This is a genomic window from Pantoea sp. Lu_F5_004, from assembly GCF_051136245.1.
Classification (GTDB): domain Bacteria; phylum Pseudomonadota; class Gammaproteobacteria; order Enterobacterales; family Enterobacteriaceae; genus Pantoea; species Pantoea agglomerans.
The window spans coordinates 3,143,443-3,258,785 of record NZ_CP194946.1 but is presented as its reverse complement, the minus strand read 5'-3'; the positions used below and the strand labels follow the sequence as shown (position 1 = coordinate 3,258,785).

Genomic DNA, 115,343 nt, shown 5'->3' with positions numbered 1-115,343 from the left:
TTGCCCAGCATATAAGGAGCCAGTGTGGAAGCCGGTTCAGCCTCCAGCCCCAGTAAAATTCTGATACGCCTTTTGGCGGTCAGATCTCTTTCCCACCACGTTTTATCAATGTTGCCCTGATTTTTCGCCTCATCACTGTGATCACTCCAGACCTTGCTATGTTCTTCACGCTGGTAAAAATGCCACAGCAGAGGTTTATGAGGATGATAGACATCATAACCGTGCGTAAACGCTCTGACCGCCATACCTATCTCTTCACCGGCAAAGAAGATCTGCGGATCGTTAGGGACCGATTTGATAAAGTGCCCCGAAGCAAAGATGAATCCGCCAGCCAGATAACTTCCCCGTATCGGTGCTGAAGCCTTGAAAGGAGTCGAGCTGAACATGGGAATCCCCTGACGATCATATTCCCGGAAAATCAGACGGCTGACATCAGATTTTTTGCATCCAGCTTCGTTATTGCCTGGCGTATAAGCCGGGGGATAAGTTGAGATAACGGGATGGGGCGATTGCGCCTGTAGCATCCGCAGCATCGTTATCATTTCATTATCCCAGTCAGGAATAAACCGACAGTGAGAATCTATTTGCAGGAAATATTGTTCATTCTCAAAAAGTGCCTCAGCCAGACTGCGCGCCCAGCTTGCACCCTGGCTGATAAAATAATGAACCATGATGATATCGATTCGGGCCTTATTAAAGAGGAATGTTACAATTTCCTGTCCATTAAATATCCTACGTTGCTGTAGTACAAAGCCGGCAGATTCAAAAAAATCACTGGTTTTGTCATCCTGCCAACAAATTGCGATATGCAGATTTTCAGGATATGCAGCATGTCGTAGCATATCCCTGAGCGTAGGCAGTAATTCAGGATCGCGGTAACTGGCGATGCTGACGAAGATGGTTGCTGGTTGATTCATATTAGCCTGACCCATAATGCTTTCGGTTACTGAATATCAAATAATATTTCTGCTGCAGCGGTAAAAGTTCCTCCCGCCGGGGTCGCAGATTTGCCGGGAATAAGCGTGGCTTTCCAGGTAAACTCGGTTGGTCCCTGACTGGTACTGTTTTTATCTTCTGTGGTTGTACCATTGACATTCATTAGCTGGTTCAAACCGTCCGTAATGCGGATTCCCAGACTGTCACTATTGCCAGTCGCATCCAGAACGCGGATGTAAGTACCGTCTGATGAGGGAGAATTGGTAATCATGGATGCTTTTGCGGCATAGCTGCCGTAATCACTTTTGCAGGTAATAGAAAAACCCAGGTCCCGTGTAACGCCTGCTTTTAATAACGAGGGAGTTACGGTATTGAAATCGACGGTTTTGGTACCATCGGTAGCGCATGTCGGCGTGCTGATAAGTTTCATTTCTCCGACAGTCAGGTTAATGATGTATGAGGCTGGGTTATCGCTGACAATATAATAGTAAGCAAGTAAACCGGCAGGGATAATTGTATTGCCCGTCGGGTCAGATAATTTGATATTACCCGTTTTAAAAAGCTGCACGCGAAAAAACGATCCTGCCGGCAGATCAAGGGTTCCCTCGGTTTCTCCATTGGGAAAGGTAAGAGTACTGGTTGATGGGAAATTGCCGAAAGCTCTGCCATTGCTGAATAATATTTTGATACCAATGCCGGAAATATTTGTTGGATAAATGCGTGTAGACGAATCTTGTCCAGTAAGATTAACAACTCGTTTTCCGTACTCTGTACCTGCAAGACAGGCGTCGTAGCCAATAGCACTGCCCGTGGCTGGGGTGTCGAATTGAGCGATTGGCGTTGTAGTATCTATTGCAGCATCGGCAGTAATAGTAATGGTTTGAGCATTGATAGCGAGCTGCGTGGGTTGACCACGGGCTATTGTGCAGGCAGCCCAGGCACCGGGCGACATGACGATCGCACAAAACAGAAAAACGTAGATCCGTAACATAAATTATTCCTTCTCCTGACTCAGGATGGCGATGATTTCCGGGGGGTACATTTTTGTTAAATCGGCAAAATTTCTCCCGATGCTGTCTTCGGCATATTTCAGTAATAAAATCAGTGGACTGCTGGGCTCCGTCATACCAAACCAGCTGCGAACTTCCTTGATAGTTTGCAGCGCGTCGGCACGATTATTAATGTCTCGACGAAGTGTCTGGATAGGCGCCTGGGGCGCAGGATCGCTAATGACCACCTCAGGAGCTGATTCTGAAGTTTCGTCGAGGGAGGACGCGTTTGTTTCAACATGAATAATGCTGGCAGAGGGTGTGACCTCGACGGCCTGTTCGGACACCGGTTCCAGACTGCCGAACTCTTTGCAGAAAAGTGCAAGGATAGCGGTTAATGTCGCCAGCTCAGGAGCCTCATCCTTCAGCGTTGCAACAAGAGTTTGCTTAATTTGAACGACAAAATGATATGCCTGGACCAGCGGTCGCAACGCATCCTGTGCATTGAGATGCCATTCATGTATCAGTCCGGCTACCGCTGTTTCCGACAACGTTCCGGGCTCGCGCGAAAACAGATGCGCCTTTTCAAACTCCCGAAGCGTGATTTGTAGCCCGGCGGCTTTCGGTAGCAACTGATTGCGTATATCTGTTATCAGGCCTTCAGGATCCTCAAGCTCAGCAAACGCATTTGCCCGTAAAATTGGCGTGAATTCACCTTCGTCCAGTAGTTGAGGATGAAGATCGTCTGGCCATATGGACAACAAGGCAGCGAGCACTTCCGTGCCCTCTGCAATCGCAGCCAGGCCAATTCTGCGAAGCCGACAGCGCATCAGAATGATAATCAGCCTGACATCTTTGCTTTTTTGCAGTAAATCCAGACACTCTCGTTCAGTTTCAGTCCAGTTTATCGGTTCTGCCGCTTCAACAAAGTCACCATATTCTGCAGCCAGTTTGGGCTGCAGCCGGGATTGCAGCATAATAAAGTCCGGAACGTACTCCAGATTTTCACCACAAGGATTATCCTGCGATAACGGTTGCAGCAGGTGCTGATAATAATTAGAACAGATGAGCACAGGTTTCTGATTCATAAGATTTAATTTTGAGTAAGAACTGTATTTCCTGGTTAAAGCGACGGCTGGCGGTGATACATTTCGGGTTCGAAACTCATGCCGTACACTGGAACGGTTGCGTGTTCACGCTCCAGCCAACTGGCATAACCAAGCTGGTGACGGCCATCAAGTCTGGCCTGCGGTACCTGATCGGCTGCCAGAATCAGTTGCACATCCCAGGCATATTCGAATCCGATAAAACTCCGTATCAGTTCGCGTAGCACCGCCATATCGCTGCCCCAGGGACTGAATTGCATATACTGGGAAAGAGACAGCGGCCCCATGAGCACTTTAAATTTATGCTGCCTGTCCAGTACGGTATTGCCGAGAATGGCACCATCGCCAAGCAGAGCGGCGTAACGATCATCACCCAGCGCACTCTGATCCTGGTCGTCCAGAAAAATCCATTGCGGCTCAAACTCTTTCAACTCGACAGGCACTTCAAAGTAATAGTGCAATGCCCCTAACAGACCGTCAGGATTACGGGCTTCACGAATAAGATGGGCAGAGGAGGCCAGTCTGGCATGGACTGGCAGCGGTGAAGAAATGAGTTCGGCAGGGTCGAGTCCGATCAGGCTGCCAACGTAAAACGAGAAGCGCTCGTCATTTTTACGGTCGAGCGAAGCCGTATCCTGTGATAGAAACCAGGCACGATAAAACTGACTCAGCGCACGATGGTGAAAGATGTCGGTGAAATCAATCAGCGTAGGATCGTGCTGTTCATAACGTGAATAAGCGAGCTCTGTCATATGGAGCGGCATGGCTCCCTGCGCCCCCCAGATGCCCAGACCGAATAGCTGAACTTTGATTTTGTCGTCCTGCTGGCTGATTGCCGCTATTTCGCGCGGAGAAAAGGCCATGCTTGCCATCTGTCCCAGCCTGAAGCGTTCCTGTGAGGGAAGCGTGGCAATGCCTGGCGGGGGTAAATCTGGCGTACGAGCAGCGATAGCCCGCATGAGACTGATAAACCCGGCTTCCCACGGCGCGTCATTATCAAACCAGACCTGTAAATCGTCAGGTATTGTCATAGTGCCCCACGCCTGCCAGGGCGAGCCTTCCAGCGTGTAATCAGTCCGCGCTGCATGGAATGTAACTCGGTTTCAGTAAAGATATTGATAGCGGCATGGCGCGCCAGATAGTTTTCCATCACCAGACCAAAGAGATAAGGACTCTTGCCGGAGAATCCCTCTTCGTCGACGGTCAGGCTACAGTTGACCCCACGTCCATAGACCAGCAGACCTTCTTCAGAAAGCCGACGGATTACTGGTTTGGTCTGGCAACCGACCAGACTATTGATCTGTGCAACGGCATCAAGATCGGCTGCGGTAGTAAACATCCGCAGCATATTACGTAATGATTCGCCGCCCTGCGTATGCTCCATGTCTGAGAGAGGCAGGTAATTAAAACTCAGCTGGCGGATAAGCCGCCATGCCGACTCACCGGTATTGAACGGAGGGCGTGGTGCACTTGGCGAACTGACAAAACGAGCCCCCTCAATGGGAACCGAATCGGACATGGTAAGATCAAAACGTCCACTATTTGACAAGAGACGAGGCAAATCACGATTGGTGACCATGGCATCAACTAGCAGGTAGCGAATATGCTCTCCATAGGGTGCCTCTTGCTGATCAACCAGCGAGATGAAGATTTCAGTGCTGGTGTAGGGTGTACGGGTAGTATATTTACGGCTACTGTTCTCCTGCCCACGCGCTTCTCGCCTGACGGAAAAATAGCGTCCGAAATTACCTCCATCTCTGTGGCGCGTTTGATAAAGCGGGTTAAACGTGAGCTCTTCACTGGTTTCCGCCTGTAAACCAAATACCTGATTTACTGAAAATATCTCGTAATCCAGGGGGCGACTGCGATCGGGAACGATGTGGAAACTGTTGAGCGCCCTGTTAACCTCAATGCGATCAACCCGCTTTGGAAACAAATTAATCACTGGCGTACAAAACAGGAGGAAACGCGTGGCATCGATGTGCGGAATGAGCTCCTGCGGGAGCCTGCTGAGCAGGATAATAAGCTCAACTTCATTACTGTTATTTTCCGCCAGGGCAGCAGAAAGTTGTGTGAGAGAAAAAAAGTAAAAACGCTGACTACAGGAAATATATTCCTGAATTAAAGTGTGGCCATGAAACATATTCCATTGCAGCGGCAACAGGCTTTGATCCGGATCCAGCCCTTCAAATTTTAATGGCTGCTGGCTGATGATGCTATATTGTGACTTATCCTGCACGTGACTGCGAACAATAGTAGCCACGTGATGGCCATGCAGCAGTTCAAAGATATGAGAGACAATACGTTCGTCTCCCTGAATGTAAAAAGGAAGTTCATCAAGACCCTTCAGTTCTGAAAAAGCCAAATCGCCTTGCAGTTTCAGTTTGATGCGTAAAGCACCTTTCAACTGATTGTGCTTGATGCGATGGTGTTCCAGATTGGGAATATCAGGTGGCACGGACGTTAAGCGGGCTTCAGTAATCTTCAGCGGCCAAAGAGTAACATTTTGATTATTTCTGAACTCGCAACGGCTCATCTCACCCGGTAATAGCCGGCTAAAGAAAGCGCTTTGTTTGGGAATGTTATAGCCGCTGGTTAAATCACCTTCATTAACATTGGGTGTCAATTGAATAACACCCATTGAAGGAATCGGTGAGTTATAGTTGGGGTAAACAATATCCATTAACCGCTGAGTGAAGTTCGGGAATTCGGCATCAAGCTTAATTTGTGTTCTGGCTGATAAAAAGCAAAACGCCTCAATAAGCCGCTCCACGTAGGGATCGGCAATTTCAATTCCGTTCATACCCAGACGCCCGGCTATCTTGGGATGGCGGCTGGCAAATTCCTGCGCCATTTCTCTGATAAAGATGAGTTCCCGATTGTAGTAATCCAGAAAATTGTGTTCCACTTGGCACCCTGTTAGGTAAAAAACGACTCAAAAAGAAAAGCTAACTTCAGAATCATAAAACGTTCACCAGCATAGAAACGGTAGGGTTTACGCTGTGGTTATCACATCTGTAGTGGCATTATTGTAAAAGTAAATGTTGACCGCACGACAACGCTAATTGTCCTCGTGTGACTATTTAGGAGTAAGGATCGGGCTTTATTCTTAAAAGTGTTTCAAATTATAAATAACAATATCCGTTTTTATTTAACGCGTTTAGAGTGTGTGGAAAGCAGCAGTGAAGTATAAGGGTTTTCTATCAGTTTTTGTTAACCAGAAATAAGCGTTCAATATTCTAATTAAAACGAGATAGGTTATACCGTGGCGATATCAAGAAAGAATCTGTTCGGGAAGTTAAACAGCAGTTTGTTTAAAAGCGTTGAGAGTGCAACAACGCTCTGTAAGCTACGCGGTAACCACTACGTTGAACTGGTGCATTGGTTAAGTCAGCTCTACCAGCAGCAGGATAGTGATTTCCGCCATGTAATTCGGCATTTTGAAATTGATGCTGAAATGCTGGAACGTGATTTTTCACAGGCATTGGCCCGGCTGCCTGCTGGCGCCAGTACTATCGCTGATTTTTCTTACCATATTGAACTGGCTATTGAGCGTGCATGGGTCATGGCCAGCCTGGAATGCCATGATAAGGCCATTCGCAGTAGTCATTTGTTAATGGCGCTTTTGACCACTATGGAGTTGCGTCGTGCATTATTCGCCATTTCGTCGCTCTTTGAAAAGATTCCGCTGGAACATTTAAATAAAGAGTTTGGCTATATTATTCGCGACTCGGCAGAGCAAAGCGATCTTTCCGGCGGCGCCGTTGTAACTGAAGATGCTGGTGTTCCCGGTGAGGCAAGCCATGCGCTAAGTCATCCGCAAAACGGCGGAGGACTGAATCAGTATTCCACTGATCTTACCGCACTTGCTCGTGAGGGTAAGCTCGACCCGGTATTAGGACGTGACAAAGAGATCAATACCATGGTGGATATTCTGCTGCGTCGTCGTCAGAACAATCCATTGCTTACCGGGGAAGCTGGCGTAGGAAAAACGGCGGTTGTGGAAGGTTTAGCGTTGGCCATTGCTGCGGGTGAAGTACCACCTTCGCTGCAAAAAGTGCGATTACTGACGCTTGACATCGTCGCACTCTCAGCCGGGGCCAGCATGAAAGGTGAGTTTGAGGCGCGACTTAAATCTGTGCTGGAAGAGGCCGCCAACTCTGCTGAACCGGTCATCCTGTTCATTGATGAGATTCACACATTGGTGGGCGCTGGCGGTAATGCGGGAACCGGCGATGCCGCTAATCTGATGAAACCCATGCTGGCGCGTGGTCAGCTTCGCACGATAGGTGCCACGACCTGGAGTGAATTTAAACGTCACATAGAAAAGGATCCGGCACTCACTCGTCGCTTTCAGGTGCTACAGGTTGATGAGCCTTCAGAGGATCTCGCTACAGCTATGATTCGTGGTTTGATTCCGGTACTGGAAAAGCATCACAACGTCTGGATTATGGATGAAGCTGTCAGGGCTGCAGTTCGGCTTTCTCATCGATATATCCCTGCTCGTCAGCTGCCTGACAAGGCAATCAGTTTATTAGATACGGCCTGTGCCAGGGTTGCTGTTGCACAGTACGCACCACCGACAGAGCTGCAAATATTAAATTTCCGCAGGCAGTCTGCCCAGGCTGAGCTGACAGAACTCGAAAAGGCGATCGGCTTTGGCAAAGCGGACAACAAGCAACGTGGCCCGGTGCAGGATGTTATTGCAAGCCATACGCAGGAAGCTGAGATCCTTGATCGTCAATGGGCGAAAGAGTGCAAGCTGGTAGCGGATATTATTGAGACGCGACAGCAACTGCAGGCCGCTACGCGAGAGAAAACGGATACGGCGAGTTTGCAGAATCATTTGAATGAACTGGACGCAGCGCTGAGTGAGCTTCGCGGTGAACAGCCACTGGTTCAGGCTGAGGTTAATGCCGCGGTGATCGCCTCAATTGTAGCGAACTGGACAGGTATACCGGTAGGACAGGTGCTTAAGGATGACGTTAGCGCGGTGATGGAACTACCACAACGCCTTTCAGAACGTGTGATCGGGCAGGATTATGCACTGACTTGCCTGAGCCAGAATATTCAGACTGCACGCGCTGGGCTTGCTGATCCACAAAAACCTCATGGCGTTTTTATGCTGGTAGGGCCATCTGGAGTAGGCAAAACAGAGACGGCGCTTGCCATCGCAAGTCAGCTTTATGGCGGTGAGCAGAATCTGATCACAATTAATATGAGTGAATATCAGGAAGCACATACCGTTTCATCGTTGAAAGGGTCACCTCCGGGCTATGTCGGCTACGGGGAAGGTGGCGTGTTAACGGAGGCGGTGCGCCGTAAACCTTACAGCGTAATTTTAATGGATGAAGTTGAAAAAGCACATCCGGATGTTCACGAGCTTTTCTTCCAGGTTTTCGATAAAGGAACAATGGAGGATGGTGAGGGACGGCATATTGATTTCAGAAATACAATTATTTTACTGACCAGTAACACCGGCAGTGAAATTATCAGCATGGCCTGTGCTGATCAGGAAACGATGCCTGATGAAGAGGGGTTGCTGAAAATATTGAATCCTGCGTTACTAAAAGTATTTCCGGCTGCATTTTTGGGGCGTGTCACGGTTATTCCCTATTTGCCACTAACGCCATCGTCGCTGCAGTATATTGTCAGGGTTCATTTAAATCGTATTGCGCAACGCGCTAAGTCGAATTATGACATCAATTTGAATTTTAGTGATGAATTAGTTCAGCATATTGTTGAACAGTGCCCTGTGGCTGAGACAGGGGCAAGGATGCTTATCCGGTTTATTGAGAAAAACATTCTGCCAAAACTGGGTGTGACAGTAATGAATATGGCGGCCAATCCTGATGAGGCTAGTGAGCTGATAACGTTATATGTAAGTTTATCGCAGGAAAAGGTTATTGAAATTTCTGCGATTAAGTAAGTAGTAAGGGAGCGTAGTTATCCAGGGATTTGGTTAAAAAGTTAGTCAAAATATTGGAAATTTTAAAAACTTATAATGGAAACTAAGAGGTTTATTTTATGCGTAAATTAAAACTGTCGGTCTGCGCGGTCGCGATGACTATTGCTTCAGGTTCAGCAATGGCTGTAGGACAAGGTACCGTAACCTTTAACGGTCAACTGATTGCTGAAACCTGTACCATCGCCAACGATTCTATTGATGTCCAGGTGACCCTGCCGACAGTGTCTGTCCAGACGCTGGCAGCAGCGGGTGCAACTGCGGGCTCAAAAGGGTTTGACCTTAATGTCATAGATTGCCCGGCAGGTATCACCCAGGTAGCAGCGCATTTTGAAGCCATTGGCAGCAGTGGTGTGGACAGCACCACCGGTAACCTGACCAACCAGTACACCGGTACTGCTGATGATCCGGCTGCCACTGCAGTACAGGTCCGTCTGTATAACTCTGATGAGCAGCCGCTGAAACTGGGTGAGACCGGTGCTGCCGCAGCGGTTACCAGTGGTAGCGCCACTATGCGTTACTACGGTGGCTACTACGCGACTGCAAAAACCGGTGCGGGCAAAGTCAATGCAAAAGCTGCTTATACGCTGGCCTACCCATAATCGATCAGGTTTTTAATCTTTTTTAGGGCGAGAAATCGCCCTTTTAAAAAATGAATTTTTGCTTTGTAAGTAAACGAAATGCCAGAAGCGCAGGGCGTAATATGAACTATCAACGTGCACTCTTTTTCACACTAATGACATCTTTACTCTCTTTGTTGTTTATTACACAGAGTGTATTAGCCGGTATGACAATATCCGGGACGCGTATTGTTTTTCCCGGAAATGAACGTGAACATATGGTGCGGACCAATAATAAGAGTAGCTCTCCATTGCTGGTGCAGGTCTGGGTAGATGACGGTACGACAAATGGTGATATCAACAAACTTAAGGTGCCTTTCACCGTTACGCCGCCAGTTTACCGTGTTGAACCAGGTAAGGGTCAGAGTGTACGTCTCATCTACAATGGAATGACACTGCCTCAGGATCGTGAATCTGTTTTCTGGTTTAACATGCTGGAAATACCACCAGTTAACGAATCAGTGGCTGATAAAGATCGCCTTGAACTGGCATTCAGAACGCGAATTAAAATATTTTATCGCCCGAGCATTTTGAAAGCGAGCGCATTACGGGAGTTTAATAGCATAAAGTGGCAGGTTATCAGTCCGGCGGAAGGAATCAAAGTGACGAATCCAACACCTTATTATATCTCATTTGATTCAGCTTATATTGTTTCTGGTAATACTAAGTCGCAACTTAAAAGTGATATGATTCCACCTTTCAGCACAAAAGAAATGCTGTTAGATCCTAAAGCACCACGACCCACATCAGTCAATAGTGTTTTGGTTCGGGTTATTAATGATTTTGGTAACGTCATTGAGTATCAGTTGGTAAAGAGTGGCGGTGATAATCTGTCAGTCAGAACTGATAAATAATACTATACCTGCAAGCTGGAATCTTATTTTTATTTGAATCAATACAGTACATATTGTCGTCGGGAGCAGGGAAGTGAAACCGAAAACTAATAGAAAATATGTTCGGCGAATAATATTCGAATCAAAAATTGCTTTAGCAGTTCGTCATGCACTGATCATTTCTTTAGGCGCGGGTTTACCTCTGTTTGCTATTAGCAGCGTTCTTACGTTGCCGTCTGCTGCTCTTGCCAGCGAGATTGGGAAAAGTGTGAAGTTTAACAGTGATTTTATTCATGGTGCCGGCGTAGATATTTCCCGGTTTTATCAGGGCAACCCTGCGCCAGTGGGGGAGTATGTCATACAGGTTTCAATCAATGGCAAACGCCGGGGTATGCATAAAGTCGTTTTCAATTCAGTAGAGGGTAGTACGGGGGCACAGCCCTGCTTTACTGAAGCAGAGTTGAGCCGTCTGGGAATTAAACGCCCTGAGCGCTCTCTGCTGGCTGCCGACCTTAATAAAATGGCTGAGTGCAGAACCATTGATCAATGGATTGAGGGAGCGAATGCGAACTATATAACAGGGGACTTTTTTCTTGAACTAACGGTTCCTCAGGCGAGCCTGCTTCAGCATCCACGAGGTTATACCGACCCCAATACCTGGGATTCTGGTGTGACGGCTGCACTGATTGATTACAACAGTAATATTTATCTCCAGCAGAATTCCAGCCTGTTCGACAGTAATAACGGACACACCGCCAGCGGCAATCTTGGGTTGTTAGCAGGGTTGAATTTCTATGACTGGCGTTTACGCAAGCGGCTAAATACCAACTGGAGCCGGGGCAATTCGTCGCATACACAATCGTTATCCACTTATCTCCAGCGCGATGTTCCTGAACTGAAGAGTGAGTTAACGCTGGGGGACAGTACAACTTCTGGCGATCTGTTCGACAGCATGACAGTTAGAGGTATTCAGTTAGCGTCTGATGATCGCATGCTTCCTGATGGTCTGCGTAACTACACTCCGCTTGTGAAAGGTATCGCTGAATCAAACGCCAGAGTGCAGGTCACACAGCGTGGTCGGATTCTTTATGAAACCACGGTGCCACCAGGGCCGTTTGAAATTACTGATATCGGCGCAATGGGCTATGGTGGCGATTTACAGGTAACGGTCATTGAAGCAGACGGCCGCCAGCGAACACAGATCGTCCCCTTCTCGGCGCCACCTATGTTGCTGCACGATGGCGTCTCACGCTTCGGCATCACCGTCGGCAGGCTTCAGGACGACTCACTGAGGGAAAAACCGAGCCTGGCTCAGGCTTTTTATCAGTATGGGCTGGGGAATATGTACACGTTGTATGGCGGAGGTCAGTTTTCTCCGGATTATGCTGCTGCAGGTATTGGTAACGCTTTCAATACCTCTCTGGGTGGCATATCCATGGACGTTACACACGCCAGAAGCGATCTGGGCAAGGGAAAATCTTCATCTGGTAACAGCGTTAACATAGGATTCAGTAAGTATCTGGAAACGACAGGAACGGATGTCACTCTTGCTGCCTGGCGATACTCTTCAAACGGATTCTATAGTCTGAGAGATGCCGCGCTGGAGCGTTATGGCGTAAGAAATGACGATTACAGGATAGATTATCGTACACGTCAACGTTTGACTGTCAGCCTGGGGCAGCCGTTGTGGAATGATGCTCGGGTGAGCCTCTCCGGCAGTTTTTATAACTACTGGAACACACGTTCATCCAGCAGCCAGTACATGCTGAGTTACAGTAAATCCGAACGTGATTTTTACTGGTCTGTGTCGGCTTCGCGCGCCTATAACGGTTCCGGTAAAGATGTGAATAGTCTGATGTTTTCCATCAATGTTCCGCTGGGGCGCAGCAGTAACCTGTCTGAGAAACCGCTGTTTACGTCAGTTTATTCGACTGTCTCACATGACAATAATGGAGGCAGTTCTCTGCAGGCTAACGCGATAGGTACTCAGGGTGAACAGAATGAACTGAGTTATGGCGTTGGGACGATGGTGAACAGGACACAGAATAATAGCACCAGTAATGCTGTAAACGGCAATGTTAACTATAACTCCTCTGTCGGACAGTTTGGCTCAACCGCATCACTGGGTAATCAGTCAAACCAATTGTCGATATCTGCTAACGGTAGTCTGGTTGCGCACAGTGGCGGCATTACTGCCGGCCCAAGGTTGGGCGATTCACCTTTTGCGCTGGTGGAAGCTCCAGGGGCGAAAGGCGCAAGAATCCTCAACGGTTATGGTTCTGAAATTGATGCTAATGGCTTCGCTATTGTGCCATCACTGACACCCTATCGTGAAAATAACGTGGCGGTTAATACACGCGGCCTCCCGGCTACCGTTGATGTGCTGGAGAATGAAAGTACAGTCATTCCGCGAATGGGCGCAATAGTTAAGGTTAATGTGAAAACAGTGATCGGTGAGCCGATCGTTTTAAAGATTAAAGATAAAGACGGTAGTCCATTACCGATTGGTATGGATATCTATGACGATAAAAATAAAAGCCTAAGCATTATTGGTCAGGGTGGTATGGCATTTGTCAGAGGATGGCAGGCGGAAAAAAGTAATCTTCATGTGAACCGCTCAAATGGTAAACGCCTGTGCGCCATTTATTCAGATGCTGCTATTGCCCGGCAGATGAAAAATGCGCATGGAACCATTACGCAGGTGGAGGTGATATGTCATTAATCAAATTTATGATAAAAAGTGACGGATGTCTGCGAGCGAAATTGTTAGGGGCGTTGACAGGCACTCTGTTTACCTCTGTTGCTTGGGGATGCACCACTGATTGTGCCATTACGGTTAATTTCACCGGTGTGTATAACGACGAAACCTGTAACGTGATCATCAATAATGTCAGTAACAATGAAACGGTGACGTTGCCAAAAATATCAACCACAGCATTGCAAGGTAGTGGCAGTGAAGCAGGCAGCGTGCCCTTTGATATTACGCTAAAGGATTGCCCAGCGAGCCGTACAATTACAGCTTTTTTTAATAGTAGTGCTAATGCTGCAGATGCAACAACGGGTAATTTGGTCAATGCAACCGGTGAAAGCTACAGCAATAATGTACAGATTCGTCTGAGGAAGGAAGATGGCTCTCAGGTAATTATCGACGATAGTACATCAGGGCAAAACTATGTCATTTCATCCTCAGCGGAGCAGGTAACACATGGGTTTTCTGCAAGCTATTATGCGACTGGGAACGCAACTGTTACCGCAGGGTTGGTAATGGCAATAGCCAGCATTGAGCTTGTTTATAAATAAAGGGGGAAGAGGCTGGCTGATTATCGAACGTTAACGACACGAGAATAATAGTTTATTCACAAACGCTTATTAAAGAGTATTCATCATTATGAATAAAAGTAATTCACAAAAATTTATCGCACGAAATCGTGCGCCACGTGTGCAAATTGAATATGACGTGGAAATTTACGGCAGTGAAAAGAAAATTGAGCTGCCTTTCGTTATGGGTGTTCTGGCTGATCTTTCAGGTAAAGCGCTGGAGCCATTACCCCCGGTTGCGGACCGGAAGTTTCTTAGCATTGACATTGATAACTTTGATGAACGCATGAAAGCGATGCGTCCACGCGTTGCTTTCGCCGTGCCGAATACCTTAACCGGTGAGGGCCAGCTGATGGTCGATATGACCTTTGACAGTATGGATGATTTTTCACCAGATGCTATCGCCCGTAAGGTCGATTCACTGGCACAGCTGCTTGAAGCCCGAACTCAGCTGGCTAACCTCCAGACCTATATGGATGGCAAAGCCGGGGCAGAGAATCTGGTCATGAAAGTACTGAATGATAAATCGCTGCTGAATACGTTGGCTTCGTCGCCGAAGCCAAAACAGGCTGATGAAGCCGCGTCCCAAAAGTGATGCAGAGAGATAACTATGTCTACCCAACAAGTAACATCTAAACAGGCTGGCGCAAATACCGCCACACAGAGTGATTTTAATGCGTTATTAACGCGTGAATTTAAACCGAAGTCTCAACAGGCAAAATCAGCGGTTCAGGCAGCGGTGAAAACGCTGGCTGAACAGGCGCTGAGTACGTCAATCACCATGGCTGATGATGCCTATAAAAACATCGCAGCCATCATTGCTGAGATCGATCTCAAGCTCTCTGAGCAGGTCAATCTGATCCTGCATCATGAAGAGTTTCAGCAACTGGAAAGCGCATGGCGTGGTCTTCATTATCTGGTCTATAACACCGAGACTGATGAAAAGCTGAAACTGCGCTTTATGGATATCTCTAAAGACGATCTTCGCCGCAATATGAAGCGCTATAAAGGGATTGCCTGGGATCAAAGTCCGTTATTCAAGCAGATTTATGAAGAAGAGTATGGTCAGTTGGGCGGCGAGCCTTACGGCTGTCTGGTGGCGGATTACCACTTTGACCACAGTCCAGCAGACGTGGATCTGCTCTCCTCGATCGGTAAAGTGGCCGCTTCTTCGCATATGCCATTTATTACTGGTGCGTCACCTTCTGTAATGCAGATGGAGTCATGGCAGGAACTGGCAAATCCACGTGATCTGACCAAAATATTTACCCAAAACCTGGAATATGCCGCATGGAATTCACTGCGTCAGTCTGAAGACTCTCGTTATATTGGTCTGGCTATGCCGCGTTTCCTGGCTCGTCTTCCCTATGGAATTAACAGCAATCCGGTTGATAACTTCAACTTTGAAGAAACAACAGACGGTGCGGATCACAGTAAATTTGTCTGGGCGAACGCCGCGTATGCGATGGCAGTAAATATTAACCGTTCATTCAAACACTATGGCTGGTGCACCATGATCCGCGGTGTTGAAAGCGGTGGTGTGGTAGAAAATCTGCCTTGCCATACTTTCCCGACCGATGACGGCGGTGTGGACATGAAGTGTCCAACCGAGATTGCGATTTCTGATCGTCGTGAAGCTGAACTGGCTAAAAATGGTTTTATCCCGCTGGTGCATCGCAAGAACACTGATTATGCCGCGTTTATTGGTGCGCAGTCGCTTCAGAAGCCAACAGAATATTACGATCCGGATGCGACCGCGAATGCCAATTTGTCAGCACGCTTACCTTATCTGTTTGCCTGCTCGCGCTTTGCTCATTATCTGAAGTGTATCGTACGCGATAAGATCGGTTCTTTTAAAGAGCGTGAGGATATGCAGCGCTGGCTGAACAACTGGGTAATGAATTACGTGGATGGTGATCCCGCTAATTCTTCTCAGGAAACGAAAGCGCGACGCCCGCTGGCAGCAGCTGAAGTGGTTGTGGAAGATGTGGAAGGTAATCCTGGCTATTACCAGGCGAAATTTTTCCTGCGACCACATTTTCAGTTAGAAGGATTAACCGTATCTTTGCGTATGGTTGCTAAATTACCTTCTTTAAAAGGAGTTGTCTGATCAGGAAATTAACTTTCATTGCCTGATTGAGACAATAAAAAAGAGTAATCATTTTATTCTTGTGGTTTTAATTTATTTTTACACTTAATCTGTTGGAAATCATTTCCCACGAGCGGGGAGGTATTTCTGGCGAGTCATTGCCGTTACAAAACATGTAACGTTTTTCGTTAAGAGCTGATAAAGGAGATATTATGGCTCAGGATATGTTCATTAAAATTAATGGTATCGAAGGCGAGTCACTGGATGCCACGCATAAGAATGAGATCGAAGTGCTTTCATGGAATTGGGCGACTGCTCAGCATTCTAATATGCACAGTGGTTCTGGCGGCGGTTCCGGTAAGGCAACGGTAGATGATTTCTGCTTTGAGCATTACATCGACAAAGCAAGCACCAATTTACTTAGCTACTGCCTCTCGGGTAAACACATCAAAGATGTTGAGTTTGTGGTGCGTAAGGCCGGTGGTGATCCGCTGGAATATCTGACCATCAAATTCACTGATGTCATTATTACCCGGGTTGAAACAGCTGGCTCCAGCGTTGATGAAATGCGTCCACGTGAGCGTATAACTTTCGCCTTTACCAAAGTGACTCAGGATTATGTCATGCAGAATGCTGAAGGTGCTAAATCTGGCGTCATTTCTACCAGCTATGATGTGAAAGCAAACCTGCGCAGTTAATCTTCCTGCTGAGCAATAAGTTTTGCCGCCTCGGCGGCAAAACTTTTATCCAACCGGGTGGTTGCATCATTGAATTCTAAAAAGTCGACAATGTAGGTAGATTCATGTTTTGCAGAACAGATATAAAAAGTAATCAACGGAAAATGCGAAATACATTAGCACTCATTTTGCTGACTCTTTTTTTGATCTCCTGCAGCAGTAAAAAAGACCGGATGCCTGAAGATGGTGAGATAAAAATAAATCTGATTGCAGATAAAGATATTAACCCAAACGAGAAGGGCCATCCTGCTCCGCTGAACATATTCATTTATAACATTCGCGATACGGATGTTTTCAGTAATGCCGATTTTTTTGAAATCATTGAAGGTAGCAATAAATCTTTAGCGTCATCTTCATCAAAAATGTACGAAGCAATATTAAAACCCGGCGAGATGCGATCTGTTTTCCTGTCGACAGAAAATAAAGTCCAGGCATTAGGGGTCATTGGAGCATATCGGGATCTTAACGATGCGGTATGGCTGAAAATTTATGAGTTGCCGCCACCAGTCAGCTCCTGGTGGAAAAGAATGTTTAGCGATGATGCCATTGCGTTGAATGTGAATTTTAAGAAGTCAGCAATAACTATTAGAAAAATGGATTAAACCATGAGAACAAATAAGGTCGTCTGGAGTGAAGGACTGTTTCTTCGCCCGCAACTATTTCAACAGCAAGAACGTTATTTTGAATATTACGCACATAAGCGGGCTGCCACGCTGAGTCCTTTTTACTGGGGGTTCTCACAATATGAAATTGACCGTGAAGCGCTGACCTACGGCAAACTGGTCCTTCGAAGTGCCCGGGGCGTGCTTCAGGACGGCACGCCCTTTGATGTGCCCGATCACGCCGATCTGCCTGAGCCGCTGACAATACTGCCAGAGCATTTGGACAAGATGATTTATCTGGCGGTGCCGTTGCGGCTTGATAATAGCGACGAGACAATTTTCAGCCAGAATGACTCCAGTTCGCTGGCGCGTTTCCGGGCTGAAGAGGCTGAGCTCTGCGATACCAATTCAATCAGGCAGGGACCTAAGCCGGTTCAGCTGGCGATGCTTCGATTGAAACTGGTATCGCAAGCTGAGATGACCGAATCATGGATTGGCCTGCCGCTTACCCGGGTAAAAGCTATTCAGCCAGACGGCAGCGTTCTGTTACATGTGGATGATTATATTCCTCCGGTAACCGGCTATGCCGCAAATCCATTACTTAAAGAGTGGCTGACGCACCTGAATGGGCTGGTCAAAATACGCGCGGAGATGCTGGCCGCGCGTCTTTCAACTTCCGACGGTAAGGCAAGCGCCAGCGCCGAGGTTGTGGATTATCTGCTGCTGCAAATCTTCAATAAATATGAACCCATTCTTGATCATTTGCGGCATATACCTGAACTGCCGCCGATTATTTTGTATGAAGAGCTGGCAAAACTGGCAGGGGAACTCTCCACCTTTATTCGTGTTAAGACCCGACGTCCGAAAGCGGCACCGGGATATGATCATGCAGGGCTCTATTCCTCTATTCGGCCATTGGTTGAAGAGGTTAACGATCTCATGAATCAAATTCTGGTACGAGCAGGGCAGCTTATTGATCTCCGCGCGAAAGGTAACGGTGTCTGGTCAGCATCGGTGCTGCCGGGTGAACTGCAGTCATTCTCAAATATTGTCCTGGCCGTCAACGCTCAATTGCCGATGGACGTTTTGCAGCAGCAATTTCATGCTCAGGCCAAAATCAGTGCGCCGCAACAGTTGCACGAACTGGTTCGTTCACACCTGCCTGGACTTACTTTGCAGAGTTTGCCGGTTCCACCGCGGCAGATCCCCTATAGCGCTGGCTATGTCTATTTCGAACTGCTTAAGAATGGATCTTTTTGGGACAAAATATCGACCACCGGCGCACTGGCGCTGCACATCGCAGGTGAATTTCCTGGGCTTAAGATGGAATTGTGGGGAATCAGGAGCTGATGAAAGACGATACCAATTCTCCGGACGCGCGTTCATCAGAACGCGAAGTCGGCGAGAGTCGTTCGCCGCAGGCACTGGGTAAGTTTCTTCTTGATGAGCAGGGTGACTGGATCGAGCCGCCGGAACCGCCACATGACAGTCATAACGAAGGCACCAGAAAAGGCGGGCAGGCTTCCAGACAAGAGCGTATGCCTGGTAGTGAGAGCGTACAGCAACGTATTCTGAAGGTCAGAGCTGCGGATAATCCGCTGCTGGAGGCGGCTCAGCCTCTGTTACGGGCGCTGGGCGATATGCCTGACAACGTCAGTGACATGACGCATGTTGAGATACTGAAAAATACGCTTAAAAACCAGATAAATTTATTCAGTGTTGTCTGTGACGAAGTGAATATACCCTGGAAAAAAATGGCGATTGTACGCTATTGCCTCTGTACTGCGCTTGACGAATTTGCGCACACCACAACGTGGGGACTGGCCGCGGGCTGGTCGCAGAGCAACCTGCTAAACCACTTTGAAGGGGATAACGACGGCGGTAATAAGTTTTTCTTACTGGTAGGTCGCTTGTCGATGAATCCCTCCGAATTTGTCGATGTACTGGAGATACTGCTGCGCATTCTCGGCCTTGGTTTTGAAGGCCGTTACAGCATTATTGAGGATGGCGATCGACAGCTGACTAAAATCCGGCAGCGACTGCTGACGTTAATTCAGAGTGCACGTAATACGACTCAGCCAGCCCTTTCACCTCATGGTTTATTGCCTGGCGGTCCTATACAGCGTGAAAAGAACATTCTGCCTGTCCGGCTTACGGCTCTGTGCGTAGGTGTGCTAGTCGCCTCAGCGTTTATCGGTTCGAAATACATGTTGCTGACCCGGCTCGACGGCATCACAAGCGATATCAATGCCATGCACAACATCAACGTTGTCATGTCGCAGACTAAAACTCGTCTCAGGCTGGCCATTTTGCTGCGTAACGAAATCCAGAAGCAGCTGCTCAGCGTAGATGAAACTCAAACCCAGAGCAAAGTTGTGCTCAAAGGTGACTCGTTGTTCCGTTCAGGTTCAACGTCGCTTGAGCCCGACATGGTCAAAGTTATCCAGCGCATTGCTCGTGAGGTTCAGCGCGTGAAAGGTGAGGTGCTAATTGTCGGCCACACGGATGCTACGCCAATCAACCGGCCTTTATTGCCGAATAACGAAGTGTTGTCGGAAAAACGTGCGGCAGAAGTTGGCCGCTATTTTATTGCAGCAGGTTTGCCGAGTAACAAAGTAAAAGTCAAAGGTGTAGGCAGCAGCCAGCCGTTGGCTTCCGACGCCACTGCTCAGGGTCGATCAAAGAATCGCCGTGTAGAATTTTTTGTCACGTATTAACGAGAGCAACAATGTCCTATTTAAATAGAGTCTTCGCGGCGCGGTTTATGAAGACGCTGCTGATTGTGTGTTGTATCGGATTGCTGATTGCAGCGATCTGGTTTCTGGGACCCTTTTTTGGTTTTGGCGTGTCACGTCCATTGCAGAGCATTGAGTCACGCGTGATCTTTACTTTGCTGGCCGCACTTTGCCTGGTCTGCTTCTGGCTACGTTGGCCGTTGTTTATCGCGTTAACTGCAACGTTGTGTGTCATGGTCTGGGTGTTTGGCCCTTTTCTGCTGGTGGGCGAAAAACATCCCCTGACTGCTGTGGGTGTCAGGCTGGCGATCATCGGAATAATGCTGGTCTGCGCATTGTTGTATGGTCTTTGGTTACTGCTACTGGCCCTGAAGGATAATCCGGCACTGCTGGATAAATTCGCCCAAAACAAAACTGCAACGAAAGAAAGTGATACATCCGAAATCTCAGCGGCCATTGCTCGTGCAGTTGATTACGTCAACAAACGCCACGGTAATCTCTCTTTTTTCCAGCGTGTCATTCTGGCGCGAAAACCGCTGGACCGATTGCCCTGGTACATGGTTCTGGGAACTCAGAATGCAGGTAAAACTTCAGCTATCCTCGCATCCGGACAAGATTTTCCGCTACCTGATCAGCTTAATCAGGTCAGTAAGCCCGCCAGTGCCACTGAGAATTGCGAATGCTGGCTGGCCAATGATGCTATCTATGTTGATACCGCAGGCAAATATGTCAGCGATCCCGATTCCACTATTAACGAATGGCGAGCGGTCCTTAAGACCTTAAAGAAATATCGCCCGGTTAAAGCGCTGAACGGCGTGATTATTGCCGTCTCCGCGGCAGATTTAGTGGGTCGCAGCCAGGCTGAACTCTTTGAGCTGGCGGCAAGCCTGCGCGCCAGGATTGACGACATTCGTCAAACACTGGGCGTGCGTTTTCCTGTGTATGTGCTGGTCACAAAACTCGATCAACTGCCAGGCTTTGCTGAATACTTCAGAATGCTGACGGAGCAGGAACGGGAGCAGGTATGGGGAGTCACCTTCCCCTATGGCGATATCAACACCCTGGCACCATCGGGGCTGCAGAGCCAGATAAAAGCAGAGTTTGCGCTGCTTCAGGAGCGTATCGAGCGCGATATTATTGTCCGTCAGCAGGAGGAGTACGCTAATCGCGATCGAAAAAAAATGTACGGATTGCCACAGGATTTTCATCTCTTGTCAGAGCATGTCGCAGAAGTGGTGCACAATATTGTATTCGCTTCCCGCTACGATGAGTCGCAGAACTACACCCTGTTACGTGGTATCTATTTCTGCAGCAGTCATCAGCCCGTTGGATTCAGCTTACTGAACAATCAGAGCATCATCCGCCAGTGGCAGAACTATGTTGAGAATACATCACCCACGGTGTCAGCTTCACTGACCGCACAACCTCAGGAGCGTGATTTTCTGGTGGGCGATGTCTCCTACGGGCGTCAGTATTTCCTCAGAGAGCTCTTTAGCGAGGTCATTGTTAAAGATCGCGGCCTGGCGCGCCATAACCTGGCCAATGAATCAAAGTTCCGCCTGCAGCGTTTTCTGGGTCATACCTTTTCCCTCATGCTGGCTGTGGTTCTGCTGAACGGTTTTTGGCACAGCTATCATCATAATAGTGGCTACCTCCGTGTTGTGGAGGGGAAGGTCAGCACACTTGATACAGAAATAAGAAACTTCGTCAAAAAGCCGACCGATAGTCTGCTTCCTCGTCTGTTAACACTTTCACAATATCTGCCGGAATATGGCTCGCTGGCGTTATTTAATCCACCACTTGAGTGGCGCTATGGGCTTTATACCGGTGGCGAAGTTGTGGAGTCTTCCGACTCACTCTATCAGTTCTTTTTACAGCGTTTGCTTCTGCCGCAGATAGAGCAGCAGGTTAGCCTTGCTCTTCAGAACGCCATTGATAATGGTCAGTCTGAACCAATTTTCCGCTTACTGAAACTCTACTTGCAGGTTCACGGACAGGGGACGTTCGACAAGTCGTATATGATCGCTGCCATTACCCGTCTGTGGGAAAGCACCGGAAAGCTACAGCCTTATGAGGAGCGCCGGATTTTTGTGGCCCACCTGAATCGACTTTTTGACTCGCCTGAATGGCGACGTTATGGGCAGAGTCTGGATGACGGTCTGGTTAAATATGCGCGGGCAATGCTTGAGCGTGACGATCTGGCAAGCCGGCTCTATGAACGCATAAAAGATTCGGTCATGCAGGATGCGCCAGCCGATCTGACATTAAACGCGATGACGAAGTCTCGCGGCAGTGAATTGTTCACGCTCATTGACGAAAGCGGTGTGACAGCTATTCCCGGACTGTTTACCCGTGCTGGCTACTACGACGTGTTTAAAAAAAATGGAACCCGGTTTGATCTGGCTGCAACGTGAGGATGCGTGGGTATTAGGTAAAGCTGAGCAGAGCGGGTCGGAAGAGCAGAACAGATTAATCCCCAGTACGGTACTGGTTAATCCCGTACAGCAGCAAATTCTAAAGCGCTATCTGGATGAATATGCACGCTACTGGCAGGGCTTTCTAGGCAATATTCGTCTTAAAACCGACCTGTTGCAGCTGGATGATGCCTATACAGGGACGGGCATGGCGGGCGACATTTATATGCTACGCGTGCTCAGTGCGTCTGATTCGCCACTGGCAAACCTGCTGTCCCGCGCAGTGAGCGAAACCACGCTGGTCGGCAAAGAGAATACATCGTTGTTTGAGAAGGTCAGTAATAAGGGGCAAATCCTGAGCGCCGCGACCAAAGTGAGCCTTGCGTATACTGCGATAGAAAAAAAATTACTTCAGGAGCAGGTTGATAATCAGTTTGCGCCATTACGTGAATTTGTAACCGGTAAACGCGAGCTGGCAGCAGAAATGCCTCCGTTGAGTGGCGAAGCGGGGTTGAGCAAATTACTGGGTTCCCTTAACGAGCAATACACTCTGTTTGTGGTCTACGAAGATGCATTGAAAAACGGCAATGCGATGGCGCTTTCCAGTTCGGCGAAACAGCTGGGTGCTGAGGCTCAAACCTGGCCGGACCCGCTGCCTGTTGTTATTGCTCCGTTGCTTGAAGGTGCATGGCATCGTGCTCACCGTGAGGCCATTGCTAAAAGTAACGAAGGTATCGAAGACAAAATTGGGCAGATTTGCCGTGCGACGTTGCAGGGACGCTATCCTTTCGCTCAAAGCCAGCGTGAAGTTAAAGTTGCCGATTTTGAACGCTTCTTTGCTGCAGGTGGCGTAGTAGATGATTACTTCAAAAAGAATCTGGCAGACAAAGTGGACACGTCAACGCGCCCCTGGCGTTATAAAGGCGACAGTGAAGAAAATGAAAGTACATTGGCTTTGTTTGAAAAAGCGGCCGAGATTCGTCATCTCTTTTTTCAGGAAGAGGGGGGCGACGTCTTTCGCTGCTCTTTGATGTGTCAGTACCCTATTTAGATCCGTCTATTACTCAACTTAATATGAACTTTGACGGCAAGCAGGTGAATTATGCCCACTGGCCGGTTTCACCGGTTTCAGTTCTCTGGCCAGCTTCGCGTATGACCTCAAAAGTGATGATCAACGCCATGCCACGTGTCGCGTCGGGTACGTCGTCGATGAGCTTTTCCGGTCCGTGGGCACTGTTTCGCTGGATGGATCACGCCAGTGATATGCTGGTTACGCAGTCCGGCGAGATGCAATGGGTCTATGAACTGGATTCCCGTCGGGCGAATATTGGCATCTCTGGTCTGACTTATAAAGATCGGTCATTGGTGGCCCTGTTGAGAGATTTTCACTGTTCTGGCGACTATTAAGAATCAGCGGCCATTACGCCAGAGGATATTATGTCGATACGCATGTTTTTATTGATCGATGGATTACGTCCAGGCCTGTTAAGGCGCTCAGGAAAAATCCATCGTGAAGTGCGATCAATTATTACCCAACATATATTGCCAAATATCGGTTCCGGCATGTCTGAGGAATTATCGGTAGAGCATTATCCCTGGTGCTTTATTATTTCGGGGGCGCCGCAGGCAAAACAACGATATTGCGCAGGTGCATTTAGTCTGACGTCAGGAAAAGAGGGTGAGAAACAACTCTTTGTTATATGCAGCGTTGTTTCTGCTTCGTGGTTGCAAAAAAATATGCACACTAAATATCCGCTGACATTTTGGGCAGCGAGAATTTTAAACCTTGCAGGTGAAAAGGATATGGCATCAAAGAGCTGGCAACCACTATATCAATGGTTCAGAGCACTTCGATGGGCATATTCTCCCTGGAGGCAGTTTTTACTTAAGCCGACATGGCGCTTTGAAAAACAATCAAAAATGCTATTCAGGGAGGGATCGCAACAGGATTATCGCATAGCGGAGGGTGATGGCGTCGGCGTTATGCCATGGAAGAACTGGCCTGACTGCCTTCAGCGCGAGGCTGGGATCTGGATTTGGCAACAAAGCCGACACCGAATGGTTCTGGATTCGCAAAGAATTTCATTACGGCATGAAAAGACTAACCCGGCTGACGGGTCTTTTTAAAAATTCATAACGCATCAGGTGATTATATGTCACGAACAATTGGATTAAGTAGTCCTGCTATGCCCTTGCTACTTGGGGAACCTGCTTTAGTCATCTCAAAGCTGGTTGGTGAGGAGGCACTTTCCTTACTTTATTCATACCTGGTGACTGCAAAGACACCTGCGAACCCGCTTATCCCCTGGCAGGCGGCATCGAATGTTGATTTAAAAGCATTAATCGGCAAAGAGATGAGCGTTGAAATTGAACTGGATGGCAATGGGCTTGGGGATCTTCTCAATATAGGTAAAAACGTCCGTGAAATAACCGGGATTGTGCAGAAAGCTCGCTATGTCGGACGTGACGGTAATCAAGCGTTATATGAAATCTGCCTTCGTCCCTGGCTTCATCTCGCAGAGTTAACCGCGGATTATAAGATTTTTCAGCAAAAATCCGTAGTTGATATTATTGATGAGGTGCTGGCGGATTATAGTTTCACTTATGAAAAGCGACTGGCAGGAAGTTATCCTCTACTCGATTTTCAGGTTCAGTATGGTGAAACTGATTTCGATTTCATTGAACGTTTAATGGAAGAGTGGGGGATTTATTGGTTTTTCGAACACAGTGAAAAAAGCCATAAGCTGATTCTGGTAGATAACGTAGGTACGCATAAGCGTTTCACCAGCGAGGCTTACCATGTCATTCAGTATGCGCCTGATCGCCCAAAAATGGACCAGGAATATATTAGTCAGTTCCATTTTGAGGAAACGATTACCTCCGGTAAATGGGTCACGAACGATTATGATTTTACTAAATCGCGCGCGGACATTATGGCGATTGACAGTAAACCGCGTAAGACCAGTTTCAATCAGATGGAGATTTTCCACTGGCCAGGTGATTACGAGCAACCTGCTATTGGCGAGCAACTGGCGCGTGTGCGAATGGAAGAGCGCGGCGCACTCGGTTCCCGCTGCAACGGTTCCGGTGAGTTACGTGGTATCGCCTGCGGCTGCGTATTTGAACTGGTCAACTACCCGGTAGAAAAAGCCAATCGTGAATATATGATTCTGCGCAGTAAGCTTGAAGTTGAAGAGATCGCCCAGCTGACATCAACGGATGAGTTTCGTTACACATGTCACTTCACTGTGCAACCGACCACTAAGATTTACCGTCATCCGATGATCATCGAAAAGCCAAAGACCAGTGGCCCTCAGACGGCAATTGTCGTTGGTCCGGAAGGTGAAGATATCTGGACTGATGAGTATGGTCGCGTGAAAGTGCGCTTTTTATGGGACCGTTATGGTCAAAACCGTGAGTCAGACTCCTGCTGGATGCGAGTGAGTCAGGCCTGGGCAGGCAATAACTTTGGCGGCATTTATATTCCGCGAGTGGGACATGAAGTGATTGTTGACTTCATTAATGGCGATCCAGACAGACCACTGATAACCGGAAATCTCTATAACAATGTCACTATGCCGCCCTGGGAGCTGCCGGTCAACGCAACGCAAAGTGGTCTTATCAGCCGTACGGTTGGCGGGGGACGCAGCAACTACAATGGCATTCGCTTTGAAGATAAGCCCGGGCAGGAAGAGTATTGGGAGCAGGCTGAGCGGAATATGACCCGCTTAACAAAGCAAAACGAAGAACAAACCATAGGCCTAAATTCCAGTGTCAATGTAGGGGTATCACGCAACCTGTTCGTAGGCGGCAACTACATGTCTGACGTAATTGGTAATAGTAGTGCGCTGGTGGGTGCTTCGCTTGGCATTCAGGTCGGTGGCAGTCAGTCAGACAGCGTCGGCGGCGCAAAAGGGATCAACGTCGGGGGGGCCTTCATGACAAATGTTGGTGGTTACCACTCTGTTTCTGTCGGTGGAGCCAGTTCAATGGTTGCTGGCGGCGCATTGATGCAGACGGCTGGTGGCGCGATGACGCTGACCGCAGGCGGTGAACTGGTGATTTCAGCGAAGAAAATAAAAATCATTGGATCCAGTCAGGTGATAATTCAGGGCGGGGAAGTTGATATTAACCCGGGAGATAGTTGCTGCGACAGTTGTGGTGGGGGCGGAGGAGGAGGCGGTGCCATGGTGGGGTTGCCAGGATTGCCAATGATTAGGTCATTGATGGGCGTGACTATTCCGCTTCCGGACTTACCTATTCCGACTGATGAACCGACACCGGAACCAACACCGGCACCAACACCGGCACCAACGCCGGCACCAACGCCGACACCAACAGGTAGCCAGGAGATTGAACCTTAAGCATTTAGTTAACTAAGAGCAAAACAAGGTTCTCTTTTTTTGTGATTCTGAACAGGAGAAATAACAATGCAAAATGCAGCAAGGATAGGTGACGCCACCGCACATGGCGGCGTTTTATGTTCCGGTTCGGGTAATGTCTTTATCAACGGCCAGCCTGCTGCAATGGCTGGAGCAAGCGTAGCGCCATGTGCAATTGGCCACGGAGCTGCTCCCGTGGCATCGGGGTCGGGCACGGTTTTCATTAACGGTATGCCGGCAGCGCGATTAGGCGATGTCACGGGTTGCGGTGCGGTGGTTGTTTGCGGCTCACCAAGCGTATTTATTGGCAGTTAATGTTGTGAACATTCATTTTGAATGGCCGCCACGACGGCAACCGGTCTCGCTTGTCCGCAACCTCATTCAGGGCAATGCTGCGACATTTGATGTGCTCGCTGGCGCATTTGACGTACACAGTGCTCATGCTGGCCACGACGCTATCATGTTTTACTGGCACATGACCCGGCTGGTGATGATGAATTTGTGTTCGCGTTGCGTCTGCCGTCTGGATGACATTGACGTCGCCTATGGAAGTATTCATCCATTACGCGAATCAAGCCGAATTCAGGCTGGACACTTCAAAATGAGCGTGATCAGCGATGCTCAGTTAGCGCATAACGAGCCACTAACATATGGTTCTTATTCAAGCGATAGCCGGGGAGCTGATAGTCCGATTCATGACGTTGAAGATATCCTGCCTAATAAAGGTAATTACATTAATGATCTTCGTTACCTAAATAACGTCATTCTAACGCAGGATAAAGAGGTCGACATTCTGAAAATGCTGGCGGTGGAATATAAGCGATTCCTGATCTGGCAGCAGCAGGATAATGGCGGTGTTATTGATGTTCAACCTCAGAAAACGCGCATTATCAGGACGGATGCTCATTTCGAACATATCCGGGAGAAGATAAAAGAGAAAACGTTAACGGAATGTATCGTGGATAGCGATTCATTGATTGAAAAAGCGTTATCGGAACTGGGAATGGACGAACAGTGGAACGAACTCTTTACCGAAGAGGAAAAAACCGATCTGCTTCATGCACTCTCACCGGAAGTTAGTGTTATGCAAGGCAGAGATAATATATCAGAGTTGGTGTTTCAGGATTTGCGGAAAATAGGCCTGGACACGCATTATTAATTTAAGGAATTAACATCATGCAAGATTTTACCTCATTGACTCAGGCGCTTAAAACAGCACCGCTTGATGAAATACTTACCAGGGTTTCAGCGCAGGTTAAATCCCATCCTCAGGATATGAAAGCCCGTGACATTCTATTCAAACTCTACTGTATTGATGGGGCGTGGGATAAAGCACTGATGCAGTTACAGACGATGGCGTTGCTGGATAGTGAACTGAAAAAACAGACTGAACTCTACAAGAATCTGGTGTTTAGTGAAGTTCAGCGGCAACAAGTGCTGACTGGCGAACGTCAGGCCGCAACCCTGAAAGGCGAAATGCCTGGCTGGATGTTAAAAATTCATCAGGCCAATTCGGAGCACTATCAGGGTGAGTCTGAACAGGCTCTGACCTTACGCGAAGAGGGGTTTGAGCAAGCGCCTGAGAACGCCGGCAGGAGCGAAACGTTGGGGGAATTTTCCTGGATAGCGGATAGCGACAGCCGACTGGGGCCGATATGTGAGTTTATTTGTGCCGGTGGATACCGCTGGGTACCCTACGCCGGGATCCAGCGCCTGAATCTCCGCCAGCCTGAAGATCTTCTGGACCTGCTCTGGCTACCCGCCGAGGTTAACGTAGAAGGAGAAACCTACTATGGTTATGTTCCAGCACGCTATCCGGTGGCGAAAAACGACTCACAGGAGATCAAGCTTGGCTTGAAAACGGAATTAGAGAAGTTGTCTGAGATGGTGTTAGCGGGAAGTGGAAGGAAAGTACTGCTGACAGACCTTAGTGAACAGGCGATCACGGAAGCAGGCGACATTGTTTTCAAATAAAAATAGCGACATGCTGCTACGTTATCCACCGACTTTGCTGGAGCGTCTTCAGGATGATGAACCTAAAAGTGTTCACGATCGCCTCAAGCCCGTTGATATGAGAACAATGCGAAGCATTGTGCAAAAAGATCTTACCGATCTGATTAATCACAGCAATATGGAGGCGAAATTACACGAAAATAAACATGGCCCTATCATTAAATCTGTCCTCAACTATGGCATCTCAGCACTGATGGGGTCGCAGGAAAATAGCCATAGCTGGAGTGTTATTGAGCAAAAGATTCGAAAAGCCATTCTTTATTTTGAACCAAGGATAATTCCTGAGACGCTGGTTATTCGTTCCTTACAGAAAGGGGATGACATGGTCAGGCATGCTGTTATTGCTGTGGAAATTCGGGGGCTAATACACTGGAAACCTAAGCCGATCGATTTGTGTATGAGTGGAAGATATGATTTTGAATCTGAAAAGGTTGCCCTTAGCATTTTGTGATAAAGATGAGGCTGTTGTCGTTGCGTTATATTATAAATAGCTCAATTTAACAACTGTTGGCATATGAGACTATTGCTGCCGGGCGCTCATTTTTTTGAGCGCCTGGCTTAAATTCATTCTCATTTTGTTATGATCTCGCAGGATTGATTTTCGCTTTATGGAGCAAAACACCAGATAGAATTTATTTCTTTATTTTTAACGCTGCTTTTTTTGTTTTTCCTGGTTTTTAAATCCAGTTATTGTCTTTATTGTGACGTATTTGAACGTGGCTTTCATTACGGATATACTCTCTTCGTTGTCAATTGATGACAAAATGAAGGAATTAGTGAGACCTTTAAAGTATTCAAAAGTTATTTTTCTTTTAATTAATTTTTATTTGCCGGTTTTATCCTCTTTATAGTGGGTATGTTGTGCCGTCTCATAATCTATATAGTCTTATGATAAATGTTAAGCATGGGTGTTGAATATGTTAAATATCTTATTAGTGGATTATGATTTCTATCACCGAAAGGGTCTTAGCACGTTGATTTATAATCAACTGGCTAAAAAAGGGAAAGAACGTGTTTGTTTTTTATTACCCTCGCAGAATGATAATCAGGGTGTTGCCGATATCATTTTCCGAAATGATATGGTTACCATTTATATAGAAGACAAAAATAAGAGATGTACCACAGCGGAAACGTTAGAACAATCGCCAGGTAAGATTACCATCCATGTCCCATTTACCCTAAGAAATCAGCCGCTTAATGTTGTATCTCAGAAGATAAAAAAGATAGTTGAGATCGCCAGTTCTGACTATAGAGAACTGGCTAACAAAGAAGATGTGTGCTGGAGGCTAGGCCTGAAGCAGCATACGCAGCTTTCTGATACTGAAAATCACGTGATGGTTATGATCGGCCATGGTTATGACAGTAATCATATATCTAAAATAATGAAACGTTCGAAAAAAACAATCAGTACTCACTATCGTAACGCGAGTCGTAAAATCGGCATGTCAAATAGAGCTGAGTTTTATCGATTCGCTTCATTTATTGCAAGTTGTAGAAGAGAGGAAAGAAACACAATTTGTTTGTAACGTGAACCATCAAAAGGGATTAGTGATGAAAAAAATAGCGAAGAGCAAATGGAAGTCAGGCTTACCATTTAAGAAAAAAATTTATTTCCTGTCAGTTAGCCTTTTAATGTGTGGCAATGCATTTGCCACGAATACAGACTCCATCATTGCGAATGGTACTGAACGTACGATTCAGGAATCAACGTTTGAAAATGGAACAAACGGTGCTTATATCATTCAGGCCAAAAAAGGGGCTGTTATCACGGCCCGTCAGGTTGAGTTGAACAGCTCCGGCACGCTCGGTGGCGGCCTCTGGATAGAGAATAGCCAGCTCAACGCTCAGGATCTCAATATCAACGTGGCTGGTAGTTCGGGTACCGGGCTCTATCTGGCGAATGAAAGCACAGCAAGCCTTACTAACTTCAATGTCTATGGGACCAGCAGTGCTATCGGTATGGTGCTTGACGGCACCTGGTCAGTGCCTCAGGGACATGTATCGGCAGAGATAACGGACGGAACCGTGGCGACCAACGAGGGTGACGCTTTTCGTATTACGGCGGGCGAACTGACACTGAAGAATATCACGGCCACTACCCTGGGCAGCAGCAGTTATGCCGTTAACGCCAATGCCAGTGCCAATGTAAAGATTGACGGCGGAAGTTTTACTACTCAGGGTTTATACAGTGATGCCATCTGGGTCGCCTCAGCGGATTCTTCAGTAACATTGAATAATGCCAGTGTCTCTACTGCGGGTAACCGCGCCAGCGCTATTAATGCCCAGCTAGGCAATGCCTATGCCACAAACAGCATTTTAAAGACGCAGGGGGAAAATGCTTATGGACTTTATACCCAAAAGTTCATTCAGGGCGAGGCACTGACGATAACGACTGCGGGTACCGGCAGTGTGGGTCTGTTTAGCGCATTGGGCGGCCAGGGAGTATTGAATAATAGTATCATCTCAACCGATGGCGAGCTGGCTGCGGGTCTTGCTGCCTGGCCGGGTTCAGCTATTACGGCAGACAATGTCCAGATTGAAACGACGGGTATGCAGGCATTCGGTTTATGGGCACGTGCTGGTTCACTGGCTGTCAGCAACAGTGAGATCTCTACATCAGGGGAGGCAGCCAGCGGTCTCTATGCCGATGGATACTCTTCTTCGCTGAAAAGCACGGTATCGCTTGATAACGTTACGCTGACTGCCAGTCAGGCCCCGGCCATTCAGGCAGAAACGACGAATTTATCTTTGGTCGCTAAAGATTCAACGCTGACCGGTGGAAATGGCCAGTTACTGAGTGTTGCAAACTATGTGGATACCCTCGATCCCGCCAGCAATCTATACAGTAATGTGACGTTCGAGGCGGTCAATAGTAGGCTAAATGGCAATGTCGATGTGACTGATCCTCTTAACACGGTAGCGGTCAGCCTCTTTTCCGGTACTGTTCTGACCGGTGCCGTAAACAATGCGACGTCACTGTCTCTCGATAGCACCAGCCAATGGAATATCAGTAACAGCTCAAATGTTGGCCAGCTAACAAATAACGGAACGATCATTTTTTCTAACACTGACAGCTTCAATAGCCTCACCATCACCGGCGATTATGCGGGTGATGGCGGCCTGCTGGTCATGAATAGTGTATTGGGAGATGACGCATCTCCGACCAATACGCTAATAGTGGGCGGTGACGTTCTTGAGGGAACGACCAGCGTCACTATCAATAATCTGGGGGGGTATGGTGCGCAAACTGTCGAAGGCATTGAAATTGTTGATGTAGCCGGTACATCGATGGGCCGCTTTATCAAATCAGGGCGTATCGTTGCCGGAGCTTACGACTATGACCTGATCAAGAAAGGTGAAAGCTGGTATCTGACCAGCCAGTCCACGGCAGAAGAAGCTGATGCAAATCGCACAGTGCCAGAAGAGAGTATCGATGTGTCTTCATCGCCTGAGTCACAAGAGACAGCCGTTGTTCACCCCGAGGCGGGAAGCGATACAACAAAACCGTCAGCCGTTGTCCGTCCCGAAGCGGGAAGTTACACAGCAAACCTGGCGGCAGCGAATACAATGTTTATGATGACGCTGCATGATCGATTAGGAGAGACACAATTTATTAATGCAATTACAGGCCAGCCGGAAGTCACCAGCCTGTGGTTACGTCAGATTGGGGGGCACAACAAATGGCGGGACGGCAGCGGCCAGCTGAAAACACAGAGTAACCGCTATATGACACAGATAGGGGGGATGTGGCACGCTGGAGTACAAGCGGTGCAGATCGCTGGCACGTCGGTTTCATGGCAGGTTATGGCAATAACAAAAGTGCAACAGAAAGTCAGGCAAGTCGCTACCGGTCAAGGGGGGAAATTAAAGGTTACAGCATCGGTAGTTATGCGACTTGGTACGCTAATCGGGACGATCATTCAGGTGCCTGGCTGGATAGCTGGCTGCTGTATAGCTGGTTTGATAATGAAGTGAAAGGGCAAAATCTGGCAGCTGAAACGTATAAATCCCATGGTTTTACAGCCTCGCTGGAAAGCGGTTACGCATGGAAGGTGAGTGAGTTCCAGGGAAGTCAGGGGTCTGTCGGTCAATGGTTTATTGAGCCTCAGGTACAGGCTGTGTGGATGGGGGTCCGGGCCGATAATCACCGCGAGGAGAATGGTACACGCATTCGCGGGGAAGGTGATGGCAACTGGATGACCCGACTTGGCATCAGGACCTGGCTTAAAGGCCATCACGCAAGCGACGAAGGCAGGCAGCGTGAGTTCCAGCCCTATCTTGCGTTAAACTGGCTGCATAATAGCCGCAATTTCTCTACAGATATGAATGAGATTCGGGTGAGCCAGAAAGGGGCGAAAAATCTTGGAGAAGTTAAAGTCGGTCTGGAGGGGCAACTCAATCCGCGACTCAATCTTTGGGGTAATATTGGCGTTCAGGTTGGTGATGAGGGGTATAATGATGCCGCCGCGCTAATCGGGTTGAAATATAATTTCTAAGCGTAGTGAAAAAGTTATTTCACCTTGTTTAGGCCGATTAAAAATCAATCGGCCTTTCATTTTTTGTTTACCGCTTTCTGTATTCAGTGCGCCTCCGTTCAGAGACCACCGCATCAATCCTTCTGCACAGTCATCTCCCCGCGCCAGATGCCCGCCTGCACTTCTTCACGATCTTCACGGGCGATAAAGCGATAGCAGCCTGCCGCCAGACCGGCGCCAATAAACCAGCTGAAGTTCGCCACCTGATGCAGGGAAGGGATAAAGCTAATCACCAGGCAAATCGCCACCGATGGCAGTAGTGCGCCAATCGCTTTAGGGTTAAAGCCACCGCGATACCAGTAACGGCCTGCTGGCGTATCGTTAAACAGATCGTCGACCGAGATACGTCCACGTTTAATCAGATAGAAATCGGTCAGCAGAATCCCGAACAGCGGCCCGATAAACGATCCCAGCACATCCAGCGTGTAGTGAATCAGCTCAGGAGACTGGAACAGATTCCACGGCGTTAACAGCACCGATCCCACCGCGGCGATCATCCCGCCGGTACGGAAACTGATTTTCTGCGGTGAACAGTTAGAGAAGTCAAAAGCGGGTGAGACGAAGTTCGCCACGATATTGATGCCAATAGTGGCGGTAATCATGGTCAGCAATCCAATCGCGACCGCCAGATCGTTGCCGACCATGCTCACGGTTTCGATCGGATCGGTAATCATTTTGCCAAACAGCGACTGGGTGCCCGACACAATCACTACCGTCACCACGGAGAACAGCAGAAAGTTAAACGGCAGTCCCCAGCGGTTGCCGCGACGGATCTCTGACATGCTTTTGCCGTAGCGTGAGAAGTCACCGAAGTTCAGCAGCGGTCCGGAGAAGTAAGAGACCACCAGCGCCGTCGCCGTAATCATCTGCCACGTCTGCTCGCCTGCGGTAAGCGATTTGCTGGTGAGGGTAAACGAGATCCCATCGAAGCCGGTCTTGTATACAATCCAGCCCGCCAGCGCCACCATCACCACATAGACCGCCGGTCCGGCGATATCAATAAACCGTTTGATGGCGTTCATGCCATGCCAGAACACCATTGCCTGCAGTAACCACATAATGCCGAAGCAGCACCAGCCCAGCAGCGAAAGACCAAGCCAGTGCGGCACGGTCATCGACGTCAGCGACGGCGCGAACTTCAGCAGTACCAGCATCAGCGCATTCGCCGCGAGATAGGTCTGGATACCATACCAGGCGAACGCTATCAGGCCGCGTATCACCGCCGGGATATTGGCACCAAACACCCCAAATGCCTGACGGCAGATCACCGCATAGGGTACGCCCGCCATCTGGCTCGGTTTCGCCACCAGATTCGCACAGATCTGCACGATGCAGATCCCCGCCAGCAGGCAGAGCAGCACCTGCCAGCTGGCTAATCCCAGCGTGAAGAAGCTGGCGGCCACCACATAGCCGCCCATGCTGTGCACATCCGACATCCAGAAAGAAAAAATGTTGTACCACGACCAGTTCTGATCGCGAGTCGGTGCCAGGTCGTCGTTACAGAGCCGAGGGCTGTAACGGGCGTTGGCTTCAGAGGCCGTGCTGGCCACCGTTGATTGATTTGGCATGAAACCTGCTCCTCTACCCGAGAGTGGAATGAATAATCTGGTAAGGCGGTATTGCAGGATCCAGGCCAGATCTCTTTCCTTGTATACAATATTTATTTTTCACGTATACGATATGTGGCGTACAGTAAGTGACCGGAGCGGGTAATGATGAGTAAAACAGGACAGCGAGACGCCACCAGGCTGCAGGATAAAGATGAAGGGATTTACCAGGCGTTGATGAACGCCATTGTTGAGCATCAGCTGCCGCCGGGCAGTAAATTGCCGGAAGAGGCGCTTTCCGGGGTCTTCGGTGTGAGCCGCACCGGCATCCGCAAAGTGCTGCAACGCCTCGCGGCGGTGCAAATGGTCACCCTGACGCCCAAACGTGGTGCGCAGGTCTCCACACCCGGCGTTGAAGAGGCGCGGGATATCTTCTCAACCCGCAGTTTAATGGAGTGCGCTAATCTGCCAGCGGTACTGGCCCATCTGCAGCCCCCGCATCTGGTGGCGCTGGAGCAGCTCATCGCGCAGGAGAATCAGGCGCACGCCGATCATGATGGCCCGGCAGCCATCCGGCTGTCAGCGGCGTTTCATATACAGTTGCAGGCGATCTCCGGAAATCAGGTGCTCACCGGCATGGTGACCAGCCTGACGCAGCGATCATCGCTGGTGATCGCCGCCTATGGCGCACCCTGGCAGCGTGGCTGCCGCTGTGACGATCATGCGAATCTGCTTCAGTTACTGCGCGCGCGTGCGCTGCAGCCGCTGACGCAGGCGCTACAGCATCACTTCGAGCACATCGTCTCCAGCCTGCACTTCGAACGCAGCGGGGAAACGCTGCCCGACTTTTCCCGACTATTTGCCGCAGGCTCTGGAGCTGCCTCATGAGCCTGATTCAGGTTATTAACCCTAATACCAGCCTGGCGATGACCGAAACTATCGGTCAGGCCGCGCGTGCAGTCGCCGCACCGGGCACCGAAATTCTGGCTGTTTCGCCGTCGCAGGGCGTACCCTCCATTGAAGGGCACTTCGATGAGGCGATCGCCGCCATCGGCGTGCTGGAGCAGATTAAACTGGGCAGAGCGCAGGGCGTCAGCGGCCACGTCATTGCCTGCTTTGGCGATCCGGGTTTACTGGCGGCACGCGAGCTGGCCAGCGGACCGGTGATCGGCATCGCGGAAGCGGCGATGCATACCGCCACGCTGCTGGCGACGCGTTTCTCTATTGTCACCACGCTGCCGCGCACCCTGGTGATTGCGCGTCATCTGCTGCTGCAGTATGGCTTTACCCATCACTGTGCCGCACTGCATGCCATCGATCTGCCGGTACTGGCGCTGGAAGATGGCAGCGGTCTGGCGCAGGAAAAAGTACGGCAGCGCTGTATACAGGCGAAGCGGGAAGATGGCAGCGGGGCGATTGTGCTGGGTTGTGGCGGGATGGCGACGCTGGCCGGGGAGCTGACCCGGGAGCTGGGACTGCCAGTCATCGATGGCGTCAGCGCGGCGGTGAAAATGGTAGAGTCGCTGGTGGCGCTTGGTTTTGGCACCAGCAAACATGGTGATCTGGCCTGGCCTTTGCAGAAACCTCTCTCAGGTGCGTTTCAGCATCTAAACTAACGGAACTTTCCCGAATCAAAACAGGTGGAGTGATGACTGACGCTGCAGAGAAGAAAGAGTACAGCTTTAATAAAAACTATCCGCGCGATTTAATCGGTTATGGCGCTCATCCACCGCACGCCGCCTGGCCCAACAACGCCCGTGTGGCGGTGCAGTTTGTTCTGAACTACGAAGAGGGCGCAGAAAACAGCGTGCTGCACGGCGACACCGGCTCAGAGCAGTTCCTCTCCGACATCATCGGGGCAGCCAGCTATCCCGATCGCCACATGTCGATGGAGTCGCTGTATGAGTACGGCTCACGCGCCGGTTTCTGGCGCATCCACAACGAATTCCAGAAACGCGGTCTGCCGTTAACGGTTTTCGGCGTGGCGATGGCGCTGGCGCGTCATCCGGAAGTCGTCGAGGCAATTAAACAGGCTGACTACGATGTGGTCAGTCACGGCTGGCGCTGGATCCACTATCAGGGCATGGATGCAAAAACCGAACGCCAGCATATGCAGCAGGCGGTCGATGTGCTGGTCGATCTGTTTGGAAAAGCGCCGACCGGCTGGTACACCGGCCGCGACAGCCCGAATACCCGGCGGCTGGTGGTGGAGCAGGGCGGTTTCAGCTATGACAGTGACTACTACGGCGACGATCTGCCTTTCTGGACCCAGGTCACCTGTCAGGATGGTACGGTTAAACCGCACCTGATTATCCCCTACACCCTGGAGTGCAATGACATGCGCTTTGCCTCGCCGCAGGGATTTAATACCGCCGAACAGTTCTTCACCTATCTGCGCGACAGCTTCGATGTGCTGTATGAAGAGGGTGAAACCGCACCGAAGATGATGTCGATCGGTATGCATTGCCGCCTGCTGGGTCGTCCTGGCAAATTCCGCGCGCTGCAGAATTTTCTCGATCATATCCAGCAGCATGAGGATGTCTGGATCTGCACCCGTCAGCAGATCGCTGACCACTGGATCAATACGCATCCGGCACCTTAAGCCGGTTCCGGCGCTCGCCCCGCCTTGATCGGGCGAAGCGCCGGACGATGTCAGCTCATCAGGCTGACCTGCGCCGCCACGATACACCAGCCGTGTGGCATGCGTACCCAGGTCTGCTGCTGGCGGCCAATTTTATCGCTGCCAGTGCGGGTAAATTCGGTGCTGCAGACCGCATAATCCTCGCCAAAGGTGGTGATCACGGTGTTTCGCAGCGTCCGGTTCAGCCCGGCTGAAGGACGCGCGGCGCGGAAGGCCCGAATCTCATCAATGCCATACAGATTCTCACCCGCGCCGAGACGCACGGTTCGCGGGTCGTGCCAGAACAACGCATCCAGTTCGGCCACGTCATTGCTGACCAGCGCCTGCTCGTAGCGGTAAAACTGCGCCGTCACCTCGGTGACCACCTGCGGTAAATTAATCTCTCTGTTCATCAGGCTCCAGCCATATTGATTTGCGGTATCGTCATGCCGCGTTGTTCCAGTTCCCAGGCGGCACGTAACACCGCCTCTTCATTAAACGGACGGGCGATAAGCTGTAATCCAATCGGCAGACCGTTTCGGGTCGCCAGCGGCACGGTACAGACCGGCAATCCCAGAAAGGAGATTGGCTGCGTCAGCATACCCATGCTCGCCTTAGCGGGCAGCGATTCCCCCTGAATCGACAGGGTCTGCTGACCGATAGTGATCGCGCTGCAGGGTGTCGCCGGCGCTATCAGCACATCAAACCGATCAAACAGCGGCAACACCTGCTGCTGGAAATGGCGGCGGAAACGCTGCGCCTGCACGTACCAGGCACCTGGCATCATGGCACCGGCCAGCAGACGCTCGCGTGAATTAGGTTCAAACTGCTCAGGCATCTGGCGCAGGGCGGGCAGATAGTGATTGCCGCCTTCTGCCGCGGTCATGATAAACGCCGCCGAGCGTGCCAGCTCAGCGTCCGGCATCAGCACCTCTTCCTGTGCATCAAGTGCAGCCGCGACCACCGCGACGGCAGCGCGGGCATCCTCATCGCACCAGCGGGCAAAAAAGCCACCCAGTACGCCGCAGCGCAAGCCTTCGCTGCCCTGTGACAGCCCCGGTAGCGTCGCGGCCAGCGGGTGAGCGGCCTGAAACGCATCGGTAGGGTCTGCGCCCTGCAACAGATCATATACCAGCGCCAGGTCTTCAACCCGTCGCGCCACAGGACCGATGTGATCGAGGCTGGCAACAAACGGATGGCTGCCGCTGCGTGACAACCGGCCAAAGGTCGGCTTAAGACCAAAAATACCGCACAGCGACGCGGGCACCCGAATGGAACCGTTGGTGTCGGTGCCCAGCGAAAAGTGGACCAGACCGGCGGCCACGGCAGCCGCCGAACCGCCTGACGAGCCGCCAGCCACACGGCTGAGATCGCGCGGATTGTGCGTCGCGCCGTAGTGACTGTTTTCGGTGGTAAAACCATACGCGTAGGCATCCATGTTCAGCATGCCCGACAGCAGCGCACCAGAGCGACGCAGTTTATCGACGGCAAACGCATCTGCACGTGCCGCAGGCCGATCGCTGAACAGGCTGGCACCGGCCAGGGTAGTGTGCCCCGCCACATCAAACAGGTTTTTTACCGCATACGGGATGCCCGCCAGCGGTGGCAGGGTTTCGCCGCGCTGCCGCTGCGCATCAATCGCACTGGCTTCTTTTAACATGCGCGGCCCGGTCATTTCCGTCCAGGCATTCAGCGCCGGATTGTGCTGCTCAACCGCCTGCAGCGTCTGCTTTGCCACTTCCAGCGCACTGATTTCACCCTGCTGAATCGCCTGCTGCAGGGTCTGAATCGAAACGTCACCTAATCTCATGCCTGGTATACTCCTGCCACTTCAAGCCGGTCATCCAGCGGAAACGCCATCAGCGGCGCGGCCATCTCCGCGATACGCGACAGCTGGATCAGCAGTTCAGCGCGGCGGGCGTCATCCAGTTCCAGTTGCAGTATCTGCTCCATATGGCCGATGTAGCTGGCCCAGTCGTGTTGATTCATGATTCGCTCCTGTTAAAAACCGGCGGCGCTGCCGTTACTGCGTGGATCGCTTGCGCCCTCAAACATGCCGTTGCTGTGGCGCACAATGGCGCCCGCATGGCCCACGGATTCGCTGAAGTCCGGCAGCAGCTCCACTTCATGTCCCCACAGACGCAGCATCAATACCGTTTCGTCGTCAAAACGACCTTCCAGTTTCAGCGAGTCTGATGATTGCCCCCAGGTCCGGCCCAGCAGCCAGCGCGGCGAACTGACCGCCTGTTGTAACGGCAAGCCCTGAATTACATGGCGGGTAAAAATCGCCGCCTGAGTCTGCGGCTGACCATCCCCGCCCATCGCGCCATACACCAGCGTCCGGCCATCTTTCAGCCGTGCGGCGGCAGGATTCAGGGTATGAAACGGCTGCTTACCGGGTGCCAGGGCCAGCTGATGGTCGGGATCGAGGCTGAAAGCGGCGCCACGGTTCTGCCAGGTGATACCCGTGCCGGGCAGCACCACACCGCTGCCAAATTCGTGATAAATGCTCTGAATAAAGGAGACGGCCAGACCGCTGCTGTCCATCACGCCCATCCAGACCGTATCGCCCGGCCCGCGTCCGTTACCCCATGCCGCGGCCTCACCATCGGTGATCTGGCTGGCGAGCGTGGCAAGGTGATCGCTGTCCAGCAGCGCCTGCAAATCTTCCGTGACGTGACGCGGATCGGTGATGTGTTTGTCGCGCAGCGCAAACGCTTTTTTGGTGGCTTCCACGATACGGTGCACCGTCTGCGCATCGTCAGCCTCCGCCATCTCCAGCCGATCGGTGATGCCCAGGATCGCCAGCGACACCATGCCCTGTGTTGGCGGGGTGATATTCCAGATATCACCTTCGCTGTGGGAGAGATGCAGCGGCGTCGTGCGGCGGGCGCGATGCTGCTGCAGATCGGCCAGCGTCACCGGCATGCCCAGCGTAGCCATCCCATCGGCCATATGGTGAGCCAGCGTGCCGCGATAAAAGCTCTCGAGCCCCTCTTCAGTAAGCTGGCTCAGGGTGTTTGCCAGGGCGGGCTGGGTAAAACGGCTGCCTGGCTGCGGCACGTTGCCGTCAGGCATAAAGGTGGCGCTGAAGCCGGGCTGATGCTGCAATTCACTGCGGAACGTCGCGGTGGCGGCGCTCTGTGAGGCGGTCACCGGAATACCGTCGGCGGCGTAGCGAATCGCATCGCGCAACAGACGTGCCAGCGGCAGCGGTGGGGTGCCCATCTCAGCCGAGAGATTCAGTGCCTCCTGCCAGCCGCTGACCGTACCGGCCACGGTCAGTGCCGCTTTCGGCCCGCGATGCGGAATCTTAGGGTGATCGGCGTAGAAATCGTGATGAGCCAGCGAACCGGCTGCGCCGCTGGCGTCGATAGCGACAGGATCGCCGCCGGGCGGCAGAATCAGCCAGAAACCATCACCGCCCAGTCCATTCATATGCGGGTAGACCACGGCGATGGTCGCGGCAGCGGCCACCATCGCTTCAATGGCATTACCGCCATCACGCAGTACCGCGAGTGCGCTTTCACTCGCCAGATGGTGTGGCGTCACCGCCATACCCTGCGGGGCCATATTGCTTTGAATCATCTTTTTCTCGTTCTTCGGGTAACAGAACCCATATCAAAGCAAGAGCTGTTCCAGTTTTCACCCTCAGCTGACAATGCGCCGGTTAACCTGGCGTAAATTGTGCTAGCTTCTGCTGAAACAAAAGTTACAGGACGGGTTATGAAACAGCTTGATGAACGACTCAGAAGTCACTATCCCCAGCTCTCTCCGCAGGAGCAGCGCATTGCCGACTTCGTGTTTGACCACTTCGATGACCTGATCAGCTACAACAGTGCCGAGCTGGCGCGGCTCAGTGGCGTGTCGAAAGCCACTGTCAGCCGGCTGTTTAAGCGTCTGGGCTATGAAAAGTACAAGGATATGCGTGATGAGCTACGCATCCTGCGCCAGAGCGGCATGCCGCTGACCGATAATCGTGATGCGGTGCAGGGCAATACGCTGCTGGCGCGACACTACAAGCAGGAGATGGCTAACCTGACGCAGTGGGTGAACAGTCTGGATGCCCGGCACTTTAATGAGGTTATTCAGCAGCTGGCGCAGGCAAAACGCGTCTTTATCATCGGCATGCGCAACGCCTATCCGGTGGCGCTGCATCTGCGGCAGCAGCTGGTGCAGGCGCGTTCGCAGGTACATATCCTGCCGCAGCCGGGCCAGACGCTGGCTGAGGAGCTGGTGGATATTACGCCGGAGGATATGGTGGTTGTGATGGCCTTCCGTCGTCGTCCCCGCATCATTCGCCCGCTGATGCAGCAGTTGCAGGCGGCCGGTATCCCGCTGCTGGCGCTGTGTGAGCCGCAGGCGCAGACGGTGATTGCGCTGGCGCGCTGGCAGCTCTGTACGCCGCTGGACAGCGTTTCCGCCTTCGACAGTTATGGCTCAGCCATGAGTCTGGTTAACCTGATTGCCAATGCACTGCTGCATGAAATGCTGGCGCAGGGACGCCAGCGCATTCATCAGATCGCCGACCTTTATCAGCAGTTTGACGAGCTGGAGCACCGCTAACAGGCACCGTTTTGGTGCTTTGCCCCATTTCAGAACAGACTTTACCCCCGGCGTAGTCGTCCCGATTACGCCAGATTTCAGCTGAATGCTTTGCCGCTTAACCCTTTTTCTGTAGCCGTCCGGGTTGGCACATTAGTTGCAGATTGCATCTCAAAGAATCTTTTGTTTCACGTTAATCTCACCGGGGTGCATAATGAAAAAAGTTTTGATGGCGGTTGCGACAGCGGCATTACTGATGGCACAAGCGGGAAGCGCGCTGGCCGATCAACTGCAGGACATCCAGAAACGCGGCGTCATTCGCATCGCCGTGCCGCAGGATTTCCCGCCGTTTGGCTCGGTTGGTACCGATCTGCAGCCGCAGGGGTATGACATCGACACGGCCAGATACCTGGCAAAGCAGATGAAACTTAAGTTGCAGCTGGTGCCGGTCAGCAGTGCCAACCGCGTGCCTTATCTGCAAACCGACAAGGTCGATCTGGTCATCTCCAGCATGGGTAAAAATGCCGAGCGGGAAAAAGTGATCGACTTCACCCGCGCCTATGCGCCGTTCTTCCTGGGCGTATTCGGGCCGAAAGGCGATGAAATCAAAGCGGCGTCTGCCCTGAGCGGCAAATCGATTGGCGTGACGCGCGGTGCGGTAGAGGACATGGTGCTCAGTGACGTTGCGCCGAAAGATGCACAGGTGAAACGCTACGAAGATAACAACACTACCTTGTCTGCGTATCTCTCCGGTCAGGTGCAGTATGTGGCGACCGGCAACCTGGTGGTCGCCGCCATTGCCCGCCAGAATCCGGCCAAAGCGCCGGTGGCGCAGTTTATGCTGAAAGATTCTCCCTGCTATATCGGCCTGAAGAAAGATGAGCCTGCACTGAAAGCGAAAGTGAATGCGCTGATTGAGCAGGGCATCAAAGATGGCACTCTGAATAAACTATCAGAAGAGTGGCTGAAAGCACCGCTGCCCGCCAACCTCGGCGCCTGAGGAAAGATTCATGACCGGGCAACTTAACTTTCCCGCCCTGTGGCCCTACTGGCCGGAGCTGCTCTCCGGTTTGTGGGTCACCATTCAGCTGACGGTGCTGGCGACCACCGGTGGCGTGGCGCTCGGCATTGCGGGCGCGGCGCTGCGCAGTGGCAGACCCAGCTGGATGAGCCGCCTGTGGGGCATCTATGTCGAGCTGATCCGCAATACGCCGTTTGTGGTGCAACTGTTCTTTATCGTTTTCGGTCTGCCTGCGCTGGGGCTGAAACTCACTGCTGGCGAGGCGGCGCTGCTGGCGATGCTGATCAACCTCGGAGCGTATAGCACCGAGATCATTCGTGCCGGAATACAGGTGACACCCAAAGGGCAGTGGGAAGCGGGACGGGTGCTGGGATTAACCCGCAGCCAGACGTTTCTGCGGGTGGTCTTGCCGCCCGCACTGCAGCGTATTTACCCGGCCCTGGTGAGTCAGTGCATCATCGTGATGCTGGGGTCGTCGGTGGTGTCGCAGGTCTCCTATGAGGAGCTGACCTTCGCCGCCAACCTGATCCAGTCGCGCACCTTCTTAAGTTTTGAGGTCTATCTGGTGACCACGCTGATCTACCTGGCGTTGTCGATTGCGATGCGCCATCTGCTGCTGGCGATTGGCCGTAAATGGTTTGGAGTGCAGCCATCATGATGACGACCTTTACCGACTGGGACATCCTGCGCAACCTGCTGCTGGCGGCACGCTGGACCCTGTTGCTGTCGCTGGTGGCCTTTGTCGGCGGCACGCTGGTGACGCTGCCGCTGTTGTTTATGCGCCTGCTGCAACGCAAATGGTTAACGCGGCTGGTACGCGGTTACACCGCGCTGTTTCAGGGCACGCCGCTGCTGATGCAGCTGTTCCTGGCGTTTTTCGGCGTCGGCCTGTTCGGCATTGATGTTGCGCCGTGGACGGCGGCCTCGCTGGCGCTGACCTTCTACACCAGCGCCTTTCTGGTCGATATCTGGTACGGCAGCATCCGTGCCCTGCCAAAAGGCCAGTGGGAAGCGTCGCGCTGTCTCGGCCTGACCTTTGGTCAGACGCTGTGGCGGGTGGTTGCGCCGCAGGCGATCCGCATTGGTATCGCGCCGACGGTGGGGTTTGCTGTCCAGGTGATCAAGGGCACCGCGCTGGCGTCAATTATCGGTTTTATCGAGCTGACCAAAGCGGGCACCATTCTGAACAACGTGACCTATCAGCCGTTTAAAGTCTTTGGGCTGGTGGCGCTGGGCTACTTCCTGATGTGTTATCCGCTGTCTCGCTACAGCCAGTATCTGGAGAAAAAATTCAATGCCGCTCATCACCATTAATCAGGTGCAAAAATATTACGGCGACAACCATGTGTTGAAAGGCGTGGATCTGGATATCGACATGGGCGAGGTGATCTCAATCATCGGTCGCAGCGGATCGGGCAAAAGCACGCTGCTGCGCTGCATGAACGGGCTGGAAGGCTATCAGGAGGGCAGCATCAAGCTCGGCGGTATGACGATTACCGATCGTGACTCGCAGGCGCGTGAAATCAGCCGCTCGGTCGGGATGGTATTTCAGAGCTTCAACCTGTTCCCGCACATGACTGCACTGGAGAACGTGATGCTGGCGCCGCGCCGGGTGCTGAAAAAAAGCGAGGCCGAGTGCCGGGCGCTGGCGGCGCAGATGCTGGAGAAGGTCGGGCTGGGCGAGCGTCTTAACTACTATCCTGCCAGCCTCTCCGGCGGTCAGCAGCAGCGCGTGGCGATCGCCCGTGCACTGGCGATGACGCCGAAAGTTTTACTCTGTGATGAGATCACCTCCGCGCTCGATCCCGAGCTGGTGGGCGAAGTGCTTAAAGTTCTGGAGCAGCTGGCGTCAGAAGGAATGACGCTGATCCTCGTCACGCATGAAATGAGCTTCGCCCGCGACGTGGGCGATCGTGTGGTCTTTATGCATCAGGGGCGCGTCTGGGAGCAGGGCGACAGTAAGACGCTGTTTGCTCAGCCGCAGTCACCGGAGCTGAAGCAGTTTATCTCTTCGGTTCGCCTCTGATTCTGAAAAAGGAAATTACGATGGATATCAATCACTACCCGCAACTTAACCCGCCACAGCGTCTGCTGATGGGGCCAGGACCGATCAATGCCGATCCACGCGTGCTGCGCGCCATGTCGAGTCAGTTGCTGGGGCAGTACGATCCCGCGATGACCCACTACATGAATGAAGTGATGGCGCTCTATCGCGGCGTGTTTCGCACAGAGAACCGCTGGACGTTGCTGATTGACGGCACCTCTCGCGCCGGTATCGAATCGATTCTGCTGTCATCGATCCGGCCTGGCGACAAAGTGCTGGTACCGGTGTTTGGCCGCTTTGGTCATCTGCTGTGCGAAATTGCCCGCCGCTGTCGGGCGGAAGTGCACACCATTGAAGTGCCGTGGGGCGAAGTCTTTACTCCCGACCAGATTGAAGATGCGATCAAAAAAGTGCGGCCGCGCCTGCTGCTGACCGTGCAGGGCGATACCTCAACCACCATGCTGCAGCCGCTTGAGCAGCTGGGGGCGATCTGCAAACAGTATGGCGTGCTGTTCTACACCGATGCCACCGCGTCGCTGGCGGGTAACGCGCTGGAAACGGACGCCTGGGGGCTTGATGCCGTATCCGCGGGGATGCAGAAATGCCTGGGCGGTCCATCAGGCACCTCGCCGATCACGCTGAGCGCAGAGATGGAAGCGGTGATCCGCAAACGCAAATGCGTAGAGCAGGGGATCCGCACCGAGGCGCATCAGGATGGCGAAGAGGAGATGATCTACTCCAACTATTTTGATCTCGGCATGATCATGGATTACTGGGGGCCGGAGCGGCTCAACCACCATACCGAAGCGACCAGCGCGCTGTTTGGCGCGCGCGAGTGCGCCCGTCTGATCCTGCAGGAGGGGCTGGACAACGGCATCGCCCGTCACAAACTGCACGGTGAAGCATTGCTGAAAGGCATTCAGGGGATGGGGCTGGAAACCTTCGGCGACCTGAAACACAAAATGAACAATGTGCTGGGCGTGATGATCCCGTCCGGCGTAAACGGCGATCAGGTGCGCAAACTGATGCTGGAAGATTTCGGCATTGAGATTGGCACCTCGTTTGGCCCGCTGCATGGCAAGGTGTGGCGCATCGGCACCATGGGTTATAACGCGCGCAAAGATTGCGTGATGCAGACTCTTTCCGCGCTGGAAACGGTGCTGACCTATGTCGGCTATCGCACGCCGCAGGGTGCCGCCGCGCAGGCCGCCTGGGATCACTACGGGAGCCACGCATGATGATGAGCGCCAGCGAAGCCCTGGCCGCTGCACAGCGCGTTATGGCGCGCTGCGATGCGCTGGCAGCGATCAGCGAAACAGCCGAGGGGCTGACCCGCGTCTACCTCTCACCCGAACATCTGCGCGCCAACGCCTGTGTCGGTGAGTGGATGCAGGCGGCGGGGATGCAGGTGTGGCAGGATGAGGTCGGCAATATCTGTGGGCGCTACGAGGCGGCAGAAACGGGTGCACCCGCGTTACTGCTTGGCTCGCATCTCGACACGGTGCGCAACGCCGGTCGCTATGACGGCATGCTGGGCGTGCTCAGCGCGATTGAAACCGTGCAGTGGCTTAACGAACATCAGCGCCGCTTACCGCTGGCGATTGAAGTCATTGGCTTTGGCGACGAAGAGGGCACCCGTTTTGGTATTACGCTGCTCGGCAGCCGTGGTATTACCGGCAGCTGGCCGCAAAGCTGGGTGACGCATCCTGACGGTAACGGCATTACCGTGGCGCAGGCGATGGCGGATGTCGGGCTCGACAGCGACAAGATCGCATCTGCGGCGCGGCGGGTTGAGGATATCGTCGGTTATCTTGAACTGCACATCGAGCAGGGCCCCTGCCTGGAGCAGGAGGATCTGGCGCTCGGTGTGGTCACGGCCATCAACGGTGCGCGCCGCCTCAACTGCCGTTTCACCGGAGAAGCGGGCCACGCGGGCACGGTGCCGATGACCCACCGCAAAGATGCGCTGGCTGCCGCTGCCGAGTGGATGGTGTTTATCGAGCAGACCACCCGTGAGCAGGACCCGCAACTGGTCGCCACCGTCGGTACGATAAACTGCGCGCCGGGGGCGGTAAATGTAATCCCTGGCGAGGTATCGCTGTCGCTGGACGTGCGCGGTCCGCTGGACAACCCGCTGGAGACACTGCTCTCCAGCCTGTTAACCCAGGCGGAGGCGATTGCGCTGCGGCGTGGACTCCGCTTTGAGTCGAACGAATATTATCGCATCGGTGCCACCGCCTGTGACTCCGCGCTGCAGCAGGCGCTGAGTCATGCGGTGGAAACGGTGCAGGGTCGCAGCCTGTCACTGCCGAGCGGCGCCGGGCACGACGCCATCGCTATCGCTGAACGCTGGCCGGTCGGCATGTTATTTGTGCGTAACCATCGCGGTATCAGCCACCATCCGGCGGAGTCCGTCGCGGTGGCTGATGTGGCGCCCGCGCTGCAGGCTTATTTACAGGCGGTCTCGCTGATTGCTGAACGGAGCTGAACATGGAATTAGCCGCATTTAATCAGCTGTCGGCTGACGAGGCGCAGGCGGCCATCCGGCATTGTGTCGCCATCCCGCACTGGCAGCAGTCGCTGGTAGCGGCCCGGCCTTTTGACACCCTGGATGCGTTACGGGCAACCGCCGATGCACTGGCCCGCCAGTGGCAGCAGCCTGAGCTGGAGGCAGCACTGTCGGCGCATCCGCGCATCGGTGAACGTGCGAACGGCGCGGATAAAGAAGCGGCACTTTCACGCGGAGAGCAGTCCGCCATGCAGCAGGCCGACAGCGCTTTGCAGCAGGCGATGCAGCAGGGGAATCAGGCGTATGAAGCCCGTTTTGGCCGGGTGTTTCTGATTCGCGCTAAAGGGCGCAGCGGCGAGCAGATGCTGGCAGAGTTGCAGCGTCGGTTGCAGAATAGCGATCCTGCCGAGCAGCAGGAGGCGCTGGATCAGCTGCGTGAAATTACCCTGTTACGCCTGAAGGAGACGATTCAATGAGTACTGTTACCACCCATATTCTGGACACTTCGCTGGGCAAACCGGCCACCGGTGTAGCAATTTCACTTGAGCAGAACAGCCCGGAAGGGTGGTTTCCGATTTCACAGGGTGAAACCGACAGCGACGGGCGTCTGAAAGATCTCACGCCCGAGCCGCTGACGCCGGGCCACTACCGTTTAACGGCAGAAATCGGCGACTATTTTGCCGCCGCTGGTCGGGATGCACTCTACGTCAGCGCGCAGATCGATTTTATGATTGCCGAAGCGGGCAGTCATTTTCATCTGCCGTTTCTGATTTCGCCCTGGTCGTGGTCAACCTATCGCGGCAGTTAATGGGCGGGCTGACTGCCCGCCCGGAATTCACAGCGAAAAGCGATCCGCATCCTGCCAGGCCGGGAAGCGCTCGCGATAAGCATTCAGTGCGTCCAGCGACAGCTCTGCGTCCAGCCTGGCGCGCTGGTGTGGCTCAGCCGCGCTGAGGATCTCGCCCTGCGGTGAAATAATCTGGCTGTCGCCGCTGTATTCATGCTGATTGCCATCACTGCCGACGCGGTTACAGCCTGCCACATAAGCCTGATTTTCAATTGCCCGCGCCAGCAGCAGCGCCTGCCAGTGCAGTGCACGCGGTGCAGGCCAGTTGGCGACATAGAGCGCCAGATCGTAATCGTTGCGGTTGCGCGAGAAGACCGGGAAACGCAGGTCGTAACAGATTTGCGGCAGGATGCGCCAGCTGCGCCACTCAAACACCTGACGCTGTTCGCCAGGCAGATAGTGGTGATGCTCGTCCGCCATGCGGAACAGGTGGCGCTTGTCATACTGATGCAGCGTGCCGTCCGGCTCCACCAGCAGGAAGCGGTTTACCGCGCCGTGTTCGGTCTGAATCGCCGCGCTACCGCCGACCAGGGCATCGTTGCGACGGGCATGCTGATGCAGCCACTCCACCACCTGCGCCTGGGGCAGCGAGCTTTTCGCCGCTTCCATTGTAAAGCCGGTGGTAAACATCTCTGGCAGTAAAATCAGATCGCGCCCGTTGAGTCCATCCAGTTGCTCGTCAAAATGGCGCAGGTTGGCCTCGCCATCCATCCAGCTCAGCGTCTCCTGCAATAACGTGATTTTCAAAGCTGACATAAGCGCTCCGCGGCGGCATCTAATGTCGCCGGCTGTTTGGCAAAACAGAGGCGGATCAGTTTATGAGGAAAGGGATCGGCGCAGAACACCGACAGAGGAATCGCGGCAACGCCCACTTCGCGGGTCAGCCACTGGCAGAAACTGACATCATCCAGATCGGAGATGGCGCTGTAATCGACCAGCAAAAAGTAGGTACCTTCGCAGGGGAGTACCTTAAAGCGGCTGCTGCTTAGCGCCGTTGCCAGCCGATCGCGACGGTCGCGATAAAACGCTGGCAGCTCAAGATAGTGCTCCGGATGCTCACGCAGCATATCGGCAATCGCCAGCTGCGCCGGCGTATTCACGGAGAAGGTCAGATACTGATGCACCTTGCGCAGTTCCGCGCTGATCGCGGCAGGGGCAATGCAGTAGCCCACTTTCCAGCCGGTCATATGGAAGGTCTTACCAAATGATGACACCGCGATGGCACGCTGGCGCAGTTCGGGATGTGCCAGCACGCTGGCGTGGCCCGCCTCATCGAAGCAGATGTGCTCATAGACTTCGTCGCTCAGCACATAGACCGGCCGCGCAGCAATCGCCTGCCACAGCGCGGCGAAATCCTGCTGCTGCCAGACGGTGGCGGAAGGATTGTGCGGCGTATTCAGGATCACCAGCCGGGTTTTATCACTCAGCAGCGCAGCAAACGCCTGCCAGTCCACCCGGAAAGCGGGCGGCTGCAGCGTAATGCGTTTCATCACGCCGCCCGACAACTCTACCGCAGGCGCATAGCTGTCGTAGCTGGGATCAAAGCAGATCACTTCATCGCCTGGCCGCACCAGCGCGGTAATCGCCGCATAAAGCGCTTCGGTTGCGCCCGCCGTCACCGTAATCTCCGTTTCGACATCAGGACGATAGTCATAAAGCCGCGCGGTTTTCTCTGCTATCGCCTCACGTAACGGCAGCGCACCCGTCATCGGCGCATACTGGTTCGCGCCCTGGCTGACGTGATACGCCAGACGCTGCTGCAGATAGTCCGGGCCGCTAAAATCGGGAAAGCCCTGAGAGAGATTGATGGCGTTATGCTGCTGCGCCAGCGCACTCATCTGGCTGAAAATGGTGGTGCCGAGCAAAGGGAGTTTACTCTCGGGGATCAGGTTATGCTGCGTCATGATGTCAGGCCTTAAGCGCGAAGATTGATGCGGTGTCACCCGGTGTTTGTGCCACTATAAACAGGATGGTAGTATTTGGCAATCAAGACGCTTAGATGGCTAAATGCGTCATGCTACACACCTCAGCTTCGTTAGCTTCGTTTGCTTACCCCGGTCACTGACGAGTGCCAGCTCCCGGGGATGCGCGCACTTGCTGCCTTGCTGAGATGCGGATCATCTGGCAGGACCCGGAGAGTATGGTTCAGCAGCCAGGCACGCTTGCTAACTTTTTAAGATTTTCAATCTGTTGTAATTTTATAGCCATTATCGTTATCTGAGCCACCCGGAATCCTATTTCACCGCAAGGAACTTTTATGTCGCAGAGTCTTCCATTAGATCAGCTGGTCGCCGCCTGTCACTGGATTGGCGCGAAAGGCTGGGCACCGGCCACCGGCGGAAATATGTCGGTGCGCCGCGATGAACATGTCTGCCTGCTGAGTGAATCGGGCAAAGATAAAGGCACGCTGACGCGGGATGACTTTATCGAGGTCGATATTGCTACCAGCCAGTCGCTCTCTGGCCGTAAGCCGTCGGTAGAAACGGGTCTGCACACAATGATCTATCGACTCTTTCCCGAGGCGGGCGCGGTGCTGCATACCCACACCGTGAATGCGACTGTTCTGTCGCGGGTAGAGCAGGGCGCGGCGCTGCTGCTGCACGGCTATGAGATGCAAAAATCATTAAGCGGCCAGCACACCCATCTGGATACGCTGGCCATTCCTGTGTTCGACAACAGCCAGGACATTGCGGCGCTGGCGTCAGAAATTGAAGATTACGCCGCCCGCTTTCCGCTGCGTTACGGCTTTCTGCTGCGCGGTCACGGCTTAACCTGCTGGGGCCGGGATGTCAGCGAAGCACGCCGTCATCTGGAAGGTCTGGAATTTTTATTTGAATGTGAACGTCAACGTCGCCTGCTGGAGAGAGCATGATTCGCGCCATTGTTACGGATATCGAAGGCACCACCAGCGATATCCGTTTTGTACATAACATCCTGTTTCCCTACGCCCGTCAGCATCTGGCGAGCTTCCTGCGTGAAAATGCGCATCAGCCTGACGTCGCCGCAGCGCTGCAGTCGGTGCGAGAGGAGGCTGGACAGCCGCAGGCTGATCTGGCCGCGGTGACAGAGATTCTGCTGGAGTTTATGGACCAGGATCGCAAATCAACCGGCCTGAAAGCGCTGCAGGGCATGATCTGGCGCGATGGCTATCTTAACGGCAGTTTTACCGGTCATCTCTATCCCGACGTCCTGCCTGCACTGAGCCGCTGGAAGGCGCAGGGCATTGAACTGTATGTATATTCCTCCGGCTCGGTTGCGGCGCAGAAATTGTTATTTGGCTACAGCGACGAAGGTGATATTACTGACCTCTTCAGCGGCTATTTTGATACGCACGTAGGTGCCAAACGCGAAGTCGCAGCCTATCGCGCTATCGCCGCTGAAATTGGTCAGCCAGCGGAGCAGCTGCTGTTTCTCTCCGATATTCATCAGGAGCTGGATGCCGCCGCTGAGGCGGGCTGGCAGACGCTGCAACTACTGCGTGGCGATGCGGACGGCGAGAGCCGCCATCGTCAGGTGACAGATTTTTCCCAGATTAACCCGGAGTCGATTTAGGATGAGCGCACTGACTATTTTTACCGACCGCGAAGCCAGCCAGCCGGTGTGGCACAGCACCGACGCGGAAGAAATTCGTGAACGCCTGAGCACCAAAGGCGTCCGTTTTGAGCGCTGGGAAGCCGATCGCGATCTGGGTGAAAATCCGGATCCCGAAACGGTGATCAACGCCTATCAGCATGCGATCGATCGGCTGGTGGCAGAGAAGGGCTATCAGAGCTGGGATGTGATCAGCATGCGCGCCGATAATCCGCAGAAAACCGTGCTGCGCGAGAAGTTCCTCTCTGAACATACGCACGGCGAAGATGAGGTGCGTTTCTTTGTTGAGGGTGCCGGACTCTTCTGTCTGCACCTGGATGGCGAAATCCTGCAGATCCTCTGCGAAAAAAACGATCTGATCTCGGTACCTGCGGGAACACCACACTGGTTTGATATGGGATCGTCACCGCACTTCACGGCTATCCGTATTTTCGATAATCAGGAAGGCTGGGTAGCGAACTTTACCGGCGATAAGATTGCGGATGCCTATCCGCGTCTGGCGTAAACCGCCCGTCGTTTTGGCAAGACGTTTGCCGTGAGCGGCAAACGCCTTGCAGACCGCTATTGTGGCTGGAAAATGCCACTCTGTACCTGGTCAGGCGTGACTACCCCGGTGTCCAGTACCCAGCCGCTGATCAGGGTGGCGGGCGTGACATCAAACGCCGGGTTATAGACCTTCGCCGCTTCCGGCGCCCACTGCACGCTGCCAAAACTGCCGGCAACGCCCGTCACTTCACTGGCGGCGCGCTGCTCAATAGGAATCGCTGTGCCGTCCGGACAGCTGCGATCCAGCGTGGTATGCGGGGCCGCCACGTAAAACGGAATCTGATGATAATGGGCCAGCACCGCCAGGCTGTAGGTGCCGATTTTATTCGCCACATCGCCGTTGGCGGCAATGCGGTCAGCGCCTACCCATACGGCATCGACCTCTCCACGGGCCATCAGGCTGGCGGCCATGGAATCGGTAATCAGGGTGTAAGGAATCGCCAGCTCGCCCAGCTCCCAGGCGGTTAACCGTCCGCCCTGTAACAGCGGACGGGTTTCATCAACCCAGACATTCTTAATCAGCCCCTGCTGATGGGCGCGGGCAATCACGCCAAGGGCGGTGCCCACACCGGCGGTGGCCAGTCCGCCGGTATTGCAGTGGGTCAGCAGCTGGCTGCCGGGTTTCACCCGCGTACAACCCGCGTCAGCGATGGCGTCACACAGCTGCTTATCTTCCTGCACCAGCCGCCAGGCTTCCTCTGCCAGCGCGGGGGCAAAGTCCGGCTGCGCCAGCGCCAGTTTCATCCGGTCCAGATTGTTCATCAGATTGACAGCGGTAGGGCGGGCGGCGCGCAGGGTCTCCAGCGCCTGCGCCAGTTCAGCGCGCGTCTGCCCCTGTTCTGCCAGCAACGCCAGCAGCAGCGAGGCGGAAAGGCCGATCAGCGGCGCACCGCGAACCCGCAGCGCATGAATATGTTCAATCAGCTGGGGCACGCTGTGCGCGGGCAGCCAGTTCTTTTGCTGCGGCAGTGCCTGCTGATCCAGAATCCAGAGCTGATTGTCACGAACCTGTAAGCTGGTGGTTTGAAGTGTCTGCATTGTGGGTGAAATCCATGTTGCGTTAATGATACCTATTGTGCCAACATGCTGAACGGATGTATAGACGTCTGAACGGCTTATTACACCCAGGTATCCCCCTTCGATTGATGAGGAACAGGCAATGTCGCAATACCGTACCTTTACTGCTGCTGATGCTGTGGAATATGCCCGACAATTTGGCGGCGTGGACAATCCTGCCGCGCTGAGCAGCGCAGAAGAGATTGGTGATGGCAACCTCAACCTGGTGTTTAAAATTTATGACGATCAGGGCAACAGCCGGGTAGTGGTCAAGCAGGCGCTGCCCTATGTGCGCTGTGTGGGTGAGTCGTGGCCGCTGACGCTGGATCGGGCGCGGCTGGAAGCGCAGACCCTGGTCGAACACTACAAATATTGTCCGCAGCACACGGTGAAGATCACCCATTACGATGCGGAGCTGGCGGTGATGGTAATGGAAGATCTCTCCACTCATCGCATCTGGCGCGGCGAGCTGGTGAAGGGCGCTTATTACCCGGAAGCGGCTCAGCAGTTAGGCGACTATCTGGCACAAACCCTGTTTCATACCTCCGATTTCATCCTGCATCCGCACCAGAAAAAAGCGGAAGTAGCGCGTTTCATTAATCCGGAAATGTGTGAAATCACCGAAGATCTTTTCTTTAACGATCCCTATACCGACCATGAGCGCAATAGCTATCCCGAAGCGCTTGAACCGCTGGTCGCCAGCCTGCGTAATGACGATGCACTGCGCATTGCGGTGGGCGGTCTCAAGCATCGTTTCTTTGCCCACGCTGAAGCGCTGTTGCATGGTGATATTCACAGCGGATCGATTTTCGTTGCTGATGGCAGCCTGAAAGCGATTGATGCGGAGTTTGGCTATTTTGGCCCTATCGGTTTTGATGTCGGTACCGCCATTGGCAACCTGCTGATTAACTACTGCGGCCTGCCGGGTCTGCTGCCACCGCGTGAGGCCGCCGATGCACGCGAGCAGCGCCTCAGCGATGTGCATACGATCTGGACCACCTTTGCCGCGGGCTTTCTGGCACTGGCGGCAGAGAAAACCCGCGATGAGGCACTGGCTTATCCAGGCTATGCGGAGGCGTTTCTGCGTAAAGTATGGGCCGATACCATCGGTTACTGCGGCACCGAGCTGATTCGCCGCACGGTGGGGATGTCACACGTGGCGGATATGAAGCTGATTGCCGATCCGGCGATGCGCACCGACTGCATCCGTAATGCAATTAATCTGGGACGCACGCTGATTCTGGCAGCCGATCATGTAGAAGACGCGGATGCGCTGATTGCCCGCATCCGTCAGGCGGGATAAAAAAAGCCGACATGATGTCGGCTTTCAGGTAAAGCAAAGGCCAGCTGTGAGGGCGTGCCCGCGCCGGAAACAGGGTCAGATCGGAAAGTCGCTAAAGCCATCCCTGGCTCGCTCGGCCCGCGTCGTCCTGACGTTGGACGCTTTCCTCTTCTGACCCTGTTCCCTGTGCTTAAGCTAATCGATTGTGGCCAGATTCACCTGGATTTGTCATTGTCAGCTCTTTTGGCCGACAAGGCGTGACCTCTGAAAACAGTGCTGACTCCCATCGCTTTAAGTTCAGTACCCTGTGCCGACAACACATCGGCCCTGAACCCTATGCTGCCTCACTCGCCCGTGACGCAGGCTGAGGGGCCTTCTCTGGCACCGGCACTGCCAGCGCATCCGCCTCAAACTCATCGACGTTAATCGAACGCAGGCGGCTGGCCTCAGCACGCTGCAACACTTCAGCCTCTTTAGCATCAATCCAGCCCTGCTCCAGCGCGCGCTTCGCCAGCGCATCCAGTCGGGTAAAGGAGAGGTGTTGCTTCGTCTGTTTGCACAGTCTGTCATGGATCACTTCTGCCGCCATCACATCCTGCAATGCCTGTTCCAGCTGACCGGCAGGGTTGTGCTCGCTGGGCGTCAGGTACATGCCACGGCCCAGACGACTGCGGGTAGCTGACGGCTGTTGCAGCAGTTTTGCCAGCTGATGGTCCAGACGGTCAGACGGAGCAGGGCAGTGATGACCGCCGGCAAAAATAGTCATCCGCAATGCGCCCGCGACCAGACGGTTCGGGAAGTTACGCAGCAGATCGTCCATCGCGACTTCCGCCTGATGCAGCGCATCCTGTACGCCCCAGTGCACCAGCGGCAGATCGGCTTCGTTGCGGCCTTCATCGTCATAGCGTTTCAGCGTCGCCGAAGCGAGATAGAGCTGGCTCAGCACATCGCCCAGACGCGCCGAAATACGCTCACGACGTTTCAGGCTGCCGCCCAGCACCGCCATCGACACATCAGAGAGCAACGCCAGGTTGGCACTGATGCGGTTCAGATGCTGATAGTAACGGCGGGTGCCATCGCGGGTCGGGGTGGCGCTGGTGCGTCCGGCGGTTAAGCCCAGCCACAGGCTGCGCATGGTGCTGCTGCCGACATGGCCGATGTGGCTGAACAGCGCCTGATCAAACGCGTTAACATCGTTGCTGGCTGCCGCCGCCATCTCCTGCAGTACATAAGGATGGCAGCGAATCGCACCCTGTCCGAAGATAATCATGCTGCGGGTCAGAATATTAGCGCCTTCCACCGTGATAGCGATGGGCGCACCCTGATAGGCGCGGGCCAGAAAGTTACTGTTACCCAGCATAATGCCTTTACCGCCGGCAATATCCATGGCGTCGATAATGGCGCGCTGACCGCGATGGGTGCAGTGATATTTCACAATCGCCGACAGCACTGCCGGTTTTTCACCCTGCATAATACCGGCCGTAATCAGCGTGGCCGCCGCATCCATCACGTAGGCGTTGCCGGCAATGCGCGCCAGCGGCTCTTCAATCCCTTCCATCTTACCGATTGAGACGCGGAACTGACGACGAATATGGGCATAGGCGCCTGTCGCCAGCGCCACACTTTTCAGGCTGCCGGTTGAGTTCGATGGCAGCGTAATGCCGCGACCTACAGACAGACACTCCACCAGCATCCGCCAGCCCTGACCGGCCATTTGTGGGCCGCCGATAATATAGTCAATCGGCACAAAGATATTATTGCCGCGTGTCGGCCCGTTCTGGAACGGCACGTTAAGCGGGAAGTGGCGATGACCAATCTCCACGCCGGGCGTGTTGGTCGGGATCAGCGCACAGGTAATGCCAGGATTCTCGTTATCGCTGAGCAGATGATCCGGGTCGGAGAGTTTAAATGCCAGCCCCAGCACGGTGGCGATCGGCGCCAGCGTAATATAGCGCTTGTTCCAGGTCAGCCGCATGCCCAGCACCTGCTGACCCTGCCATTCGCCCATGCAGACCACGCCGGTATCGGGGATGGCTCCGGCATCTGAGCCCGCTTCCGGACTGGTCAGCGCAAAGCAGGGGATCTCATCGCCGCGTGCCAGCCGGGGTAAATAGTGATTTTTCTGCTCTTCAGTGCCGTAGTGTTGCAGTAGTTCGCCCGGACCTAATGAGTTAGGCACCCCGACGGTAATCGCCAGAATCCCGGAGACGCCCGACAGTTTTTGCAGCACGCAGGCCTGCGCATAGGCGGAGAAATCGAGTCCGCCATACTCTTTTTTGATAATCATCGCGAAGAAACGATGCTCTTTCAGATAGGCCCAGAGTTCCGGCGGCATATCGGCCAGCTCATGGGTGATCTGGAAATCGTTGGCCATGCGGCACGCTTCTTCAACCGGACCATTGAGAAAAGCCTGCTCATCGGCGGTCAGGCGCGGCTGCGGATAGTTGTGCAGCTTCTGCCAGTCTGGTTTGCCCTGAAACAGATCGCCTTCCCACCAGGTGGTGCCCGCATCAATCGCTTCTTTCTCGGTGCGCGACATCGGTGGCATCACCTGCTGGAAGCGCTGAAACATCGGCTTTGAAAACAGGCTGCGGCGCAGTGACGGCAGGTTGAACGGCAGCAGGATAATCGCCAGCGGCAACAGTAACCATGGCGTCCAGAGGTGAGCAACAGCCATCGCAGCAGTCCACAGCAGCAGAATCGCGCTGCTGAGCCGCAACGACAGGCGGTGATAGAACAGGGCGCCAATCAGCGCCACCGTGGCAAGTATTGAGACAACCATCATAATGAACCGCTCCAAGTAGTAAGAGGTCTGACCTGTTATGTAGAGAGGTTTAGAGCAGTTGGGTTGATTTATCAATTTGTTTACATCGCAATTACAACCTGCCTCACAAAAACCGATTTCTGTCCATTTTTGCATCACCCGCTGCAGCGATAATCGCCGCCACTGCCTGGCCAGCCTTGGCATGACGCTTTGCGCTGACCGGCCATTCCGTTAAACTTGCTGCGATTAACCTCTTCTAAAAAAGGACATCCCTATGTACCAGGACATTATCCGCTCTGAGCTTAATGAAGCTGCTGATACGCTGAATAAATTCCTCAGCGACGAGGCCAATATCCATGCGATCCAGCGTGCTGCGGTGCTGCTGGCTGACAGCTTTAAGGCGGGCGGCAAGGTGCTTTCCTGCGGTAACGGTGGTTCACATTGCGATGCGATGCATTTCGCTGAAGAGCTGACCGGTCGCTACCGCGAAAATCGTCCTGGCTATCCGGCGATTGCCATCTCTGATGTCAGCCATCTCTCCTGCGTCAGTAATGATTTTGGTTATGACTATGTCTTTTCACGCTATGTGGAAGCGGTAGGACGTCCGGGCGATGTGCTGCTGGGCCTCTCAACTTCCGGTAACTCTGCCAATATCATTAAAGCGATTGAAGCTGCCCGTGCGCAGGGGATGAAAGTGATCACCCTGACCGGTAAAGATGGCGGTAAGATGGCAGGCAGTGCCGACATTGAAATCCGGGTGCCACACTTTGGTTATGCCGATCGCATCCAGGAGATCCACATTAAAGTGATCCACATCCTGATGCTGCTGATCGAAAAAGAGATGGTGAAGTAACTGCGCTGGCCTTCCGCCTGACGGGAGGCCGCTTACTCTAAGGTGGTGGCTATGTGCGAATTGCTCGGGATGAGCGCCAATGTTCCCACGGATATCTGTTTCAGCTTTACCGGTCTGGTTCAGCGTGGCGGTGGAACCGGGCCTCACAAAGATGGCTGGGGCATTACCTTCTACGAAGATAAAGGTTGTCGTACGTTTAAAGATCCGCTGCCGAGCTTTAACTCGCCGATTGCGCGTCTGGTGCAGGAGTATCCGATCAAATCGCATTCGGTGGTGGCGCACATCCGCCAGGCGAATCGCGGGCAGGTGTCGCTGGAGAATACCCACCCGTTTACCCGCGAGTTGTGGGGCCGTAACTGGACTTATGCGCACAACGGGCAGCTCAGGGGCTATCGGCATCTGGAGACCGGCACATTCCGGCCGGTAGGCGAAACGGACAGCGAGAAGGCGTTCTGCTGGATCCTGCATCAGCTGGCGACGCGCTATCCGCGCACGCCAGGCAACTGGCCTGCGGTGTTCCGTTTTATCGGGGAGCTTGCCGGCACGTTGCGGCAGAAGGGCGTGTTTAACATGCTGCTGTCAGACGGCCGTTATCTGATGGCCTTTTGCTCCACCAATCTTTACTGGATCACCCGCCGCGCACCCTTTGGCCGGGCGCAGTTACTGGATCAGGATGTGGAGGTCGATTTTCAGCAGCACACCACGCCGCATGACGTGGTGACGGTGATTGCTACGCAGCCACTGACGGCCAATGAAACCTGGCAGCGGATCGTGCCAGGTGAATGGGCGTTATTCTGCCTTGGAGAGCGCCAGGAATGAACGTGAAGCGGCTTCGGGACTGGCTAAAACCGGTGCCGGGCTGCTGTTCATCACATATTTACCGCTGGCGACATTGACCATCGGCGGCTGGTGATATTTAGCAAAATAGGCGTATCCCGGCTGCAGCTGCTGCCAGAAACTGGCATAGGTGGAGTAGCGGTGACGCTGCATATTGCTGTCGGTCATGCGGAATGGATAGATGCTGATGCTGATATCCTGCTGGCCGTTACGCAGCGCGGCATTCACATAGGTAAAAATCTCATCCATATAGGCGTTAGTCATGGCATAGCAGCCAATCGACTTACAGTCGCCATGAATCATCAGGTAATTGCCGCTGTAGCCCTGATTACGATCGTACTGATTCGGAAAGCCGATGTTGATCGCGCGATAAAACCGGCTATCCGGCTTCAGCTGATTCAGCTTCACGTTGTAAAAACCTTCCGGGCTTTTGAAATCGCCTTCACGACGTTTCGGGCCGAGGCCGCCAGAAAAGTTACAGATGCGGTAGGTGTCCAGCAGGCGGTATTCGTTACCGATTTTGCCGTAGAGTTCGAGCGTGCGTTCTTCCTTGAAGATCTGGATATAGACCGGGGTGCCGAGTAACTGCTTCTTTAATTCTTTGCTGACCGGTGCCGTTGAGACGGGTTCGGGTGTCATTGCCATGCTGAGGGCTGGCAGTAAAATCATCGCAAACAGGAGTGCGATTTTGCCCATGCTGTGTGTACCTTGAGGTGAAGAGAACATGACGCAAAATGTGCGTCTCTGTTTGCATTATCGGAACTGTCCGCTACCGCAGCGCAACATTAAACATTGTCTGTTTTTTTAGCAAGACGGCGTCAGCCAAATTCGCGATTTACTGAAGGATATTCGGCCAGAAATTTGTAAACTTTAATCGTCAACGCGACAAATATTGCAGTTACCCCTGCCAACTGTATACTTATCCAGTGCCGGAGGGGGTATGCGTAAAATCATTCATGTCGATATGGACTGCTTCTATGCCGCGGTGGAGATGCGTGATAATCCCCAACTGCGCGACATCCCGATCGCCATTGGTGGCAGCCGCGAGCGTCGGGGCGTGATCAGTACCGCCAACTATCCGGCGCGCAAATTTGGCGTGCGCAGCGCGATGCCAACCGGCATGGCCCTCAAGTTATGCCCGCATCTGCGTCTGCTGCCAGGACGCTTCGACGCCTATAAAGAAGCCTCCGCGCAGATCCGTGACATCTTTACCCGCTACACGCCGCTGATTGAACCGCTCTCCCTCGATGAAGCTTATCTGGACGTCACCGACAGTCCCCACTGTCACGGCTCTGCCACACTGATGGCGCAGGCGATCCGCGCCACCATCTACCGTGAAACCGGGCTTACCGCCTCAGCGGGCATCGCCCCGATTAAATTCCTGGCGAAGATCGCCTCTGACCTGAATAAGCCGGACGGGCAGTTCGTGATTACCCCGCCGGAGATGTCCGGTTTTCTGCTGACCCTGCCGCTGGCGAAGATCCCTGGCGTCGGCAAGGTCTCGGCCAAAAAGCTGGAAGAGATGGGGCTGGTGACCTGTGGCGACGTGCAGAAGGCGGACTTAGCGCTGCTGTTAAAGCGCTTTGGTAAGTTTGGCCGGGTGCTGTGGGAGCGCAGCAATGGCATTGATGACCGCAGCGTGATCGTTGAGCGCGAGCGTAAATCGCTGGGGGTTGAACGAACGCTGGCGGAAGATATCAGCGACTGGGATGCCTGCCTGGAAATTATCGATTTTCTCTACGCCGAACTGGATCGCCGGCTGACGCAGATCCGACCTGACAAGCAGGTGGCGCGTCAGGGCGTCAAACTGAAGTTCAGTGATTTTCAGCAGACGACCCAGGAGCATATCTGGCCGGTGCTGAACAAAGAGGACATGATTGCCATCGCCCGTAAAACCTGGGATGAGCGTCGTGCCGGGCGCGGCGTGCGGCTGGTGGGATTACATGTGACTATGGTGGATCCCCAGCTGGAGCGTCAGCTACTGCTGGGTCTGTAACCGTCAACCTCACCGACCGGTAAGGCTGACATCCGATTACTTCTTATATTTCGCCGCCAGAGTCGCAAACCACGGTGCAACGAAATCCTCGTTAGCGCCCCAGCCCGGAATAATCTTGTTCAGCGACGCGACGTTCACCGCGCCAGGCTGGCTGTTAAGCTGCTGCTGAGAGATTGATGCGGCTTTAAACTGGTAAGTCGCGGGCGTCTCTTCACCGGCAATTTTCTTCGCCACCAGACGCATGTTCACCGCGCCAATGGTTTTAGGATCGACCGCCACCGTCTGTACCCACGGGCTGTTTTTCTCGCGCATCAGCTGCAAATCCTGGTTCGAGACATCAATGCTGTAGAGCTTGATCTCGGTACGGCCATTCTCCTGCAGCGCTTTGTAAGCGCCCTGGCTGAAGGCATCCCAGGCGCCCCAGATGGCGTCGATTTTGCCTTTCGGGTATTTCGCCAGAATCGCGCCAATTTTATTGGCGGTGTCGCCCTGAACGTCAGTTGAAACCGCACCAATCGACTCAAGCTGATGAATGCCCGGATTCTCTTTCAGCAGTTTTTCATATACCACCTGACGGCGTTCCATCGGCGGGAAACCGGCAACCCATAGCTTGACGATGTTCGCCTTGCCGTTGAAATCATGGATGAGCTGGCCCAGCGACAACTGCGCCAGTGAAGCGTCATCCTGCGCGGTGACGGTGACGCCCGGAATCGGGCTATCCACCGGCGTATCAAACACCGACAGCTTAATGCCTGCATCGGCAATGCGCTTCACCAGTCCGCTGGCGTAGGGCGCTTTACCGTGCGACAGCACGATGCCGTCATATTTCTGGCTGATCGCCTGATTCACGAAATCCTGGAAGCGCGCATCGTCGCCATTGCTGAGGAAGGTGCTGACCTTGAAGCCAAGCTGGCGACCCTGCTGAATGGCACCGGCAACAAACTGGGTGGTGTTGTCATCGGAGCCGAGATTGCGGATCACCGCAATACGGATCGGGCCATCATGACTGGCGATAGCCGCAGGCACCGGCGTGACGGTATCCGCGAAGGCCATGCTGGCGTTCAGCAGGCTCAGGGCCAGCAGCGAGAGTGTTATTTTTTGCATTGTTATCAACTCCGGTAAACGCGCCTCAGCGGCGCTGGATATAGGTGATCGCCAGTGCTAAAGCCAGCACCAGCCCTTTAATAATGTCCATGGCGTAATAGGGAACAGAGAGCATCACCAGACCGTTCTGCAGCACGCCGAGGATCACCGCGCCGACCAGCGTGCCCAGCGCATTCGGCTTGCCGGATCCCGCCAGTGATAAGCCAATCCACGCCGCCGCGACGGCGTCCATCAGGTAGCCGCTACCGGCATTCACCTGCGAGGAGCCGATACGCGAGGCCAGCAGAATGCCGCCCAGACCGGCCAGCAGTGAGGCGATCACATAAGCCAGCACCCGATAGCGGGTGGTGCGGATGCCGGAGAGGCGTGCCGCTTCCGGATTGCCGCCCAGCGCATACATCCGGCGACCATGTTTAGTCAGGGAGAGCGCCAGCTGCGCGGCGACGGTGACGACCAGCATAATGATGACGATGGTGGGCACCTGGCCGAGCAGGCCAAACGCCGCCGGAATGGTGCCTTCCGCCATATCACCGCTCGGCAGCACCATATTCTCGGTGATCGATCCGCCAAAGCTGTAGGTCATCGCCACACCCTGAATCACAAACAGTGTCGCCAGCGTTGCCAGCATGTCGGGGATGCGCAGGATCACAATCAGAAAGGCGTTAAACAGCCCGACCAGGGTGCAGAGCGCCAGGGTGAGCAGGATGGCGGTGGTAGTGCCGAAGCCATACCAGACAAACAGTGAAATCACCAGCGCATTGGCCAGCGAGGCGGTCGATCCGACCGACAGATCAAAGCCGCCAACGGTCAGCGAGATCGAGACGCCGATCGCAATCACCGTGACAATGGCAATTGAGCGCAGAATATTGATGATGTTGTTGGGTTCAAGGAAGCTGTCGGAGGCGAGACCAAAGGCGGCGATCAGGATCACCACCGTGAGCAACATGCCCCATTTATAGAGAAAGTCGAACAACTGGTGACGCCACGGCGAGGCTGTCAGATTCAGGCTGGTTTCTTTGCTGCTCACGCAGGGGTTCCTCCGGTGGAATAGAGCAAAAGCGTCTCTTCGGTGACGTCGCGTGCAGCCAGCTCGGCCACGATGCGTCCATCCCAGAGCACGCAAATCCGGTCGCATAAACCGACCAGTTCAGAAAACTCACCCGACGCGTAAATAATGCCTTTCCCCTCGCGCGCCAGGTTATCGATCAGGGTGAAGAGTTCGGTTTTGGCTTTGATATCGACACCTTTCGTCGGCTCATCGAAAATCAGCACGTCGGCGTTGTTGCGCAGCCATTTGCCAATCGCCACCTTTTGCTGGTTGCCGCCGGAGAGACGGCGCAGCGTCTGTGCCGGTCCGGTGGTGCGTACCTGTAACTGCTGAATAACCTGCTCCGCCCAGCGCCACGCCTGGCGATGCCCGAACAGGCTCCAGCGCGAAAAGCTGTCGTCTGCATTGACGCTGAGGTTCATTGCCACCGACTCATCAATAAAGATCCCCTCTTTACGCCGCTCCTCCGGCACCAGCGCCATGCGGCGACTGACGGAGTCATGCGGCGAACGGGGCTGCCACGGCTGGCCATGCAGTTCACCGCGACTGACGCGGCTTTTGCTGGCACCAAACAGCGCCTTACAGAGTTCGGTTTTACCGGCACCGGCCAGGCCTGCAATGCCCAGAATTTCCCCTTTGTGCAATCGTAGCGAGATATCCTGCAGCAGTTGCTCATCATGAAGACCGTCAATCGCCAGCAGCAGCGGCTGAGCCTGCTGCGCACGGCGTGCCGGGAAGATATCGGTGAGCTGATGCCCCAGCATCTTCTCCACGATCTGCTCACCGCTCAGTGCGGCCATCGGGCCGGTTTCGATCAACCGGCCATCACGCAGCACCGTCAGCTGGTCACAGATTGCTTTCAGTTCATGAATGCGGTGAGAGATAAACACCACGCCGATGCCGCTGGCCTGCAGGCGACGCACCACAGCAAACAGCCGCTCACTTTCATGCTGATCCAGCGGGGCAGTGGGTTCATCCAGAATCAGAAAGCGGCAGTGGTGCGACAGCGCGCGCGCCAGCAGAATTTGCTGCTTTTCAGCCAGGGTGCAGCGCTCCACCAGCCGGTTGACGTCCAGCGCCACGTCGAGCTGAGCCAGCAGCGCCCGCGCCTGACGCCGAACCTCGCCCCAGCGATAGCGGTGGCCAGGCTCTGCCAGCCGATCCAGCAGAATGTTTTCCGCGACGCTGAGCTGCGGCACCAGCGCCACGTCCACTTCCTGCTGAACCAGATGGATACCCAGCCGTTTCGCATCACGCGGCGTACGGATGGAGACCGGCTCACCATCCAGCAGGATCTCGCCGCTGTAGTGGCTGTGCGCACCGGAAAGGATCGCCATCAGTGTTGACTTGCCCGCGCCGTTAGCGCCGGTCAGTGCATGTACCGAATGGCCGTCAGTGCGGAAATCCACCGACGATAGCGCGGCAAACCCGCCAAAAGCGATGGAGATGTTACGCATCTCAAGGCAGTTTAACCCTGGCATGTCATTACTCTCCTGAAGAATCACTGGCCGCATTTTTTCCTGAACCTTCAGGCGCGGCAACAGCCGAAAGCGCATAAGCTAGCACGAAATCTTATTAGCCATCCAGACATCTGGACATAATGGCGGCTGTGACCAGCGAAGCGCGGGAACGTGGCGGAATAGCGGGGTAAAGCGCGGGAAAGGCAGCGAATTATGCTGGTGAAAAAGTTAAGGCTATAAAACCAGGTCAGAGCCGGGTATGGGTGACTTAAGAGTCTGGTGCCAGCTAAGCGTCTATCCCGGAGCCTGCGATGGCAACGGGGATTTGAGAGATGATGAAATGGAAATCATGGATATCTGGCGTCTGCATAAAGCCTTTATCACCCCGGCGCTGGAAGTGTATTGGCTAAAAGCTAAAAACGGTCGCCTCAACATAATGTGGGATTGAAGCAGGAATGCCTATATCGCTTTTCGGCTATTTTTTACTGCCAGAAGCCGGGAAAGGGGGATGTGGTATTTTTCCTTAATATTGTTGCTTTCTGTCAGCCACCAGTTGATCTTTCCGTGATCGGTTAAAGGAAAGCTTTTTACTAAAACAGCGCTGAAGCCACGATGACCTTTATGAATAGCAATGATCTCAACCGGACGTGAGATTAACCAAAAAAATAGCCTGCCATCAATAGCCCTGCAACAGCAAGCACCTGGGACGCCTGTTTAAGGATGCCTTTTATTATAGCCTCCGATAATTTTAAGGCCTTTTGTAGTACTGTTCATAACTATTTTAAAGTCAAAGTTATTGCTGGCTAATAGCCTATTTAACGGCTATCCGCTATCCTGTCAGGACATTGAATTACCTTTGTTCCTTTATTATTCTACCGTCATCTTCCATGCGGTATTCTCCATCATCAACAGTATATGTAATGCCACTATTTTTGCTGTAACTGATTATAAAAACCCTGTCCTTCTCGATGCAGTTCATGGGTGGCTTCATGTCAGAAAAACAGAGTCGGTCATATTGATCATCTTCTTTGTAGCCTTCTCCAAATAACCAGATACTTACGGTATAATTACCGTAAGATGCTGGTTTGGGGATGTCATATTGTCGTTTCAGGGCGTCTTTGTTTTTTAACCACCAGTCAATTTTTCCACGATCTGTAATCGGAAAGTTTTTTACTAAAACATCACTAAAATTTCCGCCTCCATGAACTCTGACGATTTTAACAGGGCGGAGTTCGGACCATAGAAAGTAACCAGCCAGCGTGAAGCCAAAAACTGTCAGTAAAATAAGAGTTTTTATTTTATTTTTCATTGCGATCCCCCATGATTTCTATAGTGGTTTCCATATTTGTCATAAAGGGCTTAAAACCAAATTGATTGTATCTCTGAAGAACAAACCAGATGCGGAAAAAATGAAACTGGCTGAACTTTGTCTTTAGTATATCAGCACTGTCGAGACCAAAATGATCCTGTGATTTATAATGCACCGTTGCCCGATAGTGGTTATTATCAATATGCAGTGATTTTATGGTGATATGCATTGCCGAGATATCATGAACGGTAATCCCCATGCCATTATAATTATCCTGTAACCTGTCAAATTTTGGTAGCCTTCCCCTGAGAACGACTTTCCGTAATTCTTCTTTTCCCAATAGATATATTCTATTCTTCCAATCTATTTCTTTTTTAAGATGTTTCTCCAGCAATAAGCGAGTGCTGTTTTCACTTTTATCACTGACAATATGATTTTCTAAAGCCCTATCCAACGCCATATCACGGAAGGTCTTACCGCTATTGTTCTGCATATGTGTGATCATCTTTTCGATCAGGTGACTGTAAGGCCCGCTCAGGGAAAATTTACGGGACAACGATCGAAATTCATCAAATAGCATTTCAGCACACTGCTGGCGGGAAATCGTTCGACCCTGGCCACGCAGATTACAGCAGAACATGGATTGAGGACGATCCAGTGAGGAACGCAGAGTCAGGGTCCAGGGATCAACCCGATCAGAAATGTAATCCAGCCGGTATTTGGATTTTAACTCTGCTTCAGTCAGATCGCCGCAGCGCATATCATCAGCACTGTAGTCGTCCATCGCCTTCCGGGTGATAAATATTGTGCAGGGAAACTGTAATGCGGCCATTGTGATACACTCCTTGTATTATTGTCCGTTCAGCTTTTCATGGGAAATATACCATTCTGATAATGGTGGGATGTGCCGCATATCACATTATCGTAATTATTTATCGGGTTGCCCATAATGATCTGTTCTCAAAGAGTGTGTCAGTAAGTTGGATGCACAGGATAATAAAGAAAGCATCAAAGATGTTAAAGATTTATGAATTAAAATGAGTTGATTAAAATTTTATTCAACTTTTTATTTTTATTGTAATTTATACTTGTGTTGGGATGGAGAAATGCGAGATTTTATTACTGTCTCTGCAGCAGAAGCGCAGGTTTAATCACTTTTAAGCTTTGTTATTTTACCTTCTTTAAAGTTCCCATCCTCATGAACGCTGGTAAATTCAGCAGGATGAAGGGATAGTTATAGAAAGTAACCAGGCAGAGTGCAACCAGCAGCGGGTAGCAGAGCATAAGGTTTCTTTCTGTTTTTTACAGTGCCTTCCGATAGTTTTTTATTGTGGCTTTCCTGTTATTCATAAATGGTTTAAACCAAATCGATAGTATCGTCGTGCGTATATCTCTGACCCTGTCGTCGTCCATCGATTTCCGGGTTTCCGCTATTTGCAGGGAAACGGCCTTCCAGTCATCATGATATCTTTCATGTATTCTTGTTCTTTTCAATTTTCACAGAAAATATTACAGGGTGGTCGTCAGGAGAGTAAAATCCGTAGCCACACGACCTTAATAATTTAAAGATTTCAGGCGGGGTAACTTACGCAATGGCTAAAAGGTTGTGACCGAAGAGGACAGTGGCGGGGACGGGCTGAACAGGTCAACATCACCGATCAGGAAAAGTGCCGGTCACTGAGATGACCGGCATCAGGCCGGAGCCTGGTTTACTTTTCTGGCACCACATTCAGCAGGGTGGTCAGCAGTTTCCAGTAAAGGCCAACGCTTTCGATGTGAACCTGCTCATCCGGCGAGTGTGGCCCGGTGATGGTCGGTCCAATCGATACCATATCCATCTCCGGATAAGGCTTCTTGAACAGACCACACTCCAGACCGGCGTGAATCACCTGAATGTTCGGAGTCTTATCAAACAGCGCGATATAGGTCTGACGGGTCAGCGCCATGATGGCGGAGTCCGCATCCGGCTGCCAGCCAGGGTAGCCGCCTTTCGCTTTGGTCTGTGCACCGGCCAGCTGGCCCAGTGAGGTCAGCATCTGCACCACATAATCGCGGCCGGTGTCGATCAGCGAACGGATCAGGCAGTTGATCTCTGCATGATCGGCTTCCATGGTCACCACACCAATATTCAGTGAGGTTTCTACCACGCCTTTCGCCACGTCGGAGTTGCGGATCACGCCGTTTGGCATGCTGTTGAGCAGGTTCAGGAAGCGATCGCGGCTGTCAGCGTTCAGGGCATCACCCTGATGCGCCAGCGGCTCAGTGACCAGTGCGATGTTCGGCTCTTTGATGCCGTGCTCATTTTTGATGGCGCTCAGGAAGTGCGCCGCAGCTGATTTCAGCGCATCTGCTTTGTGGCTCTCGACCGCCACGGTAGCGAAGGCTTCACGCGGGATCGCGTTGCGCAGCGTACCGCCGCTGAAGGCCAGCAGACGCAGATCCAGTTCAGCAGCGTGTGCCGCCAGGAAGCGCGCCAGCAGTTTGTTGGCGTTGCCGAGGCCCATATGAATATCGGCACCGGAGTGACCGCCTCGCAGGCCTTTCAGCGTCAGCTTCAGGGTCTGGAATTCAGCAGGCACCGCTTCACGGGTCAGTGGCAGGGTGGTGACGAAGTCGATACCGCCCGCGCAGCCCATGTAGATCTCACCTTCTTCTTCGGAGTCGGTGTTGATCAGGATTTCTGCCTGCAGCCAGTTGGGTTGCAGACCGAATGCGCCATCCATACCGGTCTCTTCCGTCATGGTCAGCAGCACTTCCAGCGGGCCATGCGTCAGGCTGTTGTCAGCCAGCACTGCCAGCGCAGAAGCCATACCGATGCCGTTGTCCGCGCCCAGCGTGGTGCCGCGCGCTTTCACCCACTCGCCGTCAACCCAGGGCTGAATCGGATCTTTGGTGAAGTCATGAACGGTGTCATTATTTTTCTGCGGCACCATATCCAGATGCGCCTGCAGCGCAACCGGGGTACGGTTTTCCATGCCTGCGGTGGCGGGCTTACGAATCAGGATGTTGCCGACCTGATCGCGCTCACACCAGAAGCCTTGCTCTTTGGCCCAGCCGACGATGTAACTCGCCAGCGCTTCTTCGTGAAAAGAGGGATGGGGAATAGAGCAGATCTTAGCGAAAATATCCCACAGCGGCTGTGGAGAGAGTTGAGACAATTCAGACACGACAGGTCTCCTGTGTCAGTGTACCGGCGAGGCCGGACATCGCGAGTTTCCAGTGAAAAATCGCCGTCAGAGAATCTGACGAGCCAGGCCCGAGAATATCACTGTTTTCTACCGGGTGCGCTCTCAGACGCGCTAAAAAGCCGCAACCAGTGCGCGGGTGCTGGTTTTTAGTGCGTCAACTCCTTATAATCTCGCGCAACCTTTTCCCCGTTGCACATTTTTACGCCACCTCGGTTGGCTGGGATTTCTATTCTATGAGCGAAAAATACGTCGTTACCTGGGACATGCTTCAGATTCATGCCCGTAAACTGGCCCAGCGCCTGCTTCCTGTTGAACAGTGGAAAGGCATTATCGCGGTGAGCCGCGGCGGTCTGGTACCGGCTTCGCTGCTGGCACGTGAACTGGGTATCCGCTACGTCGATACCGTCTGCATCTCCAGCTATGACCACGATCATCAGCGCGAAATGAAAGTCCTGAAGCGCGCAGAAGGCGACGGTGAAGGCTTTATCGTGATCGATGACCTGGTGGATACCGGCGGCACTGCCCAGGCGATTCGCGAGATGTATCCGAAAGCGCGTTTCTGCACCATTTTCGCTAAACCGGCCGGTCGCTCACTGGTTGATGATTATATTGTCGATATTCCGCAGGATACCTGGATCGAGCAGCCGTGGGATATGGGTGTGGTCTACATCCCGCCGATTGTTAAAAACTGATTGATACACATCAGACAACGCCCGGTTTTCCGGGCGTTGTGCTTTCTGTGCCTCGCACCCCGAATTGCCGTACAGTACACTTAGCCATCGCCGTTTCTGTTGCAGGAGAAGTGAGTATGTCGAGCAAAAATCTCAGCGAGGAGTTGTTCAAACCGCGCTTTAAACATCCTGAAACCTCAACCCTGGTTCGCCGCCACCATCATGCTACTTCGGATGTCCACTCAGCCCTGGATGGTGACAGCCAGCGTGGCTGGTATCGTATGCTGAATAAGCTGATGTGGACATGGCGTGGCCTGACGCCGCAGGAGATCAGCGAAGTGCTGGCACGTATTGCCATCAGCAATGTTGAACATACTGATGAGACGCTGCTCGACACTGTAATCGGTTTTCGCGGCGGCAACTGGCATTTCGAATGGTGTAAACAGGCGGGTATCTGGCAGCAGAAAGCGCTGGAGGCCACCGACGACAGCGAGGCGGGCGACTACTGGCTACACGCGGCGCATCTCTACAGCGTTGCGGCCTATCCCTATATAAAAGGGGATGAACTGGCCGACCAGGCGCAGACGCTGGCGAACCGCGCCTATGAAGAGGCGACTCAACGCCTGCCGGGCGAGCTGAAACCGCTGACGTTCGCCATTCATGGTGGCAGCCCGGTTAACGGCTTTCTGCACATGCCGCCTGACGTTGAAGCGCCTTATCCCACCGTGCTGTTCTGTGGCGCGCTCGACTCATTACAGAGCGATCACTATCGCCTGTTCCATGATTACCTTGCACCGCGCGGCATCGCCATGCTGACCATTGATGTGCCGTCAGTAGGCAACTCGGTGAAATGGACGCTGAATCAGGACACCAGCTTTCTGCATCAGCAGGTGCTGCGCGATCTGAAAAACGTGCCCTGGATCGACCATACCCGCGTGGCGGCGTTTGGTTATCGCTTTGGCGCTAACGTGGCCGTGCGACTGGCCTATCTGGAATCGCAGCGGCTGCGTGGGGTCGCCTGTCTTGGCCCGATTGTGCATGCGCTGCTGACGCAGACGGCGTTGCAGGATGAGATCCCGGATATGTATATGGATATGCTGGCGAGCCGGCTGGGCATGGCAACCGCCTCTGACAGTGCGCTGCGTACCGAACTCAATCGATATTCGCTGAAAACCCAGGGACTGCTGGGCCGCCGGACGCCGACACCCATGCTGTCGGGCTACTGGCAAAACGATCTTTTCAGCCCGGAAGAGGAGAGCAAGCTGATCGCTAACTCTTCGTCAGATGGCAAAGCGTTGCTGATTCCGGTGAAGCCGATGATGGCCAGTTTCGACAAGGCGCTGAATGAAATTTGCGACTGGCTGGAGAAGCGTTTAAAAAGGTAACTGGCAAAATTTACAGTATTTGCTACAACTAGTAGCGGAATTCTTCCGGGCTGTCGTTAAGCGAAACATGACATCACCTGGCCGTCCGGAAAATCAAGGCTGTATAGCGGTCAAAATCTATGGAGATTCAGCATGACGTTACCAAGTGGTCATCCCCGCAGTCGCCTGCTTAAGCGCTTTACGGAGCTTGGGCCTTATATTCGCGATGGGAAATGTGGCGAAACCCGGTTCTTTTTCGACTGCCTGGCTGCCTGCGTTAATGTGAAACCGGCACCGGAACTGCGTGAGTTCTGGGGCTGGTGGATGGAGCTTGAAGCGCAGGCTGACCACTTTACCTATGTCTACCATATCGGTCTGTTCGATAAAGAGGGTGACTGGTCGGTGGCAACCATCAAAGGCAAAGAGAATACGGCGCGCGTGGAAGAGACCTTACGGAATTTCCATACCCGTCTGAAAGCGATGCTGAAAGAGTTCGAGCTGGATCTGATTCCGGCCAGCGATTTCGATGAGAAACCGGTGAAGCTGAGCGCCTGATTGGGTAGTGCAGTGAAATAAAGACGAAAAAAATGGCGAGTTTTTAAACTCGCCATTTTTGTTGAAGGCTTGTCCGCTGTGAGTTCGAGCCTTCGCAGAGAATACGGTCAGATCGGAAAGCCGCAAAAGCCGCCATCCATGGCACGCTCGGCCCGCGCCGTCCTGGCGCGGGACGCTTTCCTCTTCTGACCGTGTTCCCTGCGTGTTGAATTTATGCGTTGCTGCCAGATCCAAATCCGTCCGGTTTTCTAGCCTGAAATCAGAACTGGTAAGTCACACCCATCGCGACCACGTCATCGTTGTTAATCGACAGCGCGTTGTCATCATCCAGCTGGTTGATTTTGTAATCAACGAAGGCGGACATATTTTTGTTGAAGTAGTAGGTCGCGCCCACGTCGATATATTTCACCAGATCCGCATCGCCGATACCGTTTTCGATATCTTTGCCCTTGGTCTGTACGTAGCCGATTGACGGACGCAGGCCGAAATCAAACTGATACTGCGCCACCAGTTCGATGTTCTGCGCTTTGTTAGCTGCGCCCGCGACGGTAGCACCGGTGTTACGGTTGGTGCCGCTGATTGGCGTCATGTTGCGGGTATCAGTATAGATCGCCGCCAGGTAGACGCTGTTGGCATCATACTTCACGCCTGCGCCCCAGGAATCCGCACGGTCACCGCCGCCATAGGCGCGTGCCTGCTGCTGGTTGGTACGGTCAGAAGAGGTGATGGCACTCATCAGGCTCACACCGGAATCACCCAGGGCATAGCCCAGTGAGGCACCGTAGCCGTCGCCATTCTGACGGTTAATGTCGGTGCGGGTGTTGGCGCTGGTGGCGTCGTTTTTACCCTGATACTGCAACGCAAACTTCAGCCCATCGACCAGACCAAAGAAGTTGTTGTTACGGTAAGTCGCCACACCGGTTGCACGCTGAGTCATAAAGTTATCGGAACGGGCTGTACCGTCACCGCCGAATTCCGGGAACACGTCGGTCCAGGCCTCAACGTCATACAGCACACCGTAGTTACGACCGTAATCGACCGAACCATACTGCGAGAATTTCAGACCGGCAAACCCAAGGCGGGTTTTGTTGCCGTTGTTGGCGTCGCTGCCTTCGGAGTTATTGACGTTGTACTGATATTCCCACTGACCATAACCGGTCATCAGGTCGTTAATCTGTGTCTGACCCTTAAAACCGATACGGGTATAGGACTTGTCTCCATCCTGGCTGGCATTATCGCTGATGTAGTGCTCAGCTTTAACTTTGCCGTATAAGTCCAGTTTGTTGCCATCTTTGTTATAGATTTCGGCAGCCTGCGCGGCAGATGCCAGCGTCAGCGTGGAGAGGATCATGGCCAGTGTGCTTTTCTTCATTTGCTATCAATCCCAATGTGAACGCCGTAAAAAAATGAAAGTTTTTGTAAAGCACGGACTTTTTACCCGTCGGCGATGAACTTTTTATGACACTTTTCATGATTTCTTGTTAACCCTGAACTTTTGGTCTACGTCCTTGTCCGCGTAAATTCGTGCTTTTCCCCCGCTGGCTGTTGGCTTCCTTATCGACTCCTGTTAAAACGTCCTTTCGTAAAAATTTTTCACTATGGCAGGAAATATGAGTGGCAGTCAGACCTTAGTGGTCAAATTGGGTACCAGCGTTCTCACCGGCGGCTCCCGCCGGCTGAATCGGGCGCACATGGTGGAACTGGTTCGTCAGTGTGCGCAGCAGCACGCGGCGGGCCACCGCATTGTGATTGTGACCTCTGGCGCGATGGCCGCCGGACGCGAACATCTGGGTTACCCCGAACTGCCGCCCACCATCGCCTCAAAGCAGCTGCTGGCTGCGGTGGGGCAGAGCCGTCTGATTCAGCTGTGGGAACAGCTGTTCTCAATCTACGGTATCCATATTGGTCAGATGTTGCTGACCCGTGCCGACATGGAAGATCGCGAGCGCTTCCTGAATGCCCGCGACACGCTGCGCGCGCTGCTGGATAACCACATTGTGCCGGTGATCAATGAGAACGATGCCGTCGCCACCGCTGAAATCAAAGTGGGTGACAACGACAATCTCTCGGCGCTGGCGGCGATGCTCGGCGGTGCCGACAAGCTGCTGCTGCTGACCGACCAGCAGGGACTGTTCACTGCCGATCCGCGTAACAATCCTGAGGCTGAGCTGATCAGTGATGTCCATGTGATCGATGATGCGTTGCGTGCCCTGGCGGGTGACAGCGTATCGGGTCTCGGCACAGGCGGCATGTCGACCAAGCTTCAGGCAGCGGATGTCGCCTGCCGCGCCGGTATCGATGTCATCATCGCCTCAGGCAGTCGCAGCGGCGTGATCAGCGATGTTATTGACGGCAAGCCGGTCGGTACGCGCTTTCATGCGCAGCAATCGCCGCTGGAAAATCGTAAACGCTGGATTTTCGGTGCGCCTCCGGCCGGTGAACTCACTGTCGATGATGGTGCGCTGGCGGCAATTATTGAACGCGGCAGTTCGCTGCTGCCGAAAGGGATCCGTGCTATCCAGGGGAATTTCTCGCGCGGTGAAGTGATCCGTATCCGCAGTTTGCAGGGCAGGGATATCGCGCATGGTGTTTCACGCTACAACAGCGACGCGATGCGGATGATTGCCGGTCATCACAGCCAGCAGATCAGTGAAATCCTGGGCTATGAATATGGCCCGGTGGCGGTTCACCGCGACGACATGATCGTCAGTTAAGGAGCGGACAATGCTAGAAGAAATGGGAAAAGCGGCCCGCGCCGCAGCTTACACCGTGGCCGATCTGTCGACTGCAGAGAAAAATCAGGTTCTGATGACCATTGCCGACCGTCTGGAGGCGGAAAGCGCAGACATTCTGGCGGCCAATGAGCTGGATTTAGCCGATGCGCGTCAGAACGGCATGAGCGCCGCGCTGCTGGACCGGCTGACACTTAATCCGCAACGCCTCGGCAGCATCGCCAGCGATGTGCGCCAGGTCTGCCAGCTGGCCGATCCGGTGGGGCAGTTAATCGATGGCGGTCAGCTCGACAGCGGCTTGCGCATTGAACGCCGTCGCGTACCGCTGGGCGTGGTGGCCGTGATTTACGAGGCGCGTCCCAATGTCACGGTGGACGTTGCCACTCTGTGCCTGAAAACCGGCAACGCCGCCATTCTGCGCGGCGGCAAAGAGACCTGGCGCACCAATGCGGCCACCGTTCGGGTGATCCAGAACGCGCTCAAACAGCACGGTCTGCCTGCGGCGATCGTTCAGGCGATCGAAAATCCGGATCGCGAGCTGGTGAATCAGCTACTGAAGCTGGATCGCTACGTCGATATGCTGATCCCGCGTGGCGGAGCCGGGCTGCACAAGCTGTGCCGGGAAAACTCTACCATTCCGGTGATCACCGGCGGCATCGGCGTCTGTCACATTTACATTGATGAGACGATGGAGATCGAACCGGCACTTGATCTGATCGTCAACGCCAAGAAACAGCGTCCCAGCGCCTGTAACTCCCTGGAAACGCTGCTGGTGGATCAGGCGATTGCCGATCGTTTCCTGCCCGCCTTCAGCGCGCGTATGGCGCAGGAAGCGATCGCACTGCATGCTGACAGCAACGTGCTGGCGCAGCTGCAGCAAGGCCCGGCATCGGTCACGCAGGTGAATCCACAGCAGTACAATGATGAGTGGCTGTCGCTGGATCTTAACGTCAGATTAGTGGCGGATATGGATGAGGCTATCGATCACATCCGTACGCACGGCACGCAGCACTCGGATGCCATCCTGACCCGCAATACCCGCAACGCCGCGCGTTTTGTCCGTCAGGTCGACTCCTCAGCGGTCTATGTCAATGCAAGCACCCGCTTCACCGATGGCGGACAGTTTGGCCTGGGCGCCGAAGTGGCAGTCAGTACCCAGAAACTGCATGCCCGTGGCCCGATGGGATTAGAGGCGCTGACTACCTATAAATGGATAGCCTGGGGCGACGATACGCTCCGGCCATAACTGCCATAATTTTTAACAAAGCGGGAGTCTTTCAGAGACTCCCGTTTTTTTTAGTTCCATTTTCCGGTCCAGCGAAAGATAGAGTTTTCTGCGCGTCAGCTTAATTTCCATTCCGGTCTCATCACTGCTGGCCACTATTCTGGCTGATATTCACGCAATTTCTTACGGAACATTCCTGAAAGCCGGGGCTGTACGCGGCCTGAGGCAATATTTTTTGTTCAGCGGCGGGCTGAAGCGGATAATGATTATCAGCAATGCTTGATAAAGCGGTTAGGTAGTAAACGAGCGGTAATATAAAATGAACTGGTAGCAATAATGAAAATAACATCCAGTATCTCTTCTATGGCTGATTATTAACTAATGGTTAAAAAAGAAAGTACAAGACAAGCTTTCACCGCCAGGCTGATAGCGGCCTGTGAGAGTGCCGGCATTGCCGGACATGGACGAAACAAACAGGTTGCCAGAGCCCTGCAGCAGCAAGGCTGTAAGATTTCAACGCCGGGAGTGTGGAAGTGGTTTAACGCGCAGTCAGTGCCGGATGGTGGCAACTTACTGGCACTCAGCCAGCTACTGGGGGTCAGGGTAGAGTGGCTGCAGTACGGTATGGAACAACCTGCTGAGCCGGTGGTGTTAAGTGCGCTCTCCGCTCAGAAGAATGTGTTTCGGATTGATAGCCTCGACATTGGTCAGCGAAGTGCTGCGGGCCTGCCCGCGCGTGATGAGTTTGTCGAGACTATCCAGGCGATCGAATATGGTCTGGATGAGGCGCGGGTGCTGTTCAACGGTCGCCCGGCGGAAAACATCCGGTTAATCGCTATCAACAGTGACTCAATGGCTGACACCTTTGCGCCGCGCGATCAGCTGTTTGTGGATATCAGCGTGCGGATGTTCGACGGCGACGGCATCTATATTTTCACCCTCGATGAGCAGCTTTATCTCAAGCGCCTGCAGCTGCAGCACAAGAAAATTGCTGTAATATCAGACAATAAACGCTATGAAACCTGGTATCTTAATCATGATGACGTCACCAGCCTGAAGGTGCTGGCCAAAGTGATCATGAGTCAGGCGCGTCACTATCAAATTCTCGGCTAAGGCCGTTTCTGGCACTTTCCCCGGGAGGCCTGCAAAAAAATAATCGGCATAAATTCATAAATTTAACCAGCGGTAAATAAAAAATTAACCAACAGTGTTTGATAAAGCATAAGAACCTGTTAATAATTTGGATATGGATGAACGAAGCTGTTCTTTCAGGGATGAGCCGCTCTTAAACAATTGAGGCGCTGCACAAGCGCGAATCATACCACCCAAAAGTCAGTGAACTTTGGGATGGGGTGGATGCGCAAAATGCAGCGTCGTCAGATGCCGTTTATTTCCCCTCGCTTACTTTCCACCTGACTGCTAATGCAGCCGGGCGGCGAGCGTGCGACCGTAATATACGACATTCGGGCCCGTTCGGTTCGCCGAAAGCTCGCGCCTGCCACCCCATCGCCAAAGACTCATTCACAGGAGGAGTTATGGCGATAATTCACTATGGCAAAAGCGTTTTTATAGGCAACGCACGTACTCGTCGCCACCGGCGGCGCCAACCTCTCAGCAGCCTGACACAGAGCATCGACCAGGCCCTGAATCTCCCAACTGAAACACCCACCCTGAGACGTGCAGAGCAAATCTGTCAGCGTCAGGTCGCCCCGCGCGTTGACCGCGCAATCACTGCACCCCGCGTCACCAGTCAGGAAACACCCAGTTTCGACAATTGCTGTCTTCCGCACGTTCATCTCTACGCAGTGAGTTGAAACGCGCAGAAAGCGCATTTTTCCGTTCCGGCTAACTCTTCGTTTTCTCCAGTTCTCACTGGGCGCAATTTGCTGAATTACTGTTCAGTTTTGCTGCAGGGTCAGTAAGGCCTTCTGCTGCGCCGTGCTGGGTAATGATCAGCGAGCGTTATGTATTTCTTTTCACAAGGCTGAGTTGCTTTAACCCGTCATTGAGGAGTTGTTATGAGCCAGATAATCGCAGTACTGAATTTTGAAGAGGGGTATGTCGACACGCCCTATCTCGACACGCTGGGCTTTCCCACAGTGGCCGGCGGCATCCGCATTGGACCCAAGGGGGCGTCTCTGAGTAATTACGTTTTCTGCGTGCCACGGCGCGTCGGTGATGTCTGGAAGCAGTGCATTCTTGAAAACAAAATTCAGGAGATGCAGGGCAGGGAGCTGCTGCGTAATGCGCTGGCGAAGTGCAACGACGCCCGCACCGACGTGCTGCTGAGCATGGCTTATCAGCTGGGCGTTGATGGAGTCCTGCAGTTCAAAAATATGCTCAGCGCGATCGTCGCTGAACAATTCAATGAAGCGGCTGACGCGATGATGAACAGCCTCTGGGCCCGTCAGACGCCTGGCCGTGCCCGTCGCCACGCAGAGATGATGCGCAGCGGAACCTATGCGGTTTACAGGGGGTTGTTATGAGATGGCTCATGTTTCTCGTCGCCGTGCTTACGGCAATCATCATTCTGCTGCTGCTGCAGCGCTTTACCACCCTGCAGTTTGTCTCTCATGCCCGCCTGCTCTTTAAAACCTGGTCTGTCTGGCTCGCGTCGCTGGGTTCCATGCTCAGTGCCTGGGCGCAGTCGTTTCCTTCTGCCGCCGTTGATGCCTGGAATGTGCTGCCGGAGGACGTGAAATCGATCCTGCCACACAACTACCTGGGGCTGGTGGGCGCGTTCATGGTGGCGATGGGAGTGATTGCTCAGTTTGTACGTCAGAAAAACCTGCTCAATGCGAAGGAGCAGGCTGAAGGAGCGAAGCCATGACTCTGATTACCACCTTACTGGGCGGCAGCTGGCACTGGCTGGCCGCACTCGCTGCTGTCATTGCGGCGCTGGGCGCCAGTTATTTCGGCGGCAAGAAAATCGGCAAAGTGCAGCAAAAAGCGCGTTCTGACGTCGATAACGCGCAACAGGAGGCGTCCCGCGTCACCGCGGTGGCGCAACAGCAACAACATAACCGCGAGGAGGCTAACCGTGTGGCGACTGACAATCATAGCCTTGATGACGCTGCTGCTCGCGACAAGCTGCAGCAGTCGAAATACCACAAACCCTGAGCCGGTGGCGATCACCGACTCTGCCTGCGTACTTTTTTCCCCTCTTTATACCTACGGCGATGACGCGCAAAAAATGGACGTTCGTACGGTGCGCGCCATCAACACCCACAACGACATGTGGGACTCCCTTTGCGGCCATCCGGCTGCGGCTAAGTAGTGCGCTGATTTCAGCGCGATATCTCTATGATCCTGAGGAGGATTCTATGATCGAAGTTAACTCTTTTGCTGAACTGCGTACCACTGTTCCACCAAAATCAGGTGAAGTCGCGAGCCTTAAACGCTATTACGATAAGGACTCCAGCTTCCGTGGCGGCGCAGACTTTGTTGGTTTCCTCAGCACCACTCCGCTGAAAGATGATGGCGGTACGGTGGCGGTGGGTAACGGTTTCTACTGGAAGCGCACCATCAACGATCCCGCCGAAGTGAACATTCTGCACTTTGGCGCGAAAGGGGATGGCGTGACCGATGACACTGAAGCCTTTAAGCGGATGCTGGCATGGACACAGTCTTACAACGCCTACGCGAAAGCCATTCCGGTGCGTTTTCCGGGGGGCCGCTTCCTGATTTCACCTATCGATATCAGCGATACGGAGTTGTCGTTTTTTGGTCTGGCAGGCGATGATATGGAACAGGGATCGTCACCGCGCACCACCATCGTTTCTGACAAAAGCGCAAATCCCGTTTTCAAGGTTATGGCACGCCGTATCGCCATCCAGGGTATCGCCTGGCACGGGCAGGCTAATGCTGATATCTCCGCCAAAACTACCATCAGGCCTGAGCAATGCAGTAACGTTCAGCCGTTTTTCGAGAATACGATTACGGGTGGACAGGTCGTCAACATCTACTGTTTCAAGTCACAAAGTAGCGGGGGGACCGTCTTCAAACTGCAGGATACGCTCGACAGTAAGTTCGATCAGATCTACACCTCTAACTCGTTTGCCCGGGTGTTCGATGTGGGCTGGTCAAATGCAGCGAAAGGGAACTGGGACCACTCAACCGCGATTGAGCTGTGCAATTCCAACTTCCAGTCGGGCTACGGTGATGCAATCCTCTACATGCCGCGCATGACTCAGGGGATCATACGCAACGTCTGGATTGAGCATTCGCTTAATCCAGGGGATCTGTCGGATGGTGGCTGGACTATTGATACGCTCAACATTGAAGATTGTGCTGCACCGCTCAACCTCAATAATGCACGCGTGATAATGCGTCAGATTAACCTGCAGGCGGGGGCGAAAATCACCAATGATGTGGCCGGAAACAAATGGTTATCGACCTTTGAATATGGCTATCGTCGGGATGAGAATTACGGCACGTTCATGACCGGTTCGCTGCGTGCCGGCTATTACAGTGGCTATAAAGTGGTGAACAACACCGATACCGATAACTGGTATCGGCTGGGGCAGCTCTTTTTCCCGGCGCCCAATCAGCAATGGGTGATGGAGTTGATCGGGAAAGCGGATGCCACCACGCCCTCCGGCACTGCCGGTTCACCGGTAAATATGCCGGCCACCGGTAAAACCCTGATCAACCTGCAGCGACTGGAGACGGTCTGGGCCGATGCTTACCACATGGGGCAGCCTTCCGTGCTGGACATTCGTTATGGCCGGGTAGGGACCACCTATGCCGTAATCTGGGTCAAGCTGAGAGCTAACAGCGGCGAGACCATGTTCAACCTGAAGACCACCGGTCCGACCCGCTTCGATACCGGTTCCTGTTCGCTGTTCCAGTCGGATATGACGGTGGTTACGGACATCACCAAAATCAGCAACCTGAAACCCGCTGCACGTTTTGGCATGCACAACGGGCTGGCGGGCATCGGGGCCAACGAAAAAGGGGTGGTTACGCTGGCTACTGCTGCGGGTACGCCGACCAATAAGACCGCTCCGACCGGTTTCGTGCTGATCAATATCAACGGCGTGGACCGTAAGGTTCCTTACTACGATTGATGACTGGCATGTTTTGGGCGAGGCTCCGGCCTCGCCCTTTTTTGATCTGACATTATCTCCGCTTCTTTTTACGTCGCCAGAAAGGTCACAGTTGCACTGCGAAGCCAGACAGTCTCCCTGACACAGCCTTTCGCCTTCATCCTCGTCAGCGGGCTGATTGCGATTAATTTGAATTACGGCTTGCGTCACTTTAATAAGTGTGGCCTAATGAATCGTCGGTTTGATTAACAGACACTATCAAAGTAAGTAACCAAAGCAGTTCTCATCTCTAAGTTTGTCGCGAGACATCCCTTCTTTTTGAGTCTTCTCTTACGTTCTGATTAAAATCTGTTCTCAGGCCATTATGTATGCCGGAAGGCTCGATATATTAAGGATTTAAGCATGTCTAACAAAATTCGCGGTACCGTTAAATGGTTTAACGCAGAGAAAGGCTTCGGTTTCATCTCTCCTGCAGACGGCAGCAAAGATGTATTCGTACATTTCTCTGCAATCCAGGGCACCGATTTCCGTTCATTAGATGAAGGTCAGCAAGTTGAATTCACAGTAGAAAATGGCGCCAAAGGCCCAGCTGCTGCGAACGTTGTTGGTCTCTAAGGACTGAAAATTACTTTTAAATGTCCTCACTGTAGTGGCTCACAGTTTCGTACATCACATTTTGATGTTACAAGAGCCAACCCGCATGGAGCGAAATGCATTTTCTGCAAATCTGTCGTGGTTCAGGTGAACATGGCAAGGATTGCAATTCAGAGCCAGCTTCGCGCCCTCTGATTAAGGCTAGTGAGCTTTATAGCGTTGTTGCATTTACAGTAATAAAAGGCTGCCTCTGGCAGCCTTTTTTGTTTCTGCGTTTTCTCCTTCTCAAACCTCACGTTTTTCCTCGTAACCTGCCTGTTTACCTGCACTTCCCCTGTTAAATTTTTTACCGTTTACCGTTTACCGTTTACCGTTTACCGTTTACCGCTTACCGCTTACCGCTTACCGCTTACCGCTTACCGCTTACCGCTTACCGCTTACCGCTTACCGCTTACCGCTTACCGCTTACCGCTCAACTGCCTGTAACCTATCCGCTCTTATCGTCACCATGCTTTAACCGGCCCGCCGAAGCAGGCCGTTGAGAGGGATTAACGCAGTACGGGTTGCAGTGAGAGCTTACCGGTATTAAACACGCTCATCGCTTGTGCCATACGCTCTGCCTGATCCTGCAGTGCTTGTGAGGCGGCTGACGCTTCCTGTACCAGCGCGGCGTTCTGCTGCGTCACCGCTTCCATCTGGGTAATCGCCTGATTGATTTCATTAATGCCGCTGCTCTGCTCGCTGCTGGCAATAGTGATTTCGCTCATGATGTTTGCCACGCTCTGCACGCTGTTCACTACTTCACCGATAGTAGAACCGGCGTGCGTCACCAGCTTGCTGCCTTCATCGACTTTAGCGACGGAATCTTCAATCAGTACCTTAATCTCTTTGGCCGCTGAGGCTGAACGCTGCGCCAGATTACGCACTTCACTCGCCACGACCGCAAAGCCACGACCCTGTTCACCCGCGCGTGCCGCTTCAACCGCGGCATTCAGGGAGAGAATATTGGTCTGGAAGGCGATGGAGTCGATAACGCTGATGATATCGACAATTTTTCGTGAGGAGAGGGCGATCGCTTCCATCTTCTCAATGACCTGCTCCATCACCACGCCACCTTCACGCGCCACGCTGGAAGTGGTGGAAACCAGGTGATTGGCTTCACGCGCGTTGTCGGCATTGTGTTTCACGGTCGATGTCATCTGCTCCATAGCAGAGGCGGTCTCTTCCAGCGAACTGGCCTGCTGTTCGGTGCGGGTAGAAAGATCAAGGTTCCCGCTGGAGATCTGATTAGAGGCCACAGCAATAGTGTCGGAGCCGGTACGCACTTCAGTCACAATCGACAGCAGATTATCGTTCATTCGTTGCAGCGCCTGCATCAGGACGCCGGTTTCATCGCGTGAGGTCACCTGCATCTGTGAACTCAGATCGCCTGCGGCAACGCGTTCAGCAACGTCAACCGCTGCAACCAGCGGACGCACAATAGAACGGGTCAGGAAGTAGCCCAGCAGAATAGACGCCAGAATCGCCAGCGCGGAGAAAATCAGCGTAATGGAGATAGCCGACTGACCATTTTCCACAATACCCTGACCTTCACTGCGCAGCTGTGCGTCCTGAGAGTTGGCAAAATCCACGGCATCCTGAAGGAATTTGTTCTGGGTGGCGGTCATTGATTTCAGGACATAGGTGCTGGCAGCCTCAAAATCACCCGCTTTCACCAGGGTGATCAGCTCTGCTTTAACCTTCTCAAAAGCCTGGGAAGAGGCAAGCAGACCGGCGATCTTTTTCTTGCCGACCGGCGTGACCTGAATATCTTCGATCTTTTTCATCGCACTGTTGGTGCGCTGCGTGGCTTCATCCAGCTGACCATAACGCTTCACATTCATTTCCGGACGTGTCGTGTCGATCACCATGCCGCGCAGGTATTTGATCTGATCGTTGACGCCATCGCGCACATCAAATGCCAGTCGTACTTTCACATAACGATCGTCAACGATCGAGGCGATCGCCGTATTAATGCTGTTAATCCTGGTTATGGATGTCACGCCAATCACTATCAGTAACGTCACAATAATACCGAAGGCTGCTGCGAGCCGCATTCCCACCTTCATATTCTTGATACTGAACATGTTCTCTTCCCCGTTTTATTATTAATCAATTTATTAGCAACACTCAGGTTTCCTGCTGTTGTGCGCAGTGCCTTGCTGATGTCTGTGGTCACAGCCGCAGGCAAAAAGGTGATCTCGCGCATACTGTTATCGGAGCGCGATGTTGTAGCTTTAATAATTTTTAAGTAATAACGCCGGGTGAATAAATAGTCAGTAAAAAACATCAGAAAGGGTTAAGTAATAACCAGAGGAAATTCAGACAAAAAAAGGGCTGTCAGCAGTGATGCTGACAGCCCGATCCAGACAAGGATGAATGGATTCAGAAAACTAAGAAGTAGAGGCCTGTCCAGAACGCGACGCTTAACGTGACGGCGCTAATCCAGGCCAGCTGGCGTAAACGGCCACGCAGCAACTTTTGATGGGAAGGCGAAGCAGGTGCAGGCGTAACGGGTACAGTTTCAATGTGCATAGTCGGTTCCTGGTCAGGTCAGCCATTCCGCTGGCTAAAATGTAAAAGCGTGCCGGGGCATTCCTGGCGGCCCGCATTCGCTTAGCGGGCAGTATCCAGAACGTTGAAAATCACGTCTGACAGCTCATTCAACTCAAACTTCGCTACATAGCCGTCGGCACCCACTTTGCGCACGTGATCTTCGTTGGCGCTGCCAGAGAGTGAAGAGTGAATAACGACCGGCAGAGCCTTGAGGATCGGGTCACGCTTGATGTTGCGGGTCAGCGTAAAACCATCCATCTCTGGCATTTCCAGATCGGTCAGCACCAGGGCGATTTTTTCGTGAATCGATTCGCCGGCAGCCTGCGCTTCCTGGCTCATCAATTTAATTTTTTCCCATGCATCGAGACCGGTGTTAAACATCAGCGCCGGAATGCCCATACTCTTCAGGCCCTGCTCCAGCAGCTGACGCGCGACTTTGGAATCTTCTGCCACAATCGCCACTGCACCTGGGCGGTAGTTGAAGGCACGCGGTCTGGCCGCTTCCGGTTCGACGCCGCGCACTGATGGGATGATGTCATACAGGATTTGCTCAACGTCCAGCACCATCGCCAGCTCGTTGCTCTGCTTGTCACTGTCCAGGCAGGCGATGCTGGTAATGTTGCGGCCGCCGATACCGGCTTCGGCGGTATGCACCTGGCTCCAGTCGAGACGCACAATGTTCTCAACTGACTCCACGGCAAACGCCTGGGTGTTACGGGCATACTCGGTGACCAGCAGCAGGTTAAGACCGGTTTCCGGCACACAACCCGCCACGGCAGGCAGGTCGATGACCGGAATGAACTGGCCACGAATACTTGCCATACCCAGCAGCGGCGAACGCATGCCTGCGGCTTTGGTGATAGTGGGCATCGGCACAATTTCACGCAGCTTGAAGACGTTAATGCCAAACAGTTCAGACTTGCCTTTCAGCTGATCGGAACCTAAGCGAAACAGCAGCAGCTCAAACTTGTTCGATAACGCGAGGTTCGCTCTTTCATCGATCTCTTTCTGAAAATTATCCATGGTTGCCTCTGCATTAACGCAGCTGGTGAAATAGGGTGTGAACAGGTTATCGGCAGCAATCGAAAAAAGGTGAGAAGAGAAGGGTGAAATAAAACGGACGCCAATTAATGTGCCAGGATTAACCCTGAAGGTTCAACATGGACACCTTTCCAATAAAGGAGTGTGAAATGAAAAAAGTAATTTTGGCGTCGTTGCTGGTGATGATGAGTGCGGGTGTTTCGGCCGAAGAGGGTGGATACAAAGCAGGCGATACGCCGCCGTCGCAACACAAGCAGGATGCCGGCTATAAAGGTTCAGAAGATACCGGTCAGACGCACATTGATCAGATCCGCGATTTCCGTCAGGGCGGATATGTGACGCTGGAAGGTTACATCGTGAAGAAAGAGCAGGGCGAACGGTATCAGTTCCGTGACAACACCGGTACCTTACCGATTATCGCGCCGAAGAAGACCTTTGGTGGTAAAACCTACACCGCAGAAGACAAAGTACGCGTCAGTGGCAAGGTACAGGGCAAAGGGGATAAAACCACGCTGCATGTGACCCAAATCGAAGAGCCGTAACAAACCGGGCGAGGTAATTTCCTCGCCCGTTTTATTTAGTCCTTCAGCAGAATCGCCCGGCAGGTTTTGCCTTTGATTTTGCCCTGCTTGAGTTTCACCAGCGCATTTTTGGCCTGATTCGCTTCAATCGCCACGTAGGCGTGGGTCGGCGTCAGGACAATTTTGCCGATCTGCTCCGCGCGATAACCCGCTTCACCCGTCAGCGCGCCCAGAATATCTCCCGGACGTATCTTAGCTTTACGGCCACCATCAATGCACAAGGTCATCATAGCTGCAGGCAGCGGCTTGCTGCTGCCCTTTTTCAGCGTGCTGGCAGAGACCCACGGCAGCTTCTGCTGCAGGAAATCTTCCAGCGCATGCGCGCGAGCCATCTCATCGGCAGCAACCAGGCTGACCGCGACGCCATGTTCGCCCGCACGTGCCGTACGACCAATGCGGTGCAGGTGAATTTCAGGGTCCCAGGCGAGCTGATAGTTGACCACCATCGCCAGCGATTTGATGTCGAGTCCGCGTGCAGCGACATCGGTGGCGACCAGCACGCGACCACTGCCGTTAGCGAAGCGGATCAGCACGCGTTCGCGATCGCGCTGCTCCAGATCGCCATGCAAGGGCAGGGCGCTGATATCACGCGCGTTAAGCGCCGCGGCGACATCATCACATTCACGTTTGGTGTTGCAGAAGACCACACAGGATGAGGGCTGGCGATCGCTGAGCAGGGCTATCAGCAGACCCAGTTTTTCATTGTGGCTGGCTTCGAAAAACTGCTGATCGATTGAAGGCAGTTCGCTGACATCTTCTGTCACCACGCTCAGCGCATCACGCTGAAAGCGGGTGCTGATAGCCGTAATGCCGTCTGGCCAGGTGGCGGAAAAGAGCAGCGTCTGGCGCGAGGCGGGCGTCGCTTCAATGATCGTTTCCATATCATTCAGGAAACCCATCTCCAGCATCCGATCGGCTTCATCCAGTACCAGCGTACTGAGCTGGTCCAGCTTGAGGTTTTCGCGGTTGATGTGGTCGAGGATACGACCCGGCGTGCCGACCACGATATGGGGTGGATGCACCAGCGAATCACGCTGTGCGCTCATCGGCTGTCCGCCACACAGAGTAAGAACTTTGATGTTGCGGGTGAAGCGCGCCAGCTGGCGCAGCACATTGCCTACCTGATCCGCCAGTTCACGGGTCGGACAGAGAATCAGTGCCTGGGTCTGAAAGCGGGCACTGTCGATATGGTGCAGTAAACCAATACCAAAGGCAGCCGTTTTACCGCTGCCGGTTTTCGCCTGCGCGCGCACGTCGCGTCCCTGCAGAATGGCGGGCAGCGTGGCGGCCTGCACGGGCGTCATGCTGGTGTAGCCCATCTCGCGCAGGTTTTCGAGCTGGCTGTCGGGAAGCGAATTGAGGGTAGAAAAAGCGGTCACGGGCGCGGCCTCTGAGGCTGAAAGTGTAGGGCATTATTGCGGGGCAAGTCTGGCAGAAAGCACGCCTGACAGCAACGGGAACCTCGATGGTTAGCAGTATGAAACTATATCTGTCAGAGGGCTTAGGAATAGACTGAAGTTTACGGGAAAAAGGTGGTTTATTTTTATAGATTAACCCCGACTCCATGTGATTGTTCCTGGGTGACGATCTTTTGAGGCCAGTGATTATTTTATAAGTAGCCGTTTTTTAATATTTATTTCATTGTTAATCAGATAAATCCTTAACTACTACTCCAGTAATAGAATTAATCATTAAAAAATATCACCACTGGTGCCGATAAAAATCCTGAGCTAATTGCTTTATATTTAGCGCGCCATATTCCTGGTACAACGACCGGTAGAGGGTATTTGCATTGAGTAATCGCATCCAGGGACCACATGAAAATGTGCTTAAAATAGTAGGCCGCGCCGTACTGACACTGCATGTTCATGGAGAGAGCTTATCGGCTGATAAGATCGCTTCGATGATTGCGTGTTATGCGGAAGATGAGCCCTGTGATCAGGAAGATCGTCGCTTATACGCGCTGGCAATGGAACTAATGTCGAATGATAAATGGGCCAAAAGCGCGTAACCCGCACTCCGCTCAGGTAAATGCAGAGCCTCCCTTGTGGAGGCTCTGTTGTTTTTGGGGGGCGTATCAGGGGACAGGTTTGGGCAGTAAGGTCGCTTCTGGCAAATCCTGAGCAGGTATGTGTTAGCCGCAGAGCAGGCTTGAGGGAGCATACGCCCTCCGCAAAGACGCAACACCGCCACCCCTGGCAGGCTCAGCGCGGGCGATTACGCACCTCGTCCCTGAGGTGCGCCCGTAGCCGGGCCAACGCGTTGCGTTGTTCAAAAACGCTCCCGGCGTTTTTGTCCGCAGTCCTGCTGTTTCAGGCCGGGGCCAGCGCAAACACCGGTTTACCGCGCGAGAACGTCGCGACGACCGGCGAAATCCGTGCCACGGCTTCGGCGGAACAGCTCGCCGCTACCAGCATCATGCTCGCTTCATCGCCCGGTGCAGGCCACTGGCGTTCACCCTGGGCTGTCAGCGGCAGCCGATCGTCTGTGGCGATCGCCAGCGCCCGCGAGAGCGAGAACTCATCCGATCCCCGATAGAGCTGCGCATAGAGGTTCGCTTTTTCCAGCATGCTGCCGGTGCCAAACGGTGACCAGTGATCGATAACGCTGTCGGTACCGGTCATCACCTTCACGCCCGCTGCCTGTAATTGCGGAATCGGCATGGTCAGCTTGCCGATCGGCAGCGTAGAGGCGACGCTGAACTGCTGCTCCGCCAGCCCTTCGATCATCTTATCCAGCGTACTGCCGGACAGGGTCGCCAGTGCAAAACCGTGGCTCAGCGTCACTTTGCCCTTCAGCGCCGGATTCTTTGCCACGGTGTCAATCATGTACTGAATCGCCGCCACGCCAGCAGGTGAGGTTTCATGCAGATGTATATCCACGCCGCGCTGGTAGTCGAGCGCAATCTGGAACATCGCATCCAGTGACTTCTCCATGGCACCATCGACATTGGTGGGGTCCAGGCCGCCGACATACTCAACGCCGTGCTGCATCGCCTCGCGCATCAGCCCATCGACCTGCGAGTGCAGCAGGCCATGCTGTGGAAAGGCCACAATCTCGCAGGGAAAGGCGGGGTGACGGGCTAATGCCGCCTGCAGATGCTCCAGACTTTGCAGGCCGCTGACCGGATCGATATTGCAATGGCTGCGGGCGCGGGTGGTGCCTTTGGCGTGCAGCAGGGCGATTAACCCTTCGGCGCGCGCCTGAGAGTGCGGCAGCAGTTGCGGAATCAGCACCTGTTCACGCGCAATCATGTCCATAATGGTTTTGCCCTGACGGGGACGCGGAGCCTGCCACGGGCCGCCGTAGAAGGTTTTATCAAGGTGGATATGCATATCCTGGGTGGCGGGCAGCAGCAGGGCATCCTGTGCATCCCACGACGGCAGGGTGCTGTCACCCTGGCCGGCGGGTGTCAGCTGGTCAATTTTACCGTCGCGCATGCTGATGTCGTAACGCCCGGTCCGGGTCGCAACGATCTCATTATCCTCACGGATAAAGCCCTCCTCCAGCCGCACATTGCGCAGCAGATAGTGATCCTGCCGGGGCAGGGTGGCGGGCTGGTCGGGATTGGTGGAGGACAAAGGTGATGGCGTGGCGGCACTGGCCTGGCCGAGACCGGCGGCCAGCAAGCCGCCTGCGGCGGTCCAGCGGACGCTCTGGCCAAGGAAATCACGGCGGCTCGGCGAAGAGGAAATAGGCATCAGAGGCTCCTGCAAAGTGAACAAGGTCTTAATCTGACAAACGACGCTCCACCCTGCTGCATTATTTTCCACTGACGACTATTCGATATCTCACTGCCAGCGAAGCTGGCTGAAGGTTGCCAGGGATTGCGCCAGCTCGCGCTGCAGCGGATCCTGCGGATCTCGACAGAACAGCGCCAGTTCGAAGGTATCAATCACCGGCAGACCCTGTTCCGGGCCCAGTACCCGATGTTGCGGCAGGCGACAGCTGGCGGGCAGTAACGTCAGCCCCAGACCCTGCGCACTGGCGGCGGCCAGCGCGACAAGGCTGGCGCTGCTGTAACTAATGCGCCAGCTACGGCCCAGTGCATCGAGCGTCTGACATACCTCATCGCGATAGAGCCCCTGCTGGGGAAACAGCACCAGCGGTACCGGCGTCTGCTCAAAGCAGGGCCACTCTGCGCTATCGAGCCACAGCAGGGGTTCAGGACGCGACGCCAGCGGACGCTCGCCGTAGGGCTGCTTAATCAGCATGATGTCGAGCTCTTCACGCTGCCAGGCGCGCCGCAGCTCCACCTGCATGCCACTCATCACGTCCAGCCGAAGTTGCGGATGGTCGCGACTGAAGTGCGCCAGCAGACCGGCTGTGGGCGCGGCGAAATCTTCCGGCACGCCAAGACGCAGCACACCGTCGCGCCACTGGTCACTCAGCACATCGTGCGCTTCCCCATTCAGGGCGATAATCCGCCGGGCGTAGCCTAAAAGTTTCTCGCCCTCTTCGGTAATCTGCACCTGATGCGAGGAGCGGTTCAGCAGCTCTTTGCCGACCATCTCCTCCAGCCGTCGCACCTGCTGGCTGACGGTGGACTGCGACAGGTGCACCCGGTCGGCGGCGCGGGTGAAGCTGGCGGTTTCGCACACCGCGACAAAGCTGAGCAGCTGTTGCGGAGTAAACATCGGCTGACGATTCATATTTCCACTACCTGGCAGAGTAATATTTCATTTCCAGATAGTAACGACTGCTGCCAGGCTGGCAACTTTTAACTGTGTGGATCTCAGATGAAGAGAGAGAATAACCTGCTGCTGGCGGCGCTGGTGTTAGCCGGGCTCAATATGCGACCGCTGATGACCTCGGTCAGTCCGTTACTCGGCGAGCTGCGGCAGAGCATCGGTCTGTCGCCGCTGGCGGCATCGCTGTTGCCTGCGGTGCCGATGATGATGATGGGTGCCATCGCGTTAGTCAGCGCCCCGCTGATGCAGCGCTTTGCGGTACGTAAACTGCTGCTGGGGGGCCTGTTACTGCTGTTGCTGGCGCTGGTGAGTCGGCTGTTTGTGGCTGATGGAGGCTGGCTGGTGCTGAGTACTGTGCCGGGAGGGGCGGGCATTGGCATTGTGCAGATGGCGATGCCGGGATTGATCCGTCAGCGCTTTGGCAGCCGCAGTGCCGGCGTGACCGGACTGTGGGCAGCGGCGCTGATGGGCGGCGGTGGGATTGGCGCGGCGATCTCGCCGTGGCTGAATGGGCAGCTTGGCTGGCAGGGCGCATTGAGCAGCTGGGCGCTGTCGGTGGTGCTGGCCATCCTGCTCTGGCTGTTTATCACCACCCCACGTGCAGCCCGGACGGAGGCCGCCGCTCTGCCTTCGCTGTGGCGGAAAACCCGCGCCTGGACGCTGGCGTTGAGCTTCGGTCTGGTGAACGGCGGATATGCCATCTGTGTCGCCTGGCTGCCCGATTTTTATCATCAACTCGGCTGGAGCGCGCAGGCGGGCGGTTCACTGCTTGGCATGATGATCGGCTGTCAGGTCACGGGTGCGCTGCTGCTGCCCTTGCTGGCGCGGGGCCGCGATCGCCGTCCGCTGCTGCTGCTGACACTGGCGATGCAGTTCAGCGGCATGCTCGGTTTCCTGTTTGCGCCACAACTGGCGCCGTGGCTCTGGGCGGGGATTGCGGGCTTCGGGCTGGGCGGGGCATTTCCGCTGGCGCTGGTGCTGGCGCTGGATCATCTGGAGCAGCCGCAGGCTGGCGCGCGGCTGGTGGCTTTTATGCAGGGCGTCGGCTTTATTATCGCAGGCAGCATGCCGTTTATCGCCGGGCAATTGCATGCGCTCACCGGTCACTTCACCAGCGTCTGGTTATTGCAGGCGGCGGTTACGCTGCTGTTAATCGTGCTTAATCTGCGTTTCCATCCGCGCAGCTATCAGCACGCCTTTCCGGAGGTGAATCGCTGATTTTGGTCCGACCAATCCCGGTAATATTTTTCTCTGGTTCACACTCCGGGAAAATTCGCGCATCTTCTGTTGCCACAGGTTAACAATGCGTTAACTATCTGTTGCCATAAGCCCCGACACAACGGTTTGGTCTGACCAATCAGGGGCAGATGGCACCAGCGCTGCGGCTGCGTGCCACGTCACCTTTTGCTCTGGAGATACTGGCATGCAGATCTGGCAACAAAACTACGATCCGCTGGGTAATATCTGGCTTTCAAGCCTGATCGCACTGATCCCGATTCTCTTTTTCTTCTTTGCGCTGATTAAGCTGAAGATGAAAGGCTACCTGGCGGCCACCACCACCGTGGTGCTGGCACTGCTGGTGGCGCTGTTTCTCTATCAGATGCCGGTTGCACAGGCGCTGGCCGCTGTGGTGTATGGCTTTCTCTATGGCTTGTGGCCGATTGCCTGGATTATTGTCGCCGCGGTGTTCGTCTACAAGATCTCAGTAAAAACCGGCCAGTTCGACATTATCCGCGCCTCTATCCTGTCGATTACTCCCGATCAGCGTCTGCAGATGCTGATTGTCGGCTTCTCGTTCGGGGCGTTTCTGGAGGGTGCTGCGGGCTTTGGTGCGCCGGTGGCGATTACCGCCGCGCTGCTGGTGGGACTCGGCTTTAATCCGCTCTACGCCGCCGGGCTCTGCCTGATTGTGAACACCGCGCCAGTGGCCTTTGGCGCGATGGGCATCCCGATTATTGTGGCGGGGCAGGTGACCGGGCTGGACAGTTTTGCCATCGGCCAGATGGCCGGACGTCAGCTGCCGCTGCTCACCCTGATTGTGCTGTTCTGGATTATGGCGATCATGGATGGCTGGCGCGGAGTGAAAGAGACCTGGCCGGCGGTGGTGGTGGCAGGTGGATCGTTTGCCATTGCCCAGTTCCTCAGCTCCAACTTCCTGGGTCCGGAGCTGCCCGATATTATCTCGTCGCTCGCCTCGCTGATTTCGCTGACGCTGTTCCTGCGGGTCTGGAAACCGGTGCGCATCTTCCGCTTTGCCGATGCAGAGGCGAAACAGGGCGATCCGCTGCTGCCACCGCAGAAGTATCGGCTGGGGCAGGTGATCCGCGCCTGGATGCCGTTCCTGTTTCTCACCGCCACCGTCACGCTCTGGAGTATCCCGCCGTTTAAAGCGCTGTTCGCCAAAGGCGGTGCGCTCTATGAGTGGGTGCTGGCTATGCCGGTGCCGATGCTGAATGAGCTGGTGGCGCGGATGCCGCCCGTGGTCGGCACTGCAACCCCTTATCCGGCCATCTTTAAGCTGGATCTGGTGTCCGCCACCGGCACCGCTATTTTAATTGCGGCGATCATGGCGATGATTTTCCTGCGCATGAAGCCAAAGGCAGCATTGCAGACTTTTGGTGAAACGCTGAAAGAGCTGGCGCTACCGATCTACTCCATCGGGATGGTGCTGGCCTTTGCCTTTATCTCGAATTACTCCGGGCTGTCTGCAACGCTGGCACTGGCGCTGGCGCACACCGGCCACGCTTTTACCTTCTTCTCACCGTTCCTGGGCTGGCTGGGCGTCTTCCTGACCGGATCAGACACCTCATCGAATGCGCTGTTTGCTGCTTTACAGGCCACGACCGCGCAGCAGATTGGCGTCTCCGATATTCTGCTGGTGGCGGCCAACACCACCGGTGGCGTGACCGGTAAGATGATCTCGCCGCAGTCGATCGCCATCGCCTGTGCGGCGGTCGGGCTGGTGGGCAAAGAGTCTGACCTGTTCCGGTTTACCGTTAAACACAGCCTGATTTTCACCTGTATGGTCGGTGTGATAACCACGCTTCAGGCCTACGTCTTCCCTTGGATGATCCCATGAGCAGTAATGCCGATCCGCTGGTGATGCGCCTGCGGGCCTATATCACCGAACATCAGCTCGAGTCGGGCATGCGCCTGCCCGCCGAGCGGCAGCTCTCTGCGGAGCTTGGCGTCTCCCGCTCCTCGCTGCGTGAAGCGATACAGCAGTTGATCAGCAACGGCATGCTGATCAGCCGACGCGGCGGCGGCACCTGGATCCGGCAGCAGCTGGCGCCCTGGTCGGAACAGCGCATCGTCGAGCCGATTCGCCAGCTGCTGCGCGACGATCCCGACTACCGCTACGACATTCTGGAAGCGCGCCATGCCATCGAGGCCAGCACCGCCTGGCACGCTGCACTGCGCGCCACCGACGCCGACAAAGAGAAGCTGCAGTACGCTTTCGACGCCACCCTGAAGCTGAAAGAGAGTGACGATCCCGATCTCGCCGCCCAGGCGGATGTACGCTTCCATCTGGCGATTGCCGAGGCGTCGCACAACGTGGTGTTGCTGCAGACCATGCGTGGCTTTTTTGAGCTGCTGCAATCGTCGGTGATGCAGAGCCGTCAGCGCATGTATACCCAGCCCGCGATTTTCGCCCGCCTGACTGAACAGCATCAGGCGCTGCTCGATGCGATCCTCACGGGCGATGCCGAAGCTGCGCGCCAGGCGGCGATGCAGCATCTGGGATTCGTGCACACCACCATGAAAAGCCTGCATGAAGATGAAGCGCGTCAGGCGCGCATCACCCGCTTACCGGATAACGACACACGCAACCCAAAGGAATCTGACTGATGATTATCTCCGCTGCCAGTGACTATCGCGCGGCCGCGCAACGTATCCTGCCGCCGTTCCTGTTTCACTATCTTGATGGCGGTGCCTATGCCGAGCACACCCTGCGTCGTAACGTCGAGGATCTCTCGGATGTGGCGCTGCGCCAGCGCATTCTGAAAAACATGTCGGAACTGAGTCTTGAAACCAAACTGTTCAATGAAACCCTGTCGATGCCGGTTGCGCTGGCACCGGTCGGCCTGTGCGGCATGTATGCCCGCCGGGGTGAAGTGCAGGCGTCGCGCGCGGCAGACCTGAAAGGCATTCCGTTTACCCTGTCGACGGTCTCGGTCTGCCCGATTGAAGAGGTGGCCCCGCAGATTAAGCGTCCCATGTGGTTCCAGCTCTATGTGCTGCGTGACCGCGGCTTTATGCGCAATGCGCTGGAGCGCGCCAAAGCCGCCGGTTGCTCTACGCTGGTGTTTACCGTGGATATGCCCACGCCGGGCGCGCGCTATCGCGATGCGCACTCCGGGATGAGCGGCAATCACGCGGCGCTGCGTCGTTACTGGCAGGCGGTCACCCATCCACAGTGGGCGCTGGATGTGGGTCTGCAGGGGCGTCCCCACGATCTGGGGAATATCTCCACTTATCTGGGCAAGCCTACCGGGCTGGAAGATTACATCGGCTGGCTGGCGAATAACTTCGATCCCTCTATCTCGTGGCGCGATCTGGAGTGGATCCGCGAGTTCTGGGATGGACCGATGGTGATCAAGGGCATTCTCGATCCGGAAGATGCGCGTGATGCGGTGCGCTTTGGCGCCGATGGCATCGTGGTTTCTAATCACGGCGGACGCCAGCTGGATGGTGTGCTCTCCTCGGCGCGTGCGTTGCCAGCCATTGCCGATGCGGTAAAAGGTGACATCGCGATTCTGGCGGACAGTGGCATTCGCAACGGGCTGGATGTGGTGCGGATGATTGCGCTGGGCGCAGACAGCGTGCTGCTGGGACGGGCATTTATCTATGCGCTGGCAACCCACGGTCAGCGCGGCGTAGAAAACCTGCTGACGCTGATTGAAAAAGAGATGCGCGTTGCCATGACCCTGACCGGCGCGAAGTCGATCGGTGAAATCACCCGCGATTCGCTGGTGCAGGCGGAAGCGTTACTGGCACCGCAGAGCACACCGCCACGTCCCCGCGCGGTGAGTTGAGCCTGCGAAAATGAATGTATTGTCTATACTTAGCTTCTTTACCAACAGGAGGAACGACATGACCATTCATAAGAAAGGTTCGGCGCATTGGGAAGGCGATATCAAAGGCAAAGGTACCGTCAGCACCGAGAGCGGCGTGCTGAGCCAGCAGCCTTATGGCTTTAACACCCGTTTTGAAGGCGCCAAAGGCACCAACCCGGAAGAACTGATTGGTGCGGCGCATGCAGCCTGTTTCTCTATGGCGCTGTCGCTGATGCTGGGCAACGCGGGTCATCCGCCGGAAAGCATTGATACCACGGCCGACGTGTCGCTGGATAAAAAAGGCGATGGCTTTGCCATCACCAAAGTGGCACTGACCAGCACCATCTCGCTGCCAGGCATTGATGAGTCGACCTTCGATGAGATCATCAATAAAGCCAAAGCGGGCTGCCCGGTTTCTCAGGTACTGAACGCGGAAATTACGCTGGATTACACCCTGAACAACTGATGCCGGTAACGGGTCGCCTTTTGGCGGCCCGGGCGTTATGCTATGCCTCACCGGTCCTGTTGCTGACCGGAACAGATGCGCCTTCTGGCGCATCTTCGCTTTCTGAACAGAGGAAACTGAGGTGACAAGATACCGGGCAGCCAAAAAGTACTGGAAGATGGTGCTGGTTCTGTTGTGCATCTGTGGCGCGCTGCTGCTGATCCGCTGGGCTGCCATGATCTGGGCCTGAACAGATGAAGGGGATTGGCCGCCACACGCTGGGCATATTATTAATGGTGATTATTGTGCTGGAAGCGGTTCACTATCTGCTTACTGCCTCATGGCTGCCGTGGCGATAAACGCGCTCAGACAAAGGCATCCTCGCGCCTTTTAGCCCGCACATCGCTGCGCGCAATGCGATAAGCCTTGCGGGGATCGCCCACCACAAACTCAAAGGTTGGCGTGTAGTAAAATGGCAACCAGCCGCCATAGCTGCTCTCCCACTCCCATCGGACGGGGCAGGGCCACAGAATGCCATCATACAAAAGATAGTAAACCCAGCGTCCACCAGGACGACGGGGGCGTGATGTTTTCATGGGATTCACAACGATAATGGTTAACAACAGCTTATATTTTGTACGCTAAAGCGTCAGCTTGCAACGTTACAGCCCTGCTTTATTGAACCTTGCCCTGAATTAGCGATGTACTTCGCCGCACAGCAGTACCACATTCGGTCTGACTTTATGAATGCGGTTCGCCATCGTTTCACAGTCGACCTTCGTCGGATAGATGCGGTCTGATACCGGCAGCGCCTCGCAGGCATCGTAGCCGCATGCGCTCACTAACAACACAAATCCTATCAACATAGATCCTCTCCTTTACACGGTCTGGTGGTCCGGACTGTGGTGCTTTTTATCCCTTTTTAACATCCAGTATAGACAAACGTGCCGGGGCAGCATTGTCAGCGTGAGCTATGGTCCGCCAGCCAGGGGGTGATGCGGCGGTCTGTAAGGTGTGTCAGAAGGGGCGGGCCTGGCGCTAGCCTGCGAAATACCATGCGGGCAGCAGCGCAATCAGGTTATTCAGCGTGTGCAGGAAGATGGGCAGCGCCAGACTGTTACTCCGCAGCCGGGCATAACAGAGCAGTAGCGAAAACAGCGTCAGGGCGATAAGGGTCTGCCAGTGCACATACTGCGTATGCATCACCGCAAACAGCAGTGAGGTCAGCAGCATACAGGCGAAGCGACTTCGCGGCGCCCACAGCAAAAAGCCCTGCAACAGAAAACCGCGGAACAGCACCTCTTCAAACACCGGCGCCAGCAGCACGGCGGTGAGCAGCAGGATCAGCAGCGAATTACGTCCCTGCTGGGCCTGCATCACCAGCCATCCTTCCGGCTGCATGAACTGCATCTGTGCGGCCATCAGAACAAACAGCGCGCCAGTAAACAGCAGAGTCTGCAGCGTGCAGAGTTCACCCAGCGGCAGGTCGGTGCGGCGCTGGCAGTAAAAGCGGTATAGCGGATAGATAACAGCAAATTCGAACAGGCAGAGCACCGGCACCAGCAGGCCGTCATTACGCAGCACGCTGTAATTAGGGAACAGCGTAATCAGCATGGTAACCAGGTAATAGACCACAAAGCTGCCGACGTAGAACAGCGTCAGTGTCACTCTGTCGGAATTGGTATTCATAGGCGACTCTGCCAGCGAAGGTTAGCGCATAGTAGCAATGCACCAGATCGCTGTCGAGTCAGCCTGTAACACAATATTTAAGCGCAAAATGTTAACCGCAGACTAAACACCCGCGCGCGCGCGCCGATAACTGAGGAAACTAATCTGGTCAGCACTGCATGTTGTATTGCAGGCCCGTCATCTCAAACTCTGACTGTGTAGTGAGCACTCTTAATGACTTCTAACCCTCCGGCGCCACCCTTGCCTCCATTCAGACATGCCGCTGAAGACCGCACTGTCCGCTTTACGCGGCGCAGCCTGCGCACACTTTCGCTGCTGCTGTTTGGCGTGCTGGTGCTCTCGATGCTGATGGTACTGACGATTGCGCAGCGGCAAAACAGCTTATCGATTGAGCATGACCAGTTGCTGATGCAGCAGGCGTGGAAAAATCGTCAGGAGTCGATGGTCACGGATATCCGGGACTATGCGTTCTGGGGCGAAGCCTGGCGTAATCTCCATGTCAGGGTCAACAAAGTCTGGGCTTATGACGAAGAGAACTTTGGTCCGGGCCTCTACGAAGAGTATCACTATGAGGGCGTGTTCGTGGTCGACGGCAACGGTCGCACCACGTACAGCGTCATTAATGGGCAGCTGGTGGATACGCCGCTGGAAGCCTGGCTGGGAAAAGAGACTCCAGCGCTGATTGCGGCGGCACGTCAGCGCAACGACGCGGCGATAACCCGTGATGCGCTGATTAATCATCTGCCCGCCATTGTGGTTGCCGCCCCCATCGGCAGCGGCAAACTGACGAATATGCCGCCAATGGCGGGGCCAGCGTCAGTCATGGTGTTTGTGAATCTGTTCACACCTGCCAAATTACAGGCGCTGGGCGCCACGCTGGATGTGCGCGAACTGCGCCTGCCCGTCAGTGCAGGGGATGCCCTGCGAGAACCGCGGATGGTGCAACCGTTACCCGGTGGCGATCTGATTGTGCTGCGCTGGACGCCAAAGATGCCTGGCATGGGCCTGGTCTGGTTTCTGTTACCACTGCTGATGCTCATGGCGATTATTATTGGCATTATCACCCATCGCGTAAGCCGCCATGCGCTCTCCAATGCGATTCTCTCTGACCGGCGCTTTGCCCTGCTGGCGATCAGTCAGCAGGAGCTGGCCAACAGTGAAGCGCGGTTTCGCGATCTCGCTGAGGCGGCGTCAGACTGGATCTGGGAAACGGATGGAGAGGGCCGCCTGATTTACCTGTCAGCGCGCTTTCAAACCGTGACCGGCCACGATATTACACACTGGCTGGGCCGTCACATCGATCACCTGCTGACGCATCCCAGCCATTCGCTGGTCGCCTGGCTGCAGCGTCAGGAGGAGGAGGGGCAACAGATGCCACTGCGCTGTCAGTTTATGTCGGCGCACGGCAACCGCCGTATCGGCCAGCTGGTCGCGAAAACAATCTGGCATGACACGCGACGTATCGGGTTTCGCGGCACGGTATCTGACATCACTCAGAGCATGGAAGCCGAGGCGCGCATTCATTTTTTGTCGCGTCATGACGTCTTAACCGGCCTGTCGAACCGCGTACAGCTGCAGGAGTTTCTGACGCTACACCTTGAACTGCCTGATGGCGCTGCGCCGCTGACGCTGATTACCCTCGATCTTGATCAGTTCAGGCCGATTAATGAAACCTGGGGCCATGCGGCGGGCGATGAGGTGCTGAGCCAGATAGCGCAGCGTCTGAAGCGCTGTATCGGCCCGCAGGAGCTGGTGGCGCGGCTGAGTGGCGATGAGTTTGTGCTGGTGTTGCGTGAAACGAACCGTGAGCGGGTCGATCAGCGTTGTGCTCAGCTGGTGCATGAGGTTCAGCAGCCCATCAGCACCGGCCAGCATGTCCACTATCTCACCGTCAGCATGGGGATTGCCTGTGTACCGCAGGATGCCAGCCATCCGGAAGCGCTGCTGCAAATGGCGGATATCGCCCTGAATGAAGCGCGTGAAGCGGGACGCAATCAGTGGGTCTGGTATGCCAATGAGATGGCCAGTCAGCGTGAGGATAAGCGTGAAATGGCGCGGCGGATTGAGAAAGCGCTGAAGAACAATGAATTTCGCCTGCACTATCAGCCCCGTTATCAACTGCTGACGGGTCAGCTGGCGGGTGCCGAGGCGCTGATTCGCTGGCAGATTGCGCCGGATGAGTGGATTACCCCCGATCACTTTATTCCGCTGGCGGAAGAGAGCGGTCTCATCGCCACCATCAGCGACTGGGTGTTGATGCGGGCGTGTGAGGATGCGCTGGGATGGGGGGGCGATCGCTATGTTTCGGTTAATATTTCGCCAATGGAGTTCCGCACCAGCGATTTAGTACAGCGGGTTGCAGATGTGCTGGCAAAAAGCGGCCTGCCGGCTACCCGGCTGGAGCTGGAGATCACGGAGAACGTGACCTTTGAACATCCGCAGCATGCGCTTGAGGTGATGCAGGGTTTACGGTCACTCGGGGTAAGGTTAACCGTTGATGACTTCGGCACCGGCTATGCTGCCCTGGGCTACCTGAAGACCTTCCCGTTTAATGGGCTGAAGATCGATCGCTCCTGGATGAAAGATTTCCCGGAGTCGCAGCAGGCGCAATCAGTGGTCGCGGGGATTATTGCGCTGGCACGCGCCTTTGCCCTGACAATTACGGCTGAGGGAATTGAGACAGAAGCGCAGCTGAACCAGCTAAAACAGCTCTCGTGCGAAGAGGGGCAAGGCTACTTCCTCGGTCGACCGATGCCCCTGGCTGCATTCAGTACGCTTCTGGAAAGAACCGCGCAGAACCAGGCTGAACCCGTTTAACGGACTTTGACCGCCACGGCGGTCATCAGCATTGCGCAGACGACAAAAATAATCAGTTCCATCATGACCTCCACAGGACTAAGACTATTCTTAATATTGTAGTTCCCCGGTGTGCTTTTTTTAGGCAATGAGTGCGATTAATCTTAAAAAAATGATCTGTGCCGCGACCCGTTTAATCGTGCTGTAACAACTTTACTTTTTAGGGGTTCAGGTCAGCAGGTGCGCTTTGCTACTCTTGGGGCAGGGTTTTACACGTCCAACAGGAGAATCAACGTGAAATATTATGGAAAAGGGCTGCTGGTAGTGGGGCTGTTTGCATTAACCGCCTGTCAATCTGCCTCTAAGCCCGATAACGCCAGTGTGGCGCACGATCCCGAAGCTGACCGCTGTGGTGCCTCTCAGTTTCAGAATTATGTCGGCAAACCGTTAACCGCGCTGCAGGGTCAGCACTTCGAACAGAAGGTCCGCGCCATTCCCTATAATTCTGCCGTCACCATGGACTTCAACCTTAACCGGCTGAACTTCCTGGCTGACAAAAATGGCAATATCAGCTCAGTTTATTGTGGTTAACCGCAAAGATGTCATAGGTTTGTCATAACGGCAGGCGAGGATAGCAGCGCGTTTAAGAAACTTCCTCGTCACACAATAGATAGTGCTCGTCTTGTTTATTCCCGCCCCGGCGGGAATTTTTTTAGCGGCTTCAGGCCGTAACAGGAGCAGAGAAGATGAAACGCATAATCGGGGCACTTCTGCCCGCATTGTTACTCAGCAGCACACTGGCGCAGGCTTCCAGTGAAGAGGCCTGGCAAAAGAGCCGTCAGGTGATGGTGCAGGCCTGCATTAACGCCAGTCATCTGAGCAAAGTAAAGGTGCTGGGCGAGGCGATCGAGTATGACGACAATACAGGCTACAGCGCACTGTTGCTGGAGGGACGCTATCCCCAGCCGCAGATGAAAAATAAGCGTGGACGTGAGCTGTGCCTGTTTCAGCGCAGCAGCGGACGAGCCAGCATCAGCGAAGCGGATAAATTGCGCTGGGTGAAGTAGGTGGTGGGTTTACGCCTCCGGCTGCGTGTCGATCAACTGCGCCAGCAGGGTGCGATAACGCTGCAACTGTGTCTCGTCGCCTTCCACTTCCAGTTTATCGATAACCCGCGCAATAAGGACTTTATTGGTGGCGGGTTCTCCCGCTTCCATTATTTCACGCAGAATTACGGCCAGCAGATCGGACTCAGGCGGTATTCGCCAGTCCGGGCTGTTAAAATAGTCGCTGATAGCACGGCTGGCGCTGTTAGGTTGTACTCTCATTACCCACCTCCGCTAAAACAAGACCCCCTCCCTTACACCTGAGCATAAGAGCGTATAACCATGAAATAAGCTGGTTCGCCTCAGCGTAGCCGGACGGTCTGCACCGTTTTTTGCGGAGGATGTCGCGCCGATTAAAAAGATTGCCACACCGCCGCGGCTGGCGGTTTTTTAAACATAGAAGCGGGGTGAAGAGTTGTCAGTAACAGAATGACATATTTTTCTATATTGACGAGCCGGGTCAGGGAAGATCGCGTCGGGGCAGACCACCGGCCGCGTGCTTCGCGGCTAAAAACCCGGCGGGCTGGAAAATTTGCGCCGGTGATTGCGCTGAATCAGAGAGGAATCCGGTCTTTTGCCATTTGTGCCATGTTTTGTCGGTCACGCTGAGAATAGCCGCGTTAGACTGAGCATTCCCTCTCTTTAATATATCTGCTCATGCCACGCACTATAGAACCCTGGAAGATAAACCTGATCTCGGTCTGGTTTGGCTGTTTTTTTACCGGCCTGGCCATCAGCCAGATCATCCCGTTTCTGCCGCTCTACCTTGAGCAGCTTGGCATAACCGGTGGCGAATCACTGAGCCTCTGGTCGGGTCTAACCTTCAGTATCACCTTTGTGGTCTCGGCGGCCGTAGCGCCGCTGTGGGGCAGTCTTGCCGATCGCAAAGGCCGTAAGCTGATGCTGCTGCGCGCCGCTTTTGGCATGGGCGTGGTGATTCTGCTACAGGCTTTTGTCACCGAAGCCTGGCAGTTACTGCTGCTGCGGGCCCTGATGGGGCTGACATCCGGATATATTCCCAACGCCATGGCGCTGGTGGCCGCTCAGGTGCCGCGTGAACGCAGCGGCTGGGCGCTGAGCTGTGTCTCAACCGGCCAGATTGGTGGGGTGATTCTGGGGCCGATGCTGGGCGGGCTGCTGGCAGACTGGGTCGGTTTACGTACGGTGTTTATTGTCACCGCAGCGCTGCTGATGGTCAGCTTTCTGGTGACGCTGTTCCTGATCAAGGAGACCGGTTACACCCCGGTGAGTAAAAAGGAGAAGCTCAGCGGACGCGAGGTTTTCCGCTCGCTGGATAATCCAAAACTGATGCTCTGCCTCTTTTTCACCACCATGGTGATCCAGATGTGCAACGGATCGGTGAACCCGATCCTGACGCTCTTTGTGCGGGAACTGGCACCCACCGCTGAGAATATCGCTTTTCTTAGCGGGGTCATTGCCGCGCTGCCTGGCGTCTCTGCGCTGCTGGCCGCACCTCGTCTGGGACGGCTCGGCGATCGCATCGGCACGCAGCGTATCCTGCTGGCAACGATGGTCATCTCGCTGCTGCTGTTTATCGCCATGTCGTTTGTCACCAGCACGACACAGCTGGGGGTATTACGTTTTCTGCTGGGCTTTGCCGATGGCGCGATGATGCCCGCGGTGCAGACGCTGCTGGTGCGTCACTCGCGTGACAACATTACCGGCCGGATCTTCGGCTACAACCAGTCCTTTATGTATCTCGGCAATGTCGCGGGTCCGCTGCTGGGCGCTGCGGTGTCGGCGGTGGCCGGTTTCCGCTGGGTCTTTTTTGCCACCGCCGTGGTCGTGCTGATTAACGTGCTGTTTCTGAAGCGCTTTTACCGGCGTCCGAAGACAGTGCTGCCCGCGTCGGCTGGCAAATCGTCAGTTCAGCCTGCCAGCGCTGCTGAGTCAGCAAAAACTCAGGACTGACGCTGGGGCTCCAGGAGTCATCGCCGCCGACACCCATGTGAAAGGCATCCAGATGCAGCCAGCAGCCCGCTTCCGGACGCAGATGGTGGCGGTGTGATGCCTCCCGCAACTGCTCCAGGCTGAAACGGCTCAGTGAGAAAGCGAAATCGCCGCTGACCTGCCAGCTGCCGCTGTCGAGCTGACGGGTGCCGCAGCGCAGACCGTTCTCACCCGGGAAAACATAAGGCGTTGAGAGCTGATCCAGCGGCAGCTCCCAGCGGGAAAACTGCGCGGCCAGCTGGCGATCGGGATAGTTTTCATGCGGACCCAGGCCGAGCCAGCTCACCTGTTGTGGTATCTGTGTCAGCTCACAGCGTAATCCGATGCGCGCGGGCGGTGGCAATCCGCGCGACTGCTCAACGGAAAGCTGCAACTGCAATTCACCCTGGGCGTTGATCAGATAACGTTTACGGCTGATAAAGGCTATCTGGCCATTGGCGAGCCAGCTGTGCAGCGTTTCAATCTGCACAGCCTGCGGCAACGCATTCGCCGTCATCGACACCAGCTGGCTGCTCATCTGGTCATAACCCGCCGCTTTCCAGCGCTCGACCCAGGCATTGGGATCAACCCGTTCCGCTTCGCTGGCGCCGATGTCATTGTCGAGCGGCGCGCGAATAAAGCAGTCCTGAAGCGGTGAAAGCAGCGTGGGCTGTTCATCCACAAACCACTGCGTCAGTTCGCCGCTGTGGCGTGAAAAATGCCAGCGTTGCTGCTGATGGGTAATGACAATCTCACGGGTATCATCATGCAGGTTCGGTGCTTCGCCGCTTTCCGGCTTTGATGACAGCGCCAGCGATGAGGGCAGCGCCCATTGGTGCCAGGCGACACGCCAGCCAGCTTCGCTCCATTGGGTCGCGTCAATCTGATGAACCGCGACATTAAGCCAGCATTCGCCCTGTAACGCTGGCGGTGACGGCAGCGTGATCCGCTGCTGGCCCTGTGGAGCGATATCCAGCGGCACTTCTCCTTCCGTTACTACACGACCCGCCTGCTCGATGCGCCAGCGCAGCACTTCGTTGTCACTGTGGCGGAACAGATAGTCGCTGCTGACCGTAAAGCTCAGCGGATCGCCGGGATCGACGGCAAACTGCCAGAACTGCTGGGCGCACTGCGCCTCATAAAGCGCCGGATGCGGCGTGCGATCGGCAAATATCAGCCCGTTCATACAGAACTGACGATCGTTGGGTTTATCGCCAAAATCGCCGCCGTAAGCCTGCCAGGGTTCGCCCTGATCGTCATAGCGGGTCAGGCTCTGATCAACCCAGTCCCAGACGAAGCCGCCCTGCAGACGCGGAAACTGGCGGAAGGCCTGCCAGTACTTTGCGAAACCGCCGAAGCTGTTGCCCATGGCATGCGCGTACTCACACAGGATCAGCGGACGCGTCTCACCCGGCAGACCGATCCACTTTTTCAGCGACCATTTCGGCACCGCCGGGAAGGGCTGATCTTCATCAACCCTGGCATACATCGGGCAGATGATATCGGTAGCGGCGGTATCCGCACCGCCGCCTTCATACTGAACCGGACGCGTTGGGTCGCTGCTTTTTATCCAGCGGTAGAGCGCATCGTGCGTAGCACCATGTCCTGACTCATTGCCCAGCGACCAGATAATAATGCTGCAGTGATTACGATCGCGCTGCACCATGCGCGTCACGCGTTCGCTATAGGCGGCGAACCAGCGGGGATCATCGGAGAGCCGGTTCATCGGCTGCATACCGTGGGTTTCGATATTGGCCTCATCCACCACATAAAGCCCATACTGATCGCACAACCGGTACCAGAGCGGATGATTAGGGTAGTGCGAACAGCGCACCGCATTAAAATTGTGCTGCTTCATCAGCTCGATGTCGCGGCGCATCGTCGCCTCATCCACCACCTGACCGCGCTCCGGATGATGCTCATGACGGTTGGTGCCCCGGATCAGCAGCGGTTTGCCGTTCAGGCAGAGCAGGCCGTTGTCGATGGTGACCTGACGGAAGCCGACATCATAGGCTTCCACCTCGATCAGCTGCTGATTCTCATCCAGCAGCGCCAGCGTGGCGCGATAGAGATGGGGCGTTTCGGCACTCCACAGCGAAGGCTGTTCCACCGGCAGGCTGAGCAGGGCGCGTTCGGGATAGTGACCCCGCTCGTCAATAATGGCACTGCCCAGCGGCTGCTGACACTGAGCAATCTTCTGGTCACCCTGCCACAGCGTCAGGCGCAGCTGATAGCGTGAACTGACGTCAGCTGGCAGAGCAACACGAACCCGGGCACGCAATTCGGCACGGTAAAACTCCGGGCTGAGCCGGGTTTCCAGCTGAACGTCGGCCAGATGCACCTGCGGTTTATGCATTAACGTGACGTCGCGGAAAATGCCGCTCATCCGCCACATATCCTGATCTTCCAGATAACTGCCATCGCTCCAGCGCAGCACCATCACTGCCAGCCGGTTTTTGCCCGGCCGCAGATAAGGCGTCAGGTCGAATTCGGCGGGCAGACGACTGTCCTGAGAGTAGCCAATCCAGTGGCCGTTGCACCACAGGTGAAAGGCTGAGTTTACGCCGTCAAAAATGATGCGTGTCTGCCCATTATCCAGCCAGGCTGCGTCAGCGCTGAATGTGAGCGAGTAACATCCGGTTGGATTCTCTGCGGGGACCAGTGGAGGATTGACCGGAATCGGATACTGCACGTTGGTATAAATGGGCGCATCGAAGCCGTGCATCTGCCAGTTGGCCGGAACCGGAAGGGTCGTGGTGTCCGGCAGATCCTGCAGTAACCAGCTGGCCGGGACCGCTTCAGGCTGCGTAAAATAACGGAAACCCCACTCTCCGTTGAGGCTCTGCAGTGACGCCGAGGGGCTGTCATCCCGCGCGGCTGCTTCATCTCGCCAGCTGGCAAATGGCGGGTGCGCATCCAGCCGATGCAGCGAGGTCACGACCGGATTTTCCCAGTCGCGCCGGGAGAGGATGTCACTGAAAGCAGCCTGAGAGAGAGTCATGTTTATATCCTGTAAATGTAATGCGCTCACAATGCGCAAAATTAAGCCGCCTGTAAAGTGTTCCCCCTCCCGATTTTCACAAATAATTTTGCGCCGTAAGCCGGCCGGGATGTTGAGATTGTGCCGCCTTAATGATGGTAAAACGTTAAGCCTGGTCAGCAAAGATGAATAGTCGCCGGATGCGGAAGAATCTCACTTGTCGCCATGCAAGTGGCTCCATACACTCAGCCCGATTTCATCACCCTGAGGTAGATATGGTACGAATCATAAAGCTGGCTGCCGTTGTGGCATTGGTTACTGCATTAAGCGGATGTATTTTCCCGCCTCCAGGCGGCGGCGGAGGTGGCTGGGGCGGACACGGCGGCGGACCAGGCCGCGGATTTGTCGATCCTCGCTAAGCGAATGACCGATATCGGGCGGGCGAAACGTTTAACCACGGCGTTGATTGCAGGGAAAACGTTTCGCTCGCAAGGTTAGCCGGAATCGTCTTAGCAGACGGTGAGGAATGTGGGCTAACTCACTGAAAAAAGTAGCGGTTACCCTCTGTTTTTTTAGGCAGCGTGGTGATAATTTCAGCTTTTCTCCACCGCTGAGATAACAGCATGAAAAACCTGATTGCTGAGTTGCTGGTAAAGCTGGCTGAAAAAGAGGCGACAGCCAAAGAGCAGATGGCGCAAATCGAAGCGCTGGAGATTGTTGTTACCGCGCTGGTTCGCAAGCTGGAGCCGCAACAACTTCTGGCTATAACCACCAGTATTGAAACCGCAATGGACAATGTGGCTGATGCCGATGATAACGATGCGCGTCTGCTGCGCAATTACATCAAAAAGTTACTCAGACATCCTCGTCAGTAACGATCCCGGTGCCAGACTGGAATGGGATCTTCACATCACTTTGACCTGAAACATTTTCCGCTTTGCTTATTCGCTGCCAGAATAACAAAGGACAATCCATTATGGAGATAACAAGATGAAAGTCGGTTTAATGGCGATGATGATGGCGGGCCTGCTGGCGAGCGGACTGGCCGGTGCGGCGGAAAAGACCCCGCAGCAGGAAAAGATGACGATGTGTAACCAGCATGCTAAATCACAGGATCTTAAAGGGGATGCGCGCAAAACCTTTATGAGTGAATGCCTGAAAAAGGACAGTAAGCTGTCGCAGATGTCACCGCAGCAGATGAAAATGAAAAGCTGTAACGGCGAAGCTGGTGATAAAAAACTGGCGGGCGATGCGCGTAAAACCTTTATGAGCCAGTGCCTGAAAAAAAGCTGATTATCCCCCCGGCCACGCAGGTGGCCGCTTCTCTTCCCCGCGCAATGCTGATTAAATTTCCTGCGATAACAGCAGGTTAACCTTCTGATAAACATTCATCGCCAGGCTTCCCGGTTCTTTTGCCACACTTACTGTTTGTGGGGATTTGCGCAGAACCCTGTTTTGCCGCGCAGCACAAGATAAGAACCGCTAAAGGAGCCATGCCGTGAACTATCAATTTACCGTCGACCTGAACGATCTGCCCCAGCGCCAGCCGGTTAAAAAAACGCTCGGCGAGGTGGAGGTGTTACTGATCCGCGAAGGTGACAATGTACGTGCTTACCAGGCGAAATGCCCGCATGCAGGCGCGCCGCTGGAGCAGGGCGCGATTTGCGGCGATCGGCTGGTCTGTCCGTGGCACAAAGCCGCGTTTAATCTGGCCAGTGGAAAAATGTGTGAACCGCTGGCGTTAGCCGATCTCAAACAGTATCCGCTGCGCATTGAAGAGGGCCGGGTGCTGGTGAATCCGAAAGCGATGTCGCCCGCGGCGCCGATTGGCAGTGGAGCAGCCGCACCGGTCTATGTGGTGCTGGGTGGTGGAGCGGCGGGCAGCGCAGCGCTGTGGCGTCTGCGCCATGAAGGCTTCAAAGGCCGCGTGATTCTGGTTGAGCGGGAAGCGGACGCGCCTTACGACCGCACCGCGCTGACCAAATTTGTGCCGTCGGGCAAAATGGATATCAGCGAGGTGCCGCAACTGCTGAAAGCAGATGTGATGGATCACGTTGAACGACTTCAGGCCAGGGTGAGCCGCCTGGATGCTCAGCAGCAACGGCTGATCTTTGAGGATGGCGAGACGCTCCCTTTCGACAAACTGCTGATCGCCAGCGGCGCGTCGCCAGTCCGCCCCGATTTGCCGGGCAGCGATCTCGATGGGGTCCATCTGCTGCGCAGCAAAGCGCAGACCGATGAGCTGCTTCAGGCGGTGGATGCCAGTCATAAGATCGTGATTATCGGCAACAGTTTTATCGGCACCGAACTGGCGTCGGCGCTGCGTAATCGTGACATTGACGTGACGGTAATCGCCCGTCAGGCGTTGCCCTTTGCTAAACAGTTTGGCGATCAGATTGGCCGCTATTTCTATCAGCTGCATGAGCAGAACGGCGTGAAGTGGGTGCAGGGCGAGATCGAAGCCTTACAGGGCGACCAGCAGGTGAGCGGCGTGCAGCTCAAGGGTGGACGGTTGCTGGACGCGACGGTGGTGCTGTTTGCCACCGGGGTTAAACCTGCTACCGACTTTATCCACGATCTCCCGCTGGCAGAGGATGGCAGCCTGCAGGCGGATGAGCAGTTGCGGGTCGCTGACAATATCTGGGTGGCGGGAGATATCGCCACGTATCCATCGGCACAGGGGCCGCTGCGCATTGAGCACTATCGCGTCGCACATCAGCAGGGGCAGACCGCCGCATGGAATATGCTGGGCCAGACCGTCGCCTTTGATCGCGTACCGTTCTTCTGGACCACGCAGTACGCCACCCGCTATGAGTATCTGGGCCACGCGACAGAATGGGATGACTTTCAGCTGATTGGCTCGCTGGAGGATAAAAAGTTTATGGCGTTTTATGGCCAGCAGGGGAAGCTGGCAGCGATCTGCTCATGCGGCATGTATACGCTGACCGCTGAGCTGGTGGAGCGGATGCAGCAACCGATGACGCTTGCCGAGGCAGTGGCGCTCGGTCAGGAACACATCCGTTAATATCTGTTAAGGCGGAGGCAAGGCGGGCCAGCGTACGGGGCCGCCTTGCACATCCTTTGATGATCGGTTAGCTGCGGCTCAGTTTTTCTGACTTCGCCATGCACTGCAGCATCGCTTCCATCACCGCCGAGCGCATGCCTTTCTCTTCCAGCACTTTCACCGCTTCAATGGTGGTGCCGCCTGGGGAGCAGACCATATCTTTGAGTTCAGCCGGATGTTTCCCGGTGGTCAGCACCATCTGCGCTGCCCCTTTCACCGCCTGTGCAGCAAACTGATAGGCCTGAGCGCGTGGCATGCCGCCCAGTACGGCCGCATCGGCCATCGCTTCGATAAACATAAACACGTAGGCCGGCGCAGAACCGCTGACGCCGACCACGGAGTGAATCAGATATTCATCCACCACCGCCGCTTTGCCGAAACTCTCAAAAATCGCTACCACCTCGTCGATTTCCGCCTGCTCAACCAGCACGTTGGGCGTGACCGAGGTCATGCCTTCGCTGACCAGCGAGGGAGTATTCGGCATCGCACGGACAATTTTACGATCGTAACCCAGCACCGATGAGAGCGAATCGAGCGTCACCCCAGCCGCAATCGACACCACCAGCGCCTCTTTTTTCAGGCTGCCTGTCAGCTCTTTTAAGACTTTCAGAATGACATTGGGTTTGACCGCGCCGAACAGGATGTCCACTTCACGCGCCAGCGCTTCAGCGCTCTCGGCTGCGTTGATGCCATACTGCTCAGCCATCGCCTGGTTGGTCTCTGCTTTGCGATCGTAAACGAAGATATCAGACGGGGCGATTTTGCCGCTGTTGACCAGTCCGCCGATTATGGCTTTCGCCATATTTCCCCCGCCGATAAACCCGATTTTCTTTGCCAGCATCGCCATCTCCTTAGGACATTATTCGTTTTTCTCAGTGAGCTAGCTTACTTCAGCCAGCCTGAATAACAAGTCAGCCGGGCGCAGGCTGGAAAGCACGCCGCAAATAAAATTTGCCATTTAAGGGGAACCCGGCAAGATCTTACTCTTCTCTGACTGTAAGGAATCATGATGTTTATCTGGGTCGATGCCGATGCCTGTCCGAATGTAATCAAAGAGGTGCTCTACCGCGCAGCCGACCGCACCGCAACTACCATCACTTTTGTGGCGAACCAGTTTCTGCGTGTGCCGCCCTCACCGTACCTGCGCACCCTGCAGGTGCCTGCCGGATTTGATGTGGCGGACAATGAGATCGTCAGACGTTGTCAGCCCGGCGATCTGGTGATCACCGCCGATATCCCGCTGGCAGCAGAGGTGATTGAGAAGGGGGCGGCGGCCCTGAATCCGCGCGGCGAGCGTTACTCACCGGCGACGATACGTGAACGCCTGACGATGCGGGATTTTATGGATACACTGCGGTCAAGCGGCGTGCAGACCGGCGGCCCGGCGGCGATGAGTCCGCGTGACCGCCAGCAGTTTGCAAATGAGCTGGATAGCTGGCTCACCCAGCAGAAACGCTGAAGTTAAACGAAGCTGTCGTCGTCGTCGTAATCGTTGCCGCCAAAATCATTGAGATCGCTGTTGTCGGCATAATTACTGTCCCAGCCCGTATTCTGGTCGAGGAAGGCGTTGTCGTTACCGCCGTTAAAGGTATCGGCATTGTCATCGCCACCGTTGAAGGTGTTGAGATTGTCATTCACATCGGGCAGGGGTGGCTCATTGATGATATTCACAATCTCTTCCGGCTGTGAATGATGGAACATGCTGGTCAGCATATCGGCCATCACCACACCGCCCGCCACACCCACAGCAGTCTGCAGTGCGCCGCCGAGGAAACCGGTGCCGCGTGGTGCAGGCGCTTGTGCAGGCGCATATTGCGGCTGAGCCGGTTGCTGTGGCGCACCGTTCCACGGTGACGATTGCTGTTGCTGCTGCACAGGCGGCTGCTGACGCGAACCGCTGCCAAACAGCCCGGACAGAAAGCCGCCGCTGCTCTGTGCAGGTTGCTGCTGCTGTTGCTGTTGCTGGGCCATCTGGCTTTCCAGCGCCGATACTTTCTCATTGAGTTTTTTCAGCGCCGCTTCCTGAATCAGGATCGCCTGCGCCATGTAGTAAGGCGCGCCCGGCTGCGCCTGCAGATGCTGGTTAATCAGTTGTTCGGCAGCGGCATCGCGTGCCACGGTCTGGCTTTCAGCCTGTTTCAGACGGCTGAACAGCCCTTCAATCAGTTGTTGTTCTTCGCGTTGCATGATGACTCTCCTGTGGCGATTGTTACCAGTATATGTGGGCGCCAGCGTGAAAAGTAAAATCGGGGCAGTAAGCAAATATTGCCGACGCATTTTAGCCGCTGTTTTGCGAGGTTTTTATCGCTCTGTTACGGCCCTGATGCACAAAACGTGCATGCATTTCCCCTTGAAAACACAAAGATTGTCGCTGCTCAGGGGACGAAAATGCGTAAATCGTGCCTGACAGGTAGAGGCCATAATAATTTCCAGTTATTATGCGTCGCATTAATAAGCTCACCATGCAGCCGCATCGCGCGGTCAGGCGGAGGAACGGCCCTGATGTCACTACCCATCTTTTTGATTGGCGCTCGCGGTTGCGGCAAAACCACGGTCGGCGAGGCGCTGTCGCAGGCGCTGGGCTACGCCTTTACGGATACCGATCACCATCTGCAACTCAGCACGCAGCGCAGTGTGACGGAGATTGTGGCGGCGGAAGGCTGGGAAGGTTTCCGCGCTCGTGAAACGGAATCGCTTAAAGCGGTAACGGCGCCCAGAACCGTCATTGCCACCGGCGGCGGCATGATTCTGGCTGAAGAGAACTGTCGTTTTATGCAGGAACAGGGCCAGGTGATCTGGCTTAGCGCGTCACCCGAGGTGCTGGCGGAGCGGCTGGAAAGTGAACCTGAAGCGGCCCAGCGTCCGACCTTAACCGGCCGTCCGATTGCTGATGAGATGAGTGATGTGCTGCGTGAACGTGCGCATCTCTATCAGGCTGCGGCCCATCATCAGGTGAATGCGATGCAATCGCCTGAGTGCGTGGTAGAGGAGATTCTGCTGTCACTCTCCCTGGCGCGCGCCAGCTAACCCTCAGATTTTTCCCGCTTTGATCCCGCTTCAGACGGCATTGTCTATACTTATCCTATGACAGGCAGCGGCCTGTCCTGTGGAATGTTATTCAGACAAGAGGGACACAGTATGCCGACCAGACCACCGTATCCACGTGAAGCGAAAGTTGTGCCAGTTGAAAAGGGCACTGAAGGTAATAAAGTAACCTCTTACGAATTGCGTGCTGATCATCCCAAACCGAATTCATTAATCAGTGAGCACGAAACGGAAGAAGAAGCGCGTGACGCCAAAGCGCGCTACGAAGACGTTGAAAAAGAGTAAAGCTTTACTGCTGGCAGGGACGCCAGCCTGTCACACCGGATAACTGCTTATTACTGACCCGCCTGACGCTGTGCCTGCATGACGCCTGTTTTTACTCCCACCTGAAGTCGATCGGGTTATTTAAGAAGCGAAATTGACGCAGATTTACTGTCGAATGCTCTCTGCGTATGCTTCTGTTCTGCACTCTCCTTGTCTCGCCAGATAAAGCCCCGCTAATCATTTTTATCCCCTTATTTTCTCTGCTGCCGATCTCTGTGTGAATCAAATTGTCGCTTGACCGATTCAGCGCCACGATTTATTTTCGTCAAACCAACAGAGGAACTTAGTTCCATATAGTGGAACACGTAACATGACCACACTTGAAAATGCTGCCGCCGTACTTCGATTGTTTCAGCACAAAGGTGTGACGCAGGGGCATGTTGGTCTCTCATTTAGTGAGGTGGTTGAGGCGTTAAACCTGCCAAAAAGCACCGTTTCACGTCTGCTGGCCACCATGGAAAGTCAGGGGCTGCTGGAGCGGAATGCGGATACGCGCGGTTATCACATTGGTCGCGTATTGCTGGCTGCTGCCGGACATTACCTTTCGGCACCGCTGGTTGACAGCGTTTCAGCGGCGATGGTCAGGCTGGCTGCGAAGACCGGCTGCATGGGTTACGTGTCGAAGCTCGACGGGCGGGAAGTATTAGTGATGCGTATGTTTCATGGGCGTCACTTTACGCAGATGGTCACGCCGCCGGGCAGTCGGATGCCGGCTGCCGCGACCTCAACCGGCCGGGCGCTGTTAGCGCAGTTAAGTGATGAAGAGGTGCTGGCGCGCTTCCATGATCAATGGCAGGTCGCATCAGCGAACTCGCCGCAAAGTCCTGAGGCACTCTGTGCCAGACTGGCTGAAATCCGCCAGCAGGGCTGGTCACTGGCCCGAAATGAATCGCTGCCAGGCATCAGTTCGCTGTCAGTTATTGTTCATAACAAACATCATGGCGAAACGGTGGCACTCTGCCTGTCGTTTCCGTCTATGGAGACTGAACCGGGTTTCCCGTCAGAGCTCCTTGAAGCATTACGCGCAACGGCCACAGAGATGACCGAAAAATATGGCGCGTAACTTCACACCGTTTTTATCGGCGTAGTACTTTCGCCACACCAGGGAAAACAAAGGCCTTCGGGCCTTTTTCTTTCAATCTGATCGCCACGCTTTACGCAGCACCCCGGTTGCCTGTGTCCGTCTCTCATTGCCTCCTGTATCGGTTCAGCATGCGGAGAGACGACCATCAGCAGTGGCTGTTGCAATCTCTGTGCGCATCAGAGCAGTGAAACTGATAACCGGCGTAAACCGGCCAGCGGGCGGGTAGACGTTATTTCATTTCTTCTGGACAAGGACTGGCGGGGACATATGGAACGGGTAAATCCGATTAAGCACGTTGGCGTGGCACTGGTTTTAATTCTTCTTTCTATCGCGGGTGCCATTATTGGCATTCAGCTGATTACCACCATTGGCGTAACGCCTAACACCTCTATTATCGGCGCGCTGTTTGCCATGCTGCTGGCGCGTATTCCGCTGCAGGCATTCCGCCGTTATCGTTCGATTGAAATCCAGAACCTGGCGCAGACCGCTATCTCTTCAGCCACCTTTGGGGCGGCGAACAGTCTGTTAATGCCGATTGCCGTGCCCTGGGCGCTGGGTGAACCGCAACTGGTCCTGCCGCTGTTCTGTGGCGTCAGCGCCGCGATGCTGCTGGATGCCTGGCTGCTCTATCGGCTGTTTGATACCCGCGTCTTTCCGGCCAGTAATGCCTGGCCACCGGGCGTTGCAGCAGCGGAAGCGATCAAAGCGGGTGATAAAGGCGGACGCCAGGCGTGGCTGCTGGTGCTGGGCATTGTGGGTGGCGTCGTCGGTGCCATGCTGAAGATCCCGATGTCCGCCTTCGGCACCGCGTTTATCGGCAATATCTGGGCGCTGTCGATGCTCGGCATTGGTTTTCTGCTGCGTGCCTATGCGCAGCCGGTGGCCGGTATTGATATTAATGCGCTCTATATTCCGCATGGCGTGATGGTCGGTGCCGGTCTGGTAGCGCTGATTCAGGTCGTGATGGTGATCCGCAGCCGCAAAAATGATGCGCTGGTGGTAAGCCGTAATGGCAATGAGGTGCAGCGGGCGCTGGGTTTCGGCAGCGTGGGTTATATCGTGATTTCGGCGCTGCTCGCGCTGGCGGGCGGCCTGTGGAGTGAGATGGGCATCGCGATGCTGCTGCTGTTTGTTCTCTATGCCGCGTTTGCTGCTTTCGCCCATGAACTGATTGTCGGCATTGCCGCTATGCACTCCGGCTGGTTCCCGGCCTTTGCCGTGGCGCTGATTACGCTGATTATCGGTATTCTGATCGGCTTCCCACC

109 protein-coding genes and 1 pseudogene (2 of these 110 only partly in view) are annotated in these 115,343 nt (G+C 54.1%); 74 read left to right on the top strand and 36 right to left on the bottom strand.

Features of this window, described 5'->3' with window-relative positions; all coding sequences use genetic code 11:
- The 5 genes in view from ACR8BN_RS15260 to tssF are tightly spaced (at most 35 nt apart) and all read right to left on the bottom strand, a layout consistent with a single transcriptional unit that may run on beyond the window.
- On the bottom strand, positions 1–932 hold the 5' portion of the coding sequence (locus ACR8BN_RS15260; protein ID WP_242549966.1) for a UDP-N-acetylglucosamine-transferase. Its footprint begins 433 nt before the window's first position; only the first 932 of its 1,365 coding nucleotides appear in the window; the start codon lies at positions 930–932; its stop codon lies off the left edge, out of view.
- A gap of 11 nt (positions 933–943) precedes the next feature.
- Entirely contained in the window at positions 944–1,927 is a 984-nt protein-coding gene (locus tag ACR8BN_RS15255; RefSeq protein ID WP_031590442.1) for a fimbrial protein, read from the bottom strand.
- Positions 1,928–1,930: 3 nt separating this feature from the next.
- A complete protein-coding gene (locus ACR8BN_RS15250; protein WP_031590441.1) occupies positions 1,931–3,013 on the bottom strand; it encodes an ImpA family type VI secretion system protein in 1,083 nt (360 codons plus the stop codon).
- Between the two features lie 35 nt (positions 3,014–3,048).
- On the bottom strand, positions 3,049–4,062 hold the full coding sequence (tssG, locus tag ACR8BN_RS15245; protein WP_031590440.1) for a type VI secretion system baseplate subunit TssG: 1,014 nt from the start codon (positions 4,060–4,062) through the stop codon (positions 3,049–3,051).
- Positions 4,059–5,939, bottom strand: coding sequence for a type VI secretion system baseplate subunit TssF (tssF, locus tag ACR8BN_RS15240; protein WP_191938454.1), 1,881 nt, complete (start codon positions 5,937–5,939; stop codon positions 4,059–4,061). The genes tssG and tssF overlap by 4 nt, the downstream gene beginning before the upstream one ends.
- A gap of 357 nt (positions 5,940–6,296) precedes the next feature.
- On the opposite strand from tssF, the gene tssH reads away from it, so the two are divergent.
- From tssH to ACR8BN_RS15130, 22 genes and pseudogenes are all read left to right on the top strand, one after another.
- Positions 6,297–8,960: a type VI secretion system ATPase TssH gene (tssH, locus tag ACR8BN_RS15235; RefSeq protein WP_434747081.1), complete on the top strand. Its 2,664-nt coding sequence runs from the start codon at positions 6,297–6,299 to the stop codon at positions 8,958–8,960.
- A gap of 98 nt (positions 8,961–9,058) precedes the next feature.
- A complete protein-coding gene (locus ACR8BN_RS15230) occupies positions 9,059–9,598 on the top strand; it encodes a fimbrial protein (RefSeq protein WP_191938452.1) in 540 nt (179 codons plus the stop codon).
- Between the two features lie 101 nt (positions 9,599–9,699).
- The gene (locus ACR8BN_RS15225) at positions 9,700–10,470 is read left to right on the top strand and encodes a fimbrial biogenesis chaperone (RefSeq protein WP_031590435.1); all 771 of its coding nucleotides are present in this window, start codon (positions 9,700–9,702) and stop codon (positions 10,468–10,470) included.
- A 73-nt stretch (positions 10,471–10,543) separates the two neighbouring features.
- A complete protein-coding gene (locus tag ACR8BN_RS15220) occupies positions 10,544–13,171 on the top strand; it encodes a fimbria/pilus outer membrane usher protein (protein ID WP_434747080.1) in 2,628 nt (875 codons plus the stop codon).
- Positions 13,162–13,749 (top strand): fimbrial protein, encoded by a 588-nt coding sequence (locus ACR8BN_RS15215; RefSeq protein WP_242455668.1) that lies wholly within the window; start codon positions 13,162–13,164, stop codon positions 13,747–13,749. Before ACR8BN_RS15220 ends, ACR8BN_RS15215 begins: the two co-directional genes overlap by 10 nt.
- A gap of 85 nt (positions 13,750–13,834) precedes the next feature.
- Positions 13,835–14,362 carry a type VI secretion system contractile sheath small subunit gene (gene tssB / locus ACR8BN_RS15210; protein ID WP_031590432.1) on the top strand — a complete coding sequence of 176 codons (528 nt, stop codon included), beginning with the start codon at positions 13,835–13,837 and terminating at the stop codon, positions 14,360–14,362.
- A 15-nt stretch (positions 14,363–14,377) separates the two neighbouring features.
- Positions 14,378–15,877, top strand: coding sequence for a type VI secretion system contractile sheath large subunit (gene tssC / locus ACR8BN_RS15205; RefSeq protein WP_031590429.1), 1,500 nt, complete (start codon positions 14,378–14,380; stop codon positions 15,875–15,877).
- Between the two features lie 191 nt (positions 15,878–16,068).
- A complete protein-coding gene (locus ACR8BN_RS15200; protein ID WP_031590428.1) occupies positions 16,069–16,554 on the top strand; it encodes an Hcp family type VI secretion system effector in 486 nt (161 codons plus the stop codon).
- A gap of 143 nt (positions 16,555–16,697) precedes the next feature.
- Positions 16,698–17,195 (top strand): type VI secretion system lipoprotein TssJ, encoded by a 498-nt coding sequence (tssJ, locus tag ACR8BN_RS15195; protein ID WP_430018371.1) that lies wholly within the window; start codon positions 16,698–16,700, stop codon positions 17,193–17,195.
- Positions 17,196–17,198: 3 nt separating this feature from the next.
- Positions 17,199–18,545 carry a type VI secretion system baseplate subunit TssK gene (gene tssK / locus ACR8BN_RS15190; protein ID WP_031590425.1) on the top strand — a complete coding sequence of 449 codons (1,347 nt, stop codon included), beginning with the start codon at positions 17,199–17,201 and terminating at the stop codon, positions 18,543–18,545.
- Positions 18,545–19,912 (top strand): type VI secretion system protein TssL, long form, encoded by a 1,368-nt coding sequence (tssL, locus tag ACR8BN_RS15185; RefSeq protein ID WP_434747079.1) that lies wholly within the window; start codon positions 18,545–18,547, stop codon positions 19,910–19,912. Before tssK ends, tssL begins: the two co-directional genes overlap by 1 nt.
- A 281-nt stretch (positions 19,913–20,193) precedes the next feature.
- Entirely contained in the window at positions 20,194–22,344 is a 2,151-nt protein-coding gene (gene tssM, locus ACR8BN_RS15180) for a type VI secretion system membrane subunit TssM (protein WP_434747078.1), read from the top strand.
- Entirely contained in the window at positions 22,325–23,395 is a 1,071-nt protein-coding gene (locus ACR8BN_RS15175) for an ImcF-related family protein (protein ID WP_434747077.1), read from the top strand. Before tssM ends, ACR8BN_RS15175 begins: the two co-directional genes overlap by 20 nt.
- A 23-nt stretch (positions 23,396–23,418) precedes the next feature.
- Positions 23,419–23,751 (top strand): type VI secretion IcmF C-terminal domain-containing protein, encoded by a 333-nt coding sequence (locus tag ACR8BN_RS15170; RefSeq protein ID WP_434747076.1) that lies wholly within the window; start codon positions 23,419–23,421, stop codon positions 23,749–23,751.
- A 30-nt stretch (positions 23,752–23,781) separates the two neighbouring features.
- Positions 23,782–24,471: a hypothetical protein gene (locus ACR8BN_RS15165; RefSeq protein WP_031590421.1), complete on the top strand. Its 690-nt coding sequence runs from the start codon at positions 23,782–23,784 to the stop codon at positions 24,469–24,471.
- A gap of 26 nt (positions 24,472–24,497) precedes the next feature.
- Positions 24,498–26,708: a type VI secretion system Vgr family protein gene (locus ACR8BN_RS15160; RefSeq protein WP_434747075.1), complete on the top strand. Its 2,211-nt coding sequence runs from the start codon at positions 24,498–24,500 to the stop codon at positions 26,706–26,708.
- A 66-nt stretch (positions 26,709–26,774) separates the two neighbouring features.
- The gene (locus tag ACR8BN_RS15155; RefSeq protein WP_031590415.1) at positions 26,775–27,041 is read left to right on the top strand and encodes a PAAR domain-containing protein; all 267 of its coding nucleotides are present in this window, start codon (positions 26,775–26,777) and stop codon (positions 27,039–27,041) included.
- Positions 26,980–27,885 carry a TagK domain-containing protein gene (locus tag ACR8BN_RS15150; protein ID WP_434747074.1) on the top strand — a complete coding sequence of 302 codons (906 nt, stop codon included), beginning with the start codon at positions 26,980–26,982 and terminating at the stop codon, positions 27,883–27,885. The genes ACR8BN_RS15155 and ACR8BN_RS15150 overlap by 62 nt, the downstream gene beginning before the upstream one ends.
- Before the next feature lie 17 nt (positions 27,886–27,902).
- Positions 27,903–28,700 (top strand): type VI secretion system accessory protein TagJ, encoded by a 798-nt coding sequence (locus ACR8BN_RS15145; RefSeq protein WP_031590413.1) that lies wholly within the window; start codon positions 27,903–27,905, stop codon positions 28,698–28,700.
- Positions 28,687–29,190: a type VI secretion system baseplate subunit TssE gene (locus tag ACR8BN_RS15140; RefSeq protein WP_050491306.1), complete on the top strand. Its 504-nt coding sequence runs from the start codon at positions 28,687–28,689 to the stop codon at positions 29,188–29,190. The genes ACR8BN_RS15145 and ACR8BN_RS15140 overlap by 14 nt, the downstream gene beginning before the upstream one ends.
- Positions 29,191–29,656: 466 nt before the next feature.
- Positions 29,657–30,265 carry a helix-turn-helix domain-containing protein gene (locus ACR8BN_RS15135; RefSeq protein WP_163841875.1) on the top strand — a complete coding sequence of 203 codons (609 nt, stop codon included), beginning with the start codon at positions 29,657–29,659 and terminating at the stop codon, positions 30,263–30,265.
- A 25-nt stretch (positions 30,266–30,290) separates the two neighbouring features.
- Positions 30,291–33,235 (top strand): annotated as a pseudogene (locus ACR8BN_RS15130) (autotransporter outer membrane beta-barrel domain-containing protein).
- A 113-nt stretch (positions 33,236–33,348) separates the two neighbouring features.
- Here ACR8BN_RS15130 and ACR8BN_RS15125 read toward each other — a convergent pair.
- Positions 33,349–34,842 carry an NCS1 family nucleobase:cation symporter-1 gene (locus tag ACR8BN_RS15125; RefSeq protein WP_434747073.1) on the bottom strand — a complete coding sequence of 498 codons (1,494 nt, stop codon included), beginning with the start codon at positions 34,840–34,842 and terminating at the stop codon, positions 33,349–33,351.
- 144 nt (positions 34,843–34,986) lie between these two features.
- Between ACR8BN_RS15125 and ACR8BN_RS15120 the strand changes: the two genes are divergently transcribed.
- From ACR8BN_RS15120 to puuE, 3 genes are read left to right on the top strand one after another with little or no spacing between them, the layout of a single operon-like run.
- A complete protein-coding gene (locus ACR8BN_RS15120; RefSeq protein ID WP_039389518.1) occupies positions 34,987–35,709 on the top strand; it encodes a GntR family transcriptional regulator in 723 nt (240 codons plus the stop codon).
- Positions 35,706–36,437, top strand: a complete 732-nt coding sequence (hpxA, locus tag ACR8BN_RS15115) for an allantoin racemase (protein WP_039389520.1) — start codon at positions 35,706–35,708, stop codon at positions 36,435–36,437. The genes ACR8BN_RS15120 and hpxA overlap by 4 nt, the downstream gene beginning before the upstream one ends.
- Before the next feature lie 32 nt (positions 36,438–36,469).
- Complete coding sequence (gene puuE, locus ACR8BN_RS15110; RefSeq protein ID WP_010255138.1) at positions 36,470–37,423, top strand: allantoinase PuuE; 954 nt, start codon at positions 36,470–36,472, stop codon at positions 37,421–37,423.
- Positions 37,424–37,473: 50 nt separating this feature from the next.
- Here the strand turns inward: puuE and hpxZ are convergent, their stop codons facing one another.
- From hpxZ to ACR8BN_RS15090, 4 genes are read right to left on the bottom strand one after another with little or no spacing between them, the layout of a single operon-like run.
- Positions 37,474–37,854 carry an oxalurate catabolism protein HpxZ gene (hpxZ, locus tag ACR8BN_RS15105; RefSeq protein WP_010255141.1) on the bottom strand — a complete coding sequence of 127 codons (381 nt, stop codon included), beginning with the start codon at positions 37,852–37,854 and terminating at the stop codon, positions 37,474–37,476.
- A complete protein-coding gene (locus ACR8BN_RS15100) occupies positions 37,854–39,251 on the bottom strand; it encodes an AtzE family amidohydrolase (protein ID WP_434747072.1) in 1,398 nt (465 codons plus the stop codon). Before ACR8BN_RS15100 ends, hpxZ begins: the two co-directional genes overlap by 1 nt.
- On the bottom strand, positions 39,248–39,430 hold the full coding sequence (gene hpxX, locus ACR8BN_RS15095; protein ID WP_003852562.1) for an oxalurate catabolism protein HpxX: 183 nt from the start codon (positions 39,428–39,430) through the stop codon (positions 39,248–39,250). Before hpxX ends, ACR8BN_RS15100 begins: the two co-directional genes overlap by 4 nt.
- Before the next feature lie 12 nt (positions 39,431–39,442).
- Positions 39,443–41,029, bottom strand: coding sequence for a gamma-glutamyltransferase family protein (locus ACR8BN_RS15090; protein WP_434747071.1), 1,587 nt, complete (start codon positions 41,027–41,029; stop codon positions 39,443–39,445).
- A 138-nt stretch (positions 41,030–41,167) separates the two neighbouring features.
- Here ACR8BN_RS15090 and hpxU point away from each other — a divergent pair, with 138 nt between their 5' ends.
- The 9 genes from hpxU to uraH all read left to right on the top strand — a co-directional run bounded on the left by hpxU (position 41,168) and on the right by uraH (position 48,368).
- A complete protein-coding gene (gene hpxU, locus ACR8BN_RS15085) occupies positions 41,168–42,007 on the top strand; it encodes a MurR/RpiR family transcriptional regulator HpxU (protein WP_010255152.1) in 840 nt (279 codons plus the stop codon).
- A gap of 193 nt (positions 42,008–42,200) precedes the next feature.
- Positions 42,201–42,986: a transporter substrate-binding domain-containing protein gene (locus ACR8BN_RS15080; protein ID WP_031590403.1), complete on the top strand. Its 786-nt coding sequence runs from the start codon at positions 42,201–42,203 to the stop codon at positions 42,984–42,986.
- Between the two features lie 10 nt (positions 42,987–42,996).
- Positions 42,997–43,665 (top strand): amino acid ABC transporter permease, encoded by a 669-nt coding sequence (locus ACR8BN_RS15075; RefSeq protein WP_010255155.1) that lies wholly within the window; start codon positions 42,997–42,999, stop codon positions 43,663–43,665.
- Entirely contained in the window at positions 43,665–44,321 is a 657-nt protein-coding gene (locus ACR8BN_RS15070; protein WP_031590401.1) for an amino acid ABC transporter permease, read from the top strand. Before ACR8BN_RS15075 ends, ACR8BN_RS15070 begins: the two co-directional genes overlap by 1 nt.
- Positions 44,302–45,033 carry an amino acid ABC transporter ATP-binding protein gene (locus tag ACR8BN_RS15065; protein WP_010671147.1) on the top strand — a complete coding sequence of 244 codons (732 nt, stop codon included), beginning with the start codon at positions 44,302–44,304 and terminating at the stop codon, positions 45,031–45,033. The genes ACR8BN_RS15070 and ACR8BN_RS15065 overlap by 20 nt, the downstream gene beginning before the upstream one ends.
- A 20-nt stretch (positions 45,034–45,053) precedes the next feature.
- Positions 45,054–46,289, top strand: coding sequence for a pyridoxal-phosphate-dependent aminotransferase family protein (locus ACR8BN_RS15060; protein ID WP_010671148.1), 1,236 nt, complete (start codon positions 45,054–45,056; stop codon positions 46,287–46,289).
- Positions 46,286–47,539 carry an allantoate amidohydrolase gene (hpxK, locus tag ACR8BN_RS15055; RefSeq protein WP_039389535.1) on the top strand — a complete coding sequence of 418 codons (1,254 nt, stop codon included), beginning with the start codon at positions 46,286–46,288 and terminating at the stop codon, positions 47,537–47,539. Before ACR8BN_RS15060 ends, hpxK begins: the two co-directional genes overlap by 4 nt.
- A 2-nt stretch (positions 47,540–47,541) precedes the next feature.
- Positions 47,542–48,036: a 2-oxo-4-hydroxy-4-carboxy-5-ureidoimidazoline decarboxylase gene (gene uraD / locus ACR8BN_RS15050; protein WP_045140747.1), complete on the top strand. Its 495-nt coding sequence runs from the start codon at positions 47,542–47,544 to the stop codon at positions 48,034–48,036.
- Complete coding sequence (gene uraH, locus ACR8BN_RS15045) at positions 48,033–48,368, top strand: hydroxyisourate hydrolase (RefSeq protein ID WP_193585289.1); 336 nt, start codon at positions 48,033–48,035, stop codon at positions 48,366–48,368. Before uraD ends, uraH begins: the two co-directional genes overlap by 4 nt.
- 27 nt (positions 48,369–48,395) lie before the next feature.
- Here uraH and ACR8BN_RS15040 read toward each other — a convergent pair whose 3' ends face one another.
- Both ACR8BN_RS15040 and ACR8BN_RS15035 read right to left on the bottom strand, forming a co-directional pair.
- Positions 48,396–49,163 (bottom strand): amidohydrolase, encoded by a 768-nt coding sequence (locus ACR8BN_RS15040; protein WP_418156587.1) that lies wholly within the window; start codon positions 49,161–49,163, stop codon positions 48,396–48,398.
- On the bottom strand, positions 49,151–50,311 hold the full coding sequence (locus ACR8BN_RS15035; RefSeq protein ID WP_064704542.1) for a pyridoxal phosphate-dependent aminotransferase: 1,161 nt from the start codon (positions 50,309–50,311) through the stop codon (positions 49,151–49,153). Before ACR8BN_RS15035 ends, ACR8BN_RS15040 begins: the two co-directional genes overlap by 13 nt.
- A 353-nt stretch (positions 50,312–50,664) precedes the next feature.
- Between ACR8BN_RS15035 and ACR8BN_RS15030 the strand changes: the two genes are divergently transcribed.
- From ACR8BN_RS15030 to ACR8BN_RS15020, 3 genes are read left to right on the top strand one after another with little or no spacing between them, the layout of a single operon-like run.
- Positions 50,665–51,279: a methylthioribulose 1-phosphate dehydratase gene (locus ACR8BN_RS15030; RefSeq protein WP_434747070.1), complete on the top strand. Its 615-nt coding sequence runs from the start codon at positions 50,665–50,667 to the stop codon at positions 51,277–51,279.
- On the top strand, positions 51,276–51,959 hold the full coding sequence (mtnC, locus tag ACR8BN_RS15025; RefSeq protein WP_434747069.1) for an acireductone synthase: 684 nt from the start codon (positions 51,276–51,278) through the stop codon (positions 51,957–51,959). Before ACR8BN_RS15030 ends, mtnC begins: the two co-directional genes overlap by 4 nt.
- Position 51,960: 1 nt before the next feature.
- Positions 51,961–52,503, top strand: coding sequence for a 1,2-dihydroxy-3-keto-5-methylthiopentene dioxygenase (locus ACR8BN_RS15020; RefSeq protein ID WP_010671156.1), 543 nt, complete (start codon positions 51,961–51,963; stop codon positions 52,501–52,503).
- A gap of 56 nt (positions 52,504–52,559) precedes the next feature.
- Here the strand turns inward: ACR8BN_RS15020 and mtnA are convergent, their stop codons facing one another.
- Entirely contained in the window at positions 52,560–53,582 is a 1,023-nt protein-coding gene (mtnA, locus tag ACR8BN_RS15015; RefSeq protein WP_434747068.1) for an S-methyl-5-thioribose-1-phosphate isomerase, read from the bottom strand.
- A gap of 121 nt (positions 53,583–53,703) precedes the next feature.
- Between mtnA and mtnK the strand changes: the two genes are divergently transcribed.
- The gene (gene mtnK / locus ACR8BN_RS15010; RefSeq protein ID WP_031590393.1) at positions 53,704–54,903 is read left to right on the top strand and encodes an S-methyl-5-thioribose kinase; all 1,200 of its coding nucleotides are present in this window, start codon (positions 53,704–53,706) and stop codon (positions 54,901–54,903) included.
- A gap of 313 nt (positions 54,904–55,216) precedes the next feature.
- On the opposite strand, the gene fadE is transcribed toward mtnK, so the two are convergent.
- The gene (gene fadE / locus ACR8BN_RS15005; protein WP_134160525.1) at positions 55,217–57,667 is read right to left on the bottom strand and encodes an acyl-CoA dehydrogenase FadE; all 2,451 of its coding nucleotides are present in this window, start codon (positions 57,665–57,667) and stop codon (positions 55,217–55,219) included.
- A 253-nt stretch (positions 57,668–57,920) separates the two neighbouring features.
- Between fadE and lpcA the strand changes: the two genes are divergently transcribed.
- Together lpcA and ACR8BN_RS14995 are read left to right on the top strand one after the other, a co-directional pair.
- Entirely contained in the window at positions 57,921–58,499 is a 579-nt protein-coding gene (lpcA, locus tag ACR8BN_RS15000) for a D-sedoheptulose 7-phosphate isomerase (protein WP_010255178.1), read from the top strand.
- A gap of 51 nt (positions 58,500–58,550) precedes the next feature.
- Complete coding sequence (locus tag ACR8BN_RS14995) at positions 58,551–59,318, top strand: class II glutamine amidotransferase (protein ID WP_031590390.1); 768 nt, start codon at positions 58,551–58,553, stop codon at positions 59,316–59,318.
- On the opposite strand, the gene dpaA is transcribed toward ACR8BN_RS14995, so the two are convergent.
- Entirely contained in the window at positions 59,289–60,032 is a 744-nt protein-coding gene (dpaA, locus tag ACR8BN_RS14990) for a peptidoglycan meso-diaminopimelic acid protein amidase (RefSeq protein ID WP_010255183.1), read from the bottom strand. The two genes, ACR8BN_RS14995 and dpaA, sit on opposite strands and share 30 nt — an antisense overlap.
- Before the next feature lie 244 nt (positions 60,033–60,276).
- Between dpaA and dinB the strand changes: the two genes are divergently transcribed.
- Positions 60,277–61,332: a DNA polymerase IV gene (gene dinB / locus ACR8BN_RS14985; RefSeq protein WP_031590388.1), complete on the top strand. Its 1,056-nt coding sequence runs from the start codon at positions 60,277–60,279 to the stop codon at positions 61,330–61,332.
- 36 nt (positions 61,333–61,368) lie between these two features.
- Here dinB and ACR8BN_RS14980 read toward each other — a convergent pair whose 3' ends face one another.
- Genes ACR8BN_RS14980 through ACR8BN_RS14970 form a run of 3 tightly spaced genes read right to left on the bottom strand, consistent with a single transcriptional unit; the run spans position 61,369 to position 64,965 of the window.
- Positions 61,369–62,436 carry a sugar ABC transporter substrate-binding protein gene (locus ACR8BN_RS14980; protein ID WP_137228412.1) on the bottom strand — a complete coding sequence of 356 codons (1,068 nt, stop codon included), beginning with the start codon at positions 62,434–62,436 and terminating at the stop codon, positions 61,369–61,371.
- 25 nt (positions 62,437–62,461) lie between these two features.
- Entirely contained in the window at positions 62,462–63,463 is a 1,002-nt protein-coding gene (locus ACR8BN_RS14975) for an ABC transporter permease (protein WP_143990482.1), read from the bottom strand.
- A complete protein-coding gene (locus ACR8BN_RS14970) occupies positions 63,460–64,965 on the bottom strand; it encodes a sugar ABC transporter ATP-binding protein (protein WP_434747067.1) in 1,506 nt (501 codons plus the stop codon). Before ACR8BN_RS14970 ends, ACR8BN_RS14975 begins: the two co-directional genes overlap by 4 nt.
- A 238-nt stretch (positions 64,966–65,203) precedes the next feature.
- On the opposite strand from ACR8BN_RS14970, the gene ACR8BN_RS14965 reads away from it, so the two are divergent.
- Complete coding sequence (locus ACR8BN_RS14965) at positions 65,204–65,392, top strand: hypothetical protein (RefSeq protein ID WP_163841915.1); 189 nt, start codon at positions 65,204–65,206, stop codon at positions 65,390–65,392.
- 11 nt (positions 65,393–65,403) lie between these two features.
- Here ACR8BN_RS14965 and ACR8BN_RS14960 read toward each other — a convergent pair whose 3' ends face one another.
- The 4 genes from ACR8BN_RS14960 to pepD all read right to left on the bottom strand — a co-directional run bounded on the left by ACR8BN_RS14960 (position 65,404) and on the right by pepD (position 69,420).
- Positions 65,404–65,571 (bottom strand): DUF943 family protein, encoded by a 168-nt coding sequence (locus tag ACR8BN_RS14960; protein WP_434747592.1) that lies wholly within the window; start codon positions 65,569–65,571, stop codon positions 65,404–65,406.
- Between the two features lie 223 nt (positions 65,572–65,794).
- A complete protein-coding gene (locus ACR8BN_RS14955; protein ID WP_163841918.1) occupies positions 65,795–66,253 on the bottom strand; it encodes a DUF943 family protein in 459 nt (152 codons plus the stop codon).
- Positions 66,243–67,085, bottom strand: coding sequence for a YPO3983 family protein (locus ACR8BN_RS14950; RefSeq protein ID WP_163841920.1), 843 nt, complete (start codon positions 67,083–67,085; stop codon positions 66,243–66,245). The genes ACR8BN_RS14955 and ACR8BN_RS14950 overlap by 11 nt, the downstream gene beginning before the upstream one ends.
- Positions 67,086–67,962: 877 nt before the next feature.
- Positions 67,963–69,420, bottom strand: a complete 1,458-nt coding sequence (gene pepD / locus ACR8BN_RS14945; RefSeq protein ID WP_010671162.1) for a beta-Ala-His dipeptidase — start codon at positions 69,418–69,420, stop codon at positions 67,963–67,965.
- Positions 69,421–69,674: 254 nt separating this feature from the next.
- Between pepD and gpt the strand changes: the two genes are divergently transcribed.
- The 3 genes from gpt (at position 69,675) to crl (ending at position 72,031) form a co-directional block, all read left to right on the top strand.
- Positions 69,675–70,133 (top strand): xanthine phosphoribosyltransferase, encoded by a 459-nt coding sequence (gpt, locus tag ACR8BN_RS14940; RefSeq protein WP_031590376.1) that lies wholly within the window; start codon positions 69,675–69,677, stop codon positions 70,131–70,133.
- Between the two features lie 116 nt (positions 70,134–70,249).
- Positions 70,250–71,497: an esterase FrsA gene (frsA, locus tag ACR8BN_RS14935; protein WP_311967209.1), complete on the top strand. Its 1,248-nt coding sequence runs from the start codon at positions 70,250–70,252 to the stop codon at positions 71,495–71,497.
- A 132-nt stretch (positions 71,498–71,629) separates the two neighbouring features.
- A complete protein-coding gene (gene crl / locus ACR8BN_RS14930) occupies positions 71,630–72,031 on the top strand; it encodes a sigma factor-binding protein Crl (RefSeq protein ID WP_003851176.1) in 402 nt (133 codons plus the stop codon).
- Between the two features lie 259 nt (positions 72,032–72,290).
- Here crl and ompC read toward each other — a convergent pair whose 3' ends face one another.
- Positions 72,291–73,403, bottom strand: coding sequence for a porin OmpC (gene ompC / locus ACR8BN_RS14925; RefSeq protein WP_010255197.1), 1,113 nt, complete (start codon positions 73,401–73,403; stop codon positions 72,291–72,293).
- 238 nt (positions 73,404–73,641) lie between these two features.
- On the opposite strand from ompC, the gene proB reads away from it, so the two are divergent.
- From proB to ymcF, 10 genes are all read left to right on the top strand, one after another.
- Positions 73,642–74,745, top strand: coding sequence for a glutamate 5-kinase (gene proB, locus ACR8BN_RS14920; protein ID WP_010255198.1), 1,104 nt, complete (start codon positions 73,642–73,644; stop codon positions 74,743–74,745).
- Positions 74,746–74,755: 10 nt separating this feature from the next.
- A complete protein-coding gene (proA, locus tag ACR8BN_RS14915) occupies positions 74,756–76,009 on the top strand; it encodes a glutamate-5-semialdehyde dehydrogenase (protein ID WP_031590372.1) in 1,254 nt (417 codons plus the stop codon).
- A 360-nt stretch (positions 76,010–76,369) separates the two neighbouring features.
- Positions 76,370–77,101 (top strand): S24 family peptidase, encoded by a 732-nt coding sequence (locus ACR8BN_RS14910; RefSeq protein WP_109654074.1) that lies wholly within the window; start codon positions 76,370–76,372, stop codon positions 77,099–77,101.
- 422 nt (positions 77,102–77,523) lie between these two features.
- Complete coding sequence (locus ACR8BN_RS14905; RefSeq protein WP_071941072.1) at positions 77,524–77,802, top strand: hypothetical protein; 279 nt, start codon at positions 77,524–77,526, stop codon at positions 77,800–77,802.
- Positions 77,803–78,006: 204 nt separating this feature from the next.
- A complete protein-coding gene (locus tag ACR8BN_RS14900; RefSeq protein ID WP_434747066.1) occupies positions 78,007–78,474 on the top strand; it encodes a lysozyme in 468 nt (155 codons plus the stop codon).
- Positions 78,471–78,818, top strand: a complete 348-nt coding sequence (locus ACR8BN_RS14895; protein ID WP_031590367.1) for a hypothetical protein — start codon at positions 78,471–78,473, stop codon at positions 78,816–78,818. The genes ACR8BN_RS14900 and ACR8BN_RS14895 overlap by 4 nt, the downstream gene beginning before the upstream one ends.
- Entirely contained in the window at positions 78,815–79,108 is a 294-nt protein-coding gene (locus ACR8BN_RS14890; protein ID WP_061901721.1) for a hypothetical protein, read from the top strand. Before ACR8BN_RS14895 ends, ACR8BN_RS14890 begins: the two co-directional genes overlap by 4 nt.
- Positions 79,109–79,311: 203 nt before the next feature.
- Positions 79,312–81,057 carry a glycosyl hydrolase family 28-related protein gene (locus ACR8BN_RS14885; protein ID WP_434747065.1) on the top strand — a complete coding sequence of 582 codons (1,746 nt, stop codon included), beginning with the start codon at positions 79,312–79,314 and terminating at the stop codon, positions 81,055–81,057.
- Positions 81,058–81,438: 381 nt separating this feature from the next.
- Complete coding sequence (gene cspE / locus ACR8BN_RS14880) at positions 81,439–81,651, top strand: transcription antiterminator/RNA stability regulator CspE (protein WP_003854408.1); 213 nt, start codon at positions 81,439–81,441, stop codon at positions 81,649–81,651.
- 3 nt (positions 81,652–81,654) lie between these two features.
- Positions 81,655–81,825, top strand: a complete 171-nt coding sequence (gene ymcF / locus ACR8BN_RS14875) for a cold shock small protein YmcF (RefSeq protein WP_109654107.1) — start codon at positions 81,655–81,657, stop codon at positions 81,823–81,825.
- 353 nt (positions 81,826–82,178) lie between these two features.
- Here ymcF and ACR8BN_RS14870 read toward each other — a convergent pair whose 3' ends face one another.
- From ACR8BN_RS14870 to ACR8BN_RS14860, 3 genes are all read right to left on the bottom strand, one after another.
- Complete coding sequence (locus ACR8BN_RS14870; RefSeq protein WP_031590364.1) at positions 82,179–83,756, bottom strand: methyl-accepting chemotaxis protein; 1,578 nt, start codon at positions 83,754–83,756, stop codon at positions 82,179–82,181.
- 298 nt (positions 83,757–84,054) lie between these two features.
- Positions 84,055–84,204 (bottom strand): hypothetical protein, encoded by a 150-nt coding sequence (locus tag ACR8BN_RS14865; protein WP_167861870.1) that lies wholly within the window; start codon positions 84,202–84,204, stop codon positions 84,055–84,057.
- Between the two features lie 81 nt (positions 84,205–84,285).
- Positions 84,286–85,248: a chemotaxis protein gene (locus tag ACR8BN_RS14860; RefSeq protein ID WP_434747064.1), complete on the bottom strand. Its 963-nt coding sequence runs from the start codon at positions 85,246–85,248 to the stop codon at positions 84,286–84,288.
- A 167-nt stretch (positions 85,249–85,415) separates the two neighbouring features.
- Here ACR8BN_RS14860 and ACR8BN_RS14855 point away from each other — a divergent pair, with 167 nt between their 5' ends.
- Complete coding sequence (locus ACR8BN_RS14855; RefSeq protein ID WP_434747063.1) at positions 85,416–85,808, top strand: YgiW/YdeI family stress tolerance OB fold protein; 393 nt, start codon at positions 85,416–85,418, stop codon at positions 85,806–85,808.
- 35 nt (positions 85,809–85,843) lie between these two features.
- Here the strand turns inward: ACR8BN_RS14855 and dbpA are convergent, their stop codons facing one another.
- The 3 genes from dbpA to ACR8BN_RS14840 form a co-directional block, all read right to left on the bottom strand.
- A complete protein-coding gene (gene dbpA, locus ACR8BN_RS14850) occupies positions 85,844–87,226 on the bottom strand; it encodes an ATP-dependent RNA helicase DbpA (protein WP_010255222.1) in 1,383 nt (460 codons plus the stop codon).
- Between the two features lie 933 nt (positions 87,227–88,159).
- Positions 88,160–89,548 carry an amidohydrolase gene (locus tag ACR8BN_RS14845; protein WP_434747062.1) on the bottom strand — a complete coding sequence of 463 codons (1,389 nt, stop codon included), beginning with the start codon at positions 89,546–89,548 and terminating at the stop codon, positions 88,160–88,162.
- 90 nt (positions 89,549–89,638) lie between these two features.
- Positions 89,639–90,499 carry a LysR family transcriptional regulator gene (locus tag ACR8BN_RS14840; RefSeq protein WP_031590361.1) on the bottom strand — a complete coding sequence of 287 codons (861 nt, stop codon included), beginning with the start codon at positions 90,497–90,499 and terminating at the stop codon, positions 89,639–89,641.
- Between the two features lie 87 nt (positions 90,500–90,586).
- Here ACR8BN_RS14840 and ACR8BN_RS14835 point away from each other — a divergent pair, with 87 nt between their 5' ends.
- The 6 genes from ACR8BN_RS14835 (at position 90,587) to yniD (ending at position 96,290) form a co-directional block, all read left to right on the top strand.
- Positions 90,587–91,756 carry a cyanate transporter gene (locus ACR8BN_RS14835; protein ID WP_434747061.1) on the top strand — a complete coding sequence of 390 codons (1,170 nt, stop codon included), beginning with the start codon at positions 90,587–90,589 and terminating at the stop codon, positions 91,754–91,756.
- 205 nt (positions 91,757–91,961) lie between these two features.
- Positions 91,962–93,617 (top strand): L-lactate permease, encoded by a 1,656-nt coding sequence (gene lldP / locus ACR8BN_RS14830; RefSeq protein ID WP_010255230.1) that lies wholly within the window; start codon positions 91,962–91,964, stop codon positions 93,615–93,617.
- Positions 93,614–94,387 (top strand): transcriptional regulator LldR, encoded by a 774-nt coding sequence (gene lldR, locus ACR8BN_RS14825; protein WP_031590358.1) that lies wholly within the window; start codon positions 93,614–93,616, stop codon positions 94,385–94,387. Before lldP ends, lldR begins: the two co-directional genes overlap by 4 nt.
- Positions 94,387–95,574: an FMN-dependent L-lactate dehydrogenase LldD gene (gene lldD, locus ACR8BN_RS14820; protein WP_434747060.1), complete on the top strand. Its 1,188-nt coding sequence runs from the start codon at positions 94,387–94,389 to the stop codon at positions 95,572–95,574. The genes lldR and lldD overlap by 1 nt, the downstream gene beginning before the upstream one ends.
- A 58-nt stretch (positions 95,575–95,632) precedes the next feature.
- On the top strand, positions 95,633–96,061 hold the full coding sequence (locus ACR8BN_RS14815) for an OsmC family protein (RefSeq protein WP_010255233.1): 429 nt from the start codon (positions 95,633–95,635) through the stop codon (positions 96,059–96,061).
- A 121-nt stretch (positions 96,062–96,182) separates the two neighbouring features.
- Positions 96,183–96,290 carry a small membrane protein YniD gene (gene yniD / locus ACR8BN_RS14810; RefSeq protein ID WP_022625163.1) on the top strand — a complete coding sequence of 36 codons (108 nt, stop codon included), beginning with the start codon at positions 96,183–96,185 and terminating at the stop codon, positions 96,288–96,290.
- Between the two features lie 115 nt (positions 96,291–96,405).
- On the opposite strand, the gene ACR8BN_RS14805 is transcribed toward yniD, so the two are convergent.
- The 3 genes from ACR8BN_RS14805 to ACR8BN_RS14795 all read right to left on the bottom strand — a co-directional run bounded on the left by ACR8BN_RS14805 (position 96,406) and on the right by ACR8BN_RS14795 (position 97,729).
- Positions 96,406–96,636 carry a hypothetical protein gene (locus ACR8BN_RS14805; protein WP_029519422.1) on the bottom strand — a complete coding sequence of 77 codons (231 nt, stop codon included), beginning with the start codon at positions 96,634–96,636 and terminating at the stop codon, positions 96,406–96,408.
- 99 nt (positions 96,637–96,735) lie between these two features.
- A complete protein-coding gene (locus ACR8BN_RS14800; RefSeq protein ID WP_434747059.1) occupies positions 96,736–96,906 on the bottom strand; it encodes a hypothetical protein in 171 nt (56 codons plus the stop codon).
- 172 nt (positions 96,907–97,078) lie between these two features.
- The gene (locus ACR8BN_RS14795) at positions 97,079–97,729 is read right to left on the bottom strand and encodes a CPBP family intramembrane glutamic endopeptidase (protein ID WP_010255238.1); all 651 of its coding nucleotides are present in this window, start codon (positions 97,727–97,729) and stop codon (positions 97,079–97,081) included.
- Positions 97,730–97,942: 213 nt separating this feature from the next.
- Between ACR8BN_RS14795 and ACR8BN_RS14790 the strand changes: the two genes are divergently transcribed.
- From ACR8BN_RS14790 to ACR8BN_RS14780, 3 genes are all read left to right on the top strand, one after another.
- Positions 97,943–100,546, top strand: coding sequence for a bifunctional diguanylate cyclase/phosphodiesterase (locus ACR8BN_RS14790; protein WP_039391570.1), 2,604 nt, complete (start codon positions 97,943–97,945; stop codon positions 100,544–100,546).
- Between the two features lie 273 nt (positions 100,547–100,819).
- Positions 100,820–101,116, top strand: a complete 297-nt coding sequence (locus ACR8BN_RS14785) for an I78 family peptidase inhibitor (protein ID WP_039391571.1) — start codon at positions 100,820–100,822, stop codon at positions 101,114–101,116.
- Between the two features lie 155 nt (positions 101,117–101,271).
- Positions 101,272–101,592 (top strand): hypothetical protein, encoded by a 321-nt coding sequence (locus ACR8BN_RS14780; RefSeq protein ID WP_010255244.1) that lies wholly within the window; start codon positions 101,272–101,274, stop codon positions 101,590–101,592.
- 9 nt (positions 101,593–101,601) lie between these two features.
- Here the strand turns inward: ACR8BN_RS14780 and ACR8BN_RS14775 are convergent, their stop codons facing one another.
- On the bottom strand, positions 101,602–101,853 hold the full coding sequence (locus tag ACR8BN_RS14775; protein ID WP_031590354.1) for a biofilm development regulator YmgB/AriR family protein: 252 nt from the start codon (positions 101,851–101,853) through the stop codon (positions 101,602–101,604).
- Positions 101,854–102,288: 435 nt separating this feature from the next.
- Here ACR8BN_RS14775 and ACR8BN_RS14770 point away from each other — a divergent pair, with 435 nt between their 5' ends.
- Positions 102,289–103,563: a multidrug efflux MFS transporter gene (locus ACR8BN_RS14770; RefSeq protein ID WP_072006690.1), complete on the top strand. Its 1,275-nt coding sequence runs from the start codon at positions 102,289–102,291 to the stop codon at positions 103,561–103,563.
- Here ACR8BN_RS14770 and ACR8BN_RS14765 read toward each other — a convergent pair.
- Positions 103,445–106,582: a beta-galactosidase gene (locus ACR8BN_RS14765; protein WP_434747058.1), complete on the bottom strand. Its 3,138-nt coding sequence runs from the start codon at positions 106,580–106,582 to the stop codon at positions 103,445–103,447. The genes ACR8BN_RS14770 and ACR8BN_RS14765 overlap by 119 nt on opposite strands.
- Before the next feature lie 602 nt (positions 106,583–107,184).
- Between ACR8BN_RS14765 and iraP the strand changes: the two genes are divergently transcribed.
- From iraP to ACR8BN_RS14750, 3 genes are all read left to right on the top strand, one after another.
- Positions 107,185–107,436 (top strand): anti-adapter protein IraP, encoded by a 252-nt coding sequence (iraP, locus tag ACR8BN_RS14760; protein ID WP_434747057.1) that lies wholly within the window; start codon positions 107,185–107,187, stop codon positions 107,434–107,436.
- 115 nt (positions 107,437–107,551) lie between these two features.
- Entirely contained in the window at positions 107,552–107,854 is a 303-nt protein-coding gene (locus ACR8BN_RS14755; RefSeq protein WP_039391578.1) for a PsiF family protein, read from the top strand.
- Positions 107,855–108,059: 205 nt separating this feature from the next.
- Positions 108,060–109,586: an FAD-dependent oxidoreductase gene (locus ACR8BN_RS14750; protein WP_115758010.1), complete on the top strand. Its 1,527-nt coding sequence runs from the start codon at positions 108,060–108,062 to the stop codon at positions 109,584–109,586.
- Positions 109,587–109,653: 67 nt separating this feature from the next.
- On the opposite strand, the gene proC is transcribed toward ACR8BN_RS14750, so the two are convergent.
- Positions 109,654–110,466: a pyrroline-5-carboxylate reductase gene (proC, locus tag ACR8BN_RS14745; protein WP_031590347.1), complete on the bottom strand. Its 813-nt coding sequence runs from the start codon at positions 110,464–110,466 to the stop codon at positions 109,654–109,656.
- 168 nt (positions 110,467–110,634) lie between these two features.
- On the opposite strand from proC, the gene ACR8BN_RS14740 reads away from it, so the two are divergent.
- Positions 110,635–111,084, top strand: a complete 450-nt coding sequence (locus tag ACR8BN_RS14740) for a YaiI/YqxD family protein (RefSeq protein WP_010255266.1) — start codon at positions 110,635–110,637, stop codon at positions 111,082–111,084.
- Between the two features lie 2 nt (positions 111,085–111,086).
- Here ACR8BN_RS14740 and ACR8BN_RS14735 read toward each other — a convergent pair whose 3' ends face one another.
- Positions 111,087–111,812 (bottom strand): DUF2076 domain-containing protein, encoded by a 726-nt coding sequence (locus ACR8BN_RS14735; protein ID WP_434747056.1) that lies wholly within the window; start codon positions 111,810–111,812, stop codon positions 111,087–111,089.
- Between the two features lie 315 nt (positions 111,813–112,127).
- Between ACR8BN_RS14735 and aroL the strand changes: the two genes are divergently transcribed.
- The 4 genes from aroL to ACR8BN_RS14715 form a co-directional block, all read left to right on the top strand.
- Positions 112,128–112,652 carry a shikimate kinase AroL gene (gene aroL / locus ACR8BN_RS14730; RefSeq protein ID WP_039391580.1) on the top strand — a complete coding sequence of 175 codons (525 nt, stop codon included), beginning with the start codon at positions 112,128–112,130 and terminating at the stop codon, positions 112,650–112,652.
- 111 nt (positions 112,653–112,763) lie between these two features.
- On the top strand, positions 112,764–112,955 hold the full coding sequence (locus ACR8BN_RS14725) for a YaiA family protein (RefSeq protein WP_010255272.1): 192 nt from the start codon (positions 112,764–112,766) through the stop codon (positions 112,953–112,955).
- Between the two features lie 349 nt (positions 112,956–113,304).
- Complete coding sequence (locus tag ACR8BN_RS14720) at positions 113,305–114,057, top strand: IclR family transcriptional regulator (RefSeq protein ID WP_022625155.1); 753 nt, start codon at positions 113,305–113,307, stop codon at positions 114,055–114,057.
- Positions 114,058–114,345: 288 nt separating this feature from the next.
- Positions 114,346–115,343: the 5' portion of an OPT/YSL family transporter gene (locus tag ACR8BN_RS14715; RefSeq protein WP_010671176.1), read on the top strand. Its footprint extends 562 nt past the window's final position; only the first 998 of its 1,560 coding nucleotides appear in the window; the start codon lies at positions 114,346–114,348; its stop codon lies off the right edge, out of view.

Coding starts and splice junctions, on each gene's coding strand:
- ACR8BN_RS15255 (WP_031590442.1), bottom strand. CDS start 1,927: ATGTTACGGATCTACGTTTTTCTGTTTTGTGCGATCGTCATGTCGCCC.
- ACR8BN_RS15250 (WP_031590441.1), bottom strand. CDS start 3,013: ATGAATCAGAAACCTGTGCTCATCTGTTCTAATTATTATCAGCACCTG.
- tssG (WP_031590440.1), bottom strand. CDS start 4,062: ATGACAATACCTGACGATTTACAGGTCTGGTTTGATAATGACGCGCCG.
- ACR8BN_RS15230 (WP_191938452.1), top strand. CDS start 9,059: ATGCGTAAATTAAAACTGTCGGTCTGCGCGGTCGCGATGACTATTGCT.
- ACR8BN_RS15225 (WP_031590435.1), top strand. CDS start 9,700: ATGAACTATCAACGTGCACTCTTTTTCACACTAATGACATCTTTACTC.
- ACR8BN_RS15215 (WP_242455668.1), top strand. CDS start 13,162: ATGTCATTAATCAAATTTATGATAAAAAGTGACGGATGTCTGCGAGCG.
- tssC (WP_031590429.1), top strand. CDS start 14,378: ATGTCTACCCAACAAGTAACATCTAAACAGGCTGGCGCAAATACCGCC.
- ACR8BN_RS15200 (WP_031590428.1), top strand. CDS start 16,069: ATGGCTCAGGATATGTTCATTAAAATTAATGGTATCGAAGGCGAGTCA.
- tssJ (WP_430018371.1), top strand. CDS start 16,698: ATGCGAAATACATTAGCACTCATTTTGCTGACTCTTTTTTTGATCTCC.
- tssK (WP_031590425.1), top strand. CDS start 17,199: ATGAGAACAAATAAGGTCGTCTGGAGTGAAGGACTGTTTCTTCGCCCG.
- tssL (WP_434747079.1), top strand. CDS start 18,545: ATGAAAGACGATACCAATTCTCCGGACGCGCGTTCATCAGAACGCGAA.
- ACR8BN_RS15170 (WP_434747076.1), top strand. CDS start 23,419: ATGAACTTTGACGGCAAGCAGGTGAATTATGCCCACTGGCCGGTTTCA.
- ACR8BN_RS15165 (WP_031590421.1), top strand. CDS start 23,782: ATGTCGATACGCATGTTTTTATTGATCGATGGATTACGTCCAGGCCTG.
- ACR8BN_RS15160 (WP_434747075.1), top strand. CDS start 24,498: ATGTCACGAACAATTGGATTAAGTAGTCCTGCTATGCCCTTGCTACTT.
- ACR8BN_RS15155 (WP_031590415.1), top strand. CDS start 26,775: ATGCAAAATGCAGCAAGGATAGGTGACGCCACCGCACATGGCGGCGTT.
- ACR8BN_RS15150 (WP_434747074.1), top strand. CDS start 26,980: ATGTCACGGGTTGCGGTGCGGTGGTTGTTTGCGGCTCACCAAGCGTAT.
- ACR8BN_RS15145 (WP_031590413.1), top strand. CDS start 27,903: ATGCAAGATTTTACCTCATTGACTCAGGCGCTTAAAACAGCACCGCTT.
- ACR8BN_RS15135 (WP_163841875.1), top strand. CDS start 29,657: ATGTTAAATATCTTATTAGTGGATTATGATTTCTATCACCGAAAGGGT.
- ACR8BN_RS15125 (WP_434747073.1), bottom strand. CDS start 34,842: ATGCCAAATCAATCAACGGTGGCCAGCACGGCCTCTGAAGCCAACGCC.
- ACR8BN_RS15120 (WP_039389518.1), top strand. CDS start 34,987: ATGATGAGTAAAACAGGACAGCGAGACGCCACCAGGCTGCAGGATAAA.
- hpxA (WP_039389520.1), top strand. CDS start 35,706: ATGAGCCTGATTCAGGTTATTAACCCTAATACCAGCCTGGCGATGACC.
- puuE (WP_010255138.1), top strand. CDS start 36,470: ATGACTGACGCTGCAGAGAAGAAAGAGTACAGCTTTAATAAAAACTAT.
- hpxZ (WP_010255141.1), bottom strand. CDS start 37,854: ATGAACAGAGAGATTAATTTACCGCAGGTGGTCACCGAGGTGACGGCG.
- ACR8BN_RS15100 (WP_434747072.1), bottom strand. CDS start 39,251: ATGAGATTAGGTGACGTTTCGATTCAGACCCTGCAGCAGGCGATTCAG.
- hpxX (WP_003852562.1), bottom strand. CDS start 39,430: ATGAATCAACACGACTGGGCCAGCTACATCGGCCATATGGAGCAGATA.
- ACR8BN_RS15090 (WP_434747071.1), bottom strand. CDS start 41,029: ATGATTCAAAGCAATATGGCCCCGCAGGGTATGGCGGTGACGCCACAC.
- hpxU (WP_010255152.1), top strand. CDS start 41,168: ATGAAACAGCTTGATGAACGACTCAGAAGTCACTATCCCCAGCTCTCT.
- ACR8BN_RS15080 (WP_031590403.1), top strand. CDS start 42,201: ATGAAAAAAGTTTTGATGGCGGTTGCGACAGCGGCATTACTGATGGCA.
- ACR8BN_RS15075 (WP_010255155.1), top strand. CDS start 42,997: ATGACCGGGCAACTTAACTTTCCCGCCCTGTGGCCCTACTGGCCGGAG.
- ACR8BN_RS15070 (WP_031590401.1), top strand. CDS start 43,665: ATGACGACCTTTACCGACTGGGACATCCTGCGCAACCTGCTGCTGGCG.
- ACR8BN_RS15065 (WP_010671147.1), top strand. CDS start 44,302: ATGCCGCTCATCACCATTAATCAGGTGCAAAAATATTACGGCGACAAC.
- ACR8BN_RS15060 (WP_010671148.1), top strand. CDS start 45,054: ATGGATATCAATCACTACCCGCAACTTAACCCGCCACAGCGTCTGCTG.
- hpxK (WP_039389535.1), top strand. CDS start 46,286: ATGATGATGAGCGCCAGCGAAGCCCTGGCCGCTGCACAGCGCGTTATG.
- uraD (WP_045140747.1), top strand. CDS start 47,542: ATGGAATTAGCCGCATTTAATCAGCTGTCGGCTGACGAGGCGCAGGCG.
- uraH (WP_193585289.1), top strand. CDS start 48,033: ATGAGTACTGTTACCACCCATATTCTGGACACTTCGCTGGGCAAACCG.
- ACR8BN_RS15040 (WP_418156587.1), bottom strand. CDS start 49,163: ATGTCAGCTTTGAAAATCACGTTATTGCAGGAGACGCTGAGCTGGATG.
- ACR8BN_RS15035 (WP_064704542.1), bottom strand. CDS start 50,311: ATGACGCAGCATAACCTGATCCCCGAGAGTAAACTCCCTTTGCTCGGC.
- ACR8BN_RS15030 (WP_434747070.1), top strand. CDS start 50,665: ATGTCGCAGAGTCTTCCATTAGATCAGCTGGTCGCCGCCTGTCACTGG.
- mtnC (WP_434747069.1), top strand. CDS start 51,276: ATGATTCGCGCCATTGTTACGGATATCGAAGGCACCACCAGCGATATC.
- ACR8BN_RS15020 (WP_010671156.1), top strand. CDS start 51,961: ATGAGCGCACTGACTATTTTTACCGACCGCGAAGCCAGCCAGCCGGTG.
- mtnA (WP_434747068.1), bottom strand. CDS start 53,582: ATGCAGACACTTCAAACCACCAGCTTACAGGTTCGTGACAATCAGCTC.
- mtnK (WP_031590393.1), top strand. CDS start 53,704: ATGTCGCAATACCGTACCTTTACTGCTGCTGATGCTGTGGAATATGCC.
- fadE (WP_134160525.1), bottom strand. CDS start 57,667: ATGATGGTTGTCTCAATACTTGCCACGGTGGCGCTGATTGGCGCCCTG.
- lpcA (WP_010255178.1), top strand. CDS start 57,921: ATGTACCAGGACATTATCCGCTCTGAGCTTAATGAAGCTGCTGATACG.
- ACR8BN_RS14995 (WP_031590390.1), top strand. CDS start 58,551: ATGTGCGAATTGCTCGGGATGAGCGCCAATGTTCCCACGGATATCTGT.
- dpaA (WP_010255183.1), bottom strand. CDS start 60,032: ATGGGCAAAATCGCACTCCTGTTTGCGATGATTTTACTGCCAGCCCTC.
- dinB (WP_031590388.1), top strand. CDS start 60,277: ATGCGTAAAATCATTCATGTCGATATGGACTGCTTCTATGCCGCGGTG.
- ACR8BN_RS14980 (WP_137228412.1), bottom strand. CDS start 62,436: ATGCAAAAAATAACACTCTCGCTGCTGGCCCTGAGCCTGCTGAACGCC.
- ACR8BN_RS14970 (WP_434747067.1), bottom strand. CDS start 64,965: ATGCCAGGGTTAAACTGCCTTGAGATGCGTAACATCTCCATCGCTTTT.
- ACR8BN_RS14965 (WP_163841915.1), top strand. CDS start 65,204: ATGGGTGACTTAAGAGTCTGGTGCCAGCTAAGCGTCTATCCCGGAGCC.
- ACR8BN_RS14955 (WP_163841918.1), bottom strand. CDS start 66,253: ATGAAAAATAAAATAAAAACTCTTATTTTACTGACAGTTTTTGGCTTC.
- ACR8BN_RS14950 (WP_163841920.1), bottom strand. CDS start 67,085: ATGGCCGCATTACAGTTTCCCTGCACAATATTTATCACCCGGAAGGCG.
- gpt (WP_031590376.1), top strand. CDS start 69,675: ATGAGCGAAAAATACGTCGTTACCTGGGACATGCTTCAGATTCATGCC.
- frsA (WP_311967209.1), top strand. CDS start 70,250: ATGTCGAGCAAAAATCTCAGCGAGGAGTTGTTCAAACCGCGCTTTAAA.
- crl (WP_003851176.1), top strand. CDS start 71,630: ATGACGTTACCAAGTGGTCATCCCCGCAGTCGCCTGCTTAAGCGCTTT.
- ompC (WP_010255197.1), bottom strand. CDS start 73,403: ATGAAGAAAAGCACACTGGCCATGATCCTCTCCACGCTGACGCTGGCA.
- proB (WP_010255198.1), top strand. CDS start 73,642: ATGAGTGGCAGTCAGACCTTAGTGGTCAAATTGGGTACCAGCGTTCTC.
- proA (WP_031590372.1), top strand. CDS start 74,756: ATGCTAGAAGAAATGGGAAAAGCGGCCCGCGCCGCAGCTTACACCGTG.
- ACR8BN_RS14910 (WP_109654074.1), top strand. CDS start 76,370: ATGGTTAAAAAAGAAAGTACAAGACAAGCTTTCACCGCCAGGCTGATA.
- ACR8BN_RS14905 (WP_071941072.1), top strand. CDS start 77,524: ATGGCGATAATTCACTATGGCAAAAGCGTTTTTATAGGCAACGCACGT.
- ACR8BN_RS14900 (WP_434747066.1), top strand. CDS start 78,007: ATGAGCCAGATAATCGCAGTACTGAATTTTGAAGAGGGGTATGTCGAC.
- ACR8BN_RS14895 (WP_031590367.1), top strand. CDS start 78,471: ATGAGATGGCTCATGTTTCTCGTCGCCGTGCTTACGGCAATCATCATT.
- ACR8BN_RS14890 (WP_061901721.1), top strand. CDS start 78,815: ATGACTCTGATTACCACCTTACTGGGCGGCAGCTGGCACTGGCTGGCC.
- ACR8BN_RS14885 (WP_434747065.1), top strand. CDS start 79,312: ATGATCGAAGTTAACTCTTTTGCTGAACTGCGTACCACTGTTCCACCA.
- cspE (WP_003854408.1), top strand. CDS start 81,439: ATGTCTAACAAAATTCGCGGTACCGTTAAATGGTTTAACGCAGAGAAA.
- ACR8BN_RS14870 (WP_031590364.1), bottom strand. CDS start 83,756: ATGTTCAGTATCAAGAATATGAAGGTGGGAATGCGGCTCGCAGCAGCC.
- ACR8BN_RS14865 (WP_167861870.1), bottom strand. CDS start 84,204: ATGCACATTGAAACTGTACCCGTTACGCCTGCACCTGCTTCGCCTTCC.
- ACR8BN_RS14860 (WP_434747064.1), bottom strand. CDS start 85,248: ATGGATAATTTTCAGAAAGAGATCGATGAAAGAGCGAACCTCGCGTTA.
- ACR8BN_RS14855 (WP_434747063.1), top strand. CDS start 85,416: ATGAAAAAAGTAATTTTGGCGTCGTTGCTGGTGATGATGAGTGCGGGT.
- ACR8BN_RS14845 (WP_434747062.1), bottom strand. CDS start 89,548: ATGCCTATTTCCTCTTCGCCGAGCCGCCGTGATTTCCTTGGCCAGAGC.
- ACR8BN_RS14840 (WP_031590361.1), bottom strand. CDS start 90,499: ATGAATCGTCAGCCGATGTTTACTCCGCAACAGCTGCTCAGCTTTGTC.
- ACR8BN_RS14835 (WP_434747061.1), top strand. CDS start 90,587: ATGAAGAGAGAGAATAACCTGCTGCTGGCGGCGCTGGTGTTAGCCGGG.
- lldP (WP_010255230.1), top strand. CDS start 91,962: ATGCAGATCTGGCAACAAAACTACGATCCGCTGGGTAATATCTGGCTT.
- lldR (WP_031590358.1), top strand. CDS start 93,614: ATGAGCAGTAATGCCGATCCGCTGGTGATGCGCCTGCGGGCCTATATC.
- lldD (WP_434747060.1), top strand. CDS start 94,387: ATGATTATCTCCGCTGCCAGTGACTATCGCGCGGCCGCGCAACGTATC.
- ACR8BN_RS14815 (WP_010255233.1), top strand. CDS start 95,633: ATGACCATTCATAAGAAAGGTTCGGCGCATTGGGAAGGCGATATCAAA.
- ACR8BN_RS14805 (WP_029519422.1), bottom strand. CDS start 96,636: ATGAAAACATCACGCCCCCGTCGTCCTGGTGGACGCTGGGTTTACTAT.
- ACR8BN_RS14800 (WP_434747059.1), bottom strand. CDS start 96,906: ATGTTGATAGGATTTGTGTTGTTAGTGAGCGCATGCGGCTACGATGCC.
- ACR8BN_RS14795 (WP_010255238.1), bottom strand. CDS start 97,729: ATGAATACCAATTCCGACAGAGTGACACTGACGCTGTTCTACGTCGGC.
- ACR8BN_RS14790 (WP_039391570.1), top strand. CDS start 97,943: ATGACTTCTAACCCTCCGGCGCCACCCTTGCCTCCATTCAGACATGCC.
- ACR8BN_RS14780 (WP_010255244.1), top strand. CDS start 101,272: ATGAAACGCATAATCGGGGCACTTCTGCCCGCATTGTTACTCAGCAGC.
- ACR8BN_RS14775 (WP_031590354.1), bottom strand. CDS start 101,853: ATGAGAGTACAACCTAACAGCGCCAGCCGTGCTATCAGCGACTATTTT.
- ACR8BN_RS14770 (WP_072006690.1), top strand. CDS start 102,289: ATGCCACGCACTATAGAACCCTGGAAGATAAACCTGATCTCGGTCTGG.
- ACR8BN_RS14765 (WP_434747058.1), bottom strand. CDS start 106,582: ATGACTCTCTCTCAGGCTGCTTTCAGTGACATCCTCTCCCGGCGCGAC.
- iraP (WP_434747057.1), top strand. CDS start 107,185: ATGAAAAACCTGATTGCTGAGTTGCTGGTAAAGCTGGCTGAAAAAGAG.
- ACR8BN_RS14755 (WP_039391578.1), top strand. CDS start 107,552: ATGAAAGTCGGTTTAATGGCGATGATGATGGCGGGCCTGCTGGCGAGC.
- proC (WP_031590347.1), bottom strand. CDS start 110,466: ATGCTGGCAAAGAAAATCGGGTTTATCGGCGGGGGAAATATGGCGAAA.
- ACR8BN_RS14740 (WP_010255266.1), top strand. CDS start 110,635: ATGTTTATCTGGGTCGATGCCGATGCCTGTCCGAATGTAATCAAAGAG.
- ACR8BN_RS14735 (WP_434747056.1), bottom strand. CDS start 111,812: ATGCAACGCGAAGAACAACAACTGATTGAAGGGCTGTTCAGCCGTCTG.
- aroL (WP_039391580.1), top strand. CDS start 112,128: ATGTCACTACCCATCTTTTTGATTGGCGCTCGCGGTTGCGGCAAAACC.
- ACR8BN_RS14725 (WP_010255272.1), top strand. CDS start 112,764: ATGCCGACCAGACCACCGTATCCACGTGAAGCGAAAGTTGTGCCAGTT.
- ACR8BN_RS14720 (WP_022625155.1), top strand. CDS start 113,305: ATGACCACACTTGAAAATGCTGCCGCCGTACTTCGATTGTTTCAGCAC.